The organism is Enterococcus sp. DIV0187 (assembly GCF_051713785.1).
In the GTDB taxonomy this organism is placed as follows: domain Bacteria; phylum Bacillota; class Bacilli; order Lactobacillales; family Enterococcaceae; genus Enterococcus_A; species Enterococcus_A avium.
Genome location: NZ_JBIOQO010000001.1, coordinates 1646885 through 1737500 on the forward strand (window position 1 = coordinate 1646885; position 90616 = coordinate 1737500).

At 37.1% G+C, this 90616-nt stretch carries 88 protein-coding genes (1 of these 88 only partly in view); 18 read left to right on the forward strand and 70 right to left on the reverse strand.

Features of this window, described 5'->3' with window-relative positions:
* The 4 genes from tkt (IGI52_RS08045) to IGI52_RS08060 all read right to left on the reverse strand — a co-directional run.
* Positions 1–358, reverse strand: the 5' end (the start) of a protein-coding gene (tkt, locus tag IGI52_RS08045; protein ID WP_438780979.1) for a transketolase. Its footprint begins 1595 nt before the window's first position; 358 of the gene's 1953 nt are visible here — the first part of the coding sequence; its start codon is at positions 356–358; its stop codon lies off the left edge, out of view.
* Positions 359–378: 20 nt separating this feature from the next.
* Positions 379–822: an RpiB/LacA/LacB family sugar-phosphate isomerase gene (locus IGI52_RS08050; protein WP_396002768.1), complete on the reverse strand. Its 444-nt coding sequence runs from the start codon at positions 820–822 to the stop codon at positions 379–381.
* Between the two features lie 41 nt (positions 823–863).
* Positions 864–2279: an L-arabinose isomerase gene (araA, locus tag IGI52_RS08055; RefSeq protein ID WP_396002767.1), complete on the reverse strand. Its 1416-nt coding sequence runs from the start codon at positions 2277–2279 to the stop codon at positions 864–866.
* A 174-nt stretch (positions 2280–2453) separates the two neighbouring features.
* Complete coding sequence (locus IGI52_RS08060; RefSeq protein ID WP_396002988.1) at positions 2454–3314, reverse strand: ketose-bisphosphate aldolase; 861 nt, start codon at positions 3312–3314, stop codon at positions 2454–2456.
* 166 nt (positions 3315–3480) lie between these two features.
* On the opposite strand from IGI52_RS08060, the gene IGI52_RS08065 reads away from it, so the two are divergent.
* Entirely contained in the window at positions 3481–4245 is a 765-nt protein-coding gene (locus IGI52_RS08065; protein ID WP_438780982.1) for a DeoR/GlpR family DNA-binding transcription regulator, read from the forward strand.
* Positions 4246–4388: 143 nt separating this feature from the next.
* Here the strand turns inward: IGI52_RS08065 and IGI52_RS08070 are convergent, their stop codons facing one another.
* The 21 genes from IGI52_RS08070 to IGI52_RS08170 form a co-directional block, all read right to left on the reverse strand.
* Positions 4389–5102, reverse strand: coding sequence for an HAD family hydrolase (locus IGI52_RS08070; protein ID WP_396002990.1), 714 nt, complete (start codon positions 5100–5102; stop codon positions 4389–4391).
* Positions 5103–5176: 74 nt separating this feature from the next.
* Positions 5177–7174, reverse strand: coding sequence for a transketolase (gene tkt, locus IGI52_RS08075; RefSeq protein ID WP_438780983.1), 1998 nt, complete (start codon positions 7172–7174; stop codon positions 5177–5179).
* 62 nt (positions 7175–7236) lie between these two features.
* Entirely contained in the window at positions 7237–7881 is a 645-nt protein-coding gene (fsa, locus tag IGI52_RS08080) for a fructose-6-phosphate aldolase (protein WP_396002992.1), read from the reverse strand.
* A gap of 21 nt (positions 7882–7902) precedes the next feature.
* Positions 7903–9180, reverse strand: coding sequence for a class II D-tagatose-bisphosphate aldolase non-catalytic subunit (locus tag IGI52_RS08085; protein ID WP_438780984.1), 1278 nt, complete (start codon positions 9178–9180; stop codon positions 7903–7905).
* Between the two features lie 268 nt (positions 9181–9448).
* Complete coding sequence (locus IGI52_RS08090; RefSeq protein ID WP_396002994.1) at positions 9449–10543, reverse strand: PTS fructose transporter subunit IIC; 1095 nt, start codon at positions 10541–10543, stop codon at positions 9449–9451.
* 15 nt (positions 10544–10558) lie between these two features.
* Positions 10559–10873 carry a PTS fructose transporter subunit IIB gene (locus tag IGI52_RS08095; RefSeq protein WP_396002995.1) on the reverse strand — a complete coding sequence of 105 codons (315 nt, stop codon included), beginning with the start codon at positions 10871–10873 and terminating at the stop codon, positions 10559–10561.
* A gap of 13 nt (positions 10874–10886) precedes the next feature.
* Positions 10887–11360 carry a PTS sugar transporter subunit IIA gene (locus IGI52_RS08100; RefSeq protein ID WP_396002996.1) on the reverse strand — a complete coding sequence of 158 codons (474 nt, stop codon included), beginning with the start codon at positions 11358–11360 and terminating at the stop codon, positions 10887–10889.
* A 2-nt stretch (positions 11361–11362) separates the two neighbouring features.
* Positions 11363–13282 carry a BglG family transcription antiterminator gene (locus tag IGI52_RS08105; RefSeq protein WP_438780986.1) on the reverse strand — a complete coding sequence of 640 codons (1920 nt, stop codon included), beginning with the start codon at positions 13280–13282 and terminating at the stop codon, positions 11363–11365.
* 921 nt (positions 13283–14203) lie between these two features.
* A complete protein-coding gene (locus tag IGI52_RS08110) occupies positions 14204–14788 on the reverse strand; it encodes an SIS domain-containing protein (protein ID WP_396002998.1) in 585 nt (194 codons plus the stop codon).
* A 15-nt stretch (positions 14789–14803) separates the two neighbouring features.
* Complete coding sequence (locus tag IGI52_RS08115) at positions 14804–16084, reverse strand: PTS ascorbate transporter subunit IIC (RefSeq protein ID WP_396002999.1); 1281 nt, start codon at positions 16082–16084, stop codon at positions 14804–14806.
* 22 nt (positions 16085–16106) lie between these two features.
* Positions 16107–16382 (reverse strand): PTS sugar transporter subunit IIB, encoded by a 276-nt coding sequence (locus IGI52_RS08120; RefSeq protein WP_396003000.1) that lies wholly within the window; start codon positions 16380–16382, stop codon positions 16107–16109.
* A 69-nt stretch (positions 16383–16451) separates the two neighbouring features.
* Positions 16452–16880, reverse strand: coding sequence for a PTS sugar transporter subunit IIA (locus IGI52_RS08125; RefSeq protein ID WP_438780987.1), 429 nt, complete (start codon positions 16878–16880; stop codon positions 16452–16454).
* Between the two features lie 43 nt (positions 16881–16923).
* Entirely contained in the window at positions 16924–18927 is a 2004-nt protein-coding gene (locus tag IGI52_RS08130; protein WP_396003002.1) for a BglG family transcription antiterminator, read from the reverse strand.
* Between the two features lie 335 nt (positions 18928–19262).
* Positions 19263–19865 (reverse strand): AAA family ATPase, encoded by a 603-nt coding sequence (locus IGI52_RS08135; protein WP_438780988.1) that lies wholly within the window; start codon positions 19863–19865, stop codon positions 19263–19265.
* Between the two features lie 14 nt (positions 19866–19879).
* A complete protein-coding gene (locus IGI52_RS08140) occupies positions 19880–20611 on the reverse strand; it encodes a GntR family transcriptional regulator (RefSeq protein WP_438780990.1) in 732 nt (243 codons plus the stop codon).
* Between the two features lie 24 nt (positions 20612–20635).
* Entirely contained in the window at positions 20636–21397 is a 762-nt protein-coding gene (locus IGI52_RS08145; protein WP_438782237.1) for an SDR family NAD(P)-dependent oxidoreductase, read from the reverse strand.
* 24 nt (positions 21398–21421) lie between these two features.
* On the reverse strand, positions 21422–21895 hold the full coding sequence (locus IGI52_RS08150; protein ID WP_396003005.1) for a PTS system mannose/fructose/N-acetylgalactosamine-transporter subunit IIB: 474 nt from the start codon (positions 21893–21895) through the stop codon (positions 21422–21424).
* Complete coding sequence (locus IGI52_RS08155) at positions 21867–22307, reverse strand: PTS sugar transporter subunit IIA (RefSeq protein WP_438780991.1); 441 nt, start codon at positions 22305–22307, stop codon at positions 21867–21869. The genes IGI52_RS08150 and IGI52_RS08155 overlap by 29 nt, the downstream gene beginning before the upstream one ends.
* A 20-nt stretch (positions 22308–22327) precedes the next feature.
* Complete coding sequence (locus tag IGI52_RS08160; protein ID WP_396003007.1) at positions 22328–23989, reverse strand: PTS system mannose/fructose/sorbose family transporter subunit IID; 1662 nt, start codon at positions 23987–23989, stop codon at positions 22328–22330.
* Positions 23990–24001: 12 nt separating this feature from the next.
* Positions 24002–25006 (reverse strand): zinc-dependent alcohol dehydrogenase family protein, encoded by a 1005-nt coding sequence (locus IGI52_RS08165; protein ID WP_438780992.1) that lies wholly within the window; start codon positions 25004–25006, stop codon positions 24002–24004.
* A gap of 11 nt (positions 25007–25017) precedes the next feature.
* Entirely contained in the window at positions 25018–25866 is an 849-nt protein-coding gene (locus IGI52_RS08170; RefSeq protein ID WP_438780993.1) for a class II fructose-bisphosphate aldolase, read from the reverse strand.
* Between the two features lie 242 nt (positions 25867–26108).
* Between IGI52_RS08170 and IGI52_RS08175 the strand changes: the two genes are divergently transcribed.
* Positions 26109–26855 (forward strand): MurR/RpiR family transcriptional regulator, encoded by a 747-nt coding sequence (locus IGI52_RS08175; RefSeq protein WP_438780995.1) that lies wholly within the window; start codon positions 26109–26111, stop codon positions 26853–26855.
* A 147-nt stretch (positions 26856–27002) separates the two neighbouring features.
* Here the strand turns inward: IGI52_RS08175 and IGI52_RS08180 are convergent, their stop codons facing one another.
* The 9 genes from IGI52_RS08180 to IGI52_RS08220 all read right to left on the reverse strand — a co-directional run bounded on the left by IGI52_RS08180 (position 27003) and on the right by IGI52_RS08220 (position 35409).
* Entirely contained in the window at positions 27003–28154 is a 1152-nt protein-coding gene (locus IGI52_RS08180) for an iron-containing alcohol dehydrogenase (RefSeq protein ID WP_438780996.1), read from the reverse strand.
* Between the two features lie 75 nt (positions 28155–28229).
* Positions 28230–28796 carry a 6-phospho-3-hexuloisomerase gene (gene hxlB / locus IGI52_RS08185; RefSeq protein ID WP_438780998.1) on the reverse strand — a complete coding sequence of 189 codons (567 nt, stop codon included), beginning with the start codon at positions 28794–28796 and terminating at the stop codon, positions 28230–28232.
* Between the two features lie 2 nt (positions 28797–28798).
* Positions 28799–29434, reverse strand: a complete 636-nt coding sequence (gene hxlA / locus IGI52_RS08190; RefSeq protein ID WP_438780999.1) for a 3-hexulose-6-phosphate synthase — start codon at positions 29432–29434, stop codon at positions 28799–28801.
* An 18-nt stretch (positions 29435–29452) separates the two neighbouring features.
* On the reverse strand, positions 29453–30283 hold the full coding sequence (locus tag IGI52_RS08195; protein WP_438781000.1) for a mannose/fructose/sorbose PTS transporter subunit IID: 831 nt from the start codon (positions 30281–30283) through the stop codon (positions 29453–29455).
* A 15-nt stretch (positions 30284–30298) separates the two neighbouring features.
* Entirely contained in the window at positions 30299–31105 is an 807-nt protein-coding gene (locus IGI52_RS08200; protein ID WP_396003015.1) for a PTS mannose/fructose/sorbose transporter subunit IIC, read from the reverse strand.
* Positions 31106–31123: 18 nt separating this feature from the next.
* Complete coding sequence (locus IGI52_RS08205) at positions 31124–31615, reverse strand: PTS system mannose/fructose/N-acetylgalactosamine-transporter subunit IIB (protein ID WP_438781001.1); 492 nt, start codon at positions 31613–31615, stop codon at positions 31124–31126.
* Complete coding sequence (locus IGI52_RS08210; protein WP_438781002.1) at positions 31612–32040, reverse strand: mannose/fructose/sorbose PTS transporter subunit IIA; 429 nt, start codon at positions 32038–32040, stop codon at positions 31612–31614. The genes IGI52_RS08205 and IGI52_RS08210 overlap by 4 nt, the downstream gene beginning before the upstream one ends.
* A gap of 159 nt (positions 32041–32199) precedes the next feature.
* Positions 32200–35007, reverse strand: coding sequence for a sigma 54-interacting transcriptional regulator (locus IGI52_RS08215; protein WP_438781003.1), 2808 nt, complete (start codon positions 35005–35007; stop codon positions 32200–32202).
* A 24-nt stretch (positions 35008–35031) separates the two neighbouring features.
* The gene (locus tag IGI52_RS08220; protein WP_438781004.1) at positions 35032–35409 is read right to left on the reverse strand and encodes a hypothetical protein; all 378 of its coding nucleotides are present in this window, start codon (positions 35407–35409) and stop codon (positions 35032–35034) included.
* Positions 35410–35600: 191 nt separating this feature from the next.
* Between IGI52_RS08220 and IGI52_RS08225 the strand changes: the two genes are divergently transcribed.
* Positions 35601–36356, forward strand: a complete 756-nt coding sequence (locus IGI52_RS08225; RefSeq protein WP_438781005.1) for a DeoR/GlpR family DNA-binding transcription regulator — start codon at positions 35601–35603, stop codon at positions 36354–36356.
* 13 nt (positions 36357–36369) lie between these two features.
* Here the strand turns inward: IGI52_RS08225 and IGI52_RS08230 are convergent, their stop codons facing one another.
* Positions 36370–37203 carry a Cof-type HAD-IIB family hydrolase gene (locus IGI52_RS08230; RefSeq protein WP_438781006.1) on the reverse strand — a complete coding sequence of 278 codons (834 nt, stop codon included), beginning with the start codon at positions 37201–37203 and terminating at the stop codon, positions 36370–36372.
* 10 nt (positions 37204–37213) lie between these two features.
* Positions 37214–37957 carry a DeoR/GlpR family DNA-binding transcription regulator gene (locus IGI52_RS08235; protein ID WP_438781007.1) on the reverse strand — a complete coding sequence of 248 codons (744 nt, stop codon included), beginning with the start codon at positions 37955–37957 and terminating at the stop codon, positions 37214–37216.
* Between the two features lie 166 nt (positions 37958–38123).
* On the opposite strand from IGI52_RS08235, the gene IGI52_RS08240 reads away from it, so the two are divergent.
* Positions 38124–38435 (forward strand): hypothetical protein, encoded by a 312-nt coding sequence (locus IGI52_RS08240; protein ID WP_438781008.1) that lies wholly within the window; start codon positions 38124–38126, stop codon positions 38433–38435.
* 126 nt (positions 38436–38561) lie between these two features.
* On the opposite strand, the gene IGI52_RS08245 is transcribed toward IGI52_RS08240, so the two are convergent.
* The 23 genes from IGI52_RS08245 to IGI52_RS08355 form a co-directional block, all read right to left on the reverse strand.
* The gene (locus IGI52_RS08245) at positions 38562–39578 is read right to left on the reverse strand and encodes a DUF4238 domain-containing protein (RefSeq protein WP_438781009.1); all 1017 of its coding nucleotides are present in this window, start codon (positions 39576–39578) and stop codon (positions 38562–38564) included.
* Between the two features lie 370 nt (positions 39579–39948).
* Complete coding sequence (locus tag IGI52_RS08250) at positions 39949–40794, reverse strand: conjugal transfer protein (protein ID WP_438781010.1); 846 nt, start codon at positions 40792–40794, stop codon at positions 39949–39951.
* A 63-nt stretch (positions 40795–40857) separates the two neighbouring features.
* Positions 40858–41862 carry a bifunctional lytic transglycosylase/C40 family peptidase gene (locus IGI52_RS08255; RefSeq protein ID WP_438781011.1) on the reverse strand — a complete coding sequence of 335 codons (1005 nt, stop codon included), beginning with the start codon at positions 41860–41862 and terminating at the stop codon, positions 40858–40860.
* The gene (locus IGI52_RS08260; RefSeq protein WP_438782238.1) at positions 41859–43877 is read right to left on the reverse strand and encodes a CD3337/EF1877 family mobilome membrane protein; all 2019 of its coding nucleotides are present in this window, start codon (positions 43875–43877) and stop codon (positions 41859–41861) included. Before IGI52_RS08260 ends, IGI52_RS08255 begins: the two co-directional genes overlap by 4 nt.
* Positions 43878–43892: 15 nt before the next feature.
* Entirely contained in the window at positions 43893–46340 is a 2448-nt protein-coding gene (locus IGI52_RS08265) for an ATP-binding protein (protein WP_438781012.1), read from the reverse strand.
* Positions 46324–46716, reverse strand: a complete 393-nt coding sequence (locus IGI52_RS08270) for a conjugal transfer protein (protein ID WP_438781014.1) — start codon at positions 46714–46716, stop codon at positions 46324–46326. Before IGI52_RS08270 ends, IGI52_RS08265 begins: the two co-directional genes overlap by 17 nt.
* A 10-nt stretch (positions 46717–46726) precedes the next feature.
* Positions 46727–47029: a hypothetical protein gene (locus IGI52_RS08275; RefSeq protein WP_438781015.1), complete on the reverse strand. Its 303-nt coding sequence runs from the start codon at positions 47027–47029 to the stop codon at positions 46727–46729.
* Between the two features lie 48 nt (positions 47030–47077).
* Positions 47078–47593, reverse strand: coding sequence for an antirestriction protein ArdA (locus IGI52_RS08280; RefSeq protein WP_438781016.1), 516 nt, complete (start codon positions 47591–47593; stop codon positions 47078–47080).
* A 1-nt stretch (position 47594) separates the two neighbouring features.
* The gene (locus tag IGI52_RS08285; RefSeq protein ID WP_316403828.1) at positions 47595–47816 is read right to left on the reverse strand and encodes a hypothetical protein; all 222 of its coding nucleotides are present in this window, start codon (positions 47814–47816) and stop codon (positions 47595–47597) included.
* A 640-nt stretch (positions 47817–48456) separates the two neighbouring features.
* Positions 48457–49644, reverse strand: a complete 1188-nt coding sequence (locus IGI52_RS08290) for a replication initiation factor domain-containing protein (RefSeq protein ID WP_438781018.1) — start codon at positions 49642–49644, stop codon at positions 48457–48459.
* Positions 49645–49885: 241 nt separating this feature from the next.
* A complete protein-coding gene (locus IGI52_RS08295; protein ID WP_438781019.1) occupies positions 49886–52888 on the reverse strand; it encodes a DEAD/DEAH box helicase in 3003 nt (1000 codons plus the stop codon).
* A 191-nt stretch (positions 52889–53079) separates the two neighbouring features.
* Positions 53080–53361, reverse strand: coding sequence for a hypothetical protein (locus tag IGI52_RS08300; RefSeq protein WP_438781020.1), 282 nt, complete (start codon positions 53359–53361; stop codon positions 53080–53082).
* Positions 53362–53382: 21 nt separating this feature from the next.
* Positions 53383–54597 (reverse strand): DNA cytosine methyltransferase, encoded by a 1215-nt coding sequence (locus IGI52_RS08305; RefSeq protein WP_438782239.1) that lies wholly within the window; start codon positions 54595–54597, stop codon positions 53383–53385.
* An 11-nt stretch (positions 54598–54608) separates the two neighbouring features.
* Positions 54609–55988 (reverse strand): FtsK/SpoIIIE domain-containing protein, encoded by a 1380-nt coding sequence (locus tag IGI52_RS08310; RefSeq protein WP_438782240.1) that lies wholly within the window; start codon positions 55986–55988, stop codon positions 54609–54611.
* A 157-nt stretch (positions 55989–56145) separates the two neighbouring features.
* Positions 56146–56508: a YdcP family protein gene (locus IGI52_RS08315; RefSeq protein WP_438781022.1), complete on the reverse strand. Its 363-nt coding sequence runs from the start codon at positions 56506–56508 to the stop codon at positions 56146–56148.
* 20 nt (positions 56509–56528) lie between these two features.
* The gene (locus IGI52_RS08320) at positions 56529–56843 is read right to left on the reverse strand and encodes a YdcP family protein (RefSeq protein WP_438781024.1); all 315 of its coding nucleotides are present in this window, start codon (positions 56841–56843) and stop codon (positions 56529–56531) included.
* A 13-nt stretch (positions 56844–56856) separates the two neighbouring features.
* A complete protein-coding gene (locus tag IGI52_RS08325; protein WP_438781025.1) occupies positions 56857–57219 on the reverse strand; it encodes a hypothetical protein in 363 nt (120 codons plus the stop codon).
* A 197-nt stretch (positions 57220–57416) separates the two neighbouring features.
* The gene (ecbA, locus tag IGI52_RS08330) at positions 57417–60716 is read right to left on the reverse strand and encodes an MSCRAMM family collagen-binding adhesin EcbA (protein WP_438781026.1); all 3300 of its coding nucleotides are present in this window, start codon (positions 60714–60716) and stop codon (positions 57417–57419) included.
* A gap of 478 nt (positions 60717–61194) precedes the next feature.
* The gene (locus IGI52_RS08335; RefSeq protein WP_438781027.1) at positions 61195–62265 is read right to left on the reverse strand and encodes an ABC transporter substrate-binding protein; all 1071 of its coding nucleotides are present in this window, start codon (positions 62263–62265) and stop codon (positions 61195–61197) included.
* Positions 62262–63107: an ABC transporter permease gene (locus tag IGI52_RS08340; RefSeq protein WP_016181861.1), complete on the reverse strand. Its 846-nt coding sequence runs from the start codon at positions 63105–63107 to the stop codon at positions 62262–62264. Before IGI52_RS08340 ends, IGI52_RS08335 begins: the two co-directional genes overlap by 4 nt.
* On the reverse strand, positions 63104–63913 hold the full coding sequence (locus IGI52_RS08345) for an ABC transporter permease (RefSeq protein ID WP_438781028.1): 810 nt from the start codon (positions 63911–63913) through the stop codon (positions 63104–63106). The genes IGI52_RS08340 and IGI52_RS08345 overlap by 4 nt, the downstream gene beginning before the upstream one ends.
* Positions 63914–63925: 12 nt before the next feature.
* A complete protein-coding gene (locus IGI52_RS08350; protein WP_049218702.1) occupies positions 63926–65014 on the reverse strand; it encodes an ABC transporter ATP-binding protein in 1089 nt (362 codons plus the stop codon).
* A gap of 16 nt (positions 65015–65030) precedes the next feature.
* Positions 65031–65573: a helix-turn-helix domain-containing protein gene (locus IGI52_RS08355; RefSeq protein ID WP_049218705.1), complete on the reverse strand. Its 543-nt coding sequence runs from the start codon at positions 65571–65573 to the stop codon at positions 65031–65033.
* A gap of 213 nt (positions 65574–65786) precedes the next feature.
* Here IGI52_RS08355 and IGI52_RS08360 point away from each other — a divergent pair, with 213 nt between their 5' ends.
* The 4 genes from IGI52_RS08360 to IGI52_RS08375 are packed head-to-tail and all read left to right on the forward strand — an operon-like array spanning position 65787 to position 68667.
* Complete coding sequence (locus IGI52_RS08360) at positions 65787–66779, forward strand: YhdH/YhfP family quinone oxidoreductase (protein WP_438781029.1); 993 nt, start codon at positions 65787–65789, stop codon at positions 66777–66779.
* On the forward strand, positions 66776–67501 hold the full coding sequence (locus IGI52_RS08365) for a phosphopantothenate--cysteine ligase (protein WP_438781030.1): 726 nt from the start codon (positions 66776–66778) through the stop codon (positions 67499–67501). The genes IGI52_RS08360 and IGI52_RS08365 overlap by 4 nt, the downstream gene beginning before the upstream one ends.
* Entirely contained in the window at positions 67498–68040 is a 543-nt protein-coding gene (gene coaC / locus IGI52_RS08370; RefSeq protein WP_438781031.1) for a phosphopantothenoylcysteine decarboxylase, read from the forward strand. Before IGI52_RS08365 ends, coaC begins: the two co-directional genes overlap by 4 nt.
* A 3-nt stretch (positions 68041–68043) precedes the next feature.
* On the forward strand, positions 68044–68667 hold the full coding sequence (locus IGI52_RS08375; protein ID WP_049218711.1) for an ECF transporter S component: 624 nt from the start codon (positions 68044–68046) through the stop codon (positions 68665–68667).
* 48 nt (positions 68668–68715) lie between these two features.
* Here the strand turns inward: IGI52_RS08375 and murB are convergent, their stop codons facing one another.
* A complete protein-coding gene (gene murB, locus IGI52_RS08380; protein ID WP_438781032.1) occupies positions 68716–69621 on the reverse strand; it encodes a UDP-N-acetylmuramate dehydrogenase in 906 nt (301 codons plus the stop codon).
* Positions 69622–69706: 85 nt separating this feature from the next.
* Positions 69707–70618 (reverse strand): Gfo/Idh/MocA family protein, encoded by a 912-nt coding sequence (locus IGI52_RS08385; protein ID WP_438781033.1) that lies wholly within the window; start codon positions 70616–70618, stop codon positions 69707–69709.
* A gap of 160 nt (positions 70619–70778) precedes the next feature.
* On the opposite strand from IGI52_RS08385, the gene IGI52_RS08390 reads away from it, so the two are divergent.
* Both IGI52_RS08390 and IGI52_RS08395 read left to right on the forward strand, forming a co-directional pair.
* Positions 70779–71534 carry an exodeoxyribonuclease III gene (locus tag IGI52_RS08390; protein WP_016181851.1) on the forward strand — a complete coding sequence of 252 codons (756 nt, stop codon included), beginning with the start codon at positions 70779–70781 and terminating at the stop codon, positions 71532–71534.
* Positions 71535–71611: 77 nt separating this feature from the next.
* Positions 71612–72145, forward strand: a complete 534-nt coding sequence (locus IGI52_RS08395) for a 3'-5' exonuclease (protein ID WP_438782241.1) — start codon at positions 71612–71614, stop codon at positions 72143–72145.
* Positions 72146–72179: 34 nt separating this feature from the next.
* Here the strand turns inward: IGI52_RS08395 and IGI52_RS08400 are convergent, their stop codons facing one another.
* The 4 genes from IGI52_RS08400 to IGI52_RS08415 form a co-directional block, all read right to left on the reverse strand.
* The gene (locus tag IGI52_RS08400) at positions 72180–72701 is read right to left on the reverse strand and encodes a GNAT family N-acetyltransferase (RefSeq protein WP_438781034.1); all 522 of its coding nucleotides are present in this window, start codon (positions 72699–72701) and stop codon (positions 72180–72182) included.
* The gene (gene tsaE, locus IGI52_RS08405) at positions 72698–73165 is read right to left on the reverse strand and encodes a tRNA (adenosine(37)-N6)-threonylcarbamoyltransferase complex ATPase subunit type 1 TsaE (protein ID WP_049218714.1); all 468 of its coding nucleotides are present in this window, start codon (positions 73163–73165) and stop codon (positions 72698–72700) included. The genes IGI52_RS08400 and tsaE overlap by 4 nt, the downstream gene beginning before the upstream one ends.
* A 163-nt stretch (positions 73166–73328) precedes the next feature.
* Positions 73329–74309 (reverse strand): phosphate acetyltransferase, encoded by a 981-nt coding sequence (gene pta, locus IGI52_RS08410; protein WP_049218716.1) that lies wholly within the window; start codon positions 74307–74309, stop codon positions 73329–73331.
* Positions 74310–74466: 157 nt separating this feature from the next.
* Complete coding sequence (locus IGI52_RS08415; protein ID WP_016181840.1) at positions 74467–75147, reverse strand: uracil-DNA glycosylase; 681 nt, start codon at positions 75145–75147, stop codon at positions 74467–74469.
* 185 nt (positions 75148–75332) lie between these two features.
* On the opposite strand from IGI52_RS08415, the gene IGI52_RS08420 reads away from it, so the two are divergent.
* Both IGI52_RS08420 and IGI52_RS08425 read left to right on the forward strand, forming a co-directional pair.
* The gene (locus tag IGI52_RS08420; RefSeq protein WP_049218718.1) at positions 75333–76196 is read left to right on the forward strand and encodes a Cof-type HAD-IIB family hydrolase; all 864 of its coding nucleotides are present in this window, start codon (positions 75333–75335) and stop codon (positions 76194–76196) included.
* A 24-nt stretch (positions 76197–76220) separates the two neighbouring features.
* Complete coding sequence (locus IGI52_RS08425) at positions 76221–76745, forward strand: LURP-one-related/scramblase family protein (RefSeq protein WP_049218720.1); 525 nt, start codon at positions 76221–76223, stop codon at positions 76743–76745.
* A gap of 54 nt (positions 76746–76799) precedes the next feature.
* On the opposite strand, the gene IGI52_RS08430 is transcribed toward IGI52_RS08425, so the two are convergent.
* The gene (locus IGI52_RS08430; RefSeq protein WP_271819918.1) at positions 76800–77393 is read right to left on the reverse strand and encodes a GNAT family N-acetyltransferase; all 594 of its coding nucleotides are present in this window, start codon (positions 77391–77393) and stop codon (positions 76800–76802) included.
* A gap of 138 nt (positions 77394–77531) precedes the next feature.
* Here IGI52_RS08430 and IGI52_RS08435 point away from each other — a divergent pair, with 138 nt between their 5' ends.
* On the forward strand, positions 77532–78599 hold the full coding sequence (locus tag IGI52_RS08435) for an endonuclease/exonuclease/phosphatase family protein (RefSeq protein WP_438781036.1): 1068 nt from the start codon (positions 77532–77534) through the stop codon (positions 78597–78599).
* A 265-nt stretch (positions 78600–78864) separates the two neighbouring features.
* On the forward strand, positions 78865–79755 hold the full coding sequence (locus tag IGI52_RS08440) for a GNAT family N-acetyltransferase (RefSeq protein WP_438781037.1): 891 nt from the start codon (positions 78865–78867) through the stop codon (positions 79753–79755).
* Between the two features lie 53 nt (positions 79756–79808).
* Here the strand turns inward: IGI52_RS08440 and IGI52_RS08445 are convergent, their stop codons facing one another.
* A complete protein-coding gene (locus tag IGI52_RS08445; protein ID WP_438781039.1) occupies positions 79809–82226 on the reverse strand; it encodes a hydroxymethylglutaryl-CoA reductase, degradative in 2418 nt (805 codons plus the stop codon).
* 232 nt (positions 82227–82458) lie between these two features.
* On the opposite strand from IGI52_RS08445, the gene IGI52_RS08450 reads away from it, so the two are divergent.
* The 4 genes from IGI52_RS08450 (at position 82459) to IGI52_RS08465 (ending at position 87126) form a co-directional block, all read left to right on the forward strand.
* Positions 82459–83610, forward strand: coding sequence for a hydroxymethylglutaryl-CoA synthase (locus tag IGI52_RS08450; protein ID WP_438781040.1), 1152 nt, complete (start codon positions 82459–82461; stop codon positions 83608–83610).
* A 508-nt stretch (positions 83611–84118) separates the two neighbouring features.
* Positions 84119–84568 carry a class Ib ribonucleoside-diphosphate reductase assembly flavoprotein NrdI gene (gene nrdI, locus IGI52_RS08455; protein ID WP_438781041.1) on the forward strand — a complete coding sequence of 150 codons (450 nt, stop codon included), beginning with the start codon at positions 84119–84121 and terminating at the stop codon, positions 84566–84568.
* 87 nt (positions 84569–84655) lie between these two features.
* Complete coding sequence (locus tag IGI52_RS08460) at positions 84656–85561, forward strand: lactate/malate family dehydrogenase (protein ID WP_438781042.1); 906 nt, start codon at positions 84656–84658, stop codon at positions 85559–85561.
* 144 nt (positions 85562–85705) lie between these two features.
* A protein-coding gene (locus IGI52_RS08465) for an IS3 family transposase (protein ID WP_225844249.1) occupies positions 85706–87126 on the forward strand; the annotation gives its coding sequence in 2 pieces (ribosomal slippage) (positions 85706–86183 and positions 86183–87126; 1422 coding nt in all).
* A 138-nt stretch (positions 87127–87264) separates the two neighbouring features.
* On the opposite strand, the gene IGI52_RS08470 is transcribed toward IGI52_RS08465, so the two are convergent.
* The 3 genes from IGI52_RS08470 to rsxC all read right to left on the reverse strand — a co-directional run bounded on the left by IGI52_RS08470 (position 87265) and on the right by rsxC (position 90285).
* A complete protein-coding gene (locus IGI52_RS08470; protein WP_137439804.1) occupies positions 87265–87825 on the reverse strand; it encodes a histidine phosphatase family protein in 561 nt (186 codons plus the stop codon).
* 158 nt (positions 87826–87983) lie between these two features.
* Positions 87984–88970, reverse strand: coding sequence for an RnfABCDGE type electron transport complex subunit D (locus IGI52_RS08475; RefSeq protein WP_438781043.1), 987 nt, complete (start codon positions 88968–88970; stop codon positions 87984–87986).
* A gap of 1 nt (position 88971) precedes the next feature.
* Positions 88972–90285, reverse strand: a complete 1314-nt coding sequence (gene rsxC, locus IGI52_RS08480) for an electron transport complex subunit RsxC (protein WP_438781044.1) — start codon at positions 90283–90285, stop codon at positions 88972–88974.
* Positions 90286–90616: the final 331 nt, after the last annotated feature.

Here is a 90616-nt window from a genome sequence, read left to right on the forward strand (position 1 = left end):
CTGAAGCAATTCCTTGTCCTAGAGGACCACTAGAAATATCTACCCCTTCAGTCATCTCGATTTCGGGATGTCCTGGAGTCTTGCTATCTAATTGACGAAAATTTTGTAAATCTTTCTTGGTAAGAGGATATCCAAAACAATAGAGTAAACTATACAATAGTGCCGATCCATGACCAGCTGATAATATAAAACGATCCCGATTCATCCAATTTGGGTTTACAGGATTTACCTTCAAATGATTGGCAAACAAGGCTGTAGCAGCTGGTGCTGCGCCAAGGGGTAAACCCGGATGTCCAGAGTTTGCCTTTGCTATCATATCTACAGAAAGCATTCGAATATTGGTTACTAAGTCGTTCATTCGCCTATCTCCCTAGTTCTTTATTTTTGAAAACTTTCTTCATATGTCATAATTCGATTAATTTTCGGGGTTGAACGTCCATCTACAAAGGTTTCCTTAAGATTAGTTCGTACTAATTCTTTCACTAAAGTCAATCCTAGTACTTGTTGACCAAATGTGATTATTTGAGCATGATTGCTCAACTCCGCTCTTTCAGCAGAATAGACATCTGTAATGTTAGCAGCACGAATTCCAGGTACTTTATTCGCGGCAATTGCCATTCCAATACCAGTTCCACATATTAGAATTCCTCTATCAAAGTCATTAGCCATAATTTTCTTCCCCAAAGCAACCGCTACATCGGGATAATCATCATCTTTGTTAAGCTTGACTTCAGTAGCTTCATGACCTAATTCATTTACGAATTTTATCAACTCATCGCGATAGGCGATTCCATTTAAATCCGATCCAATTCCAACTTTCACTGTGTTTCCTCCTTCTAATAGTCAATTTTGCTCGCATTCTATCATTTTATTAATGTCCACTTGATATTTAATAAATCACACAAGTCTGTAATTTGTTCAGATGTTAATGATAAAGAGTAAACGGTGTGATGACCGCCACCTGCTTCTAGCCATTTTTGAACACCTTGCTCAAAACTAGGTAATGGTTTCCACAATACACAAGCGACTGGTAGATTTGGAGAATCGGACGCTTTACATTCGATGGCTTCTACTTCGTTGATGATTACTTCATATTCAGTACCAGTATGGACCATACACGCAACCGTACCTTTACCTGCTTTACCACCAAAAACAACACGAGCAGGATCTTCTTTACCACCTATTCCCAAAGGAGCTACTTTCAGCAAAGGTTTTTCACTTGCTAAAACGGGATCTACTTCTAGCATATGAGCACCCATAATATATTGATCTCCATTCATGAGGTTATAAGTATAATCTTCCATAAACCCGGTTTGGTCATTCTTAGCTAGGTGTTTCAAAAGATACGTTAATGCAGCTGTCTTCCAATCTCCTTCACCAGCAAATCCGTATCCCTTAGCCATCAAGCGTTGCACGGCTAAACCTGGCAATTGCTTTAATCCATGTAAATCTTCAAAGTTTGAGGTGAAACCTTGATAATTGTATTTAGTAAGGAAATTCTCTAAGGCAATCTCCATCTTTGCTTGTTCTTTTGTATGTTCAATAAAGTAATCTGATTTCAAATCCTCTTCTTCAACTTCATACTCTAATAAATACTCCTGATACACATTGTCAATTTCTTCTTTAGTCACCATTTCCATTTCTGTAACTAAGTCACCAACACCGTAATAATCAACTTCCCAACCTAGATCAATTAAAGCTGATACCTTGTCACCTTCAGTGTCTGCGACATTCCTCATATTGTCTCCAAATCGAGCAATTCGAATATTTTCTGATACAGCAGTTGTCTCAGCAACTTGCATCCAATGATTTACTTTGTCTATAACACTCTTATCTTGCCAATATCCTACAACTATCTTATTTTTTAGATTCAAGCGCATATTAATGAAAGAAAACTCTCGATCGCCGTGTGCACTTTGATTTAAGTTCATGAAATCCATGTCGATTGTTTTCCATGGCAATTCCTGATTAAACTGAGTAGCTAGATGTAACATAGGCTTTTGGATTTTTTTCAGTCCCCTAACCCATGATTTTGCTGGAGAAAATGTATGCATCCAGAAAATCAATCCTTTTACCTCTTTGCGATAATTAGCCTCTAATACTAAATCCTCTATATTTTTTGAAGATATCCCTAATTCTTTTAACTTAACTGGAAACTCAAATGATTTATTCTTATTCCAATAGTCGACCATTTCTTCAGCGTGTGCTTTGACTTGTGATAGTGTCTCCTTCCCATAAAACTCAACACTACCAACGATGAACCAAAATTCTGATTTCATTATTAGTGACCTCCTATAAGTTTGTTTAAATAGATTTTATCTAGTTGCTCATATTCAAACAACGCATGTCGCAGATGTTGAATACCACTCAAAAAAGCGTGTTCATTTGATCGTTTTCGATCATACACTTTTAAAAAGAAAGAAGCTTTTTATAAAAGCTTCTTAAAATATCGACTAGTAGTACTTAGCTGCTCCAATAGTATTCATAATGCTCAACTTATGTTTAACAACTTCTTTTGCCGCTTTATCAGCAGAAAGATATACTTCAAATGGTTCATAAACATCCGGGTTTTCAACTAGTTGTTTTTGTAAAGCATTGAAGAAGGCACTTTTGACATCACTTGAAATATTCACTTTAGCGACACCATATTTCACAGATTCTGAAACTTCGCTATCTGGATTTCCTGAACCGCCATGAAGAACAAATGGAATATCCAGCTTTTTGTTTAACTCTTTTAACAACTCAATATTCAATTTTGGAGTAATGTGTTTTGGATACAAGCCATGTGCTGTTCCAATAGCAACTGCTAACGTATCGATACCGGTTTCTTCCACAAAGTGTACTGCTTGGTCTGGATCTGTATAAATGATCTCAGAGCTTCCGCCTTCAGAACTTCCGTTATTACCAATAGTTCCAATCTCGGCTTCAACCGAAACATTTACAGAATGAGCAATTTCTACTACTTGTTTCGTAATTAAAATATTGTCTTCCAAACTAGCATGAGACGCATCGATCATAACTGATGTATAGCCATTCTTGATTGCCCGTGTAACATTTTCTATATCTGCACCATGGTCTAAATGAATAACTACAGGTACTTTACTTCTTAATGCGTATTCTTGAACAACCGCAACGAAGTTATTTCCAACGTAATCGATTTCTAATGGGTGAATTTCTAAAATAACTGGAGAATTTGTTTCTTCAGCAGTTTCCATAATTGACTTTAGAATATCAAAACTACTAATGTTAAAAGCTGGTACTGCAAATTTGTTTTCTTTTGCTACTGCAAGTAAATCTTTCATCGTATAAAGCATATTTGATTCCCTCCACTAATTTATTTATATATTTAGTATAGATGTTGCTTAACAATAAACAATAAGTGCCCGGAAAGATGATTTTCAATCATAGTTGTTTGTACATTTGATTGAAAACGATCAAAATTTCTGCAATAATTAGGATATCAATATGAAGGAGGGCATCATGAAACTACAACAGAGACAAGAAGATATATTGGATGTTTTAGCAAAAAAGAAATTTCAAACAGTTTCTTCATTAGCCAAACAATTCTATTCCAGTGAAGCTACTATTCGTAGAGACTTAACTCAATTGGAAAAAAGAGGTGATGTTGAGCGTGTTAATGGCGGTGCCTTCTATATTAAGGATGCACATCTCGAAAGACCTATTTCAGTGACTAACCTAGACAATGGTGACAAAAAAGAGATTATCGCAGAATTAGCTTTGGACTATATTTCCGAAAATCAAATTCTTTTCTTGGACTCCAGCAGTACTTGTTTTTATCTTGCAAAAAAATTAAGTTATTTCAACAACTTGACTATTATCACAAACGGACTGTTAACAGCTCATATGTTGTCAGAAGAAACCGATAATCGAATCTTTTCAACGGGTGGTGAGGTTTATTCAAAACGTTCTAGTGTAAATGGATACCATGCCTTAAGATATATTGATGAACATAACGCAGATATCCTTTTCTTATCCTGCAAAGGAATCAACACAAACGGAATTACAGATTTAACTGAATCAGAGGCATTGGTCAAGAAAAGCTATCAAAGAAAAGCTAAAAAAACAATCCTTTTGGTTGATAGTACCAAGTTCTTAGCAACTTTCTTTTGTGAAGCCCTCACTTTTAAAGAAATTGACATTGTTATTAGTGACTATCCATTGCCAGATGAAATTAAAAATAAATGTTTAGAAAATTCAATTGAGATGATCTATCCTGAAAACTAAAATAGACTCAACCATGCATGTGTTGGTTGAGTCCGTTTTTTTCAAATCATGCGCTATTTTCTGTTTATCATCTATCTACACATTGTGGTCTGAAAATGAGCTTTTCATCAAAAAATTTGTTTTCAGTACTTTTTTTCTTGTATTTAACATTTACCTTGTAATACTAATGAGCAGATAAATTGAGTGATTGTGCATTTTTCGTCAATTATAAAATCAGGAGATGCCTCATAATCCGATATAACACGATTTCTACGATTAATCCACACTGCATTCCATCCAGCATTTTTAGCACCAACAATGTCATTGGCAAACGAGTCCCCTACAAAGAATGTATTTTCTGTATCGAGCTTCATCATTTTTTCCACATATCTGAACAATTTTATATCTGGTTTTGCATATCCCAACTGACCAGAAATAAATATATGGTCATCTGGTATCCATCTATTCAACTTCAAGTCCTTAATTTTTTTCATTTGGTGCTCTGCTGGACCATTTGTGATGATTCCTAATCTGACCCCATATTGGGAACATATATCCAAAGCCTTTCCCATCTCAGGTAATAACTCTATTTTGGCCTGATTCATTTGATAATCACATTGGAAATTTCTTCCCTGTTCTTCAGTGATTGATTTATCAAAATGATTAAAGGCTTTTTGTATGCGATATATATGTAAATCATCAAGAGATATTAATCCATTTTCAGATTTGTTAAAAACTTTATCACTGTAAAAACGACTATAATTGAAAAGTTTCTCAATTGGGATATCAGTGAAATCAAAGTTCTTTTCATACGCTAGCTGAAATGGAATCAATTGATCATATAAAGTATCGTCAACATCAAAAACTATTGCTACCAATACAGATTCCTCCTCTACTAAATAAAACCGAAACAAAACACTATTGCGGTGTGCTCGTTTCGGTTCGATGACGTTTATAATGAGTTATAGGTTTCGACTACTTTATTTACTGTAAAACCATAGTTAGAAATAACCGTGTCTCCTGGTGCACTTGCTCCAAATGTATCAATAGCAATTGACTCCCCACATAAACCAACATATCGTTGCCAACCAAAACTAGATCCCATTTCTATTGAAACACGCTTTGTAACTGACGCTGGTAAAACTGATTCCTTATACTCCTTAGATTGTTTCTCAAATAAATCAAAACTAGGGATTGAAACAACTGAGACATCTTCCCCTTGTTTTGCTAACTCTTTTTGTGCCATTACAGCTAGATTAACCTCCGATCCTGTTGCAATTAGCACTCCATCAGGAGACTCCTTAGACTGTTTTGAAATAACATAGGCACCTTTTGCAACACCTTCATCAGCAAGAACTGCTGTTCCTTCAAGTATCGGTAAATTTTGTCTACTCAAAACTAGGATAGTTGGTGTTTTTTGAGATGTCACAGCAATTTTCCATGCAGCGACAGTTTCATTTCCATCCGCTGGTCTAATCACATGAACATTTGGCATACATCTTAAACTAGCTAGCTGTTCAACCGGCTCATGTGTTGGACCATCCTCTCCAACTGCCACAGAATCATGCGTCAATACATACGTTACTGGAACACTTTGCAAAGCACTCAGTCTGACTGCTGCTCTTAAATAATCAACGAAAACAAAGAACGTACCTCCATAAACTTTTGTTCCCCCATGTAATTGAATTCCGTTCATTGCCGCTGCCATTGCAAACTCACGAACTCCAAACCAAATATTTCTTCCACTTGGATTATCAGGAGTAAAATCAGATGCATTTGCAATCATAGTATTATTTGAAGCAGATAGATCAGCTGATCCACCCCATAAAAATGGAATCCCTTTTGCCAATTCTTGAATAGTCTCTTTACTAGTAATTCTGCTTGCTGAACTTGTTCCCAAATCATATTTAGGAAGAGTTTTATCCCAGTTATCAGGCAGTGAATTTTCGAATGCACAACGATATTGTTTTGCTAAGTTAGGGTATTCTTTGGAGTATTCATCAAAAAGTTCGTTCCATTCTTGTTCTTCTTTCTTACCTCTACATAATAGATGCCGATCAAATTGTTTTCTAACCTCTTCAGATACAAAGAACTTGCTTTCTTCACTCAAACCATAAAATTTTTTAACATTTTTTGTGTCTTCCCCACCGAGAGGAGAACCATGCACTTTAGAGGTGCCCTGATTTTTAGATCCATATCCAATTACAGTCTTAACTTCGATTAACGTTGGACGATTATGTTCTGATTTTCCTTCTTCGATTGCATTATAAATCATCTCAAGATCATTGCCGTCTTCAACTAAAATATGTTGCCAACCGTAAGCTTGAAATCTCCTTCCCACATTTTCTGTAAACGAGCGATCAGTTGGTCCATCTAATGAAATATCATTTGAGTCATACAGTACAATTAGTTTTCCCAATTTCATGTGTGCAGCCATTGAACAAGCTTCTTGGGAAACACCTTCCATCAAGTCTCCATCACCACATAAAGCGTATGTATAATGATCAACGATAGGAAAATCTTTTTTGTTATAGGTAGCTCCTAAGTGAGTTTCTGCCATTGCCATTCCAACAGCCATTGCCATTCCTTGTCCGAGTGGTCCAGTTGTAGCTTCTACTCCATCAGTATGATTCACTTCAGGATGACCAGGCGTTTTCGAATCCCATTGACGGAAATTTTTCAGATCATCAACAGTAATATCATATCCAGCTAAATGTAATAAGCTGTAAAGCATTGCAGATCCATGTCCAGCAGATAAAACAAATCGGTCTCTATTTGTCCAATTTTTTGAAGTTGAGGGATTAATTTTTAAAAACCTACTCCATAAAACATATGCCATTGGTGCGGCTCCCATGGGTAATCCTGGGTGACCAGAATTTGCTGCTTCAATCGCATCAATACTCAGTGTTCTAATTGTATTAACAGCTTCTAAATCTATATTAGTAAACATTTTATCCTCTTTCTTAGACAAGAATAGCTAATCAGATGATTAGCTATTACTTGTAAAATTTCCTATTTTTTAAACGCTTCCCAATCATTTAAGAAAGTTTCAATACCTTTGTCGGTAAGCGGATGTGACCAAAGGCTTGGGAAAAGACTACTTGGAATCGTTGCAATATGAGAACCCAAATTTGTTACAGTTTCAACGTGTGTTAAGTTTCGAATACTCGCAGAAATAATCTCAGAATCAAATCCGTAAAAATCGATCGCTTGTCGAAGTTTTGCAATAAGCTCGTATGCATCTGTACCAATATCTTCTAATCTCCCAATAAATGGGCTGATGAATGTTGCCCCAGCCTTCATTGCTAACAAACCTTGAGCAAAAGTAAATATTAGTGTTACATTAGTTTTGATGCCTTCTTTTGACAAGACATTTACTGCTTTCAATCCTTCTTCAGTCATAGGAATTTTCACTACAACATTCTCAGCCCATTTCGCCAGATTTCTTGCCTCTCTTATCATTTCTTCTGACGTTAAGCCAATTACCTCAGCGCTAACAGGTCCAGTAACAATGGAACAAATTTCCTTAATTACTTCCTCGAAATCTCTTCCTTCCTTAGAAATAATTGTTGGATTTGTAGTAACGCCATCAACCAAGCCCAGGTCATTAATTTTTTTAATATCATCTACATTTGCAGTATCCAGAAAAAACTTCATCTTATTCTCCTTAACGTCTATCTATTTGGCAATCTTCTTAATACGTGTTGTAGCGCCATTCAAGTTATAACATTCTGCATAGTCGCGAATAGGACGTTTGATGTGATCGACTACATATCGCTGACCGTCAATGTTATGTTCTTTCAAATTGACATACATCTTTTCGATTTCTACTTTCACTTCTTCATCATTAAAAGTGTAGTGTCCTGCAATGTCCAAAATTTCTGCTTGAAGTTCTGCATCGTTTTGCTCCATAATTTGATCAACAGTTAGTTCTTTTTGTTCACCAACCATCCATTTTCTCCAACGTTCACTCTTAATGGCATGTTCAAGCAAAACATCACGAGTGTTTGAAGCATCACTAACTAACCCATACTCAACTAATTTTGATTCCACCGCAGCTAGATTTAAATAAGCACGAGTTTCTTCAGTTCCATATTGTGGGGCAACATTCGTAGCTGTAATTGATGAAGGAATGTGTTCCAATAAGGTAACATCGTCTAGATAATCACCATTATGTTCTTTCAAGCCTACACCATATTCTTTTGCCATTTCAGCTAAGTCGAAAGCATTTTTAAAGTTGAAAGTACCCACTTGTTCAGTCTTACGTGTTAGAGTTCCAGTTTGACCAACGATAAAGGTTGGCATAGGTAAGCCACGCTTTTCCAACTCTTCCTTAAGTTTTAAAATAAAAGTTTCATATGTTTCTGTTGATGTCAGTCCACCATTTGTTTCTTCAGTACCAACTTCATATCCAATTTCCGGTAGATTACGAACTTTCCGTTCGTTTTCGCAGAACTCAATTAAATCAACTGTACGTTCTAAAACAGTATCCAGAGGGATAACCTTACCTACTTCAAATGGGTCTTTTGTTGGGTCAATCATTAATAAATCAAAACCAGCATCGATATCAGCTACGTATGATTTTTTTCCTAATTCCATTGCTTTTTCAGTTGGTAGATGGTCGTTCCGTTCCTTATCTCGTTGCCAAGGGCCACCATGATCACGACATAAATAATAAAGATTATCATATCCAATTTCTTCCGCCACTTCCTCGACCGCTTTTGCAAAAGTAAACTGATTCCACCCATTAACGTATCCGCCACCTAACTCATCAGCATCTACTTGGTTACGACTTGCAATAAACATTACAGGATAGTCATCGTCCTTTGATAACTCAAGGGTAGCCTGAACACAATTTTTTGACATAGGTCCGATTCCAAGTAATGTAGCGCTTTCACCTGTTGCCTGTAGGTTCAACAATCCTTCTACAACTGTTTTTATTGGTAATTTTTTCATTTTGTTGACATCTCCATTTCTTTTTTGATTAATTGATCTTTATCACACTTTAAGTATAAGATGGATATGAGTACATGAATATTACATTTCTTTGCAACAAGTCTATGATTAAAAATGTAGACTTGTTGCAATCTTTTTAAGTTCATTCCTAATAAGTTAGAAAGTATAGTAATCTCCTTATATGAAAAAAATTGAAATATTTGTCATAAAAAAAGTGAGAGCCTTAGATAAATGCAGGCTCTCACTTTTATTCTTAATTTAATAACGATTATTTTGCTACTTCGATTTCCTCGGATGTTTCTTTCTTACTTTCCTTACTTGTTTCATCAACTAAGCTTGGTTTAGTAAAGTGTAAAATTGTTGCAGAAACGACCGCACCAACAATTATAGAAAGTGCGTACCATAATTTACCATTTACTACTGGTAGAATGATAAATCCTCCGTGAGGCACAAGAGCTTCCACTCCCGTAGCCATTCCCATTGCACCACCAACTGCACTCCCAATAATAATTGCTGGCAACACTCTCTTAATGTCTTTAGCGGCAAATGGAATAGCTCCTTCAGTGATACCAATAAGTGACATAAAGAATGCTGAGATTCCAAGATCTTTATCTTCTGCCGTATATTTTTTACGATCTACAAAAGTTGAAATTGCTAAAGCTAATGGTGGAATTGCGCAAGCAATACGGTGAGCGCCATTTGGTCCATATACACCTTCCGCCATCAATGCTAGAGTAAATGCAGTAGCTGTTTTGTTGATCGGACCTCCCATATCGATTGCTGTCATAGCCCCAATAATTAATCCTAAAACAAGAGCACTTCCACCTTGCATTTGACCTAGAACTTGTACTAACCAATCCATTGCAGCACCAATTGGTACAGCGATGATATAAATATAGAACATCCCTAAAACAAATGTTGTAACTACTGGAACTATTAGAATAGGCATGATGGTCCGAATTGTAGAAGGTACTTTCCAAGTTTTGCACCAACGAACGAAATAGCCCGCTGCTACCCCCATAATCATGGCTCCCAAGAAACCTGTTTTAACTTGTCCTTCTCCAATTGGATTGTTTGCAACAAATCCTAAAATCATTCCAGGAACTAATCCTGGTTTACCTGCAAGTGAATTAGCAATATAGCCCGATAATAGCGGAATCATCATTGCAAAACCTGCGGCTCCAAGATCATTCAAGTTTTGCATAAATGGACTCGTGATCTCCATTCCTGTATCTGTCGCTTTACCTGTAGCTAGAGCAACGGCTAAGAAAATACCACCAACTACCACCGAAGGCAACATGAAAGAAACCCCAGTATTAAAGGCCTTTTGTAGGTCTTTAACAAATTTTTTGTCTTTTTTCATTTTTGAACTCTCCTTTTAAAGCTTTTCAGCCTGATCAATGTACTTTGCGGGATCTTTAATGATATCTCCTGGTTCAACGCTTAATGATTTTCCGATATCAATTTTTTCTTCGAATCTATCTGCATCTTCCACGTCAATAGCAACGGCAAGAATAAGTACATCAGCTTGATCAATAACATCTTGTTCTAATTCATTTTCAATCCCCATACTTCCTTGCGTTTCAACTTGAACTTCATATCCTCGTTTTTTACACTCTTTTTCAATTGCTTCTTGGGCCATATAAGTATGTGCTATTCCTGTCGGACATGCGGTTACTGCTACTACTTTCATTTATATTTCCTCCTTAAATTTCAATAGAACTTAATTGTTCGTAGATTTTATTTTTGTCATTTTCACTCAATAATTTTTCTCTGAAGCTTTCATCCAAAAGTTTTTTGCTCAACTGCGAAATAAATTTTAGATGCATTGTTCCTTCGCCTTTTTTTGGAACACCTATCAGAAACACTAGACGCACCATCTCTTCATTTTCTTTAGTCCATTTAAAGGCCTTATTCACTCTTAAAAAGGCGATGAATGGGCTTGAAACTGATTCCGTTTTGCCATGAGGAATTGCAATGTCATATCCAATTGCAGTAGGTACCTCTTGCTCTCTTTTTTTTACAGCTTCATACAAACTATCCGAATCTTCTACATATCCTACGAATTCAGCTGTTTCAACAATGTGTTGAATAACATCATCCTGATTACCTAAATCACTATCTAAAAAGATTAAATCAGTCGTGATGACTCCTCGTTCACTTTCCATTACTTTTACCATATTTACTCACTCCCAAGTTTTCTGTACAACTCTTCATCTGAAGTAACTTCACGTAGTTGTTTTAATTGATCACCATTATCGATGATTTTATAAATGTCCGATAGAATATTTCTTGTTTGAAATGTATCCTTCTTCGAAATGCAGATTAGAAATATAATATCTACATAGTACTTATTCCATTTAAACTTTTTTTTATTTCTTACCACAACAATTATTGTCTCATTCACATAGGTTGAATTTCCATGAGGAACTGCTGTCCCTGAAGGTAAATCTGTTCCACCTAATTCTTCACGTTCTTGAACGGTCTCAACAAATTCTCGAGCAACAAATTTTTCATGAACCAATTGTTCTCCAATCTGATCGATAAGTTCTTCTTTTGATGAGAAATTAGTATTTACGTACACAAAACTCTGATTTACAAATTTCATTAGATGATGATACCTAAATGTATCAAAATTTTTTTTAACATCATCCGGAAAATACTTTGAGCTTTTGATTTTTTCAATATCCTGATTAGTAAGAAATGGGGATACTAAAACAACTTCCTTCGTGGGTATCTCTATCTTAATGGTAGAAATAATTAAATCATAATCATCTGGATTAATCTGTCCCAATTCAGGTACTGAGGCAACTTCAAATGTATCTAAAGAAGGAATAACATTTTTTATTCGATTAATTAACAGTTCTGAAGTAGCTATACCCATTTGACATACAATCAAAATTTTTCTATTCATCCTAGCTCTTTCGATTGCGGCCTGAAAATACATAGTCAAAAACGCGATTTCGTCTTCATTAAAAATAATACCTAACTGTTGTTCATACTCACTCAAAACTACCCAAATAACATTGAAGGTCAGAGAAAACTCATTCTTAATTTGTGATGTAAATGGATTTTCAGTTTTATTATTCGACTTTAGTCTGTAAATCATCGGAGGAATATGATTCTTTAATTGTTCTTCAAGTTTTTGATCGCTAGAGAAATTGATATTTAGTGATTCAGAAACCTTGGAGAGTAATTGCTCAACTATCTCTTCATCTATTTCATCATCCGGTAATGGCTCAAATCGATTAGAGACTAATTGAAGAGATAAGTAGTTCACATCTTCGTTTGTATAGGTCAGTTGCAATCTCATTGCTGCCTTATGCAACATTCTTACTGCGCTTTCCTCAAAGAAATTATTGCTCTCATATGAACTCAATTTTAGATTTTCTTCAATATGATGACCTTTTGTTATCCTGAAAACAAGGATGATGAAAATGCTCAAAATATTTTGTACATAATAATCAGAAATAGCATTTACGTTCTCTCTAATATAGGTATACATGATATTTGAACAGACATTAATTAAAGTTTCCCCGTAGTAATGATTTAGAAGTTTGATTTTCTCGGAAAAATCATCCTCAAGATATATTTCAGAGTTACTAAGCAGATACCGATTAAATTGCAAAAATGCTTTCTGAAAATCTTCTTCTGTTCCAATAAGTGAGGTCCCACGTATATCACTAGATAATTTGATACCTGAACCAACCTTCAGAATTTTCATGATTAACTCAAAATCTTTTATAATCGAAGTTTTGCTAACCATAAAGATTTCTGACAAATGATTGAAGCTTAATAGCTCTTCCCCAAAAAGTAACATGTTTAATATTTCAATTCTTCGATTCAAAGTATTGTATACATCACTTCCTTTGTCTTCTCTTTTAGTCACACCTGCTTCTTTCAGTTTTTTAAGAGCTATACCAACTCCACGTTTCTTATCAAGGTACTCTCCTGAACTTTGGAGATAATCCTCAATTATCGACAATTCCATATGCGTAGTTCGTTTAGAAACACCTAACTTGCTTGCAAAATACTCCACAGTCTTAAAGTCATTTTCTTGCGCTAAAAACTCCAATAATTCTTTTTGTCTTTTTGTAAGCATAGTGACACACTTCCTAACTATCTGATAAAGGCCTTTATGTTTGATAGCGTTATCATGATCATGACCTTATTATAGATGGGGTGGTAATTATTGAATATTACATTTCTCTGCAACAAGTGTCTTCATCCTTTTGTTCACTTGTTGCAAAAGCCGTAAAAAATATCTTCATTTCTGCTGCGGCTAACTGAAAAACCAAAAATTTATTCTAACGCTACAATAAAATCATATAAAAAAGCTTAACTATATCAGTGAATTAAGTAATTTTCGAATCTTGTGTTTTTTCCATATAGACTTCCAATAAAGGGATAACATTTTATCCTTTTGTAGATTGATTATCAAAGATAGTTGTCATTATATCTCTTTCCGATTTCATAATCCCTATATACTATTTTAAGAAATGCAATTCATTCAAGCAACGTCAATCGTTAAAAGATGGTCATTAAAGTTTTTTATCTCGCTACGATAATTTCTTTCACTGAATCATTGGTGTTAAAGCATTCGCAAAAAAGATCAAAAATTTGATGAAGTTAACTGAACTTTTCGACACCCATTAATACTTTAAAAATGAGAGACACTAACATTGATGTTCAAAAAAAGACCCAACCAAACACACGCTGGTTGAGCCATACCTATATTTTTATTTATATACGTGCTGATTGGTATTTATGATCAGCTTGGGAATCTTAGAGAGAAATAGCCTTGAAAATCTTCAAATAAAAGATCGGAAAATGTCAGTATGGTTACATTCATTTACAGATTGGTTACCTATATCTATTTTCCGAATTTTGTTGTCCTATTATTATTAATGGGTAATTTGGATAACTTCTTTCTGACAGCTTGTACTATCAACGTATTTTCTCTAAGTTATCGTTAAATAAATTATGAGAGTAGTCTTTAATCTTTGTCCGGATCAGTGATCTTTTATTTGTTTACTGGAGATAACTCTGCTTCAATGCTTTCTGCAATACTGTGGATATAGAACAAATGCAAGGCTTCAGCTGTCATAAAATCATCAGTATTCACAGGAATAAGTAAATCTGCCATTTCATTTAACTTACCTCCACCTTTTCTGGTGAAGACAACTACTTTCATTTTTTGTTCCTTAGCAACCTTTGCAGCTTCAATAACATTTACTGAGTTCCCACTGATACTGAACGCCCAAAGCACATCTCCTTCTCGACCTAAAGCTCGTACCTGTTTAGAATAAACATGATCAAACCCATAGTCATTTGATAAAGCCGTTAAAACAGATATGTCCGCAGTTAATGCGATTGCCGGATAACCTTCACGATCCCAATTTTTCATATGCCCAATAAAATCATTTGTAATATGCGAAGCGGTTGACGCACTTCCCCCATTCCCGCATAGTAAAAGTTTATTTCCATTACGGAAGGCATCGCCAGTTAACTTGATGCAATCTTCTGCTGATTGAAAATATTCCGGACCAGCTGTATTCATAGCATCTTTCAACATATCAAAATTCTTTTCAAAAATCGTTTGACTCATTTCACATTTTCCTCCTTATGCGACTAAACCAAATAGTTTGCCGATATAATATATCAATAGGCCAATAATAGAGAAGTCCGTGTCAGCGAACGTTGTCCCCACAAAGCCAAGTGATCCAAAAACAGGGAAAAGCCAAGAACATAACATATTGTTTAAAACACCAGCAAATAGAGCTCCAAAAAATGCGCCTCTTCTGCCCCCAGTAGCATTACCAAAAACGGCCGCAGTCCCTCCCATAAAGAAACTGTGAAGTAACGTTGGAACAATAACAGTCATTCCGAGCGGAATAAACAGAAAGAACGCGATTAACTGTCCAATTGTATATCCAAAAAATCCAACCAACACCGCGTTAGGTGCAAAGGTGAATACCGCTGGACAATCTAGTGCTGGTATTGCTTCTGGAACAATTTTTTCAGCAATTCCCTTAAAAGCTGGTACTAACTCAGCTAGAATCATTCGAACACCTGTCAAAATTACTGTCACACCGGCACTAAAGATGAATCCTTGGATAAACGCCCAAACCACCATGTTTGTATCACCAGAAAACTTACTAACAAAACCTGAACCTGCAAATGCGCAGGAAACTACTGTCACTAGGAAAACACCAATCCCCATCAATAATACAGGTTCACGGAAGAAGCTCATCCATTCTGGAAATTCCATTTTTTCAGTGGAAGTTTCCTCTGGATCACCACCAAGAAATTTCCCAATGAACCCTGAAAAAACATAACTTGTCGTAGCCCAATGTCCCATGGCAATTGTATCCCCGCCAGTAATTTTTCTCATAAATGGCATTGAGATTGCTGGCATTACTACACTTAATAATCCAATCAGAACTGTTCCTATTAAAATAACCACCATTTCGGATAGTCCTAATGCACTTAACATTACGGCGCACAAGGCTGCCATAAAAATCGTGTGGTGACCGCTTAAGAAAACAAATTTCAACTTAGTAAAACGTGCCAAAAGCATATTGAAAATTAGGCCAAAGAAGGCTATTAATGCCATTTGCGTCCCGAACTTTTCCGAGGCAATTGCACTGATTGCTTCATTTACAGGAATGACACCATGAATATTAAAAGCCTTCATCATGATTTCATTTAGTGGATTTAGCATGCCACTAATGATATTTGCGCCCTGTCCCATAACCAAGAATCCTAAAAAAGTCTTTAATGTTCCTGTCATTACTCTTTCGAAAGGCGCTTTTTGTGCAACTAAACCGATAAAGCTCATAAGGGCAACCAAAACTGCTGCTTGGCTAATTAAAGATGTTAAAATATTAAGAATAAAATCCATTTAAATCCCCCCTCCATTTTTCTTACAAACCATCAATTATTTTTTTTAATTCTTCACGGATATAGTTGCTATCTGCATAGTTGACTACTTCAATCATTGGTACGTTCATATCTGACAACTGTTTACAAAAACTTTCAGATGAAACAACGATATCTGCTCCTGATCCTCTTGCTGTTGATGTATCGACGACTTCAACTTGAACATGATCGACATCTAACCCTTTTAAGGCCGATTCAACACTCATTCGTAAAATTAGGCTACTACCTAATCCCATCGCACATACACAAATAATTTTCATCTTCCTCACCTACCTCATCTTTTTATTTGAATTACTTAATAGAATAGGCCTATCCTATGTCAAATCCTTTTATGGATTAAATACCTGTAAAACTTCCTCAATTCTATTAGCATTAATAATTTTTTGTATGTCTTCTGGATTAGAGAGTAATTGCGACACTTTTTTTAGTAAATCTAGATGTGACTCATTGCTTGAAGCCGCTAAACAAATTACCAACTGCACTGGGTTATTGGGAGATTCTAAAAAATTTATTGGATTCGCTAAAGTCACCAAACTGATGCTCATTTTTTTGACCCCTGATTGACTGTCTGCATGCGGCATCGCTACACCTGGCGTTAAAACAAAATAGGGACCATTTTTCAACATGTTATCGATCATTGCTTGAATGTAGCCTTCCTCAATAAAATCATTTTTGAGTAATAATTTCCCACCAACCGTGATGGCTTGTTGCCAGGTTTTAACTTCTGCTTTTAAACAGATCGTTTCTTCACTAATCAAACTCAACACCTCATCCATTTTGATTTACATTATCCAAAGTACATTATCTTTTTTGGTTTCTATGACTTATCCCATTTTGTATATCAAAAATAAATTGATCATAATTTTGATGCTTAATAAGTCTTTTAACCCCTGCATTTGTTATTAAGCTGGTATAAAGATTTTTTATAATCCTTTCCCACACTTCGTATTTCTTCTTTGGAATATTCAAAAGAAAAATCACTTGCACTTTTTGCTTACCCCATATAATTGGTTTCTTCAGGATCATGATTGATACAGCAAAATTCTCAATGTCATCCAACATTGCGTGCGGAATAGCAAGTAGTCCCCCCATTTCAGTCGTTGAAATTTCTTCTCTCCTAAAAACAGACTCTTTTACGGAAGCATCCATATATTCTCGTTTAATCATAGAATCTGTCATGTAGTTTAGAACTTCATCTTTATTTTTGAAATCTTGTTGAGTAAAAAACAATTCCCTTTTGAAAATATCCCCATAATTAATGGCATCAGTTTTATTGTTTTCTACAATTAAATCTGTTAGTTCGTTGAAGTCTTCATCATTTGGAAATAGGCTGATTTTTTTAATTTTCTCTGTTTTATTTTTGGGCAAATCAACAGTGGTTAAAATCAAATCCACCTCATCCAGCATCTTCTCACTAACCTGTTGAGCCGGGCATGTCTGAACGATATCTATAAAATCTCCGTATTTCCTAAGTAATTTTTCTTTTAGAAGAAGAGCCATTGCAACGCCAGCTATACACACCAAAACAACTTTCTTCTTTTTTTTACTTTCATTTCTCGATAGATTATGTTCCCCGTTCAATCCTTTTCTTTCTAAGGAGGCTCCAAAATGCATAGTCAAAAAGCCAATCTCAGCCTCACCTGGAGTCAATGCATAATCTTCTTCAATTATTCTTCCAGCTATTGCCGCTAGTTCAAAAGCCAATGGATACGAATTCTTTAAAACATCTAAGAATTCATTACGAATATTCATTTCAAATCGAAGTCTTTGTAAAGCAGCAGTGAGGTGTAATGCTAAGCCATTAACCAACTGCAAATCATCTGATAGATCAATCTGCATACTTTCGTTTATTTGAGCTAATATTTTTATTACAACTTCCTTGTAGGCATAATCGTCATTGAGATCTTCGATTAAGAAACGTTGGCTCGCTATTAAATGCTGAGTTAAGTATAGAACCTCATCGCTCAATGAATAATCTGTTTCTCTACCTATCAAATCAATGATATTAAGTGCACAATGATACTCATTTGTATTTTTCAACATTTCAATATCTTTATCTGAATAATTAACATGTTGCTTCCTTTCACTTCTTTTCAGCATAATTAACGTATGGACAACCAAATTATTAAAAGCGATGTCTGTGAGTTTAATGTCATAGTTAATAATTGCCTTGGTGAGGATATTCTTCACACCCTCAGTATTTTTCTTACTAAAGACATCTTCGTAAAAATATTGCTCATCTTTTATTTTCGTCTCTTGATTATTAAAAACATACTGAGAAATACAAAATCGAATTCGTGCTTCCTCCCCCACAATATGTAATCCTTTTTTTTGTGTCTCACTAATCTTGAGATCATATTCTTTAAGTATTTTTTCGATGGTTCGCAGGTCCTTCCGAAATGTTGAATCGCTAACAAACAATTGTTCTTCTAATGAGTAGGAATCCAATTTCTCTGTTTGGTCCAACGAATGAAGTAACAGTTGTGACGTTATGTACCAAATTCGCTCGTTGGCATCAGACGGAATAATGTTCTTCAAATTCCTGAATTTTTCAGTGGCTTTAACCTCTTCAAAGAAATCCTCGAACCTTTCTTCATCTGAAATCATTAATGTATAACCTAACCCTATCTCAGAAGTGATAACTGCCCCAAAATCCTCTAGAATATCGTTAATCTCCTTAATATCATTTCTTATCGTTCGAGTTGTCACACCCAAATTCAACGCAAGTTCTTTTCCACTAACTAGAGTTTTTTTCTCAAGGAAGAAATAAATAATTTCAATCCAACGCTTGTTATAGTTTCTCATCACTAACTCACCTCCTTGATACAACTTAAGTATAGTTTCGTAAACTCTAAAAAAATAGCTACACAATTTCCGCTTAAAGCGGAAATCAAATAGAACCCCCTAGTTTCAGACTTCAACAAGATATTATTTATTAGAAATGAAATAACTATTGTACTATTGTTTTCCACTACTTTTATCTCCTTATAAAGTTCTTTTTTAATCTATTCTTCTATACTACTATACATGGGATTGATAATTGTCATTCGTTTTAAATAACACAAATTATGAAGGAAAAACAAAAAAAGACTCAATCAACCAAAGTTCATTGAGTCACATGCATATGAATTTTTTTAAAACTATAATAGGTTTTGAACCTCTATTAATAATCCATCATAATCAACGGAAGAAAAATCAGACACATCAATTTCTATCAGTTTTCCTAACGCAAATTCTCCGTATCCTCTAGTGGTGCAACGAGAGATAAATTCTTCATAGGTTAATAAATTATCAGCTTCTTCATGACTAACCTCTGACGTGTTTACATGATATCTCTTCAATATGTGCCCCAAATGACGAGTTGTGTCCAAATCACGAAGCTTTTGTCTCTCAAATAAAATGTCTAAATCAGCGATTAAGCGAATCGTAATAACTTGTACTCGATACTTCTCAGAAACTGTCTCAATCTTACTTTTCTGCTTTTCGCTAAAAGGGTAATCAGAGATTAAACTAATCCCGTTTTTAAACTCCTCTTCCATTATTTGATAGTATTCGTCCCAGCTTTTTTGGATAAGCATTTCCTTCTCGTCAAAGTTATCAAAACCAGATTGATCCCAATGTTTTTCTTTTAAATCATCTGGTGATAGCATTTGAAATGCTGGAAACTTCTCTACAATTTGGTTCATCAAGTAGGATTTTCCAGTTCCAGGATAACCGGCTAATAAAATTAAGGATTGCTTCACTCTAACACACTCCTTTAGATTGTAAGTTCGATTTCCAGATGGTATTTATCTGCCAAATAATACGTATCAACATACTCTCTAGGCACATCGTTTACATCAAAGGATATCCGCTTAATATGCAGCAATGGTTCACCTACATTGACTTTCAGCAATTTAGCAATTTCTTCTTCAGCTACAATAGCAAAAATTTCTTGTGTCGCATAAGACCATTGTATGTTATATGTTTTGTCTAAGTAGACCCTTAGTGATTCCTCTGAGAAATCCCGATTCAACATCTCTGGAACATATTCTTTTTCGAAATAATTTATTTCTAGATAGTAGGGTTCTGTATCGCCAACTCGTACTCTCTTCAAACATATAACTGGCGTGTTCAAATTAAGGCTAAGTGCATCTGAAATTTCAGATGGCGCATCAATCACGCCAAACTCAATAACTTTTTTTTGTGCTATAACATCAGTCATATCCCTTTTCCGTGAATACCTTGCTACATGTTGAGGTGAATGTTTTGGATGTGTTGAGATGACTACGGTTCCAAGACCTCGTTGCTTTTTAACAAAACCATCATTGGCAAGCATCTCCATCGACCTTCTGGCAGTTGATCGACTAACTTGATATACTTCCATCAATTCACTTTCAGAAGGAATACACTCACCCACAGCATAAGTGCCGTTGATAATCCCTTGAAACAAACGATCATATAACTGATAGTAAAGTTGCTCTCTACCATTAAAATCTAGCGAAATCATCTTTGTTACATCCTCCTTACATCCTTAATCCATCCATTCGCCACCTGCAAGATTAATCGATTGTCCTGTCAGGTAACTTGATTTGTCTGTTAATAAATAAACTGCTGCATTAATCACATCTTGCATATCAACTAGACGGTGCATCGGAATATTCCCTTTGAAATAATCCATCACTTCTTCTGGATCAATATTACGTTTTTTTGCATACTCATGCTTCAGCTTTTCCCACATTTCTGTGTAAACGATTCCTGGACAAATAGAGTTAACTCGAATATTCTTATCTGCAAATTCTTTTGCTATCGATTGAGTTAGCCCTTGTACACCAAACTTACTTGCACAGTAAATCGTCTGCCAAGAACTGGCCTTTTTACCAGATAGAGATGACATATTCAAAATTTCTCCACCGCCATGCTCTAACATCCGTTCGATCGCAATCTGACAAGTTAAAAACGTTGCCTTCAAATTGACGTCCATTGTCAAATCCCACAGCTCTTCACTGCTTTCCAAGAAAGGAACCATTTTCGACACACCTGCTGAATTGACTAAGGTAGTTAATGGACCGTACGTTGATTCAACATCAGCAACTGCATCTTTGATAGCTGCTTTGGATGTGACATCCACTTTATAGTAAGCAGCGCTCTCGCCGATATCATTAACAAGCTTTTGCCCTTTTTCTTCATTCAAATCAAAGACAGCAACTTTGGCTCCTCTTGTCACGAAATCCTTCGCCATAGCCGCCCCCATACCGCTGCTACCGCCAGTAATGACGATTACTTTTCCATTCATTTTATCCATATTTCGTTAGCACCCCTAGTTTAAATATTTGTCGACCCCGACTGGCTTATCCTGTGGCATTACTTGAATAAACACATTTACTTTCTTATCAAGTAAAGCTTGAAACTGTTGATTTTCTTCTTTACTAGTAGAAATATTCTTGTACAAAACACTGCGATCAGTTCTTGTTCCCATTCCACCGACATCGACCTCATCAATTTGAATGCCGTTATCAACTAAATGATTCAATACATCGGGCCCCTTCACCAAAAGAATTGTCGGTTCATCTAAACCTTGGCTAAAGAATTGAACACCTTCCTCTTTAGTGAAAATCCCGATCGCAATTTCTTCGGGAATTGCCATTTCTAAAACCTCAATCATATATTCATCATTAGCCGTTCCATCATCTACAATTACTACTTGATTGGCACCTTTATTTTTGATCCAAGCAGTCATCACCTGTCCATGGATCAAACGGTCATCAATTCTTGTTAATACTAAGTTTTGCACGTTGCTTTCTCTCCCCTCTACCAAATACTTTACTTTGAATTCCAACACTGTCTTTTGATGTTGCTTTTTCAATTAGTGAATCTAATGTATCCCCATCTGACCTTCCCAATGCAAGAGATAACAGCATCGGCATATTCATTCCTGAAACCAAACCAATCTTAAACTCTTTCGATAAATACGCAGCACTTTGAAATGGCGTTCCACCTGCAATATCCGATAAAATAATAAAACCGCTCTCTTTATCTTCATATTTTGTTAAAACGCCGGCTAGTTTTTCCCGATAGCTTTCTGGTGCTTCTCCTGGAATCAAAGGTACAGCCGTCACTCCAAAAGTGTCGCCGGCAATCATTTTCAAACTGCTTAAAAGGCCAACGCAGAAATCGCCATGACTAATTATTACTAGATTTACCACTTACTCACCCCGTTCATTTTTTATCCAGCGTATCCTAAAATACCTAAGTAATAAGCTAAAATGCCTACTGCAAAAATTGCAATGATGATATACAGAGTATTAATTTTTTTCTTCAACATCCACCAAACCAATAATGTTAAACCTAATGGAATTAATCCCGGTGCCAAAGAATCTAATACATCTTGAATCTTTGTAGTACCTTGCCCAACTTTTATAGCCAATGGTGTATTTACGGCCACCCGGGTAGCTGCCATTGCACCGACGACCATCAATCCGACGATACTAAAAGAGTTAATAATGCGATCAATCGTACCGTTTTTTAAGATCTTCAATAACGATGTTTTACCTTGCTTATATCCTGTCATAAACATAAAGTAACCGCAACCAAAAATTAACGCTTCAAAAACAACAAATGATAAAATCGGGCCTAAAAAACTTCCTTCTAGAGCAAGTGAACATCCAATACCAAATAAAATTGGGAATAAGATTCCTTGCATCACAGTATCACCGATACCAGCAACCGGACCCATCAATCCTGTCCGAACAGCATTAATATCTTTTGCTTCGATGTCCTCGCCATTTGCACGAGCTTCTTCCATTGAACAAGCAATCCCGTTAATAATTGGCCCAATCGTGAATACTTCCGAATTATAGAAGACCATATATTTTTTCAATTCTTCAGCCTGTTTTTCGTTTGTATCATATAATTCACGAATCGGTGTAATCATTAGGTTCGCAGCGCCTAATGCCTGCAAACGTTCGTAGTTATAACAAGATTCTGTACTTGTTGTCCATAACCATGTCTTTACCAAGGTACTTTTAGATAATTTTTTCGTATACTCAACCACTGGAGCTGCTGTAGTTTGTATTTCTGGATTAACAACTTCAACTGCGTCTATTTTTTTGTTAACAGAAAGACGTTTGACTTTTTTCTTTTCTACCTTCTCTGTACCCTTATTACTGCTATTCAAGTACATTACAAGAGCAATAATTGCAGAGAATATCGAAATCGCTGTCATTCCCAGACCTGAATAAACAGTTAAGAAAAATCCACCAAAGAACCAAGGAATGAGATTTCTTTTACCCAAATAATTCAATAGCATTGCAATCCCTAGCGCTGGCATAATTCCACCAACTACCTCTAGAGCACTGATTACGTGCTTTGGTACCATGTCAATCAATTGCTGAGCCCAACTACTTCCAGAATAAACTAATAAGAATGCTGGAATCCCGTATAAAATAAAAGCCATACAAGCAGATGGGACGAAGTTCATTAATCGAACCCCTCGGAGATTACCTTTTTCAAGCAATTTATCCGCTCGATGAATCCATGCTGCGTTGACTGTCATGTAGACTTGGTTCAATAACAATCCCAACATACTAAATGGAATCGCAAATGTTACCGCCATTTTAGCATCGGCACCAGATAGAATGGTCATTGCTGTTCCGAATACGCCAGCAACAATCGTGTTACTTGGCATCGTTCCACCAGCTGATATCCAACCTAAGTAAATCAACTGGATATTCGCCCCTGCCATCATACCTAACATAGGATCGCCCATAAAGACACCGACCAAAGTACCTGTTGTTAACGGATAAACTAAACATTTTGTTACAGGACCAAAAAACCACCATTGACCCATCGTTGCTAAAATTGCAACCAAAACTGCTGATATAACCATTTTATTTCCTCCCTAATGTTCTTTACTTAAATAAACCATCACTTTTCCTTTTCGTGAATAATTGAGTGCGCTCAATTCGCCACCAATTTCTTCTAAGCTAAGTTCAGCACTAATAATTTTTTTCGTATCAATTAGTCCGCTCTCCAAAAGCTTGACCGCTCTTTCAGAAGTATGCGGATTTAAAAATGACGTAAATATACCCAACTCTTTAGTGTACGCTTCAAATTGGTTAAAAGAGATTGGTTCCTCAGGATCACCAAGACCAAACAACAAGACCTTTCCATTTTTTCCAGCGATTTTTATCGCTTGCTCCATCGTTTGCTTCAACCCAATACATTCAACGACATAATCAATATTCTTTTCTTGAGAAATTGCTTCAATTTCTTGATCGGTAACCGCTAATGAAGCACCTAGCTCTATAGCAAGCTTTCTTTTTTCCTCTTCGCGTTCTATTACTATGATCTCACCAGCTCCAGTGAACTTGATTAACTGAAGCATCAAAGAGCCAATTGCCCCCATACCATACATTGCTACCGTCTTTCCGCTTTCAATCTGAATCAAATCTAGCCCATGAACAGCACAAGACAGTGGTTCAGTAAAAGCAGCGGTTTCCAAATCTAGCTTATCCGAGATGTGATAAACATTTTGTTCTGGAGGATAGACATATTCAGAAAAACCCTTCGCCACTCCATGTCTAGTAAGACAGAAATTGGGAAACCCTTGCTGGCACCACGTACATTTGCCACAGCCATAGCTGGGATCGCATGCTACGCGATCACCAGGTTTAAAATACTCACAGTCTGGACCAACAGCTACCACCGTGCCAGAGCATTCATGCCCTAAAATAATTGGTGGAACAACTACACTAGCACCGTTTTTCCCTTGAAATTTATGGACATCTGTTCCACATAATCCACACCAGGCAACTCGAATCTTCACTTCATCTTTTTCAGGTTCTCTTTCAGGGATATCCCTAACTTCATAGGTATAATCCCCAACATAATATCCTGCTTTCATAGCTAACTCCTTTAATCATTAAGATTTTTGAATAAGCTGATTTTTCGCTCGACGATTTCTTCAATAGTTGTTAAGCATGGAACCACATTATCACGATTTGAGATGTTTTCTTTATGCGCTTCGTAGCATTCTTTTGATTTCCGGTTCCATCTTACTAACAACTCAGTCCCTACATTGAACTTGCGAATACCAAGATCAATTACTTTTTTCACATCATCGTCTTTTACTCCGGTTCCTCCATGAATGACCAATGGAATATCCACAGCCGCTTTGATTTGTTCTAAACGTTCGAAGCTGATATCTGTTTTTGACATGTATTGACCATGATTGGTTCCAATAGCAACTGCTAAAGCATCGATCCCGGTCTCAGCAACAAATTGCACGGCATCTTTCGGATCGGTGTAGAAAACTTCATCTTGGCTTACTACGATACCATCTTCTGTTCCGCCAACCGTTCCTAATTCCGCTTCAACACTTACGCCAAAATCCTTTGCAAAGTTAACAACTTGTTTAGTCCCAAGAATGTTTTCTTTAAAAGCAAAAGACGAGCCATCGAACATGACTGAGCTGTAACCTGCTCGAATCGCTTTTCGAATTTCGCCAAAGTCTTTCGCATGATCCAAATGCAACGCTACATTTACGCCATATTCTTCAGCCATTGATTTACAAACAGCCACTAGATTTCTGTGCCCTACATAGTTCGCTGTACCACAGCTGGTTTGAATAATTACCGGCGTTTTTTGCTTACCTGCTGCTTTGATGATCGCTGGCAGCATTTCTAAGTTGTGGGTATTGAAAGCCCCGATCGCCATATTAAGTTGGTCCGCATCCTGCAATACTTCTTTTAAAGTTACGTACATGTTCATTTCCTCCTAAGCATTATCCGAATCCCTAACAAAGATGGCCATCTTTTTCTATATTTTTTGAAATATAAAAATGTTAGAATATACGTATGTTTGATTCACCCTCATCATATAATGAGAAACTATCGAAATCTAGGCGATTCCTTGGAAAACCCTTACAACTTTTTAAGGATTTTGGGAAATCTTGAAAATCCATTCATGATAAACTATGAGAGAATAAGATACGAGGAGGAAGGAAAATGATAATAGATATTGAAAAAAAAGTGTATCAAAACTTATCTGAATCAGAGGCAAAAGTAGTCGATTTTATCAATAAAAATGAACAACTAGTTCCTGATCTCTCCATTACCAAAATTGCAAAAAGAACCTTTACTTCCTCTGCAACCGTTTCACGGACTATTCAAAAATGTGGATTTTCCGGCATCAATGAACTCCGTTATAAAATTTCTCATCAAAGTGAATCAAAAGAATCTGCAAATGCTCCTTATGTGGTGAACAAGATCTTAGCCAAATCATTCAGAGAATGTACCGAAACGATTGATGCTATTTGCTCATCCGATATTTATCAAACAATTGAGTATATCAAATCAGCAAATCGGATTTTTATTTGCGCACGAGGTTTTACAGCAATGATTGCAGATGAGTTTCAGATGTATCTCCAGTTATTGGGCTATAATGCTATCATTGTCAAAGACGTAAAGTGGATGGAGAAATTTCACAAAATTATTACTTCTAAGGATACTTTAATCATTCTCTCGCTTAGAAACAGTACCCCTGAGCTAGCAGATGTGGCAAAAACCTCTCATGATTGTGGCTCAAAAGTAGTAACTATTTGCTGCAAATCACCAACGGATTTAGAAAAATATTCAGATATAACTTTGATTGGGCATACGGAGAAAATCATGGAAGCTAGTGAATTGATGGTTTACTCAAGAATTCCTTTGTTAATTATCACTCGAACAATAATTGAGTATATAGGGCTATGATCCTTTCTAAAAACCAAATTTTATAGCCCCTTACTTTCCAATCTTACGTTTTGTGTTCCCTTTCAAAAAAATGAATTCATCATTTTATATCAATCTATGATAAAAAAATGCAAAGCTAATTTTTTAGCTTTGCATCATTATTTTTAATTAAAGAATTTCCTTGAACATTTCAATCGTCGCTTCTTTTGTTGGCATATATGGATTTGCTCCAGCACAAGCATCTAGTAGAGAATTTTCTGCTAATTTTTCCAGATCGACTTCGTTCACACCTAATTCAGATAATTTTTCTGGAATGCCTACTTCTTTTGATAATGCTTTAATTTGATCAATTACGTAATCCGCGCATTCCTGATCCGATTTCCCTTCTATATTCAAGCCAATCACTTCTGCGATTCGACGGAAACGCTCTGGGACCACCTTGGCATTTTCCCGTTCTACAATTGGTAACAACATAGCATTACAAACACCGTGAGGAAGATCGTATAGGCCACCTAATTGGTGAGCCATTGCGTGAACATAGCCCAAACCTGCATTATTAAAGGCCATACCTGCTAAAAAGATTGCATAAACCATATTTTCACGTGCGTCTAGATTATGACCGTCTTTTACAGCAGTAGAAAGATTTTCAAAAATTAGTTTTACAGCAGCTTCCGCCATCACATCCGTTACTTGATATGCACCAGGAGTAACTAAAGCTTCGATCGAATGAGTCAATGCGTCAATCCCTGTCGCGGCGGTTAGATCGGCTGGTTTATCAACCATTAATTCTGGATCATTGACTGACATTGTAGCTAAACTATTTTTATCGATCATGATCATTTTTACGCCACGAGCTTCATCTGTAATTACATAATTGATCGTGATTTCAGCGGAAGTTCCTGCTGTTGTATTTACTGCAACAACCGGCATCGCTTTTTTAGTTGTTTTATGCATTCCTTCGTAATCTTGCATCTTGCCACCATTGGTAGCTAAGATGGCGATTCCACTTGCAGCATCCTGTGGTGATCCTCCACCAAGGGAAATAATAAAATCACAACCATTTCCCTTCAGCAAAGATAAGCCTTCTTCCACATTTCCAACTGTTGGATTAGGTTTTACATTGTCAAAAACAACATATTCAACACCAATATCCTCTAAAGGTTTGGTAACCTTTGGTAGTATTGCACTGCCACTTAGGAACTTATCAGTCACAAGCAAAGCTTTTTTAAATCCTAAATTTTTAATGTGTTCTCCGACATTATTAATACAACCTCTACCCATAATATTCGTTGATGGTACATAAAAAACGTGTTCTGCCATGTTATTGCCTCCTATTTTAAGTTGTTTTTACTTAAATATTCTGTAAGAAAAACTGCTGTAACAGCAGTTTCTCAACTATTCTAAATTAGCGTGTCTTGGGAACATCGTATCAGTTGTTTCATCAACAAGTTCCATCAATGCCATAATCATCGCATCATAGATCAAAAAGCTTAACTGTTCATAAGATGATCCCATCGGTTGAACAGATTTACCTACTAAGTCTTCATCTTCAACTTTTGGTGAAGCACCTGGAAGGACAAATTTAACATCTGCCATTTGACCAATTGTTGAATCAGGGTTAATGGTATTTAGAGCGATCTTAACCCCATTTTTCTTCGCTTTCTCAGCCATTGCAACTAAACTTTGAGTTTCTCCTGACCCTGAACCTATAATCAATAAGTCTCCCTCATGTGCACTAGTGGTGGTAATGTCGCCAACCACGCTTACATCAAAACCTAAATGCATCATTCTATTTGAGAAAGCTCGAATCGCTAGTCCAGAACGACCAGCTCCAGCTACAAAGATTTTTTTTGCTTTTGGGATTAGTTCAACAAACTCATTCAATTGAACTCCATCAACTTTTTGTAAGTTAATGGACAATTCTTTTAGAATCATTTCGGTATTTTTTTTCACATTTACCATGGCTAATTTCCCTTCTTCAATGCTTCAGAAATTCTCTTAGCTTCTAAAACTGGATCTTCCGCATTTAGGATTCCACTACCAACAATAACGATATCTGGATTTAAGGCTAAGTAATCATAGATTGTATGACTGCTGATTCCGCCCGCTACTGCAACTTTCACTTTTTTCACATGTTTTTTCATTTCAGCTAAGTCTTCTAACGGTGTACGACCAGCCGCCTGTTGATCCGCTCCAGTATGAACAGCAATCACATCAACTCCTAGGCTTTCAACGACAGGAACCCGAGTTGCTAAATCATCTACACAAATCATATCTACCATGATTTGTCGATTTTGTTTTTTTGCTTCTTCCACACAACCTTTGATCGTTAAATCATCGGTAACCCCCAGAACAGTCACATATTCCGCACCAGCATCAAAAGCCAGTTCGGACTCATATGCACCGGCATCCATGATCTTCGCATCACATAAAACTTCTAAGTGTGGAAATTTTGCTTTAATCTGACGTACAGCCTCACGACCAGCATCAATCACAAACGGTGTTCCTACTTCTACGATATCTACATACTCTGCTAAATCCTCAAGTTGTACTAAAGCTTGTTCCAAATTTAATTCGTCAATTGCCAATTGTAATTTCATCAATAAACCTCACCCTTCTTATCCTAAAAATCCAAAAGCTTTTCCTAAAATTCCCACCCCAAAGATTACAAAGATAATCAATAAAGGGCTAACATTCTTTTTAAGTAACCATGACACAAATAAAGTAAGAATTAATGCAAGCATTCCCGGCATGATGCTGTCAAGAATATCTTGAACAGTTTGAGTAACCACTTTTCCGTCGTCATTTGTAATTCGGGTAGCGATAATTGGAATATTAATTGAGGTCCATTTGCTTACTAGAGCGCCCATTACAAACAGCCCTACTACTGATGCCCCTTCAGTCAATTTCTTAATCCGATCGCCAGCCATTTCCTTGATAATCTCATTACCTTTTTCATATCCATACTTTAAGCCAAAATATTTAGTAGCTAAGCGAATAGCATTAATAGCGATAAAAAATAATAATGGTCCTCCAAGACTACCGGATAATGCTAAAGATGCTCCTAATGCGGCCAATACTGGACGAAGAGTCCCCCAGAAAATCGGGTCACCAACACCGGCTAAAGGTCCCATCAATCCAATTTTCATTGCTGATATTGATGCTCCTGGTAATTCTTCTTCACCTACTAATGAATGCTCTTCTTCCATTGCTGCAGTAACACCAAAAATCGGTGCTGTTAGCCATGGATGAGTGTTGAACCATTCAAGATGTCTCTTAAGTGCGGCATTACGCTCAGGGCCTTCTTTATAAAATCTTTTAATGGCAGGAATCATAATAAAACAATAGCCCATTGCCTGAACACGTTCGAAGTTCATTGATCCTAACAAGAAGTTCGAGCGAAGAAACATACTATTGATATCTTTTTTTGTTAGTCCTTTTTGTTCCATTCCAATTTCCTCCTTTTACATATCCAAATCATCGTCTAAATCATCGTCGATAGAACCTACATTACTTGCTGAAACAGTTTGCACACTAGGTCCATTATTTCGATATTTCAATTGAAGATATAAAATTGCTAAACATAATCCCAGTCCGCCAAAACCAACAAGATTGAATTCTGTAAATGCCGCAAATAAAAATCCGATATAAAAGAACGGTTTTAGATGAGGTACATCCATCATATTGATAACCATGGCATACCCAACAACTACGATAATACCTCCGCCAATCTGTAACCCTCCAGTAATAACTTGAGGTATTTGACCAAGGAAGTTTTGAACAGCCTGAGCGTTAATCAAACAAATAATCAATGTTGGAATCATTACACGCAAAGCCTGTAAACCCATCGCCGTGACATGCATAATCTCAATTCCACGATAATTACCGGTATCTGCATAACTATCGGCTTTATGAATAAAGAAGACTGTAATCGTTCTAACAAAAATAGTTAATGCTTGCCCTGCTGCCGCTAATGGAACAGCAATTGCGATTCCTTCTCCGACACCTTGATTAGCCGTAATTACCAAAATGGTTGAAATAACTGAAGCAATTGCAGTATCTGGAGCCATTGCAAGTCCAACATTCATCCATCCTAGTGCCATCATTTCCAATGTTCCACCTAAAATAATTCCTGTAGTGATATCGCCTAAAACTAAACCGACAAGAGTACATGCGACTAAAGGTCGATGAGTTTGTGCTTCATCAAGCACACTCCCAATTCCTGTAATTCCAGCAACAATCATTAATAGAATAATTTGAATGATACTCATTTTTTCAACCCCTCATTTTTATTTGCCCAACTCTGTATTAAGAGTCTTCATGAAGTCGACACTTTGATCTCCGGGCAGTTGTCTCAATTCCAGTTTCACTCCTAAATCTGATAATTCCTTGAATGCTTCAACATCCGCTTCTCGTACACTTACTGCTTTAGTAATTTGTTTCCGATCTGTTTCAAAGCGCATACCACCGACATTTACCTCTTTTAGATCAACACCTAACTTCACTAAGCGTAAAATATCTTCAGGATTTTCAAATAATAGCATTGCTTTGGCATCTTTGTATTTTGGTGATTTGTATGCTCGTGCCATTTTCTCAACACTTACCGCACTAGCTTTGATATTTGATGGAGCAACAGATAATACTAATGTCTTCCGCATCTCATCATTCGCTACCGCATCTGATACTACGATGATTCTTTCTACCGGTCGTAATTTCACCCATTTTGTTAATACTTGCCCATGAATAAATCTGTCATCAATCCGCGCAAGTTCAATTCTCATAACTCATCATCCTCCGTATTTTCGTTTTGTATTCTTGCAATTTCCTCTGAGAAGACTTTTGTACTGCTTTCCCCAGCGGTTTTAGCTGCATTAACTAAGCTGCTTAGTGGTTGATTTCGTTGTGCGGCTGTCTCTAATAGAATCGGTAAATTCACACCCGAAATCACGTCGCATTTCTTATCCCCATAAATTAATTGTGTCGCTGCATTATATGGAGTTCCTCCAAAAACATCGACAAGAAACAGTACCTCTTCACCAGCAAAATTGTTCAACTCATTATTAAACTTCTCTTGCAGTTGAGGAATTCCCTCTCCTTTTAGAAATGGGACAGCCTTGATTTTTTCATCATGTCCAAAGATCATCTCGAATGCATCAAGCAATCCTAATGAAAATTTTCCGTGTCCACTGACTATTATTACTGACATTTCATCGCTCCTTTCTTTATACTTTTATAAAAGCAATTAGCGTGCCAATTTAGTTGTATTAAAATAAAGACTAAAAAATTAACACTTTTTGTAGAAAAAACAAAGTGTATCAATGAGATATTGATACACTTTAAGAACTATTCTTCTTTTAATACTACTTCAACAAATTTCTCTGAGTATTTCAGCTACGAATAGTTTTTCATCTTCACATAGATACAAATCAATCTTTTTTTCAACGCCTGAAATGCTTGACTCTACTTTATTCAGATACTGAACCAATTCAGGATCTATTTTTTCAGAGTACACCAGAGGATTTCCTTTAATGACTCTCTCGAAAGCAAATGCAGTATGAATAATCATTTTCAAAATATTAGAATTAGAAAAATTTATTTTTTCTATTCTTTCTATATCTTCAATCCACTCTATAAGAAGATTGGTAATGTGAAGCGGGTTTAAATAGACTAAATAGGTTCTCAATGTTTCTTCACAGAGATCCTTTATCAATACGCTTCCACTATCATTTTTATTCTCTATATCAGTAGTCAAATCTTCACCTGATACAATACACTTTAAAAATTGCTCCCCTTCACCCTCTATTAGTGACTCTAAAGATATAAACGGACTTTCAATTTCTGGATCTTTTGTACCTACGGATGCAAGAACAGTATACTTTTGAACGATTTCTGGGATTATTTTTTTCAGTTCAAGTGCCGAAACTGTTATTACTTCAATCACTTCCTGGCAGTTATTCGAAATGACACTATTAATCATTTGTTCCATTTTTTTTGCAGTCCCTTCTCCAGACATGCAAATAGATAGAATAACCTTTGGCTTTTGACTTCGATCTTCATGTAATTGAAGAGAATTGATAAAATCTTTCTTTACAGAACTATATATTGAATGTAAATCAAAATTTGTATAGTTTATTTTTCTAACAACATCTAGAACCACAGATGTTGTTACATTAGGTATCGATAGAACCTTCACGCCAGTCTTCTTCTTTATTTTTTTATCCATCATGGAAAGCGAGCCCATGTCTACCAATAATAGTACCCCTTTCCCATTATCAATATTGCTAACTTTTTCACATAAGATATCAATTATTTCAGTGGGGGAAACAGTTAGCGGCATATCAATTGCTTCAATAGGTGCATTTCCTAATAACTCAGTAGCTACTTCTACCATTGATGTTGCAGTAGAATTTCCGTGTGTTACTACCAATGCACTAACCTTTCTAATTTCTTCCAAAGATATAATGGAAGCCAAAAGCATTGTATAATAGATTACTTCAATCTCAGGAAGATTAATATCATATCGTTCTTTCAAAGTTGTACAAATTATTTTCGCAGCTTCATACTCTCTTCTATTTGTATCAATTATTTCTTGATGACCTGAAGAAAGAAAAATATTAGTTTTTTCTCCTCTCTTAAGATAGGCATCCAAATGCATGCCTACATAGTAATTGAAGCGGCGATCAAACCGCTTATCAAGATGACTTTCAGCAATGTCTTTTAAAACATCTACAATTTTTGTTACTCGCGGATTAACAAATTTCTGAAGTGAATATTTTGGTGAATTGTTTTCAACTACGTTTCTAATATGGATATGTAAATCAGTTACAATGTATTGATAGATATCTTCTTGCGCAATTCCTTCTTCACGAAGAATTTTAACTTTCTTCTCAATCGATTCATAGATATTAAAATCGGCATTTTCGTCATGATTCTCTTCATTCATACTGCTGGGATAAATTAGTGTGACAACGTCTAAATATTCGGAAATCTTCTTTGACCCGATCATATTTGATCTACTTGTAAGCCATTCTTGTCCAAGTTCACTAGGCAAATCTTGAACATGAATTTCAATCTTATCTTTAATATTCAAATTATTGACAAAGGCCTGTGCACAGACTAGTTGTACTTGAGATTTCAATTGTCCAACATTTCCAAAATTTGAAGTTGATAAAAGAACATTCATCACATCGATATCTATACTAAGAACTTTTTCTATCCTTTTTGCTTCAACTCTAAATAAAAATTTCATAAGTTCAATTCGTTCCGATATTGAACGTTTGGATAGAGGTGGAATTTCGATCGTCATAGGAATTCTTCTTGAAAAAGTGCTTAATAATACAGATGATGGATTCTCGGTGGTGGCAAAAATGATAAGGACATTTGCTGTTCGCCTTTTACCACTCTCACCTAAACGTGAAAATGTTTTATTATCCAAGAAATAGAAAAGCATTTCTTGTCCTTCTGGAGGTAAACGATGAACTTCATCTAAAAGTAAAATGCCACCATCTGCTTGTTCGATCAATCCACTTTTCTCTGAGGTTGCACCAGTGAAAGCCCCTTCTACATACCCAAATAGTTGGGACATTAATAGCTGAGGATTATTATAATAGTCTGCACAATTGAATGTGATAAAAGGCTTTCCTTCTTCAATAATATCTGCAAATTTCGCATATTGGAAAATTTTCTTTGCTAAAAAAGTTTTACCTGAACCCGTGGGTCCAAGTAATAACATATGTAAGCCATTTGGTGGATAATGGATAGCTGCTTTTGCTTGAGAGATAGCCTTTTTTAAACTTTCATTATATCCAATTACACTTTCAAATGGATCGAACTTTGTTTCCTCATTTTTTGTTTTATAGCTAACTTTTCTTATTGTATCCTGTTTATCTAAGCTAACCAGATCTTCTATTTCAAAATCGAAATCACTCTTATCAATTAGATTCTTATTGATTAATACTTCTGACGGAATGTATCTAACTGGATAGGATTTTATTTTAACTACTTTTTCATTACGGACAAGATTATTCAACTCAGCACTAACATTGGAGCGTGCAATTTTTAGCTCATTTGAAATTTCTTTTGCTGTACTTCCAAGATTATTTTGAAGCATATCATCAGTTTGACTATTCCAGTAATCACTAAGATACTGATAAATTTTATCAATTCTCTTCATCTGTTTATCCTTTCTAAAAATATTTTATTCAATAAACTCCCTCAATCGTTTCAGATTTTTTTGATGCCAATTAACAGACATTGTTTTAGAAAAATTCATAACTAATTCCATCGATTTCCCAGCACTAGTTTTTAATGTGGTTTCAATAACTAAACGATCATTGAGAGCTCCAGTCTTTATATGATATTTCTGAATATCTTTCCTTTCAACAAAAAAACCGTCCGAGTAAAAGGCAAATCCATCATTGTATTTAGCGGCAAAAATGAATTCCTTTGAAATAAAAACCGTACTCATCTTCGGTCGGAAAGAGCTTACATTCACGGATATTAACGAGATCCCCTCGGTTCTAGAAGACTCTTTCTTCATGCTATCCATATAATTAAGAAATCTTTTTTCAGACATAAATAGATCCAAATTAACAACCACCTTTTTTAAGTTAATCTTCATGTATGCACATTATATCACTGAAACAAACATAAACAATACTATTTTTTGACCGTAACGCTCACAATTTGACCGTTCGGTCACAGATAATATCTTCTTATCAGTGGTTTTGGTATACTGGATTAGAAAATAAACTAATGGAGGCTTTTATGTTAAAGGTTGAACGGCATCAGTTGTTAGTCGAAATAATTAACAATGAAAAGAAAGTATTAGCAAAAGACCTTGCTGTTAGGTTGGAAGTTTCAGAAGAAACAATAAGAAGAGACTTGCGTGAGTTAGATCGAAATAAATTGATCAGAAGAATTCATAGCGGTGCGATAAGACTTGGACCTCCTGAGACACTATTTGAATATCGGAAAAATCAAAATAATCGTGAAAAAAGATCAATTGCAAAAAAAGCAGTTGAACTAATCCATGAGAATAGCGTAATTCTAATTGATGGTGGAACAACTAATTTAGAGTTTGTTAAAGCACTTCCTCAAGATTTTCGTGCGACAATCATTACTAATAGTCCACCAATTGTTATGGCGCTGGAATTATATGAAAATATGGAAGTAATTATTTTGGGAGGAACGCTGAAAAGAAAATATATGGTTAGCATGGGGATTGAACTACCAGAAAAAATATCAAAACTCAGAGCCGATTATTATATTATGGGCGTGTACAATGTTGATGCCACTTCGGGCCTATCTGTTCCTACCCTCGATGAATCAATACTGAAAAAATATATGGCCGAGGTTTCTTCTGAAACAATCAGCCTAGTAACATCTGATAAACTAGACACCATTTCGAATCATGTTATTGCACCAATAACTATGCTAGATACTATGGTCACAACTGCTGACGATACTCAAAAATATTCAGATCAGGGCCTCAAAGTTTATCACTGCGACATTGAACATTAACAAAAAAATCACCTTAAGAGGTGATTTTTTTGTTAACGATATATTTTCTTAGTCCTTTGTAAAATCCATTTTCATCATTTGTGGTTGTAATAAAATCAGCATGTCTTTTTACACCTTCAGGAGCATTTCCCATGGCAATACCTACACCAGAAAAATCAATCATTGGGATATCATTGTAATGATCTCCAATAGCTAATGTTTGATCATCACCTATCCCATATTTTCTAGTCAAAAAAATCATACTTTCTTTTTTAGAAATTCCACTATTCACAATTTCTAAGTATTCATTTTTTGATCGATAAAATGATATCCCTCCTAAATTCAAACTCTCTAAAGCTTTTTCCAAATCATTAAGCTTCTCCTTCTCACCCATACATAATATTTTATGAAAAAGAAAACCATTACTTATTAACTCATGAATGTCTGCCAGTTCAGGCTCAACATCAATAATTGATGTCTCCAACCTACTCCATTCATCAACACGTTCCACATACCATTCATCATTGAAATAGAAACTACAACTAAGATACGGAAACTCAGAACGTAGTAAATTATGAATTAGAAACCCATCAAGCTTTTGAATAGGTTGACTATATAAAGTAATTAAATCTCCTTCATCAGAGAAACTACTGATTAATGCTCCATTATAAGAAACAAAAGGAATATTAACTCCTAACTCTTCAATAATTGGACGAATGGCGAAGGGTGGTCTAGCTGAAGCCAAGGCAAAAAACCTATTATCATCTATAATCTCTTTAACAATCTGTTTGCTTTCCTCAGTTAATTCAAATCCGTTCGTCAAGATGGTCCCATCAATATCACTGAAGAAAAACTGTATATTTCTCATCGTATCCCTCCTAAAATAGAATCTCCATACCTTCTTTGAGCCCATTTTTCGTTGATTCTGGTAGTTCTTCATCTGTCACAAAAATATCCACATTTGACCAGTCAGAACCTCTGTAATGAGCCTTTTTCTTGAATTTACTCATTTCACTGATTAAAACCACTTTTCTGGCTGAGCGTACAACACTACGAATGATTGCAGCATCATCAATATCATTATAATAAATCCCATCTTTTTCTAAACTAGCAGCACCAATAACTGCCACATCAAATTTTGTATTTTCAATGATTTGCTTCGAGTATTCACTAGAGAAAAAACGATTATCAAAGTTGAACTGTCCACCAATCAAATTGATTGAGCATTGCTTTTTATGGCTCAAAGAATAAGCATTATCTATTGAATGAGTATACACTGTACATGGAATGTCGATCATTGAGCTAAGCAAAAGAATAGTAGTAGATACATCAAGGTATAAAATTGAATGTTTGGTTAATAACTTCTTGCATATCCTTGCCATCTTTTCTTTTTTCACATTATGAACATCAGACCTTTGATTGAAGTTTAGTGATTCATTCTCATCAACAATCATGATACCTCCATGCGTGCGAACTATGTTATCGTAATTCAAACATTTCAAAATATCCCGTCTAGCTGTATCTCGTGAAACCTTTAGAAACTGAGCTATCTTTGTAGTGCTCAACACCTTTTCCTTTTCAAGCAAGCTAACTATCTTTCTTATTCTCTGCTCTTGATACATCTTTCCACCTCTTTTACTCACATTATACTTAAATACTTATATATACGCAAATAAACTTATATATCCTTAATGATTTTTGCGAATTGAGAAACACTTCAAAATACAGGAACGTACGTTCCTTTTCGGTTAATTCTGTACTATAATGATTACTAAAGGAGTGAGGTACATGATCGTTGAAATTACAGAAGAGGATATCAAAAAAATTGGTGCGGCCTTAAGTTCGCAAATGATTGATACCATCGACAACATTTGGAGTGGTGCTTTCGGAATTCCTAAAACTGCTGATCCTATCGAGATTTTGAGCTTATTGAATAACTTAGCTAATGATCACAACTCAAGTGATGGTGTTCAGGTAACCACATTTGCTGCTTTTCTTGAAGTTGAAGGCTACGGGTTACTTTATAAAAAGCTTCTGACGGGAGAAGACCATAGCGGTTATCTTGAAAATGGTACTATAGAAGATTTTTTAGATAATTAATATCAAAAAAGCGTTCTGTAACTGTTAAGATCTACTATCTAACAGTTACAGAACGCTTTTATATACAGTAAGCCTATCAATGCTAAGCACCATTTATATGGTACAATAATCAACTTAGCCTATTGACTAGCTAACAGATATATTTGAGGTATACTCAGCTAAATCTGGATTTTCTTTTATTAATTTTTCAGCAAGTTCAAAATTATTTTCTTTCGAAAAAACACATCGATATGAGCTCAGAATTTGCGCACTATTAAATCGATCAATTACCTCAGGTTCATTAATTTCAACAAAGCTTCGATCCAACATTTTACCACGAAAATACTCTTTTTCGTACATTCCAACAATTAAATTAGGTGTTATAGGAAAAAGTAACTCCATGCCTTCCGATCCAATCCCCATATTCCCTTTATGAGGATGAATGACATTTGGAATTTTTGCAATCGGATTATCTGATGTGTAAAAACTTTTTGATGTTTTATTTATGAGCATTATCCAGATATGACTATTAAGTATGTCTGACATGTTTTTTAAATGGTCCGGATCAAGCATCATTGAAATATGTTGCCACTTCAATGCTTCCTTATTCAATGTAACTGCCACCTCTTCGGCGTCACTATCCTTATACAATTTAGTAAATATTCGAGAGGCTAGCTTCTCAAATCCATCCTTATATTCCTCTCTCCTTGTTTTAGTTCTCATCAATTGATTAGCGAACATTACGGAAAGCATCTCTTTTTGTTTGATTGAAAATGCATAACAATTCTGAATATACCAACGATTAGCTCCATTTGCTTTTTCCGAGATATCCTTTAAGAGTTTGGCAAACAGTGGTTCGATTTTTGAGAAGTAGTCTTTTTCAACACCTTTTTTTAGAAAGTCTTTCATTTGATCGAAACTTTCAAAAATCCCCAACTCCAAATATTCATTCGATATTTTTTGAAACTCTTCTTCTTTTTTAGCATCTAGAGTCACTTTATCCAAATCTAAGTCATAGAAATAGTTCTCCATCGCAATCTCTGTGACTTTCTGCTTTCTAATGCTTTGTGTTCTTTTGTCGAAAACCCAAATTTTATTATCAGTATCACAAAAATCTTTCAAATAAAATCTTGGTACATAATGTTCCTTTTTTGTGTCAGCCAAGCAAAACACCCCCATTTCTTCAAATTATATCATGTAATATTTTAATCATCTTTATATACAGGGTTTTCCTACTTTTTTTGATCCAAAGGGTAGTTTTATACACTATTCAATCTCTGAAAAAGATTCACCTGTTTGAAATGAAGAGGTGTAAAATAAGCACGACGCCACAAATGAACACCAAACTAAATAAAAGAAAAAGAACAAAATAAAGTGGAACAAACAAAATTACATTCGAGCTAAATACCTTTTTAAAAAAAATTCTAGAAAGTATCCCAAATAATAAACAGATCATACCTAATTGAAACACCATACAAATCCCTCTCTCACTTTTCATTAATCCATTTTACCGCCAAGAAGTATTTTTGTATGCTTAAATTCCTTTTGTGATTACCCAATTTTTTTCCGTCTTTTCTAGGAAGAGATTATAAGTAAATGGTAACAGCGCCTTTGTCTCTTTATTTATATAGACAGCGACTACTTTTACATTGACACTTTTGTCCTTTTCAAAATAATTAATCTGTTTCATTTCTGAGAAAATGTAATCTTTATTTATTTCTTTTGGTTCCTGGTCCTTCAGGTAATAAAGCAACTCCGTTTTCTTAGCTGTAGGATAAATCTTGAAAAAGGTATTCAAGAATGCTTGTATCTCATCTTTCATTTCTTGGTTTACCTTCATGTCATCCTGTAACGGCTGAGATTTAATCATTAATTTTTTAGGTAATGAGGTCATTACAGGATTAGATAGAATCACTAAATAATTCTCGCCCCCTGTTCTTACTTGAACTGAGAATGCAGATTCGACATCTTTTTTCTCTTTCTTATCCTCTTTATCTTCTTCAATTTCTTGGACCACAGAAAAAACCACAGTATAATCACTATTGTTCAACTGATCCACTTTCCAAATTTTAATCTTTTTTACAGTGGATTTTGTAGGAATATCTGATCGAATCATTTCTTGATTGATTTGCAGTAACTCTTCCGAAAGATACTTGTCTAAATTTTTGGTTCGTCTCTCCAGACCTTCTTTTGTTGGCTCCCATGAATAGAATACTTCTGCAAACTCCTCAACAAAGCTAGAAATAAAACTTGTATCGACTACTTGTGTCTTTATGATTTTCTCTTCATGAATTGTATGACGATCAATAGCAGTAAAATTTTTATATACTCCAAACAATAGGCTTCCTATCAATAGCGCCCACAGAACTGTTGTCGTCATTTTTCGTAATCCTATGCTTTTCACTTTTATCTTTTTCATGTAATTATTTAATCCTTTCAAAAACTATTTTATTCTCCCCGCTCCAATTAGATGGGACTGCCAGTATGATTCTGTTAAGTCTGCATAACCAATGGGATCTCCTGCATGATACATTCGATTATTTCCTACATAGATGCCTACGTGAGTAACATAATCCGATGTTGCATATGTGGAATGAAAGAAAATCAGATCACCAGGCTTAGCTTCTGACAATGACAAATGTTGCATCACGTCATATTGAGCTTGAGCAGTTCTTGGAAGATTGATCCCTGCTTTGTCAAAACACCATTTTGTGATCCCGCTACAATCGAATGAAGTCTGAGGATTGCTTCCCCCGAAGACATAAGGAAAACCTTGATATTTCAGCGCCTCATCCATAATTGTCTGAACAGTTTCATTATCGAATTTCTCGCTGGTGTTCACCAAGTACTGTTCAACAAGCTTCACATAAAACTGATTTCCATACCCATATCTCCAGCCACCATTTACTGGAATTGCGATTGGATTTTGATAGCTCACTCGTTTCCCACCAGACTTTTCTTTTGAAAACTCTTCCGCCAAGTCATAAGAGTATTTTTTTCCATGAGTCGAGACATAATTAATAAAGCCGCCACCGAAATTATAAGATTGGATGGCTGTATTCAAATCACAACCATGTGTTTCAATTCCTTTTATTAACTCTGAAAAAAACTTACATCCTTGTCGAATGGATTCTTCAGTACTCAATGAATTTGGTGGTAGACCTAAACTTTCCGAACTCTGCATAACATCAGTAACTTTGCCGCCGCTCTCTACCTGCATAATCGCAAGAATAATTTTGACATGTTCTGAAATCCCAAACTCTTTACAATATTTTTCTACAGCATCTTTATGCTTTAGCACTTCTGGAGAGATATTGAGACTTGATATTTCCGATGAATCAGTATTATTTTTACCATCATCACTTGAAAGTGTAATGGCGAAAAGTAGAAGGAATAAAAAAAGAAAGAAGCTGATAAAAGGTGCCGATAATTTTACGACACGTTTCATCTTCTCTTAGCTCCTTTACCTGTTACTCTTCTATTTTTTTCAACCGATGCATTAGTTTTTCGAACTATTTGATTTTCATTTTTCTGTATAACCTCTCGTTTGATTGACTGACCGCTCTCTAATTTCTTCATTTCACTAGGACGAGTTACACGATTATTTTGATTCATAGGAAGAGTTTTCACAGAATTCTGTTTTCCATACTTGTGAGTCTGATTTCCCTTTTTGCTATCTTCACCTTTAGTTGTTTGGCGATCACTAGTTGATTGATTCATCGCTTTCCGATTCGGATTATCTAAAGATCGTGTAGGTGAATTTCTTCGTTTAGAATCTCTTGTTTTCTCAGATACTGGCTCAGCCTGCTTTGTTAATGGCATGGATTCTTTTGGCTTATATTTCGATTGTTTGAATTTCCTTGTTACATCTTGTATTGTCTTTTCTTTTGAATCCTTATTAGGGATAGCTTTCTTTTCAGTTTGTTTCTTTTGCTGATTCATCGCTCTTTCCTCTGATTCTTGAATTCTAGAATTTGATAAAGTTTTTCTCTTCGATTCTTCACCATTTCGAGATAAAGTTGTTTCTTTCCCTTCTGGTCTTTTCTGAGTTTTGTTAGCTTCTGTTTTATTAGATGCTGCTTTTTCTTTTCTACTAAAACCTAGTCCTCGTAATGCAAAACTACCGATAGCCATTTTACGAATTGCTCTTGAGACAGATTGCTTGGGTCTTCGTATGACTCTACTCCCGGTGCTTTGAGAGTCGGAACTATTCAATGCCATCATTCCCATTAAGTCGTTGAGTTTGAAATAAATTCCAGCAAAAACGACAATCTGCATAAAGGCCACGACAAAGAATGGCTGGCTAGCAGTTAATCCGTAAATCATTGCTGATAAAGAAAAAGAGATCGTTAATACTAGCGTGATTCCAGCCCTCATCATGATGACATTAAACAATCTCATAATCGTAGTTTTCATTAGATGACTGAAACTTGGAATCATCGATAGTAAGAAACTTATTGGAAGAAATACGGCGAACACGATAAAGAGAACTTGTGAAAATATCATGATCCCAGTCAATATAAAGACAAACACTGAAATCATGATGTTGAAAATAAAGATGAAGACAGCTACTCCTAACCGATTGATGGTTTTAGTAATCGTCATATTATCGTTCTCTTTTTTATTGATTTCTTCCTTTACAATCTCTATACGATCTTTGCCCTTATTAGCAAATGGGCTGGTAGATTCCAATGACTCTACCCGTTCTTTTCCAACGTTCGTAATATCTGAATCACCATACTGCAAAATCATCCATGGTTGTTTGACCTGAATTTCGAATAACGAATCTCGAATAGCATCCACACTGCTTTTTCCTCTTGATTCTGAATTTGGCATAGTCATTTTTGAACCAATACTGAGTGCCGCACCACTAATATCAGACGAAAAATCATTGATTCGAGAAATATAATTTGGAGAATATGCGATAAAAGCTGATGACAAAGTGAAAATAGTGATAAAACTGAACAATGCACCAAAGGCTTTGCTTGTTTGCCTTTTTATCAACCCTGTATAAGTCACGTAGATTCCCATAATCACAATAAGTAGTAATAGGAAACCTGGATAAAAACCTGTAGACATAAATCCCCGTTGATTAATTCCAGCAAGAGTCTGGATATTTCGCCCAATAGCCTCAGTCGTTTCACTTATAAAATCTAATGAATAGGCTTCTCCGACGAGATATCCGGCCGCGTTGGATAAATAGACACTAATCAACCAGATGAGATTCGTAATACTATAAATGCCATACATGACTGATTTTCCAATCCCATCTCCCCAATTCCATGGAAGCCAATCCCATTTGGAGTCTACGAAATAATCTAACGAGTAATTATCAACTGGGTACTTAGAATAGTTGTTATTGCTATTGATCGTTTCATCAATTAATCCAGTCGCTTGAGCTGTGATTGAGATTACCGACAAAAGAAAAAAGACACTAACTATTCCTAGCAGTATCTTGATCATTCTTTTCCTATTCAATTAATCACCTCCATTAATTGGAGGCCGAGTATCAAAGGCATGGAAAAGATGTTCGAAAATATAATCGAACTGAATTACACCAGTCCTTCCCCAAATATCCTGGAATAGCGCTTGACCGTTCTCAAGATTCCTTAATCGATTTTGATTCCCCTCATCCTCTTTGTCTAAACCGAAGAATTCCAATGTATTCTTAATTTCATTGATATCGGTTGAACGAAATGCAAACTTCATACCAATATTATTCTTCATTTTTTCATCTAATAAATCATTCGCGTTTTGAGTAACGAAGTATACACCTGAGTTCATCGCCCGTCCTTCACGAACTAATTTCATAGAAAGTGTTTTACCTTGTGCCACCTGTAAAAAACTCCACGCCTCATCAAGATCAACTATTTTAAAAATGGATGTATCAGAATGAATGAAATCCAATGCAAAAGTACTAATGACCATCAGCATGGAGACGCTCAACATTTCCAATGTCGTATACTCTTCCATAGTTGTATTCGCGTCAGGTAAAATCAGATCAGCGACTTGGATAACATTCAATTGCTTATCCAAACTAATTGAGTTTTTGGTATTGCCGTCACTGAACAGAAGTTGGGCAAAATCATAATCTACAAACGATTCGACATGATCAGCGATATTATTTGAAACATCAGAATCTTCACTTCTTAGTTCATCTATAACACGTAGCAGACCACGTTGTTCAGATTGAGCTACAGTACGTATAGCCTTTCTAAGCGTTGGGAATTTTTCTCCATCACGAGACGAGATACCGGTCAAGAAGGTCAAGGTGTCAATGGCTAGACTCTCTGAGTCCTTTACATTCTCCAAGATCACAAATGGATCGAGCAAGCCTCTATTTTTTTCTTCGCTCGTGAGATTAATGAGGTTCACTTCTTCTTCGATATGAACCAGATCGTTTTTCCAATTTCCGCGCTCACTTTTTGGATCTAGAATCACAGCCTTACCGCCAAAAAGAACCGCATAGTAAACTAATAGGTTATTAGAGAATGATTTGCCTCCACCTAAACTCCCTAGAAAAGCAGCAGCTAAGGCATTGGTAGTCGTTCCCTTGATTCCCTGAGCAGCAAGATCTGGTTGTATGAACACATTTCTTCCAGTATCAACGTTAAAACCAACATAGATTCCTTCACGTTCACCTAAACCTTGTGTTGCTCCAAAACCCAACGAAGAAATAAAATCACTGGTGACATATTGAATATAGTCATTCATGTACCGTTTTGCTGATGGGATAAATTCACCTTGCAACCCCAACATATCACCAAACGGACGAATCAATTTCACATTGAAATCATCATAAAAATCTCGAACTTCATTACAACGTTTTTTTAGTTCATCTAATGTCGACGCAGAAACTCTTATGACATAGCTCAGTTTATACATTGATTCTTTGGTTTGGTCTAAAACATTTTCCAACTCATTTACAGAATCCAAAGCTTCCACCACATTATTTGTAGTCTCATTCTCACTTTCCCATGCATGGTTATCTAAATCTTTAAGCTCTTTCTTCTTATTTCGAACGGTGGACAAAGCCTTTCTATTCGGAACAACTTCAATATTCATTGATGTATCGATAGGAAAAGAAAACTGTTGCTGCTGGAAATAAAAGAGTTCACTATTTGGAAATTCCAACTCTCCAACGATTGCATTAACTGTAAAGTACGATACATACGTTTCGTTGTCTTCATTGACTAATTTTAAATACCGTTGTTTTTGGTCGATTATGCATCGAGAGGGTTTGATTAAATCAAACTTCTTTATGATTTTCTGTCCCGAGATTTCTTCTGTAGGTAAGTGAAACTCGTAATCTTCATAAGCTATCCCATCTTTCCCGTGAAGATGCTCTAAAATATATCCAAAGTCATTCTTACTAAGTGGACGAAAATTGAACCGCCGTAGCAATTTATTCTCTAACAATTGCTCCAGTTTCTGAAACCGCTCCACTTCTTCACTGCTCATCTGAACAAAATCACCCATGACTTTTGAATTTACACCATGAACAAAATCTTGAATACCTATGACAAACTCATTCCAAATATTTTTAAGATTAACTTCTTGATCATTTAGGATCAACTTAAATCCAACAAAAAAACGATAATCTACCTGATTCTCACCGATCAAGTCAATTAACGCTTCTGTCTGTCCATCAATATGTTGAATCGCAGCTTCTTTCAATTTTCCCTTTACTGCCGCTTTGGACCGTTCTTGAACTTCTTTGATACTCGACTCTGTACTAAATTGAAGCGCATGTATTTTTCCTTCTCTATACTGAGCAATCAATTGTCGAAAATTATCATGAACCTTGTATTTTTCGTCAGGGCTCAAGAAAGAGTAATTGAAGGGAGTCAATTCATAATAAGCGAAACACTCTCCATCATTATTGAAGACTAAATTGTTTTCGATGTACTTAATTGGATAGTCCAATGTTTTCACTCCTAACATAAGTGATACTAAGTTCTTGAGTAACTTGTTGTTCTACTATCTTATTTCCACTAAAAGTTACTTTTGGTGCTGTATAGTACCGATAAATGGATCGAATAAATCCGACTGGTTTCTTACCGTCAAACGATTTTTGAGACATAAACCAAGCAATAAAACCTGGAATTCCCAGATATTTTAATAAGGCACCATCAATCAGTGATAATGGCGGCATATTGGATAAAAAGATGACAAGAAACAGTGACAAGATAAACCATGTCATTTGATTAAAAGTGATTGGAAACGGCAGCTTCAAATCATTGATTGCATAGATTACCTTTTCGACATTCCAGATACTTGTATAGCTCCGTATTTTTTTCATTAAATCACCACTATTCTAAAACGATTTGAATGACTTCCCGGTTATCATCCAGATAGCATCGATAAATCACGAAGGTGTCATAACGAGCAATCCTTTCTTGTAACTCTGGATAGTTCACTGTATGGAACCAAACACCATATTCTTTTTCATCGAATAATTGTTCAGGTGATAGATTTTCACAATTCTCTTTCGCATCTGAAATAATTCGTTGATAAAGTTTTTCTTTGATTTTCTCTTTCAGCAATGGAAAAGACAGCATATTGTCAATCTCATTCTCTAATCGTTCAAAATTTTTGATTTCATAAATGTACATTTTTTCCCTCCAAAAAAGGGCAAATCAGAAAGAGATTTGCCCAAATTACTAACCTATATACTCAAATACGCCATGGGAAGTGACTAAATAATTTCCCTCTATTTCCATATCTCGACCTAATTGAGAATAGTCAAAGTAATATCGTAGATTTTCAGGTAACGATCTTAGTATTCCTGTTTCCTCGATATAATACTCTGCTACATCTTCCATTGACTCACAATCTGAGTAACAAATAATCTCTTCTTTGTGCTCCAGAAAATCTTCGATATCATTAAACCACATACGAATGATTTCATTCATCTCATCATAAATCGACTCTGCTTCAATTTCTTGGAGTTCCTCATAGATTCGATTGAGCCAAAGAATCGAGGAATATTCCTTGATATCAAACGGTAACTCATAATCATGAATGGCGTATTCTTCATATTCACCATTCAACCCTATTTTTTCTTTCACTTCTTCAAAATCAATAGGAAAGGAGAACCATGCTCCTAATAGTTCTCCTTCATTATATTTCCCAAGATTTGCAATATAGACCTGCATATCATCGACAGCAATAGTCATGCTACCCACCAATTACTGTGTTGAAAATTCGCAGTAAAACATCTTTCACTCCAGCTGTGTTGAATACTAATCCAACAGCGATCGCTGCAACAATCAGAAATCCAATCAATTTTGAAAATTCACGTTTAAAGCCTAGATAAACGCCTATTACCGCAATAGCCAATAAAACTAAGGACTGGGCATTACTGGTAAACCAATTGAAGAGATTTTGTCCAAAATTCATCCTAAATTCCTTCTTCCATAATTAGTAAAGTATAATTCTTATATAAACCAACGACCCGCACTGTCTTGATGAAGTTCTAAATACAAAGCAAATGACTCTACTCTTTTTATAGCAACTCTCAGCGGTACTCGATCGCAGTAAACTTTTATAAAACTTTTTCCATTTGGCAAACTCTTTATTTTATAGAAACTATAAACTGCTTCGTTTGTTAAATCCTCTTTTACCCCTTCCAAATATAAAGTTGTGTACTTCCCAATCGTTCGGTAATAAACAAATTGTTCAATACCACAAAGGAAACCGCTTCTCCTAATCCTTCTAGTTAAATTACTTTCTAAGTCGATTCCTCCATCGTCTACGTTTTATTTTAAAATCTCTCTCCGCATGCAATAAATGGCTACGATATTTTCGAAATTGTTTATGGTCCTTTTTCAAAGGGAATCCATAAACATCTAAAAGTGAACCAAAACTAATATGTTTTAACCGCCAATCAAAATAGTCTGTTGAACTTCCACCATATTTACTCATTTCAAATAATTGTAAAAATGTTGGGTCTTCCTCTATTCCGACTAGATAATTTCTGTAAAGATAAATATTAAACAAATAAGGATAGTTCTCTGTTTTAATACTTTGTAATAGAACCTCAATCAACTTCTCTCATGAGTATTTCTTGCAGCATTGCGGTATGTTGTTCAATTATTTTTTCGTGTTTCTCCGTTAAATTTGTATCATTGAGCAGATCATTGATTTTATTGGTATGGTTCTCTTGATCAATCATCAGCAACATTTTCAAAGTCGGCGCAACTTGTCTTCGCAGCCATAACAAAGTACGGCTCAATTCCATCGGCTTGGGTTCCATAGTCAATTTCAGTTTTTCTCTATTTTTACCTATGAAATTTCCCCATGATTCGTCAATCTTCCATTTCGCTTTACGCTTCGTATTCCCAACTTTTAAAAAGACAATATAGGTGTGAATAATATTAAATACAGTCCGTTCGACGTCACGATAAATTAAAAGATCTTGAATTGTATGATAAGCTCGATCATTTTTCAAACGTATTTCGTAACGGTTCTTTACTTCTGCTTCCTCTATAGGAACTCCGCGCTTAATTAACTGTTCGATATTCTTTTCGTAAAAACAGAAGTAGATATCGCTTTTCAAAGAACCGAGATAAAGCGTTGTTCCAACAAATTGATCCTCGGATTCTTCTGCGAATGCTCCTGAACCTAATTCTTGGAAAGAACGAAATTTAGAAGATAACTCTCTTCTTTTGCATTTATCTGCTAAATATGGAATTGATAAAATCCCAACTTTGTCATTAATCGCCAAATCTATCCGTTTGTAAAATACTTTTTCCTTTTCGCACAACATGAAGAAATCGAACCAGCTACGTCCTTGAGCCAGCAATAAACTCTCAAACTCTCGACAACCTTGTCCTTTTAGTTCTATCAGTGTTCCTTTCTCATCTTCTTCCGATGAGATCATTACTTGTATATGACTAAATACGTATTTCGCAATGTAGCCATAGAAAGCATAATCTTCGTAAAGCATGTACTTCATTTTTATTTTCAAGATATCTTCAATCACATGATTGACATCGTGAGTCTCAAATCGAAGCCGCACATAATCAAAAACAAGTTCCAATTCTTTGTTAGGGTTCAATTGTTCTAGTGAGTCCAATATTTTCTTTATCGCTTTATCAGATGGCCGTTCTTTGCCATGTTCAATTTTGCTGATGTATTCTCTGGAGTATCCACTGGAAAGAGCCAATTTACGCTGGGAAATCCCATACTCTTTTCTCTTGTCTATCAATAACTCTTCAAATCTCAATCCATCCCTCCATAATAAAAAAAGTGTGAAGTATTTAATGTCTACTTCACACTTTTATTTCTAAGATAAAGCTTGATAAGTCAAGCTTCTAAGAGATTATTCAGTTATAGATTTGGTATTTACTACCCCCCTAGTTAGATACTGGGGGTTTCCACTTTTAGGGCCGCGCAAGCGCGTCCCTAAAAGAAAGCTAACAGCTCGTCACCCGCGCTGAGGCGCGTTTGCCGGCTGTTGCTTATTATTACTTGCTAGAAATTACAGATAGATTAACACCATAGGTATTAAGTAGATAGGTTTCTGTTCCTGATAAAATCGATAACATATCATCGGTAATTCTCATTTTTGATAATCCAGGTTGAACAATAGTAATCTCTAAAACGGGTTCATAGCCACTTCTAATACGATTTTGTATCTCTTTAAGTTTGCTAATTTCCCCTTTTTCAAATCTGGATACTTGTTGTTTTCCTATTCTGATATGCTCTCTTTTTTTCATCCTATTAATCATCTCATTTGAGTTACCAATCCAATGAACAGATTTTTCTGCTTGTCCGCATACTTCATATAGATCTTTTACTCTACTACCAGGTTTATCTCCATGTGAGAATTTACAATGGAATAATTCGAAGTATACCTTTTTTTCAATAACCTTTATAGCAATAATATCAGCAATTTCCCCCGAATTATCATCGTCAAATATCACTTCATATTCTTCGTCTTTCCTCAATTGTTCGATCATTGAGTACTGAATGGAATTTTTCTTTTTATTCTGAGTTTGAGATTCAACAGTAATATCAACCCTTTTATTTTCCCAATCTAAAGCCGTTATTTTATTCGAATCGAATTGTCGAATATGTTGATTTTTTAAATCAATCCAAACATTTCCCTCAATAATACTATATCTAAAGTCACTTAAAACTCTAAAAACAGGGGGATTAGCTTTGAAAAAATTCAATAATGATTCAGTACGACGATTCTTCTCAATAAATAATCTGTCACCACTTACGTGTTTTATTTTAAAGCCATCTGTATCAACACTAAAAGAAAATGTCTGCTTAATATCATTTCCTACAAAAGAGAACAGTATCTCATCGTTTATTTCATTTACATCTAAGATGAGCTCACATTCATACAGTGAGCTACTATTTTTTTGGTTATCAGTAAATACCTTAATATTATTTTGAGTATCAAACTCTATTTCATCAGGAAAATCTATCCTATATGCTACTGAATTCTTCGGAAGCGACGTTACCACAACAGGTTTCAATACATTTTTTAGAATTTCACTAGTATCAATATCCTCATCCTGAACTTTCCCGATGATATCCTCACACCATTTCATCCAGTAATCAATACTTTCTACCCATCTTGACCAAATTTTCCCCTTATAAGAACATCCAATGCTCACCCTTCCTTTTCCGTTATACCCTGTTCCGAACACATTGGACTTTATTGAAGTTGTTTGAGTAGATTGACTAATTCCTTCAGCAATATCCATGCCAGCAAACATCCTATATCGTATAGGTCCATTAAGAGAAGATTTTAGTCCAACTGTTCCCAACATCAATTGATTTATTCCGGCCAAACATCTAAAAATGTTTTCTCCATTAATTAAAGTCGCTTCTGGGAAAATTTTTTCTACCAGTTTTATTCCCTTCCTTTTTTCATTGAAATTACAAAACACAATATTTTTTTCTTGGTACCAGTAAAAAACATAAAGATTCCAGTTCAATTCTGAAATATTTTGTTGAGTTGTCCAGTTCACAACATCATAGTTTTTCTCAACAATCACCAAAACTTTTTGAGAGTCATTAATAAAACATTTTGTGTTTTCTTCTTCCAAAACTTGAGGCCAATTTTCTGGAAACCATTTTTCACCACTATAGCTATAATTTAGTGTACTAATTTTCAATCTTAATAGGCTCAAATCAATTTCATCAGATTCTGGACCCATAAATTCTTCGATCAATTGTTTTTGCCTTAATTCATCCATGATGTAATCATCAGATTTTACAGAAAGTAAGTTGTTCCAATCAGCATCTTTTTGATACAAATCTTCAATAGCGGAAAACAAATTTTCATCGGCGATATTGGTCACAATTTTTGCATTACCTAATTCATCGGCTTCTCTGGCGAATCTGCCGATAAATTGTAATGTAATTGGTAATGATTTGTATTTATCATGAATAGCAGCAATTTTTAACCTTGGCATATCAATTCCTTCACCAAACATATTTACACACACAACAATTCTAGACTTTAGTTCTGACAAAAGCTCAAGATTCTTTCTCTTTTTTGTTTCACCCATTCCTGAACTCACAATTAGTACCGGATTGTACTGAGGATATTTTTTTTGATAAATATTCTCAAATAATTCTTTTGCACGATCAATGGTACCCGCACGAACCAAAAGAATATGCTCTTTTCCGTCTTCAATATCATTCTCTAATAATTGAATGGATTTATCTGCAATTTTTTCATCTCCCAATTGATCATTGAATTCTTCAATAGGGTAAAACTCAATCTCTTTAAAATATCCTTGTTTTTGTGCATATCTCAATGGAAAATTATAAATAATCTTTCCATCAATTTTCTTTCCATCGTTTCTAAAAGGCGTCGCAGTGAACTGTAATATCCTCTTCTCTTTAAAAAAGCTTCTGACACTAGACCAAGTTGATGCAGCTATATGATGAGCTTCATCAATAATTAGTACATCACATATTGTAGATAAATATTGTTTGTATGCGTCTTGAAATCGAGCTAAAAGTGTCATAGATGTTACTATGATATTAGCCTCTGATACAATTTGTGTTAGGTCCTCCATGTTTTTAGGAGTTGATGCTAGAATAGAAGTGTTAGGCATAAGTGCTTCATCATCTAACATATTGAGTTTACGGAGTATTCCAAGATGTGTAGCTTTATCATAGATTTGTTTTCTAAGCATATTTGACGGCACGACAATTAAAGTCTTTTCTATGGACTCGGATACAATAGTTGAAAACATGGTCTCTGTTTTCCCAGTTCCAGTAGGCATGACAACAGTAGCAATTTCATTTCCTGTAGTCCAGTGGGCTCGAATAGCATTAAGTGCTCCATATTGCGGAATTCTAAGTCCTTTTGCTTCATTAGGAATTTCCTTTTTTTCTCTATAACTTTTTTTCCATGAGTCTGAAATTACCTTATACGGAATAGGTTTTCCCTTTTCATCGTTGGTAAAAATTAATTCATTTTTTCCGATCTTCAACAAAATAACACCTCGTTTGTAAACGTTTTATTTTACTTTAGCATGTTTCTTAATCACTCACAAATAAAGTTTGAAAATGATCTGGTTTACAATTGAAATGTTATTGAGGAATTGTCTAAAATCGAAACTTTCATTGAATTTCTATTTTCACGTTAATCTTGAATCGAAACTTTCAATATGAATTTTATTATTCATCAAAAATTACCAAAGTATCCATCAATCCCATTAGAAGACAATGTATTTTTCAAATCAGTTACTGCAATCTTATCTGATCGGTTCTCTGCCTGATCAGCAATAGAACCCAATCGTTTCAGTAAATCAGCAAAATGAATCTCTTCGTCTGGATCTTCACTTTCATCACGAATTCCACATTTTTTTACAGTCCACCCTAGATCGTATAACCTCTCTTGTAACACTTCATCATCGGTTTCTTTCGCCATATCATAAAGAATGCCAATTAATTCCTCGTAACCCATGCGTAGTTTCTCCTCCTCTTTTTAATTGAATGCATGTAACGCGATTTGATATACGACTTCTTGTGCTACGCTATTTCCAGCTTGTTTATACAATTGATAAGATGACACTACTTTAGCTGCTCTTTCATAAGCCCAATCAGGAAAGCTCTGCAATCTCCAACATTCTTTCGGTGTTAGTTTTCGTATTCGAAGTTCATCAGTCACAATTCCTTGGGAATCACCTGTTACGATTGTATTAGAAATTTGTTTACCAACACGACCACGCCTATTTTGTGAAGTTGGGAAAGCTAAATTGACACTATCCCCAGGCTTAGCTTCACTAAAGCCTTTCTTCGTTGCTTCTCGAATAAAAAGAGACCGTTCTCCTGTTTCAGAAAGAACCGCCTTTACATTTTGATTTCTATTCAATTTTTCGAGATTGTTTTTCGATAGCAATACTTTTGGACCTTCACCATTTCCGCTTGTTAAAGTTGGACTTAACCCTTCACTATAATAAACTTTACCACCCATTCCTCGTTCACTTGGGTTCACATTTCCAGCGACCATGATTTTGGGTTCTTCTCGAGTAGTAATCGTTGGTGAAATTCCTGCGATATCATAAAAACGATTTGGATTATCAAACCCAGCAATTTCTTTAGTCTTCTCAGCATCATTGATTCTCTTTATATTGTTCGAAGTAGTTGCTCGGTCTTTTCTTTCGACAGGAAATACTTCTGATCGACCGTATCCTCTAAGACTTGCGATAATGAAGGTACGCTCTCGGTTTTGCGGAATTCCAAACCACTTATTGTTACATACACACCATTCCGCATCATACCCCAGTTCATCAAGCGCGGCGAGGATTGTTCTAAAAGTATTCCCTTTGTCGTGACTGAGTAGCCCTTTGACATTTTCAAGAAATAAAAACCGAGGTTGGATTTGTTTGGCCGCTCTGGCAATTTCGAAGAACATTGTTCCTCTAGTGTCCTCAAAGCCTCGACGTTTGCCGGCGACACTGAAAGCTTGGCAAGGGAATCCTCCACAAATAATGTCAACTTTTCCACGTAACTCCTTCCATTCTTCATTTGTTATATGAGTGATGTCATGTCGTGTCCACTCGTTCTTCACTTGATGAATTGCTTCATAGCTTTTTCTTGCGTATTTATCCCACTCAACAAAACCTACACAAGTATGTCCAGCCCTCTCCATCCCGAAACGAAATCCCCCGACACCAGCAAATAAATCAATAAATCGTATAATCTTCTCTCCTATTCTTCTTTTAGTTCAATTTCACTATTCCGTTTCTGAAAAATATTTCCTATCGTCAAAATGAAATCATGATCTTTTGAGACCAATGGCGTATAAAACTCACTAATTACACTGTTCCCAGAATCAACATATCCTCTTCCACGAATTCTCTTTTGAAAAAAATCTTTATCCGTCTCACCGAACATCATCCCGAATCCTAGCTCACTCATTCGACCAAGCGCTACACGAAACATAAACTGATCACGAATTCCATCACCTAAATATTTCGCGTCTGGTCTTTGACAAGAAAGAATAATAAAGAATCCCATTTGTCGACCTAGCATAACGATTTGTTTGATCTTATTCATTACTTCTCCGCTTTCGCGTCCGATCATATCCATAAACGCCACATACTCATCAAAGATCAAAAAATGTGGCTCAAGTCCTAAATAGGCATAGTTCTCTCCTGTTTTATAGCCATCCATCTGTTTCATCGTTTCTGTCCGTTCCAGCATTTGTTCATAGAACATATTTAAACACTGAATCATCTCATCTTTTCGATAATAAACATTTGGCAATATTTGTGCTAAGTCAGCTAAATCTGAATTTTTCGGGTCCAATATATATAGCTCAGCATTTGTTTGAAGTAATGTCTCAATTAGAGTCAAAATAAAATAGGATTTCCCGCCACCGGTTCCTCCTGCAATCAACATATGCGGTAACTGATCGTAACTCCAATACACGTCTTTCATCAATCGCAGTTGCCCATTTTCAGCTCTTACATCATCAATACTTATTCGATTAGAAATCGTATCGTAGAGCAGTGTATACACGACAAATGAATCCTCTAACTCTTTTTCTACTAACTCACAAAACAAGCCGCTCTCCAATTTCTTTTCTAAATGCAGAAGCTGATCTTGGTAACTATTCAATGAAATCTCTACAGAAATAGTCAGATAGCCATTTTTCATTCGATAATAAATTTTAGGAAAATAGGTAATCTTATCAACATTGCGATTGGAAGATAAATCTTTAAAGAAACTCTCTTTACTCACTGACTCAATTTCGTACCAATGATTTTGCAAAATCATTTGTGTGATCTTTTGTCGATGTAACAACTGTCTATGCCAATCTGGGAAAGACACAAAGATGACATAATCAACTGTCAAACACACGAGTACCGAAATCATCAGCATGATTAGACAAGTTCCTATTTCTATTTTTCCAAATGTTTGGTTCAACTTTTCTAGAAGGCTTCCTGAATAATCAGGAAATGCAAGGAGGTCTTTTCGTAAAAAAATCCCCATAATCAAAATGAAAATGGGGATACTGAGACTCATATACGTTTGGAATACCAAATGGTTATCTTTTGGTCGAATCTTCTTTCCTCGGAACTTCACGTAATTAAAGGGATTGAATCGTTGAAATATACTGATCATCGATTCAACCCAAAAAAGTAGTGTGCTTTTACTGAGAAAGCCTGACTAGTCTTATCTCTACTTGCATTTCCTAGAGCAAATTTGATTCTCTCTTGCTCATACAGTGATTTCAAACCCATTATTGTTTTTCTTTCTGACCTCGTTCTTGATTCACTTTTCTAGCAGGGATGATATCCGCACATTTGATATACCAATCTACATCCGCTCCTCGGAATGTCGCATTTGCTACTGTATCAACCACTGGATCAACTAAAGTAACTTCTTCATTATAAGAAAACTCTTTTAAATCAACACTAGCAGGAACACTTACTTGAATCATTTGTTGTTGACCTGAACTCTTCAAGTCATAGGTTCTCTCTTTTACTTGTTCTGTTACCTCACCATCATCTCCGGTAATAAATACTTCTCGCCGCAACGCTGAGAATTTTAAAATACCGAATGTCTTTTCATTATCTACTACAATTCCTTCTGCTAATCTCATTCTTTTTTATCTTCCCTTCTTTAGGCTTTAGTAATGGTATCTGCAGTTAGAACATAATTGGTAAATCCACTATCACCAATTGAATAACCAACCGCGGAAAGCTTAGGATCAACCAACTTCACTTGCGTTTCATACTCTAAGTCGATTTCACCCGCAATCGCTGGGAGTGTAACCATCACTTGATCCGCTTTCTGAACAGAGGAGTAAAGGTGATACGTTCGAGAGATAACTTTCATTCTGCCATCTTCACGACGAGTTTCAACAGACGCCTCTCCTGCGAACTCCAAAATACCGAATGTTTTTTCCATGTTTGGAATGATTTGTTTTAAATCCATTTTTTTACCTCGCTTATTTTTCTTTCAACTCTAACCACCGTCTTGATTTCTCATAAGTAAAATCAACGGTTAATATAAATCTGTTTTCCCTGTATTCTATTTGTTTAATTATGAAACTTCTGAAAATATGTTGCTTCCTACTAGTTTGGTCTGGAGAGAAGCAGGCCCACAATAAGTCTTTTTTGTGTACGTGAACAACATTACTTTCCTTAAAAACTTTATTGATGAGTTTTCTACGATCTTCAGTGTGGTAAGCGGAAACTAGTAGGCTTTTTCGCACAATACTTAGAATATCAACAGTGCGATCAAGAATCTCAAATAGTTCTAGTTGTATTCTTTTATCATCGATAAACCGGATTTCGTATAACCTAGTCATCAGATTCCTCCGACAAAGATATTTAAACAATTTGCTTTGCTATTCTTCTGTGCCGTACAAAACACTAAACCGATCTTCTACTTTTTGATCCAAAATAATACTCCAGAAAGTATCATGAAGATTAGGGTTAGCGGCATCAAAACCGAAAATTTCATATGTTCATTCTTTGAATTGTTTTTTATCAAAATAATCCTCCCTTATTCCTTTGAAGTCTTGCGAAGAAAAAAGATTGTCCCGACTACAGAAATCAAAATTAAACCAATGATTATAAATACTGACTTCATTTTCTCACCAGTTTGCGGAAGATTTTTACCTGTTTCTACTGTTGGTGTAGGAGTAGGTAATGAAGAGGATACATCCTCAGAAGTCTCGGAAGAGCTTGATTCTTTTGTCTCTGATGATTCCATTGGTACTTCTGGCTCTTCTTTTTCAATGGGATATAAAGTCTGACTCTTTTCATCTAGGTCTTCGTTGTGTGTAGCATTCACTTCCTTATCTTTGTCGTAATTGATTTCCTTGAAAGTGAATAGGGTACCTTTAGGATATTTTCCAGTATCAACTTTTTCTGTAACGATAGTTTTAGTGAACTTCTCATCATTCACTACATAATCAATAAATCCAGATTTCCAAACCTCTTCGGTTTCTCCATTCGGAAAAATTGCCACTAAGATTGTTTCAAATACTTCCTGTGTTCCATCAATTTCACTATGAGTGATTTCAACATCATCATACATAGCCAATACATCACCATGAGTAAATGTTTGCCCCTCTTCTTCCAGGTGAGCCTTGGTTTTGATTTTCACCATATTATCAATTTTTACTTTTAACGTTTGTGCTTGGTTTTCCAGATTGTCATCAACAGCCACAGGATCTTCCCCATTCTTAAAGGCTGCTTCATCTTCATATAAAGAATTGAACAAAACTAAGGTTTTTCCATTAGCTTTTATTGGATCAAGCTTTTGTTCAACTTCCCATGCTCCACTTTTCGTCTTATTCTTTTGAGTTGTGACTATCTCTTCTAAAATAATTGGTTTTGCATTGCTATCTTTTTCCAATGCCGCCTTAGTTTGCTCTACATCCACTACTTGCGAAACTAAATACCAATCATTTTTTATTTGGTTCAACTTGTAGCTTACAGTATCTACTATTCTCCCTTTAGAGAAATCCATTAACACCTTCTCTTCATTGATCCAAGTAGCTAATGAAGTTAACTGGTTCTTTTCAACTGGTAAGTCATAGAGCATTAAGCGGTTCAAGCTGACAGAGAAGGCTTGATTCGTTAGTTTTTCATAAGGGATCTTTACAATCTTGATTGGTTCCTTTTGATTTACTTCTGTCATAGTGAAAATATATTGGCTTTGTTTATAGTCTTCCTTGTTTTCTTCCAAACGACTACGGATTTCGAGTGGCTCGATTTTTTGGAACCCTTTTGGCGCATCAATTTCTTCAAACAAATAATCACCGATAGGAATATTCTCAAATTTCCCGTAACCGTCAAAACCTAATCCCTCGTGATACTGAGTTTTAACCGTATCTTCAGCACCAGTGATTTCTTTTGTTCCATCTAATGGCGTTAACTTAAACTCTAAATCATTGAATCCAGCGCTTGCTGAACCATTACTAGAATTGGCAAACTTGAAGAAATCAAATCCAAAACGGATGACTTGTTCTTTAGCTTCAACATTTTCAATAACCACTGAATTTGCTGGAGCATCATCCTTTTTCTTGATTTCAAATTGATACTTGGTTTGATCTTCCGTATAGCCTATAGGTGCTCTTGTCTCTTTCCAAAAATATTTTCCAACAGCGAGATGTTTCAGTCCTACTTGACGATTTTCATCAATCACGAGTGAAACCGCATCTTTTTCAACTGGATTATCAGATAATCTTCCTTTTAATAGAACTGGTTTGAAAGAAGCATCCCATTTCACTGGATCACCTAATTTATGATCAGAGATATTTTCACCGTAGAATAGAGTATATTCAGCTCCTTCGAAAACTGCTGACCCTTGCGTTTCCTTATGAGTATCCTTATCAACTTTTGTCAAAGTAGACTCACCAGTGATTTCTTGATTAGTTCCTTTCAACGACTCGACTATCAATGACACCGTTTGATTCTTGTAATTCAATTCCACTTTTTGGGGTTTGAATGTACTCACAAAGCCACTGCTGGCTTTACTCTCGACAACATAGTATGTCCCGAGCTCTAGTGCATTATCATTAGATTTTGACGTTTCAGCATGACCTTTTTCATCAGTAACAATTGATTGGATAATAGGTCCATCTAATGCGTCTTTACGAATATCGAAGTGGTTCCCAGCCAAAGAATAATGATCATTCCAAAATGAAGTGTTCGTTTCCTGACCAGTTTTATCCAATAAAATCTGTCCTTTAGCACGAAAATTTCTTGATGTTACTTCAATTGTTTCACCAGCTTTGATAACTGCTTTTAATGGATTCTCATCAATGACATACGGAGCAGGAACAGATTTTTCCTTAATGATTACTGTCGTACCATGCGGAATATCTGAAAAAGTGCCAGTACCATCTTTTCCTGTCGTTAATTCCCCATTTGGTCGAGTTCCTTGGAAGTCGAGACTAAAGGTTGTGCCAGGAACTAAATTCCCTGATTCTTTGTCTCGTTTAACAATTTTTACTTTCCCATTTTTTTCTACATTGATTTTAACCGTAAACTGATTCGTTTGATCAATTGCTCCAGCCATAACGGTTTGTTCTCCTGCTTTTTTATAAGCTACTGGAGTTCCTGCATGAGTAGACTTCTCAAAAACTAACTCCCCACTCGTTTTAGATCCTTCATTAGGAGTGATAATCAACTGATTACCATTAATTTTGTACTCTACATTTGCAGTGTTTTTCACCAAGCGGTCAAAGCTAGCTAAATTACTATTATTCTGATCGTTTAAAGTTAAGGATTTTCCAAGATCAATGTTCATAGAAGTTTTGTCAAAACTAGGTTTCTTCTGATAATCAGAAATCACTTGATTGATTTTATTTTGAATTCCTGTTAAATCAATCGCAGTATTAGTAGTCAAGTTCGTACTCTCTGTGATTGAGTAATTGTTGACTTCGTTCCAGATCATCGTTTGAGCTGCCATTCTCGTATCTGAATTATTACCAGCCTCACTCCATAATGCAGCAATAAGTTTAGCCTTTTGTGACATGTTCGGGAGCGGATTCTTAACAAAACCTACACTAGAAGGTCCATAAATAGGAACTCCTGGTTCGATACAAAATAATGGGGTACGACTTCCTCCCGATACAGCAAACAAGGGAGACGAGATTGTTTCAAAACTTTCACCATTTGCTTTTTTGCCGCGCATCCTATAGTTCACACTCGTATCATATTCAACCGATACCTGTTCAGGATGATTAATGTTAGCTTGAGCAATCGTTGGTAAAACTAATGAAGCGAATAATTGAATAACCATAAATGCGATCATTCCTATTCGTAAATTATGTTTTTTTGTTTTTTTCATTTTTTGTCCTTTCCTCAATTTTTATTGCTACTGATTTACGATGTGTTTGGCTTCTAATTTTTACTATCATTTTTTTATTTAGTTTGAATCAGCCAGCTAAATATCTAATCGTAAAAACAAAAAGAGTACATTCTTTTTATTGAATGTACTCATAAAGAATATTCGATTTTTAGTTTTTCGTTAGTAGCTAACTGTACTTTTTTCTCCTTTAAAACACTGTATTTACGCGTTTCTGTAGATCACAAAAAAGAAATCAGATATTTTCAAAGAAAAAAACTTAACAATCAAAAGTCCCTCTAGCCCTTTATTCCCAACGGTTACAGCGATTTTTTCTCTGGTAGAAAACTGTGGTAGAAAAAGTCGTGAAAACGCTTTATTTTGCCTTTCGTGGTAGAAAATTGGAAAACAGATAGTAAAAAAGGCCGCTTATTCCTCTTTTTTGTAGTTGATTTAACGCCATTTTTACTGAGTTTTCACGCTATTTACGATACATCTTAAACTCCAAATACAAATCATTATAGATTCCCAAATATTCTGGACCTAAATCTTTATAAACCTCCAAATGACTAATGGTCTCATCGTCTGGATAAAATTGCTTGTCACCAGAAATACTTTTTGGCAGCATCGCCAATGCCTTTTTATTCGGTGTTGAATAACCGATATATTCTGCGTTTGGCTTGGCTGACTCTGGTTTCAGCATAAAGTTGATAAAATCATAGGCGCCTTCTTGATTTTTGGAGGTCTTTGGAATCACGATATTATCAAACCACAGATTTGAACCTTCAGGTGGAATCACGTAATGGAGATGCTCGTTTTCCGACATCATATCCGCTGCTTCCCCAGAAAAGGTCACCGCGACTGCACTTTCTTCATTGGCCATATACATTTTAATCTCGTCAGCAACGATCGCTTTGACATTAGGCGTCAAGCTGCTTAATTTTTTGATGGCTTGATTCAGCTGTGTCATGTCCTTGCTATTGATGGAATAGCCTAAGGTGGTTAAGGACAAGCCCATAACCTCTCGAGCACCATCGATTAGCATGATATTGTTCTTCAATTCTGGGCGCCATAGATCATTCCAGTGTTTGATTTTGTCTCCTGAAACAAATTTATCATTATAGACAATTCCTAAGGTCCCCCAGAAATACGGAATCGAGTATTTATTGTCTCGATCGAAATCCAAATCTAAAAAACGTTGATCAATATTTTCTAAGCCATGAATTTTTGAATGGTCCAATGGCAGTAGTAATTTCTCTTTTTTCATTTTTTGAATCATGTATTCACTAGGAATCGCAATGTCATAGGCTGTTCCGCCTTGTTTGATTTTGGCTTCCATGGCTTCATTTGAATCAAATGTTTCGTAATTGACCTTATAGCCGTATTCCTTTTCAAATTGTTTCAACAAATCGGGATCGATATAATCGCCCCAATTATAAATGTTCAAAACTTTTGAACTAGCATTAGACGAATGGTTTAGACGAACTACCAAAAATGTCAGTAAGAGAATGATGGCGACGACACCGATAAAAAGTGATTGTAATTTTCTCATTTCAGTATTGCCACCTCCTCAAAATCGCGTTTGCGTTTCCGTGCTTTTTTCGAAGTATCGCGACTAATAAAGTAATAACCCACGACTAACAGCAGAGAGAAAATAAAGACGAGGGTCGATAAGGCGTTGATTTCTAAACTGATCCCTTGTCGAGCCCGTGAATAAATTTCGACTGAAAGTGTCGTAAAGCCATTTCCGGTAACAAAGAAGGTCACAGCAAAATCATCCAATGAATAGGTGAAGGCCATAAAATATCCCGCAATAATTCCCGGTGTCAAAAACGGCAATATAATATTGGATAACACTTGAAAATTGTTCGCTCCTAAATCTCGCGCCGCATCGATCATGGAATCATTCATTTCCTTCAGCTTCGGTAACACCATTAAAACAACGATGGGAATACTAAAGGCGATATGAGAAAGCAGCACACTGACAAAGCCTAATTGGAAATTCTTCAAAACCCCACCAAGCATCGTAAAGAGAATCAGAAAGCTGGCACCAATAATAACATCCGGTGAAACCATCAAGATGTTATTCAGCCCCAATAGGACATTTCTTGAATTTCGCTTACGTGTATAATAAATCCCCATCGCACCGAAAGTCCCAATAATCGTCGCCAACAATGCGGACAAAAATGCCAGCACAAAGGTCTGAACGACAATACTAATCAAGCGACTATCTGAAAACAGACTTTGATAATGTTCCCAAGTAAACCCAGTAAAGGTGCTCATATTGCCGCCCTGATTAAAGGAATAAAAAATCAAATAGAAGATCGGAATGTACAATAGAATAAACACAAAAATCAAATAAACAGTGGACCAGGAAAATTTTCTTCTTCTCATTTCACCCGACCTCCCTTACGTTTTTCACCGGTTAGCATCATTACAATAAACATAGCCACGATCAGAATCACACCGATCGTAGACCCCATGCCCCAATTCTGCGTCACCAAGAAATGTTCTTCGATTGCTGTACCTAGCGTGATCACGCGGTTTCCACCGATTAAGCGCGTCAGCATGAAGAGTGAGAGCGAAGGGATAAAGACAGCCTGAACACCGCTTTTTACGCCATTCAAGGAAAGCGGGAAAATTACCCGACGAAATGTATCAAAGTTATTTGCTCCTAGATCGCGACTAGCACTGATCAAAGAAGGATTGATTTCCTCCAATGCATTGAAAATCGGCATGATCATAAACGGCAGTTCGATATACGCCGCCACAAACATGAAACTAAAATCCGTGAATAGCAGCTGCTTCTGTCCGAGCCCGATAAAACTCAAGAAGTCATTGACCGAACCGTTCGCACTAAAAATACCGATAAAGGCATACGCCTTCAGCAACAAATTAATCCATGTCGGCAAGACAACCAGCAGCAGTAATAATTGGCGATGCTTCAATTTCGATAAAAAGTACGCCGTTGGATAACTGATTAACAGCGTCATCAACGTAATCAAAAACGCAAATAGTACGGAATTGACGGTCATCATCAAATAGGTTTTTGAGGTTAAGTACGTGTGATAATTGGTTAACGTAAAATTGCCGTTCATATCAAAGAAAGACTGATAGACGATCAAAATCACCGGCGCAATGACAAAAAATAGCAGCCAAAAAAAGTAAGGGATGGAATATAAACGACGCATATTTTTCATAGTGATCCCTCCCTAATCTTCATAGCTTTCCAAGCGAGCTTCGAAGTCTTCTTCACTTTCGTTAAAACGCATGACGTGAATGTCCTCAGGTTCAAAATACAGTCCAACTTTGCTGCCTTTTTTAGCTTTCTTCGTCGAATGAACCATCCATTCGTTTCCGTCCGCATCAATACAGTTCATTTCGTAATGAACCCCACGGAACAGCTGCGTATCAACTGTCACAACCAGTTTGCCCTGTTCAGGTGTGGTTAATGTCAAGTCTTCTGGACGCAAAACAACCTCCACTGGTTCATTAGGACGCATCCCGCCATCGACACATTCAAAGGTTTTGCCGACAAATTTGACTAGATTATCTTCCACCATTTCACCAGCGACAATATTACTTTCCCCAACAAAATCCGCGACAAAATGATTAATTGGTTCATCATAAATATCAACCGGTGTACCGCTTTGTACGATCTTACCCTTATTCATCACAAAAATCTCATCACTCATAGCCAAAGCCTCTTCTTGATCATGAGTCACAAAGATAAACGTAATGCCTAAACGTTTTTGCAAGGCACGTAATTCATATTGCATATCGGTTCGTAATTTCAAATCCAAAGCTGACAAGGGTTCATCCAATAATAAAATCTTCGGTTCGTTAACAATCGCCCGCGCAATCGCCACCCGCTGACGTTGACCACCAGACATTTCGGTGATTTCCCGATTTTCATAACCTGGTAGCTGAACCAGCTTTAATGCCTCTAAAACTTTTTTCTCAATCTCTTTTTTTGATAGCTTCTTGATTTTTAAACCAAAAGCAACATTATCAAAAACATTCATATGAGGAAACAAGGCATAATCTTGAAAGACTGTGTTGACCTGACGTTTATTAGCCGGAATATCATTCATTCGTTTTCCCTCAAAAAAAATATCGCCTTCACTAACGTCTGTGAAACCGGCGATAATTCTTAAAATCGTTGTTTTTCCGCAGCCAGAAGGTCCTAATAAGGTATAAAAGCGTCCCTCTTCAATATCAAAATTTATTTTCTTCAATACCGGATCGTCATCGTCGTATTGTTTGCTCACGTCTTTAAAAGAAATAATTGTATTTGCCATGACTTCACGTCCTTTTCTATAAATAAGATTCTGTAGCGACGATCAGCACTTTGCTGACTCCATTCGCTTGGTTTTGCAGCCGATGCGGTTTACTCGCTTCGTAATAGATACTCTCGCCTTTTTCCGCCTCATATAAGGTTTCGCCAAATTGCAACGCCACCTTGCCTTTTAGTACATAGATAAACGTTTCAGACAACGAAGGCGTAAACTGTTTATATTGCCCCTCTTTGTCCAACGTTAACAAAATGGGTTCCATTTCCTTCTCATTCGATTCAGGAATCAGCCATTTTATATGATAACCGTGTTCCTCATCACTGTAAAAAGTAGTGTCTTCATCCTTATAAACGATTTTCTGATCACCGGTCTTTTGCTTGAAAAATTCAGCTGGTGTCACACCTAGAACTTCTAAAATATCAAAAAAAGTCTCCATAGAAGGAGAACTTAGGTCACGTTCCAACTGAGAGATGTATCCCTTGGACAAATCGGTTCGTTCACCTAACTCTTCTTGCGTTAAATTTTTTTGGATTCTAAGATTTCGCAGCTTCTCACCAATCTCCATACTCTCAGTCCTCCATTCCTTGTTTGCTAATAGTAAACTTCTTGTTTAATAGCACCATTCCAGTATACGAACTTTTTCCTAAAAATCAAGCGATCTGAATGAAATTCTTTCACGATTTTAATGGAAACTAACGAGAAAATAAATTTGCTTTTTCTTTCATTTCCGCTAAGATAATAGTAACTATTTTTTTAAGTACAGGGAGGTTAACTACTAATGACTTATCGCCGTTTACGTGTAATCAATGATGAAACCCTTCACACAGAGATTGAAAGCTTTACTAAACCTGAAATAAAAGAGAATGAAGTATTAGTTAAGGTGAATTATTCTGGTATCAATTATAAGGACGCCTTAGCGACTAGGCCCAATACTGGTGTGCTGCGGGAGTATCCGATGACGCCGGGCATTGATTTAGCGGGTACCATTATTGAAAGTAAGGATAAAAAGTTCCAATCTGGTGACGAAGTATTAGTCACAGGCTTCGGCCTAGGTGTCAAGCACGATGGTGGCTTAAGCGATGTACAGGTTGTTCCGGCTTCATGGGTCGTTCACCTGCCTGAAGGCTTGTCTGCAAAACAGGCGATGATCTTTGGTACAGCTGGATTTACGGCTGCACTCGCTGTTGATGCGTTGCAAACCCACGGATTGAACGGTGAAAGTCGCGTTTTGGTTACTGGAGCGACTGGCGGTGTTGGCGGATTTGCTCTACATTTCCTAAAACAAATCGGCTGTAAAGAAATCACTGCGTTAAGTCGAAAAGAGGATCAACAGGATTACTTGCAGCAGCTAGGAGCAACCGCTGTTCTCTCTCCTGCTGAACTGTTTCCAGAAAAAGCCCGTCCGTTGAATAAGCAGCTCTTTGATTTTGTCATTGATACGGTCGGCGGCGATACGCTTGCTCAGGTTCTGCCTTTTATTAACTATGGCGGAAGTGTTGCTTTATGCGGAAATGCTGGCGGCATCAAACTGAGTACAACTGTCTTGCCTTTTATTTTACGAGGTGTTAACTTATTAGGCATCGATTCAGTCGAAGCTTCGATGGAGCAACGCCAAAAGCTTTGGAAAAAAATGGCGAATGAATGGGCTTTGTCTGATCATTTCCAAGTCCAGCAAATTGAATTAGAGCAAGTATTGGAAACGGCGAATGCCCTGTTAGAAGGAAAGCATGTAGGACGTACAATCGTTGCTTTAGGGGGAACAAACCAGTGAGAATTCTAATAACTTCAGGCGGTACTTCAGAAAAAATCGATGATGTCCGTGCGATAACGAATCATTCCAGCGGTAAGCTGGGCAAAGCGATCGCGGAAAGCTTTGCGAAAGATGATGTGACCATTGATATGATTACTACACGTCACGCGGTAAAACCTGAAGGAAAAATGATTCATCATCATTTGATTGACTCTACCGCAGACCTTGAAAAAATATTGAAGGATTTAATGACAAAAAATACCTATGATGCAGTCATTCATAGTATGGCGGTCAGTGATTTCACACCAGAAAGTTCGGTCACTCTTGAAGACCTTGAAGCAGTAATGGCAGCAAAACCAGTAGACTTACCAAAAGCCTTAGTGGAAGTCGCCAATGAGCGCACAGAGAAAAAAATCTCTTCCGATACCGATCATTTAGTCGTTGTTCTGAAGAAAACACCAAAAATCATTTCTTTGATCAAAAAATTGCAGCCGCAAACGATTTTGGTTGGCTTTAAATTATTAGTTGACGTGCCGATGATTGAATTATTAAATGTAGCGAAAGCCAGCCTTGAAAAAAATCAAGCTGATTTTATCTTGGCAAATGATTTAGCGGAAATTCGTGGTGAAAAACATCATGGTTATCTGATCAATAAACAGCATAAAGTCAAAGAAGCACAGACAAAAACTGAAATTGCCGAACTGATCAAAAAAGAGGTCATGAAACTGGAGGAAGCAAAATGAAAACCATCTTACTAGGAGTCAGCGGCAGTATCTCTGCCTACAAAGCAGCCGACATTACCAATCAACTGACTAAACTGGGCTATAACTTAGATGTTGTGATGACCAAGAGCAGTACGGAATTCATCACGCCCTTAACGATCCAATCCTTGTCGCATCGTCTTGTTCACCTGGATGTGATGGATGAACCCGATGCCGCATTGATCAATCATATTGCTTTGGCTAAGGCAGCCGATCTCTTTCTGGTTGCCCCTGCTTCAGCAAATATTATCGGTAAATTAGCCAACGGCATCGCTGATGATTTACTATCAACCGTAGCTTTAGCATTGCTGCCGGATACACCAAAAGTTATCGCGCCAGCTATGAATACTTATATGTATCAAAATCCGATTGTCCAACGAAATTTGGCAACGCTAAAAGAAGTTGGTTATCAAGAAATTAAACCTCGAGAAGCCTTGCTTGCCTGCGGCGATTATGGTCGCGGTGCCTTGGCAGATATTGCTGAAATTGTGCATATCGTAAATTCAAAATTGAAGGAGTAACAAATGAAAGAGAAAAATGTTAAAAGTTTTACTTTGACCGCGATGTTTTTAGCTATCATGATCATTTTAGCGGTCACACCATTGGGATTTATCCCAATTGGACCTATCAATGCAACGACCATGCACATCCCTGTGATTATTGCTTCGATTGTATTAGGCCCTCGCATTGGTGCTGGTTTGGGAGCTGTCTTTGGGGTGATTAGTTTAGCAAGAGCAACGATCGTTATCACACCGATGTCTTTTGTCTTCTCACCATTTATCGCCAATCCATTAACGAATCAAGGTGATTGGCGCGCAATTATCGTAGCAATTATTCCACGTATTTTAATTGGTGTGGTGCCCTACTTCGTTTACAAAGGACTGCATGCCCTAATGAAGCAAAAGGCACGGCCAGTCAGCTTGTTTATCGCTGGTTTAGCAGGCTCAATGACGAATACGATTTTAGTGATGAACCTAATCTTTTTCTTCTTTAAAGACAGCTACGCAAATGTTTTGCAGGTCACAGCAGATACCGTCTATAGTGTCATTCTAGGAATTATCTTTGGTAGCGGCTTAGTTGAAGCAGCTGTTGCCGGTATCGCAACGATGGCCATTTGTGCCGTTCTATTGCGCTTAATGAAAAAATAGAAAAATGCTTGAAAGAAAGCCATCACGGTTTTCTTCCAAGCATTTTTATTATTTCGGTTCTTCACCTAGAATTCGGACTTCTGTTTCTAGGCTCACATCAAATTTTTCTTTGATTGTCTTTTGGATATGAGCGATCAACTCAATGTAGTCAGTCGCTGTCGCATTGTTGATATTAACAATAAAACCAGCGTGCTTTTCAGAGATTTGCGCGCCGCCCCAGACTAATCCCTGCAAGCCGGCATCCTGAATTAATTTTCCAGTGAAATGACCGACTGGGCGTTTGAAGACACTTCCGCATGAAGGGTACTCCAACGGCTGCTTCAATTCACGCAATTCTGTAAGTTCCTTCATCCGTTTTTCGATTTGGTCGTAGTCACCCGGTGTTAATTTAAAGGTAGCACTCAAAACAATCGCTGGTTGATCTTGAATCGCTGAGTGACGGTAAGAGAAATTCATTTGATCCTTATACCACGTTTCAAATGTACCATCAGCTAATAATACATCCACTGATTCAAAAACATCTTCCAGCTGCCCATCATATGCACCAGCATTCATGAAGACCGCTCCACCAATACTCCCGGGAATACCACAAGCAAATTCGAATCCGGTCAACGAATGATCCAACGCAACGTATGTTGTGTCGATTAACTTAGCACCAGCCTGAGCAGTAATCGTATCTTCTTCAGCACGGATCGTTGTCATATCCGTCAGCATGATCACTAATCCGCGAATACCGCCGTCACGGACAATTAGATTGCTGGCATTGCCTAAAACGATCCAGGGAATGTCATTTGATCGACAGTAATCAACTAATGCTTTCACTTCTTCATTGTCTTTTGGAAATGCTAGAGCGTCCACAGGTCCGCCAGTTTTTGTAAAGGTATAATTCATTAAAGGTTCATCCAAAAGGACTTTCACGTTTGGTAATGCGCTCGATAATTCAGTAATTTTCACTTTGATAAGCCTTTCTCGTTCATTACGGGTAAATTTTTCAAACATCTTTGCTATTTTAGCACGCGAGAAAAAAACTTACCACCCCTTATAGTTGATGACGAATATGCTGCTGCAGCATTTTTTCACACAACTCATGACTTAACAAAACATTTTTCTGACGCAAATCAACAGCCTCACCTTTTAATGCGGCAATAAAACGGATAACTAGCTGCTCAAATCCGCGTTTTTCTAACGTGGTCGTCCAATCCCCGAATCGTTGAACTTCTTCCACTGTTCCCTTTTTGATCGTCAAATCGGTCAATTGATTTAAAATATTCGTTTGTTCAGGTGAACTGACTTGGTAACGCTCCATTTTCCCTCCACTCATCAGATCCATCGACAGGATAACTTCTGTTGTAGCCGTTGAAAGCAGCAGTTGTGCATAGGTCATTTTCCCTTTTTCTTCACGAATTTTTGAATGCACCGTCATGATTTCATCATCCAGCAAATAAACAGCGGTATCTACTAAATGAATGAATAAGTCATAGATACCATATTGTGTATTCATCGCATGATTCGGTTCATTCTTTTCCAAATGAATGACATGCTTTTGCGGAAGCTGTTTGAGCTGTTCCACCATTGGAGCAAAACGCCGGTTAAAGCCCACCATAAACAACAGCTTGTTTGACTTTGCCAGCTCCTGCAATTCACGCACCTCTTGCAAATTTTCACTAACAGGCTTATCGATAAATACTGAGACCCCCACCTCTAGACATTGCTTAGCGATCTCAAAATGGACCTTTGTAGCAACATGGATGAAACAGGCGTCGATTTTCTCAGCCAACAGTTCATCAATCGTTGCAACCGTATTGACAAAATTGTATTCGCGAGAAATCTTATCCCTTGTTTCATCGTTACGCGTCGCGAAAATGAATGACGCCTCCTTGCGCATTTTAGCATAGGTTGGTAAATAGGCTTTTTGGGCGATTCCTCCAATGCCGATAACTCCGATTTTCATTTATCATTCTCCTTCTTCGCTATAATTTTTTTACATCTCATTAGATATTTCTTATCTACAAAATTATGGTTTGCCGATCTGGCACCCTTTGCTTTCTGACTTTTTTTCGTTACAATGAGTCCATGAGTAAATCACAAGATTTAGTATGGAGGAATGAACATTGAAATTTATTTCTTGGAACGTCAATGGCTTACGAGCTGTGATGAAAAAGAATTTTATGGACGTCTTTAATGAATTAGACGCCGATTTTTTCTGTCTGCAGGAAACCAAACTGCAAGCTGGTCAAATCGAAATGGATCTGCCTGGCTATTATGAATATTGGAATTATGCAGAGAAAAAGGGCTACTCGGGTACCGCTATTTTTACAAAATACGAACCACTAAACGTTACTTATGGTCTTGGGCTTGATGAGCACGATCAAGAAGGTCGCGTCATCACGCTGGAATACCCTGAATATTATGTGATTACCTGCTACACACCTAATTCGCAAAATGAATTGAAGCGCTTAGATTACCGTATGACGTGGGAAGAAGCCTTCCTAAACTATCTGAATGCGCTGAAAGAAAAGAAACCAGTCATCTTCTGCGGTGATTTAAATGTCGCTCACGAAAACATTGACTTAAAAAATTGGAAAACCAATCAAAAAAACGCTGGGTTTACGCCGCAAGAACGAGAAAAATTCAGTATCTTATTAGAGAACGGCTATATTGATACCTTCCGTCATTTCTATCCAGATCAAGAGGGCATCTACTCTTGGTGGAGCTATCGCTTCAATGCCCGCAAAAACAACGCTGGATGGCGGATTGATTACTTTGTCGTTTCTGATGACTTAAAAGAAAAACTGCAAGATGCTAAAATTCACACTGAGATTTTCGGCAGCGATCATTGCCCGGTAGAATTGGATATCAATCTTTAAAATGTTTGAAATTTTTGCCGCAAACCTTTCGCCGCTGAAAGAAATATGTTAAGACAATGGCGAAGAGGTGACCCTTGTTGAATTTTATTGCAATGGACTTTGAAACAGCCAATTACCAAACACATAGTGCTTGTTCATTAGCACTCGTAATGGTTAAAAACAGCCAAATCGTTGGTGAGTATTATTCCTTAATCAAACCAGAAACAGAATTCTTTTGGAAAAACATTCAGATTCACGGGATTCATCCAGAGGACGTGGAGAATGCCCCAAAATTTCCTGAAGTATGGCAAGAAATCCAACACTATTATCAGGAAAATCGTTTGATCGTCGCTCACAATGCCGGCTTTGATACAAAGGTATTAGCCGGCTGTCTGGATTATTATCATTTAGAGCAGCCATCTTATTTGTCACTTTGTACTGTAAGAACCAGTCGCCGTCTATTTCCCGAAATGCGAAATCAGCGACTGAACACTGTCTGTGAAGAATTAGCTATTCCACTAGAGCACCATCATGATGCCTTAGAAGATAGTCGAGCCTGTGCAAAAATATTGCTTTATCAGGAGGATCATTTTGGTGTTGATCCTTTGAAAAAATTAGTTTTGCCTATGTAGCTAACTTGAAAGCGAAGCGCTCTGCTTCGCTTTTTTAATTGATTAATTTACTCATCAGCAAAACATCTAAAAATTCTCCCTGACTATCACGCGCTCCACGTATCATCTCAGCCTCAGTTTCAAAACCAAATTTTTGATACAAATGAATCGCTCGTTCATTGCGTTTCTGGACGGATAGCTCCAATCGCCGCAACGGTGAAGCATTTTCGCTCCAGTAAATGACCTCATCTAATAAAGCAGAACCTAAACCAATCCCCCAGAATTCTTTTAACACACTGATACCAATCTCGCCAATATGCGCGACAGTGAATTCTGGCGCCGCCTTGACTGAAGCCATCCCAACGATCTTTTCATCTGCCAAAGCTAACAGTAATAAATTGTTCTCACTTGCGTATAAATCAGCCAATTGTAGGCTTAACATTTCTTCACTCAAGCCTAAACCAACTTCATCCATGATTAAAAAGTCTGTCTCCTCGGCAATTTTCTGGCTCACCTGCAATAAAGCCGCAGCGTCGTCCGGGATTGCTTCTCTCAGCGTGATCTCGACTTCACTCATTTTGCTTCCCACGCTTTCAAAATGCGACTCTGAAATTTTTCAGCCTGTATTCCCTTTGCAAGCAACTCGACTTTACGCAGATTTTCATCCTGATCATCTTTAGATAAAATCAACTCCAAATAATCCTCCGGCATATACTCGCCTAACTGCTGGCCCCATTCGACTACGGAAAGACCATCGCCTTCGAAATAATCATCTAAGCCTAAATCATCCGCCCCAGCCTCAATGCGATAGACATCCATATGGTAAAGCGGTATGCGTCCCTGCTGGTATTCTCGAATGATGGTGTAAGTCGGGCTCTTAATCATTTGATCAATTCCTAAACCCAAAGCGATCCCTTTTGTTAGAGTTGTCTTCCCAGCTCCAAGATCACCCGTTAATACTAAATTATCGCTAGGCTCTGCCACCGTACCAATTATTTTTCCTAGTCTTTCTGTTGCTGTTGTATCTACTAATGTTATCACGCTCTATCCCTCTTTTCTGCTACCAATTTAGTATAACGATTTACGCTTAGAGAGAAAAGAAAAAGATTCTTCATTTGGGAAGCAGAAGTAACAAAAAAAGTAAGAATCCTTATGAAAAATGGATTCTTACTTTTTAACTTTTTCATTATAGCTAAGATAGCTCTTAACTCATCAATGATTGTGCTGCTGTAATAATAGAAAGCTTATAAACGTCTTCTTCGTTACAGCCACGTGATAAGTCAGAAACTGGCTTGTTCAAGCCTTGTAAGATTGGTCCGATCGCTTCAAAACCACCGAAACGTTGGGCGATCTTGTAACCAATATTTCCTGATTGTAATTCAGGGAAAACAAAGACAGTCGCTTGTCCAGCTACTTGAGAATCAGGGGCTTTCAATTGTGCCACGCCTGGGATATAGGCAGCATCAAATTGTAATTCGCCATCGATTAAGAAATCTGGCGCCAATTCTTGAGCAATCTTCGTTGCTTCTGCAACCTTTTCAACCTCAGGAGATTTAGCAGATCCTTTTGTTGAGAAGCTCATCATTGCGACTTTAGGTTCAATATCGAATAATTCAGCTGTTTTAGCAGATTCGACAGCGATTTCAGCCAATTCTTGAGCGCTTGGATTCACATTGATGGCACAATCTGAGAATAAGTATTTCTCTTGATCACGCCCGCGAACCATTAAGAAAGCTCCACTTGTACGGCTAACGCCTGGTTTTGTTTTAATAATTTGCAAGGCTGGGCGAACAGTATCTCCAGTTGAATGAATCGCTCCAGAAACCATGCCTTCAGTAATGCCCATATAAGTCAGCATTGTACCGAAGTAGTTTTCATCTTTAAGAATCTTTTCCGCATCTTCTTTGCTGACTTTTCCTTTACGACGTTCAACAAAGGCTTCAACCATTTCATCCCAGCGATCAAAATGATCAGGGTCAATAATTGTGAAGTTCTCTAAAGCGATTCCACGAGCGCCCGCAGCTTTTTCGATTTCAGCCAGATTGCCAATCAAGATTGGTTCAATCAATTCTTCTGCTTTCAAACGAGATGCGGCACCAAGAATACGCGCGTCAGTTGCTTCAGGAAATGCCACTTTAATGTTGCGACGAATAATCTTAAATTTCAAACTATCAAATAGATCCACGATAAAACCTCCAGATATTTATTTCCTTTTCATCATACAACACTTCACATGAAAAGAAAAGGACAGAATAAAACCTCTGTACTACTCATTAGAATCTAGTAAACATGAATTAAGAGGTTTTTCACAAACTGTCTCTATAACAGAAACCGTTGTCATACTACACTGTTTCAGGCAGCTGCCAATCGATTGGTGACTCGCCCCACTCCTTCAAAATCTGATTTGTTTTTGAAAATGGTTTTGATCCAAAGAAGCCTCGATGAGCGGATAAAGGCGACGGATGAACAGACTTTATGATCGCATGCTTATTGGTATCAATCATTTTGATTTTTTCTTGAGCAGGCTTGCCCCATAGAATGAAGACGATCGGCTTTTCTCGCTCATTTAATCGTTGAATAATTGCGTCAGTCAATTGCTCCCAACCTTGACCGCGATGTGAATAAGCTTGCCCTTCACGTACGGTCAGAACTGTGTTGAGCATCAAAACACCTTGTTTGGCCCAACTTACGAGATTGCCGTGCTGAACTGGCGGAATCCCTAAATCATTTTGCAATTCTTGATAAATATTTCGTAATGAAGGCGGTATTTTTACTCCCGGCTGTACGGAAAAGGATAAGCCGTGCGCTTGATTTACGCCATGATAAGGATCTTGTCCTAAGATTACAACTTCGACTTTGCTGTAAGGTGTCAATTCCAACGCTTCAAAGATATGATACATATCTGGATGAATTCTTTGAGTGCTATATTCCTGCTTCAAGAATTCTCGTAGTTTCAAATAGTACGGCGCTTGAAATTGATCTGCTAAAACCGTCTGCCAATCATTATGGATAATTTCTTTCATGCTCTACACTCCTACTTCTATTCTTAGTAAAAACTCTCCATTTTACGTGGAAAGAACTAGCCTATGCGTCAAGAAGACCATTTTCTACCCCAATAATTCTTTTTAAAGAATTCTCTCGACATGGCTATCCTCTTTGGGATTATGGTACACTATCGGTGTATGATAGGAAAGCTAGGTGAATAATTTTGATAAAACTCATTGCCTCTGATATGGACGGTACACTGTTAAACGATCAAATGCAAGTCCCAACAGCAAATATCGCAGCCATTCAGAAAGCTCAAGCACAAGGAATTGAATTTATTACAGCGACCGGACGCGGAATGAGCCACGCCAAAATCTCTTTAGATGAAGCGGACATCCACGTACCGATGATTTTATTAAACGGCGCTCATGTGGTGAACGCCGAACGAGAAACCATTTTTACCATTCCGATCGGCAAGGAAAAGACATTTGAAGTGATGGATGCCATTGAAGAAGCTGGCCTTTATTATGAAATTTTTACCGCCGAACATGTCTATTCTTCAAATCAACCGAAGCGGATTGAATTTTTCTCAGAGCATATCATTGATAAAATACCTGGTATTTCTAAAAAAATGGCGATCGCTGCCTCATCGCGACATTTATCACTTACACCGATTACTTTTGTTGAAGATATGCGACAAACACTAATCGATAAAGAAGAAGATGTATTGAAGATTATCGCGTTTGATAAGAATGGTCCAGAACAGCTTAAAGCGATAACAGGAGAGCTAGAAAAGATCGGAGACCTCGCCATTGCGGCATCTGAATTGACAAATATCGAAATCAATCATGTCGATGCGCAAAAAGGCATCGCCTTAAAGCAGTTTGCGGAAGAACGAGGATTTTCCGCTGATCAAGTGATGGCGCTGGGAGATAATTTTAATGATGTCAGCATGTTGACATATGCTGGTACGAGTGTTGCGATGGGAAATGCAGTAGAAGCTATAAAGAAAATCGCGAAACATGTAACTGATACGAATGAAGAAAACGGAGTAGCAACGGCAATCGATCGAATCCTTTCTGAATAATAAAAATCAAAAGGTGTGAGCAACATGACTGAATTTTTTATTCAAGAAAAACAATTAAGTTCCACGACACGAACGATCGTCAAAGACAACAAAGGTGTTCCACTCTATTTAATGGTAGGACATTGGGGACGTAAAGGAAATGTGCTCTCCCTCTATGCAATGGACGGTCAAATCGTAGCATATATCAAACAAGCCAGTGTGATTTTCGGGCGCAAGTTTGAGATTTACTATGACCATACAAAAGTTGGTGTACTTCACAAAATCTTCCATTGGCCCGGGGATTTTTATTACATACAGCAGCTTCATTGGGCAGTTTATGGAGATATTTACAACCATAAATATAAGATTAATCATTTTAACCAGCCAATCATGACGATGGATAAAGCCACCTTATTAACTGGTGATTACTATGTCTTGGATGTCACAGATCCAGCAGACGCCCCAGTCTGTATTTGTGTGGCGGCGATTATGGATTATTGGCTGTATAATCGCAATAGAAAAAAAGAACAAGAAACTGTGTTAGAAGTAACCTTTCCTCAAAACTGTTAAAACGGCTAATACGTTTACTACGTTAAGTAAGCGATTAGCCGTTTTCTTATATGCTTATTTGTGACGCTTGATGCGGTCAAAGCCTTTAACCTCTCGTTGCATATGATCGTATAAATGACCGCTAATCATAACTTCTCCAACATCCTTGAAGCCATCACGTAAATATAAACGTTTAGCATTTGGATTAGCCTTATCGACATTTAGTCCGATAATTTTTTCGCCCTCGTGGGTCGCCAGCCGATCTACCGCCGTTAACAGCTTTGAACCAATCCCTTGTCCACGAAATTTTTCATCCACTGCGATTGAATCCAAATACCATTCACCAGGAAAAGCTTCAGGATCAATAAACATCTTAATATCGTCGGAAATTCCTTGTGAACGCAAATAATTTTCTAAAGGCAAATCGATAATCTTTTCTTTATTGGCCGGATAACCAAAAACAGCCCCTGCGATTTCGCCATCAATTTCTTCAACTAGACCTCGAGCATAGCCGAAACGATAAGTCGGATCTTCAAAGCAAGCCGTGATAACTTCTAAGGCCTTCTCTTCACCAAACTCAGCTAAGAAATCCAGCTCCATGTCTTTTAAAATAACCAGTATTAATTTTGCAACTGCTGCGCCATCTTCTTTTTTGGCAAATCGAATCATTTTAAAACCTCTCTTTTAATAACGTATATTCCCTTTTCTATAGTGTACCACGGGAAAGTTCTTTTCGAAAGTCAGGAACTTTGTGAATAGTTAAAATTCTGCTATGATAAGCTTGAAGAGAAGACTAGGAGGCGCAACATGAAAAAAATAGGAAAGATTCTTTTAGGAATTATAACAGCCATCATTTTGGTTTTAGGCGGCTATTTAATTTATTTATTCGCCAGCTATGACCGTTTACCTGACCATCTTACCTTAAAACCCGACAATCAACATAATCAGGTTTTAGAAACCAATAAGACTTACCGTGCTATGAGTCATAACATTGGATATGGGGCTTATCCGCCAAGCTATAGCTTCTTTATGGACGGTGGGAAATACTCGCGAGCGTACGATAAAAAAACGGTAGAAAAAAATATGAATGGGATCGTCACTACGACAAAAGAATTAGATCCTACTTTTGCTTTTTATCAAGAAGTCGATCAAGACGGTGATCGTTCACAGCATGTAGATGAAGTAGCCTTTTTAAAAAATCATTTATCTGACTACAATAGCTTGTATGGGCAAAACTACGACTCCTCTTATTTGTTCTATCCCTTTACTGACCCAATCGGCCAAGCAAAATCAGGGCTAGTCACCCTAAGCCAAGCTGAGATCACCAGCAGTAAACGCTATTCTTTACCGATCGAAACAAACTTCAACAAATTTGTTGATTTGGATCGTGCCTTCACTGTCAGCCGTATTCCAGTCAAAAACGGTCATGAGTTTATTGCGATCAATACCCATTTGTCCGCTTTTACGAAGGATCGTTCCATCCAAGCGGCTCAATTGAAGAAGATTTTTGATGTCATGGAAAGCGAATATAAAAAAGGGAACTATGTGATGGTCGCCGGAGATTATAATCATGATGTTTTGGGGAACAGCCCAGACGTATTTAGTACAAGTAAAAAACGCGAAACCTGGACACACCCATTTCCGAAAGAAGATTTACCTGCAGGCTTTCACCTGCCTACTGGAAAGCTGGCAGAAGAGAAAAAGCCATCCGCTCGAGCATTAAATGAACCCTATAAACAGGGCAAAACCTACACGACTTTGATTGATGGGTTTCTTGTTTCAGATAATATCAATGTTGAAGCTGTTCACATCAAGGATATGCAATTTAAATATTCTGACCATAATCCAGTATATTTGGATTTCACTTTTAAATAAAATAGCTTTAACTCCAAGGTACATTGCTTTCTTTCACTCTCGTTGATAGAATGAAGGGAAATCATAGAAAGGACTTATTTCAATGTGGAAATTCACCTTCAATATACGCACCATTACTCTACTCCAAACAAGGAAACTACTGTAGATGAAACATTGTTTGGAGATACGATAAGAGTTGTTTCATCGCCAATTTTTAAACGCGGATTTACGCACGTTTATTCGGCTTGAAACCTCTTCTTATAGACAAAATTGGAGGAAAAATGAAATGTTGACAATTAAACAAGTTGACCGAAAGAATCAAAACGAACTAGATACAATGATGGCGATTTGGGAATCAGCGGTTATTGCTACCCACACCTTTTTGACAAAGAATGATATCGAAGCCTTAAAGCCTGAGGTAAAAAAAGCGTTTCAGCTGATTGATGAGCTTTATGGCTATTATGATCCTGAGCTTTTAGGATTTATTGGTGTCCAGCAAGATAAGGTTGAAATGCTTTTCGTTGCAAACAAAGCTCGAGGAAACGGAATTGGAAAAAAATTACTGCAATTTGCGCTTGATTCGCTAAATATACACTATGTAGATGTGAATGAGCAGAATCAGCAGGCCTTTGGTTTTTATCGGCATATGGGTTTCCATGTGATCGGGCGATCTGAGCTAGATGAGCAAGGGAATCCTTTCCCCATTTTGCATTTAAAAAAAATGCAGATTGAAGAAGTCGTTACAGATAAGAAAAACTATTTAAACTTGCTTCTTTTAGCCGATCCGCAGGAAGACATGATTGATCGTTACCTTGATGACGGCCGCATGTTTGTTTTATATGATGATGATGCTTTGAAGTGCGCAGCCGTTGTCACAGAGTTGAATGAACAGGAATGTGAGCTGAAAAACATAGCAACTGTCCCAGCTGTACATGGCCAAGGCTATGGCAGAGCAATGATCCAGTTTTTATTCCATGAATTTTTAGGTCATTATCAAACGATGTATGTCGGAACTGGTGATGAGCCAGGAATATTGAACTTTTATAAAAAAAGCGGATTCCGCGAATCGCATCGCGTGAAGAATTTTTTCACCGATAATTACCACGAACCAATCATTGATCAAGGAGTCCAATTGGTTGATATGGTCTATCTACGGGCAGACGTCAATAACGAATAACATAAAAAAAGTGATAAGATCAACTTCATGATCTTATCACTTTTTTTGTGAACTTATGCTTGCCGCAGCTGTTTGATAATTGTTTCAGCAGTCGAAAGATTCATTTGATCTGCTCGACGCAATTGTCTTGAAACCTGAGCGATCTCTTTTTCGGTCGCGCCAGCAGTGATGGCCAATGAGCGGCTCTGCATCGCCATGTGTCCTTTTTGAATGCCGTCTGTCACTAGTGCCCGAATGGCTGCTAAATTTTGCGCCAATCCAACAGCAACAATCATTTCGCCTAATTCAGCCGCCGTGGAAACTTCTAATAATTTCAAACTTAGCTGAGCCTTCGGTAAAACCTTCGTTGCCCCACCGACAATACCGACTTTCATTGGTAGGGTTAATTGTCCAACGAGTTTTTCTTCTTTTATGACCCAATCCGTCAACCCTTCATAACGTCCATTGCGTGCAGCATAAGCATGACAAGCTGCCGCCACCGCACGTGTATCATTCCCAGTAGCCAGTACGACCGCATCAATCCCATTCATAATCCCTTTATTATGAGTTGCCGCACGGTATGGATCGAGCTTGCTAAACTCACTTGCAGCAGCAATTCTTTCTGCGACCTCTGGTGTTAGCTGTGTCAGCGGGATCTCACATCGTGCTTCAATCAACGACTCGGTTGCATAGTTGCTTAAGATGCTGAACAAGATGTCCGCCATTGGAATCAGTTGTCGCAGCTCTTGCGCGACTGCTTCCAGCATCGTATTCAAGATATTGGCGCCCATCGCATCTTTTGTATCGACAACTACATCGATCGAAATGTAGCCTTCTTCAAAGGTGCGTGCATGAATGGATTGCAATCCGCCGCCGCGCTGATAAATCGAAGGATAGCTTTTTTCTGCCGCTGCAAAAAGACTCTTTTTATTTTCATTAATCGTTTTAATTACTGCATCGAAATCAGTGACCTTTCGTAAAACGATCTGTCCAACCATCCCTTGATTAATCACTCGCGTCTGAATTCCGCCCGCTTTTGCAATGATTTTCCCCGCGTTACTAGCTGCCGCAATTACGGAGGGCTCTTCGGTAGCCATTGGAATTAGCTTTTTTTTACCATTAATAACAAAATTTTGAGCGACACCTAAAGGAATCGAGCATTCACTGATTTGATTTTCAATCAAATTATTCGCGATTTTTTCCGGCAGCACCGTTTCAGTTGCTAATTGTGCCGCTTCTTTAGCAGATAACTTTTTATCTTTCACCAGTTTAGCTAGACGCTCAGCTTGGGTCATCTGATAGAATTTTTTTTTTGCGATTTCTTGATCCTCCGCTTTCGTTATCAACAAAGCTAGACCTAACCCGCCGCCAATACAAAGACTTGCTACACCACGTTGCTTCTCCTCTTGAATCAGCTCAGAAATTAAGGTTGTTACAATTCGCGTCCCACTGGCACCAATTGGGTGACCCAAAGCGATTGCGCCGCCGTAACTGTTAATTTTTTGATCAGATAGCTTTAATTCTTTTTGCACCGCAACGGAAGCTGCCGCAAATGCTTCATTGATTTGGAAGGTATCAATTTCATCAATTGTACGATTCGCTTTTTTTAATAATTTATTAATTGCAGATACTGGGGCCATTCCCATAATACTTGGATCAATTCCAACTTCACTGTAATTATTAATAACAGCCAGGTAAGTAAGTCCATGTTCAATTGCATAGGATTTCGCTGCCAATATGACAGCTGATGCACCATCGTTTAGCGTTGAAGCGTTGGCCGCTGTAACGACGCCATTTTCCTTAAAAGCTGGCTTTAAGGAGCTAATTTTCTCCAGAGTAGAATCAAAGCGAATCCCTTCATCTTCCCACATGGTACTACCATCTGATAGTGCAATCGGAACGATCTCTGATTCAAACTTGCCATCCTTACTGGCTTTCGCTGCCTTCATTTGCGAATCATAGGCATATTGATCCTGCATTTCACGGGTAACATGATAGTCTTCAGCCACCTTTTCTGCTGTCAATCCCATATGCTTTCCGCTAAACGCATCTGTTAAACCATCATAGATCATGCTCGATTTTGGTTCGTGCCATTCTTGGGCTGCATAATCAAAGCTTGTTACCTTTGGAGCCTGAGACATATTCTCTGTTCCGCCAGCAATCACAACGCTCGCCTCATTCAACAAAATCTGCTGCATCCCAAAAATGATCGATTTCATTCCAGATCCGCACACTTCATTGATCGTAGTTGCCGGAACCTCATAGGGTATCCCTGCTTTAACTGCGGATTGACGAGCTACATTTTGACCATTGCCCGCTTGCAAAACATTTCCCATAAATACCTGATCGACTTGATCTGCCTCGATCTCCGCACGTTTGATTGCTTCTTTCACCGCAATCGCACCGAGCTCAACCGCTGAAACAGTTGCTAATTTGCCTTTATATCTGCCAATTGGTGTTCGTACAGCGCTTAAAATAACTACTTCTTCCAAGGGTGCACCTCCAATGTTTTCATTAAAAACCAGACGTAAGTATAGCACAGATAGTTTTATAATTTCTTAAGATTCAAACTCAACTAATTATGACCTTTCTATGATATATTTACCTTTGGAAGAAAAGGATGTCTGTTCTACTTATTATTTTAGTAATTAAGTGGAAAGATATGTGTGGTTTATTTATTTTTACTAAGAAATGGATGGATCAATAAGAACTAGGAGGAGCAATATGAATATAGGGATTGATAAAATCAGTTTTCACGTACCAAATTATTATCTTGATATGACGGATTTAGCGAATGCCCGTGAAACTGACCCCAACAAATTTCACATTGGTCTTGGACAAGATCAGATGGCAATTATTCCCGAGACACAAGACATCGTCACTTTAGGGGCAAGTGCTGCTGCCAAAATTCTTACAGATGAGGACAAAAAGGACATCGACATGGTAATCGTCGGAACAGAATCAAGTACCGACTTCTCAAAATCCGCTGCGGTAATCATTCATGATTTGTTGGATATTCAACCATTCGCTCGTTCATTTGAAATAAAACATGCTTGTTACGGCGGAACTGCCGCCCTGCAGCAGGCTCATGATTATGTTGCCCTACATCCCGATCGTAAAGTTTTAGTGATCGCTGCTGATATTGCTAAATATGGTTTAGCAACTGGTGGCGAACCTACGCAAGGCTGTGGTGCTGTCGCTATGCTAATAACTAAGGAACCAGATTTATTAGCCTTTAATAACGATAGTGTCTTCTATTCAGAGGACGTTTATGATTTTTGGCGACCTGCAGGACATGATTATCCATTAGTCGATGGACACATGTCTAACCAAATCTATATTGATTCATTTACTCGGATATGGGAGCAAAATAAAAAAGTCAATCAAACCGATAGCACGGATTATGCTGCGATCACTTTCCATCTACCTTATACAAAGATGGGACGCAAAGCTTTACGTGCGATCTTTCCGGAAATGCCTGAATCAGAACAACAACGTTTAGAAGCTCGTTATGATGAAGCAGTGGTGTATAGCCGAACAGTCGGTAATCTCTACACCGGATCATTATATCTAGGTTTGATATCCTTGTTAGATAATGGCAATCTAGGTGCCGGTGATCGAATCGGATTATTCAGCTATGGTTCTGGTGCCGTTAGTGAGTTCTTCTCAATGACATTGATGGATGGGTTCAAAAGTCATTTAACTAGCGAAAAGAATCAAGCGTTGCTTTCTGAACGCAAGCAGCTTTCTATCGATGAATATGAAAAAATGTTTAACGAAAAACTCCCAACCGATGGAGGTACGTATACCTTCTCTGATTCAACTGATTTTGCTATCAATAAAATCAGCGGTGATATTCGTTATTACAATAAGTAGTATAATAGGAAAAGGCCAGCTGACTAATCAGCTGGCCTTTTTTTAGGCGCAAAAATAATCTAGCAGGTCTAATGGCTAAGTGCTTGTTCTTCATTCCAGATTTCTGGAATATTTACACTCTTTTCTAGGTCTTAAACGTTTTTTATGATTGAATTTCGTTTAAGCCTCACCATTAAGTGAAGAAATGGTTCCACTGTCTACATTTCTTTTCCCCGCTAGATTAGAATAACTTGGTAAGGAGACTTCAAATCCCTACTTCCTTTCTGCCGCTTTCGGCATTCTCTGTGAAATGAACACTGCTTCCGTCCATTTCTGTTGTATTATTTTACAACCTTAGGGACCTACCCCTTACATCTATATTTATACCATATTTCGCCGCTTTTTGCAACCGTTTACACTTTATCTAATCGTCCTTTTTCGTGTTATAATCTTAACGTTAAGACTACAATTAAGACTCGATTTTTTCGTAAAAAAACGGTGATTAACCAAATTAGGAGGAAATATTTTTATGAATATATTGTACATTTCTATCTCAGGAAACACTCGGGCATTTGTTAAGCGTCTGGAAGCCTACGCAGTGGAACAGCATCAATTAGATCCGAAAAATCCTTTAATCAGTTCAAAGGAAATTTCCGAAAATTCTCCCTTCGAGATTGAGTCGGCACCCTTCTTTACCTTTGTCCCTACGTATTTAGAAGGAGGAAATGGTGTTGATAGCGGGGATACTGAGATTTTGACAGAAGTGATGCGCGAATACCTCGAATACGAAGATAATTTTAAACATTGTCTAGGAGTGGTCGGCAGCGGGAATAAAAATTTTAACTATCAATATTGCCTGACAGCAAAACAATATAGCGAAGCCTTCAAGTTTCCTTTCTTGGCAGATTATGAACTGCGAGGAACCGTTGCTGATTGTGAGCGCGTGTATCATATTTTAAAAGAAAACAGTTTGAATTAATCGTTTACTAATTATTCTATTGACTTTTTATCATGTTAGAGGCATTCTTTTTAAAATAGATAAATCTATGAGAGAGGTGTGTTGCAATTGAGAAAAGTCGCAATTATTGGTGTAGGACATGTAGGAAGTACAACTGCTTACACTTTGATTTCAAAAAATATCGTTGATGAGCTGGTGCTTTTCGACTCGAAAGATACGATTCTAAAGGCTGAACTGAATGATCTGATGGACGGGCAAATGGAACAAGCTAATCAAGTTCGACTGATTGGTCCAGATGTAGCTGAACTAGCCGATACAGATGTGATTATTTTTTCTGCTGGTGACATTTCGATTTTTGAAGGAAATCCTGATCGCTTTGCTGAACTGAATTTGACCAAAACAATCGTAGAGGAATGGGCGCCAGTCATCAGAGATTCTGGCTTTAAGGGAATTATATTGAATATAACAAATCCTTGTGATGTCATCACTCAATATCTGCAGGAATTGACAGAACTTCCTCAAGAGCGTGTTATTGGTACTGGAACTTCACTAGATACTGGCCGAATGAAGCATGCTGTCAGCAAAAGTATGAAAGTTCATCCTTCGGCCATTGATGGTTATGTCATCGGAGAACATGGTGAAAGTCAATTTGTTGCTTGGTCTAGCGTCCGAATCGGTGGCACCCCTATCAGTGAAATATTGACTGATAATAGACTTGATGTTCTGGATAATGCTGCTCGTGATGGCGGTTGGGTCACTTTTAGAGGAAAAGGCTATACTTCTTATGGTATCGCCATTCAAGCCGCACGGATTGCTGAAGCAATTTTAAACGACAATCACCTTGTCGTACCAGTCAGCCATTATCATCAAGCTGAGGGCTGCTATGTGGGTTCTCCTGCAAAAGTTTCAAGACAAGGAATCAGTGAAAGTTTTCCGTTAAAGCTTTCCACTGCAGAACAAGAAAAATGGCGTCATACCATCCAGACGATTCATTCAATGCACGCAACGATCTAAAGAAACCACTGGTGACGGAAGAACGACAAAACTATTGATGAGTAGCAGAACACGCTCATTAAAAGAACGAACAACTGTGGAACTATCTGAACCGACCCCCAAAAGTTAGACCAAAAATCTAACTTTTTGGAGGTCGGTATTTTTATGACTGAATATGGCTTTGAAATCAAGCTGAAAGTTGTTCAAGATTATTTGGATGGAAAAGGTGGCTATCGCTATCTAGCGAAAAAGTATGGAGTTAAGAACGCGGATCAAGTAAGAAGCTGGATTAATTCCTATCAACAATTTGGTGAGGAAGGACTCTTTCGAAAACATTATGATAATACTTACTCTGTTCAATTCAAGATGGATGCGATAGAGTTATATCAAACGAGTGAGTTGTCCTATCGTGAAGTTGCCAATAGACTCGGTATGAGGAATCATGCTCTGATTGCCAGTTGGATGCGGAGTTTTCGAGATGATGGTATCAAGGGACTCTCAAAACCGAAAGGACGTCCACCTACCGTGCCTAAGAAAAAAGAAAAGCCAAAGAAAGATTTTGTTAAAGTAACATCTGAAGAACGCGACCGTATTAAAGAATTAGAAAAACAAGTCCGTTCACTTCAGATAGAAAATGCCTTTTTAAAAGAACTGAGGAAGCTGCGAAATCAGGAAGCCCAACAAAGACGAACGAATCAATCGCACGAATCATCCACAGCCTCCGAGGATCCTTCAAATTAGTTGAGCTTCTTGAGACCTTGGACTTTCCTAAAGCAACGTTTATGTACTGGCAAAAACGATTTGACAGAGAAAACCCTGATCAAGAAATTGAAGCCGAAATGCTTCGTATTCGTAAAGAACATAAAAATTATGGCTGTTTACGAATGACGAACGAACTAAAGAATCGTGGATTCCATGTTAATAAAAAGAAAGTCCAACGTTTGATTCGAAAACTAGGAATCGAAGTGCGTTCATACACGCGGAAATCACGACGCTACAGTTCTTACCGAGGAAAAGTCGGGAAAGTGGCGAAACACCGGATTCGTCGTCACTTTTATACGACTATTTGTCACCAAAAAATTACGACAGATACAACAGAGTTCAAATATCTTGAAGTGGATACCAAAGGCGTGATCCGTCAGAGAAAGTTATATCTGGACCCGTTTATGGATATGTATAATAGCGAGATTCTTTCGTACCGCATCTCGGAAAAGCCAAATGCCTTGGCAATCATGGAAGGCTTAGAAGAAGCCATCGCGATCACGAATGATTGCCCGTATCGTCGCACTTTCCACTCGGATCAAGGCTGGGCCTATCAGATGAAAGCCTACCGTCGAAAACTAAAGAAACAGAAAATTTTTCAAAGTATGTCTCGTAAAGGAAATTGTTTAGATAATTCCATCATGGAGAATTTCTTCAGTCTTCTAAAACAAGAAATTTTTCATGGAGAAACCTATCACAGTTTTGATGAACTAAAAACGGCGATTGATGATTTTATCTATTACTACAACAATCACCGGATGAAACAGAAATTGAACTGGAAAAGCCCTGTTCAGTTTCGAGAAACAGCACAGAAAGCGGCATAATCGCTTAGCTTAAGAAACAAAAAACGGAGTAGATTTCTCTACTCCGAAAAAAGTCTAACATTTGGGGGTCACTTCAATCAACAATGATAGCCCTACAGTCGTTCGTTCTTATTTTCTATTTATTAATTTAAAAGAATTTCAGGCACTCTTGATATTTGAGAGAGCTTTCCTCCACTCAAACCCGATCAACTTAGCGTTAGGTGTGCGATAATTAAAGACCTTTTCATTTTCTAAGGGCTCAAAATAGTTCTTAATCGCGCGAATCACCGAATTATGACAGACCAATAGATAGGTATTCTCAGAGTCTTGTTCTAATTCTGCTAATAAAGGAACGATTCGAGCATAAACATCCATCAAAGATTCCCCATTAGGATAGCGTACAGCAAATTGAGTACGAATTTTTTGGTAGCCTGCCAGTTCATCGCTCTTTCCATCATAATCCCCATAATCCAGCTCAATTAATCGTTCGTCGACACTCATGGGTAAATGATTGGCCTCACTAACTATTCGTGCTGTTTCTTCCGCACGATTTAAGGGAGAATGGATGATTCTGGTTATAGGTGCGTCAAGGTTAGCCACTTCTTCTGCTAATAAAGCCGCTTGATGATAACCTATCTTAGACAAAGCAATGTCGCTTCGCCCTGAAATGATTCCTTTCTTGTTCCAATCTGTCTCCCCGTGTCTAGCTACATAAAGCAAATAAAACAGTCCTCTCTATCAAAAAAAATGAAAATCCAACTAGGAAGATTTCTAGAATTTTCAAAATAGTTATTCATTAAAATATTGGTAGTAGCCAATTTCTCTACTACTTTATCATTAGAATGAAAGAACGTCTATATATTTACTGAAAATGACTGCTAGTTTTTCACACCGTAGGCTCGTGGAATAATGAGGTAGTCAATCAATGGTACAAAACAATTCATAATTAATAAAATGAATGTCATACCTTCTGCCATGGAACTAAATGAACGCCAAGCCATTAGTAGTATGCCACAACAAATTCCATATATGATCTCACCTTTGGGTGTTGTAGGTGATGTACTATAATCTGTCGCCATGAAGAAAGCACCCAGCATAGTTGCGCCCCCAAAGATATGAGCAAAAACAATTGTCAGATCACCTTTCCCTAAAAAAAGCGCAATAATAACTATTGTACCAAGCATACAAATCGGAATGTGCCAAGTAATTACTTTTTTATACAGCAGAAACATCCCTCCTAAAAAGAGAAGTATCGCCGTTGTTTCAGCATTTTTACCAGCAATCAATCCAGTCAAGCTGTCTATCATCTGACCAGAGCTTAAACTTTCACCAGCTTTGGCATTCATCAAAGGCGTGGCAGAAGAGACGACATCTAAACCATTCAACGAGAAAAAAGGCTGCGGTTGTACATTCGCTGACATTTCCTTTGCAAAGACCAATCTTAAGACAGCTCGTCCTGTTAAAGCCGGATTTAACAGATTTCTACCGATTCCTCCAAATAATTCTTTTGCGATAATAATTCCGATAACTCCGCCTAAAGCCGGATACCACAACGGTACACTTGCTGGCAAGCTCATCGCCAATAGAACACCAGTCACTACTGCTGAATAATCTTTAGGCAAGGTATCTTTGCGAAATTTAAACCATAGAAACTCAGAAATCAGGCATGTACCTATGGCTATCACATAAATAAGCAATGAACGCAGGCCAAAGAAAATAATTGAAGCAATCACGCTAGGTAGCAGCGCCAATAAAACCATTCGCATTATTCGATCAGTTTTTTCGTAAAACAACAAATGCGGCGAGGCTTCCATTAATGGGTAACGTGTACTGCGAAGCTGCTCCAACGAATTTTTATTCCCCATCCTATGCCTGCCTTTCTTTAAGAGCTTTTTGTCCAGCAACAATATGTTCAGCTAAATGCCGACGTGCTGGGCAAATATACGTACAACACCCACAGTTAATACAACTATCTACATAAAGCTTTTCCAAACGTTTCCAATTTTCCTTCAAGTAATTTTTTTCAAGCTGATGTGGCAAAAGATTCACCGGACAAACAGCGACACAGCGAGCGCACAGGATACAAGGAGAAGGTGTGCTGTCTTCATCATGATGCTCATTGATAACAATTAACCCATTGGCTGATTTTGTTAATGAAGCCGCCATTGTGTCTACTGTTTTCCCCATCATAAATCCACCTGTGATAATCTTAGATGGCTTTCCCTCAAAGCCTCCGCAAAAAGCAATCATATCCTCAATCGAAGTTCCCAGCGGAAAATAGACATTTTTCTGCTGCTTGACATCACCCACCACAGAACAAATTCTATGACTCAGGGGAACTCCGGGATCAATCGCTTCATAGACAGCGACCGTCGTAGCCACGTTGATAATCAAATAGCCTAAGTCTCGTGTTGAACCATCTGCTGGGGCTTCCTTTCCTGTAATTACTGTAAAAAGCATCTCAGTGCTTCCTTGAGGATAAATCGAAGGAACTTCGATAACGGAAAGATTCGATATGTCATGGCATAAAATCTGCATAACCTCAATTGCTTCTTGCTTATCATCCTCAATTGCAATAATGCCTTCCTTTGCTGCGACAGCTTTCAATACCAACTCACAGCCCTTAATCAGCTTTTCCCCCTGAGTCGCCATTAATGCAGCATCAGACATCAATAATGGCTCACATTCAGCACCATTAAAAATACAAGTATGAATATCTTCTTTAGGGTTTAGCTTTACATGACTGGGAAAAGTCGCCCCGCCTAGCCCAACCACTCCCGCTGATTCAACACGCTCAACGATCATTTCCGGTGTCAAATCATCAATTGTTTCATGGTGTATCTCTTGAGGTTCATCTCTAAAATCATTTTCAATGATTACGCAGGTCATCTTATCCCCCTGACCTTGATCAATCTCTTGTATTCCGATGATCTTCCCGGAAATACTTGCATGAACGTTCGCGCCTAATCCTTCATCTATTTTTGCAATTGTCTGTCCTAAAAATACTTTTTCTCCTACAGAGACGATAACCTCTGCAGGCTCACCAATATGTTGCTGAACGGGAATATAAACTTTTTTAGGTTGTATGTTCTCAACCTTTTTATAATTATCGATTCCTCTTAAATGCAAGGCCGGATCTTGATGCAAATCAATTCCACCTTTAAATCCTCGCTTACTCATCACATTCCTCCAATATTATTCATAATTTTAGTATAACATGAACATTTTTCAGCTAAAAATAATATACTGTTATACAATAATTGAAGGTGAATAATAAAAAAAGTTACTACAATGTTTTGTAATATCTTAGTACTTACGTATAGAAACGACCCACTTTTTTAATCAGTTCTATCTTCCTTTGCAAAAATAAACCCAAATATACAGTAGATTCAAAAGTACCCATTTCTTTTACCAACCAGATTGCTATTTTTCCATCCAAGATTTCTTATAAAATAGAGGTAAATATCCTATGTTTATCATTTTATTTTACATGAAAAAGATTTGAATTCAT

Excerpts from the sequence above, each read along its gene's own strand:
- araA (WP_396002767.1), bottom strand. The coding sequence starts at position 2,279 with ATGAAATCAGAATTTTGGTTCATCGTTGGTAGTGTTGAGTTTTATGGG.
- IGI52_RS08060 (WP_396002988.1), bottom strand. The coding sequence starts at position 3,314 with ATGCTTTATACGATGAAAGATTTACTTGCAGTAGCAAAAGAAAACAAA.
- IGI52_RS08065 (WP_438780982.1), top strand. The coding sequence starts at position 3,481 with ATGAAACTACAACAGAGACAAGAAGATATATTGGATGTTTTAGCAAAA.
- tkt (WP_438780983.1), bottom strand. The coding sequence starts at position 7,174 with ATGTTTACTAATATAGATTTAGAAGCTGTTAATACAATTAGAACACTG.
- fsa (WP_396002992.1), bottom strand. The coding sequence starts at position 7,881 with ATGAAGTTTTTTCTGGATACTGCAAATGTAGATGATATTAAAAAAATT.
- IGI52_RS08085 (WP_438780984.1), bottom strand. The coding sequence starts at position 9,180 with ATGAAAAAATTACCAATAAAAACAGTTGTAGAAGGATTGTTGAACCTA.
- IGI52_RS08090 (WP_396002994.1), bottom strand. The coding sequence starts at position 10,543 with ATGAAAAAAGACAAAAAATTTGTTAAAGACCTACAAAAGGCCTTTAAT.
- IGI52_RS08095 (WP_396002995.1), bottom strand. The coding sequence starts at position 10,873 with ATGAAAGTAGTAGCAGTAACCGCATGTCCGACAGGAATAGCACATACT.
- IGI52_RS08100 (WP_396002996.1), bottom strand. The coding sequence starts at position 11,360 with ATGGTAAAAGTAATGGAAAGTGAACGAGGAGTCATCACGACTGATTTA.
- IGI52_RS08105 (WP_438780986.1), bottom strand. The coding sequence starts at position 13,282 with ATGCTTACAAAAAGACAAAAAGAATTATTGGAGTTTTTAGCGCAAGAA.
- IGI52_RS08110 (WP_396002998.1), bottom strand. The coding sequence starts at position 14,788 with ATGAGTCAAACGATTTTTGAAAAGAATTTTGATATGTTGAAAGATGCT.
- IGI52_RS08115 (WP_396002999.1), bottom strand. The coding sequence starts at position 16,084 with ATGGATTTTATTCTTAATATTTTAACATCTTTAATTAGCCAAGCAGCA.
- IGI52_RS08120 (WP_396003000.1), bottom strand. The coding sequence starts at position 16,382 with ATGAAAATTATTTGTGTATGTGCGATGGGATTAGGTAGTAGCCTAATT.
- IGI52_RS08130 (WP_396003002.1), bottom strand. The coding sequence starts at position 18,927 with ATGAGAAACTATAACAAGCGTTGGATTGAAATTATTTATTTCTTCCTT.
- IGI52_RS08140 (WP_438780990.1), bottom strand. The coding sequence starts at position 20,611 with ATGATTTCGCTAGATTTTAATGGTAGAGAGCAACTTTACTATCAGTTA.
- IGI52_RS08145 (WP_438782237.1), bottom strand. The coding sequence starts at position 21,397 with ATGAATGGAAAAGTAATCGTCATTACTGGCGGTAGCAGCGGTATGGGG.
- IGI52_RS08160 (WP_396003007.1), bottom strand. The coding sequence starts at position 23,989 with ATGGTTATATCAGCAGTTTTGGTTGCAATTTTAGCAACGATGGGTCAA.
- IGI52_RS08165 (WP_438780992.1), bottom strand. The coding sequence starts at position 25,006 with ATGAAAGCAGGATATTATGTTGGGGATTATACCTATGAAGTTAGGGAT.
- IGI52_RS08170 (WP_438780993.1), bottom strand. The coding sequence starts at position 25,866 with ATGTACGTAACTTTAAAAGAAGTATTGCAGGATGCGGACCAACTTAAT.
- IGI52_RS08175 (WP_438780995.1), top strand. The coding sequence starts at position 26,109 with ATGATAATAGATATTGAAAAAAAAGTGTATCAAAACTTATCTGAATCA.
- IGI52_RS08180 (WP_438780996.1), bottom strand. The coding sequence starts at position 28,154 with ATGGCAGAACACGTTTTTTATGTACCATCAACGAATATTATGGGTAGA.
- hxlB (WP_438780998.1), bottom strand. The coding sequence starts at position 28,796 with ATGGTAAATGTGAAAAAAAATACCGAAATGATTCTAAAAGAATTGTCC.
- hxlA (WP_438780999.1), bottom strand. The coding sequence starts at position 29,434 with ATGAAATTACAATTGGCAATTGACGAATTAAATTTGGAACAAGCTTTA.
- IGI52_RS08195 (WP_438781000.1), bottom strand. The coding sequence starts at position 30,283 with ATGGAACAAAAAGGACTAACAAAAAAAGATATCAATAGTATGTTTCTT.
- IGI52_RS08200 (WP_396003015.1), bottom strand. The coding sequence starts at position 31,105 with ATGAGTATCATTCAAATTATTCTATTAATGATTGTTGCTGGAATTACA.
- IGI52_RS08205 (WP_438781001.1), bottom strand. The coding sequence starts at position 31,615 with ATGAGAATTGAACTTGCGCGGATTGATGACAGATTTATTCATGGGCAA.
- IGI52_RS08210 (WP_438781002.1), bottom strand. The coding sequence starts at position 32,040 with ATGTCAGTAATAATAGTCAGTGGACACGGAAAATTTTCATTAGGATTG.
- IGI52_RS08215 (WP_438781003.1), bottom strand. The coding sequence starts at position 35,007 with ATGAAGAGAATTGATAAAATTTATCAGTATCTTAGTGATTACTGGAAT.
- IGI52_RS08220 (WP_438781004.1), bottom strand. The coding sequence starts at position 35,409 with ATGTCTGAAAAAAGATTTCTTAATTATATGGATAGCATGAAGAAAGAG.
- IGI52_RS08225 (WP_438781005.1), top strand. The coding sequence starts at position 35,601 with ATGTTAAAGGTTGAACGGCATCAGTTGTTAGTCGAAATAATTAACAAT.
- IGI52_RS08230 (WP_438781006.1), bottom strand. The coding sequence starts at position 37,203 with ATGAGAAATATACAGTTTTTCTTCAGTGATATTGATGGGACCATCTTG.
- IGI52_RS08235 (WP_438781007.1), bottom strand. The coding sequence starts at position 37,957 with ATGTATCAAGAGCAGAGAATAAGAAAGATAGTTAGCTTGCTTGAAAAG.
- IGI52_RS08240 (WP_438781008.1), top strand. The coding sequence starts at position 38,124 with ATGATCGTTGAAATTACAGAAGAGGATATCAAAAAAATTGGTGCGGCC.
- IGI52_RS08250 (WP_438781010.1), bottom strand. The coding sequence starts at position 40,794 with ATGACGACAACAGTTCTGTGGGCGCTATTGATAGGAAGCCTATTGTTT.
- IGI52_RS08255 (WP_438781011.1), bottom strand. The coding sequence starts at position 41,862 with ATGAAACGTGTCGTAAAATTATCGGCACCTTTTATCAGCTTCTTTCTT.
- IGI52_RS08260 (WP_438782238.1), bottom strand. The coding sequence starts at position 43,877 with ATGATCAAGATACTGCTAGGAATAGTTAGTGTCTTTTTTCTTTTGTCG.
- IGI52_RS08270 (WP_438781014.1), bottom strand. The coding sequence starts at position 46,716 with ATGAAAAAAATACGGAGCTATACAAGTATCTGGAATGTCGAAAAGGTA.
- IGI52_RS08275 (WP_438781015.1), bottom strand. The coding sequence starts at position 47,029 with ATGTACATTTATGAAATCAAAAATTTTGAACGATTAGAGAATGAGATT.
- IGI52_RS08280 (WP_438781016.1), bottom strand. The coding sequence starts at position 47,593 with ATGACTATTGCTGTCGATGATATGCAGGTCTATATTGCAAATCTTGGG.
- IGI52_RS08285 (WP_316403828.1), bottom strand. The coding sequence starts at position 47,816 with ATGAATTTTGGACAAAATCTCTTCAATTGGTTTACCAGTAATGCCCAG.
- IGI52_RS08300 (WP_438781020.1), bottom strand. The coding sequence starts at position 53,361 with ATGGGTTACGAGGAATTAATTGGCATTCTTTATGATATGGCGAAAGAA.
- IGI52_RS08315 (WP_438781022.1), bottom strand. The coding sequence starts at position 56,508 with ATGAGATTAGCAGAAGGAATTGTAGTAGATAATGAAAAGACATTCGGT.
- IGI52_RS08320 (WP_438781024.1), bottom strand. The coding sequence starts at position 56,843 with ATGGATTTAAAACAAATCATTCCAAACATGGAAAAAACATTCGGTATT.
- IGI52_RS08325 (WP_438781025.1), bottom strand. The coding sequence starts at position 57,219 with ATGACTAGGTTATACGAAATCCGGTTTATCGATGATAAAAGAATACAA.
- ecbA (WP_438781026.1), bottom strand. The coding sequence starts at position 60,716 with ATGAAAAAAACAAAAAAACATAATTTACGAATAGGAATGATCGCATTT.
- IGI52_RS08335 (WP_438781027.1), bottom strand. The coding sequence starts at position 62,265 with ATGAGAAAATTACAATCACTTTTTATCGGTGTCGTCGCCATCATTCTC.
- IGI52_RS08340 (WP_016181861.1), bottom strand. The coding sequence starts at position 63,107 with ATGAGAAGAAGAAAATTTTCCTGGTCCACTGTTTATTTGATTTTTGTG.
- IGI52_RS08345 (WP_438781028.1), bottom strand. The coding sequence starts at position 63,913 with ATGAAAAATATGCGTCGTTTATATTCCATCCCTTACTTTTTTTGGCTG.
- IGI52_RS08350 (WP_049218702.1), bottom strand. The coding sequence starts at position 65,014 with ATGGCAAATACAATTATTTCTTTTAAAGACGTGAGCAAACAATACGAC.
- IGI52_RS08355 (WP_049218705.1), bottom strand. The coding sequence starts at position 65,573 with ATGGAGATTGGTGAGAAGCTGCGAAATCTTAGAATCCAAAAAAATTTA.
- IGI52_RS08360 (WP_438781029.1), top strand. The coding sequence starts at position 65,787 with ATGACTTATCGCCGTTTACGTGTAATCAATGATGAAACCCTTCACACA.
- coaC (WP_438781031.1), top strand. The coding sequence starts at position 67,498 with ATGAAAACCATCTTACTAGGAGTCAGCGGCAGTATCTCTGCCTACAAA.
- IGI52_RS08375 (WP_049218711.1), top strand. The coding sequence starts at position 68,044 with ATGAAAGAGAAAAATGTTAAAAGTTTTACTTTGACCGCGATGTTTTTA.
- IGI52_RS08385 (WP_438781033.1), bottom strand. The coding sequence starts at position 70,618 with ATGAAAATCGGAGTTATCGGCATTGGAGGAATCGCCCAAAAAGCCTAT.
- IGI52_RS08400 (WP_438781034.1), bottom strand. The coding sequence starts at position 72,701 with ATGAGTGAAGTCGAGATCACGCTGAGAGAAGCAATCCCGGACGACGCT.
- IGI52_RS08415 (WP_016181840.1), bottom strand. The coding sequence starts at position 75,147 with ATGAAAGAAATTATCCATAATGATTGGCAGACGGTTTTAGCAGATCAA.
- IGI52_RS08425 (WP_049218720.1), top strand. The coding sequence starts at position 76,221 with ATGACTGAATTTTTTATTCAAGAAAAACAATTAAGTTCCACGACACGA.
- IGI52_RS08430 (WP_271819918.1), bottom strand. The coding sequence starts at position 77,393 with ATGATTCGATTTGCCAAAAAAGAAGATGGCGCAGCAGTTGCAAAATTA.
- IGI52_RS08435 (WP_438781036.1), top strand. The coding sequence starts at position 77,532 with ATGAAAAAAATAGGAAAGATTCTTTTAGGAATTATAACAGCCATCATT.
- IGI52_RS08440 (WP_438781037.1), top strand. The coding sequence starts at position 78,865 with ATGTTGACAATTAAACAAGTTGACCGAAAGAATCAAAACGAACTAGAT.
- IGI52_RS08450 (WP_438781040.1), top strand. The coding sequence starts at position 82,459 with ATGAATATAGGGATTGATAAAATCAGTTTTCACGTACCAAATTATTAT.
- nrdI (WP_438781041.1), top strand. The coding sequence starts at position 84,119 with ATGAATATATTGTACATTTCTATCTCAGGAAACACTCGGGCATTTGTT.
- IGI52_RS08475 (WP_438781043.1), bottom strand. The coding sequence starts at position 88,970 with ATGGGGAATAAAAATTCGTTGGAGCAGCTTCGCAGTACACGTTACCCA.
- rsxC (WP_438781044.1), bottom strand. The coding sequence starts at position 90,285 with ATGAGTAAGCGAGGATTTAAAGGTGGAATTGATTTGCATCAAGATCCG.